General features: G+C 71.8%; 100 protein-coding genes, 4 tRNA genes and 2 pseudogenes (2 of these 106 cut by a window edge). 35 read left to right on the top strand and 71 right to left on the bottom strand.

What is annotated here, in order from left to right; genetic code table 11:
• The 3 genes from HN031_RS10680 to HN031_RS10670 form a co-directional block, all read left to right on the top strand.
• On the top strand, window positions 1-947 hold the 3' portion of the coding sequence (locus tag HN031_RS10680) for an ATP-binding protein (protein ID WP_172269702.1). Its footprint begins 274 nt before the window's first position; 947 of the gene's 1221 nt are visible here — the last part of the coding sequence; the start codon falls outside the window, past its left edge; its stop codon occupies window positions 945-947.
• Window positions 944-1621 (top strand): response regulator transcription factor, encoded by a 678-nt coding sequence (locus tag HN031_RS10675; RefSeq protein ID WP_172269700.1) that lies wholly within the window; start codon window positions 944-946, stop codon window positions 1619-1621. The genes HN031_RS10680 and HN031_RS10675 overlap by 4 nt, the downstream gene beginning before the upstream one ends.
• A 74-nt stretch (window positions 1622-1695) precedes the next feature.
• Entirely contained in the window at window positions 1696-2616 is a 921-nt protein-coding gene (locus HN031_RS10670; RefSeq protein ID WP_322424956.1) for a DMT family transporter, read from the top strand.
• A gap of 33 nt (window positions 2617-2649) precedes the next feature.
• Here the strand turns inward: HN031_RS10670 and HN031_RS10665 are convergent, their stop codons facing one another.
• The 4 genes from HN031_RS10665 to HN031_RS22310 form a co-directional block, all read right to left on the bottom strand.
• Window positions 2650-3150, bottom strand: a complete 501-nt coding sequence (locus HN031_RS10665; RefSeq protein WP_172269698.1) for a YbjN domain-containing protein — start codon at window positions 3148-3150, stop codon at window positions 2650-2652.
• Window positions 3147-4403: a D-inositol-3-phosphate glycosyltransferase gene (mshA, locus tag HN031_RS10660; RefSeq protein WP_367650730.1), complete on the bottom strand. Its 1257-nt coding sequence runs from the start codon at window positions 4401-4403 to the stop codon at window positions 3147-3149. The genes HN031_RS10665 and mshA overlap by 4 nt, the downstream gene beginning before the upstream one ends.
• 117 nt (window positions 4404-4520) lie before the next feature.
• The gene (locus HN031_RS10655) at window positions 4521-4892 is read right to left on the bottom strand and encodes a hypothetical protein (RefSeq protein ID WP_172269696.1); all 372 of its coding nucleotides are present in this window, start codon (window positions 4890-4892) and stop codon (window positions 4521-4523) included.
• A 38-nt stretch (window positions 4893-4930) separates the two neighbouring features.
• Window positions 4931-5665 carry a ribonuclease H gene (locus tag HN031_RS22310; protein ID WP_367650729.1) on the bottom strand — a complete coding sequence of 245 codons (735 nt, stop codon included), beginning with the start codon at window positions 5663-5665 and terminating at the stop codon, window positions 4931-4933.
• Between the two features lie 25 nt (window positions 5666-5690).
• Here HN031_RS22310 and HN031_RS10645 point away from each other — a divergent pair, with 25 nt between their 5' ends.
• Window positions 5691-6479, top strand: a complete 789-nt coding sequence (locus HN031_RS10645; RefSeq protein WP_172269692.1) for an SDR family NAD(P)-dependent oxidoreductase — start codon at window positions 5691-5693, stop codon at window positions 6477-6479.
• Between the two features lie 20 nt (window positions 6480-6499).
• A complete protein-coding gene (locus tag HN031_RS10640) occupies window positions 6500-7225 on the top strand; it encodes an amino acid racemase (protein WP_172269690.1) in 726 nt (241 codons plus the stop codon).
• Here the strand turns inward: HN031_RS10640 and HN031_RS10635 are convergent.
• From HN031_RS10635 to HN031_RS10615, 5 genes are all read right to left on the bottom strand, one after another.
• Window positions 7222-8112: a hypothetical protein gene (locus tag HN031_RS10635; protein ID WP_172269688.1), complete on the bottom strand. Its 891-nt coding sequence runs from the start codon at window positions 8110-8112 to the stop codon at window positions 7222-7224. The genes HN031_RS10640 and HN031_RS10635 overlap by 4 nt on opposite strands.
• Window positions 8113-8167: 55 nt before the next feature.
• On the bottom strand, window positions 8168-9415 hold the full coding sequence (locus HN031_RS10630; RefSeq protein ID WP_367650728.1) for an SAM-dependent methyltransferase: 1248 nt from the start codon (window positions 9413-9415) through the stop codon (window positions 8168-8170).
• A gap of 76 nt (window positions 9416-9491) precedes the next feature.
• Window positions 9492-10163 (bottom strand): hypothetical protein, encoded by a 672-nt coding sequence (locus tag HN031_RS10625; protein WP_172269684.1) that lies wholly within the window; start codon window positions 10161-10163, stop codon window positions 9492-9494.
• 199 nt (window positions 10164-10362) lie between these two features.
• Window positions 10363-11625 (bottom strand): hydroxyacid-oxoacid transhydrogenase, encoded by a 1263-nt coding sequence (locus HN031_RS10620; RefSeq protein WP_172269682.1) that lies wholly within the window; start codon window positions 11623-11625, stop codon window positions 10363-10365.
• Complete coding sequence (locus HN031_RS10615) at window positions 11618-12508, bottom strand: NUDIX domain-containing protein (protein WP_172269680.1); 891 nt, start codon at window positions 12506-12508, stop codon at window positions 11618-11620. Before HN031_RS10615 ends, HN031_RS10620 begins: the two co-directional genes overlap by 8 nt.
• A 40-nt stretch (window positions 12509-12548) precedes the next feature.
• Between HN031_RS10615 and HN031_RS10610 the strand changes: the two genes are divergently transcribed.
• On the top strand, window positions 12549-13574 hold the full coding sequence (locus HN031_RS10610) for an acyltransferase family protein (RefSeq protein ID WP_172269678.1): 1026 nt from the start codon (window positions 12549-12551) through the stop codon (window positions 13572-13574).
• A gap of 22 nt (window positions 13575-13596) precedes the next feature.
• Here HN031_RS10610 and HN031_RS10605 read toward each other — a convergent pair whose 3' ends face one another.
• The 14 genes from HN031_RS10605 to HN031_RS10540 form a co-directional block, all read right to left on the bottom strand.
• Window positions 13597-14844 carry a geranylgeranyl reductase family protein gene (locus tag HN031_RS10605; RefSeq protein WP_172269676.1) on the bottom strand — a complete coding sequence of 416 codons (1248 nt, stop codon included), beginning with the start codon at window positions 14842-14844 and terminating at the stop codon, window positions 13597-13599.
• 49 nt (window positions 14845-14893) lie between these two features.
• A complete protein-coding gene (locus HN031_RS10600; RefSeq protein ID WP_172269674.1) occupies window positions 14894-15916 on the bottom strand; it encodes a sugar phosphate isomerase/epimerase in 1023 nt (340 codons plus the stop codon).
• A 168-nt stretch (window positions 15917-16084) separates the two neighbouring features.
• Window positions 16085-19930, bottom strand: coding sequence for a DNA-directed RNA polymerase subunit beta' (locus HN031_RS10595; protein WP_172269672.1), 3846 nt, complete (start codon window positions 19928-19930; stop codon window positions 16085-16087).
• 87 nt (window positions 19931-20017) lie between these two features.
• Entirely contained in the window at window positions 20018-23599 is a 3582-nt protein-coding gene (locus HN031_RS10590; protein WP_172269670.1) for a DNA-directed RNA polymerase subunit beta, read from the bottom strand.
• A gap of 284 nt (window positions 23600-23883) precedes the next feature.
• Window positions 23884-24864 carry an electron transfer flavoprotein subunit alpha/FixB family protein gene (locus HN031_RS10585; RefSeq protein ID WP_172269668.1) on the bottom strand — a complete coding sequence of 327 codons (981 nt, stop codon included), beginning with the start codon at window positions 24862-24864 and terminating at the stop codon, window positions 23884-23886.
• The gene (locus HN031_RS10580) at window positions 24861-25634 is read right to left on the bottom strand and encodes an electron transfer flavoprotein subunit beta/FixA family protein (protein ID WP_172269666.1); all 774 of its coding nucleotides are present in this window, start codon (window positions 25632-25634) and stop codon (window positions 24861-24863) included. Before HN031_RS10580 ends, HN031_RS10585 begins: the two co-directional genes overlap by 4 nt.
• Window positions 25631-28171 (bottom strand): FAD-dependent oxidoreductase, encoded by a 2541-nt coding sequence (locus tag HN031_RS10575; protein WP_172269664.1) that lies wholly within the window; start codon window positions 28169-28171, stop codon window positions 25631-25633. Before HN031_RS10575 ends, HN031_RS10580 begins: the two co-directional genes overlap by 4 nt.
• Before the next feature lie 157 nt (window positions 28172-28328).
• Window positions 28329-30149, bottom strand: a complete 1821-nt coding sequence (locus HN031_RS10570; protein WP_216652105.1) for a BCCT family transporter — start codon at window positions 30147-30149, stop codon at window positions 28329-28331.
• Window positions 30150-30253: 104 nt separating this feature from the next.
• A complete protein-coding gene (locus HN031_RS10565) occupies window positions 30254-31252 on the bottom strand; it encodes an ABC transporter substrate-binding protein (protein WP_172269662.1) in 999 nt (332 codons plus the stop codon).
• Between the two features lie 45 nt (window positions 31253-31297).
• Complete coding sequence (locus tag HN031_RS10560) at window positions 31298-33358, bottom strand: ABC transporter permease (RefSeq protein WP_367650727.1); 2061 nt, start codon at window positions 33356-33358, stop codon at window positions 31298-31300.
• Window positions 33355-34380, bottom strand: a complete 1026-nt coding sequence (locus tag HN031_RS10555; RefSeq protein ID WP_172269660.1) for a glycine betaine/L-proline ABC transporter ATP-binding protein — start codon at window positions 34378-34380, stop codon at window positions 33355-33357. The genes HN031_RS10560 and HN031_RS10555 overlap by 4 nt, the downstream gene beginning before the upstream one ends.
• Window positions 34377-36131, bottom strand: coding sequence for a choline dehydrogenase (gene betA / locus HN031_RS10550; protein WP_172269658.1), 1755 nt, complete (start codon window positions 36129-36131; stop codon window positions 34377-34379). Before betA ends, HN031_RS10555 begins: the two co-directional genes overlap by 4 nt.
• A gap of 3 nt (window positions 36132-36134) precedes the next feature.
• Window positions 36135-37616, bottom strand: coding sequence for an aldehyde dehydrogenase family protein (locus HN031_RS10545; RefSeq protein ID WP_172269656.1), 1482 nt, complete (start codon window positions 37614-37616; stop codon window positions 36135-36137).
• 137 nt (window positions 37617-37753) lie between these two features.
• The gene (locus tag HN031_RS10540; protein WP_172269655.1) at window positions 37754-38572 is read right to left on the bottom strand and encodes an IclR family transcriptional regulator; all 819 of its coding nucleotides are present in this window, start codon (window positions 38570-38572) and stop codon (window positions 37754-37756) included.
• A 122-nt stretch (window positions 38573-38694) separates the two neighbouring features.
• On the opposite strand from HN031_RS10540, the gene purU reads away from it, so the two are divergent.
• Window positions 38695-39561, top strand: coding sequence for a formyltetrahydrofolate deformylase (purU, locus tag HN031_RS10535; protein ID WP_172271598.1), 867 nt, complete (start codon window positions 38695-38697; stop codon window positions 39559-39561).
• Between the two features lie 30 nt (window positions 39562-39591).
• Window positions 39592-41271, top strand: coding sequence for a formate--tetrahydrofolate ligase (locus tag HN031_RS10530; protein ID WP_172269653.1), 1680 nt, complete (start codon window positions 39592-39594; stop codon window positions 41269-41271).
• A gap of 172 nt (window positions 41272-41443) precedes the next feature.
• On the opposite strand, the gene HN031_RS10525 is transcribed toward HN031_RS10530, so the two are convergent.
• On the bottom strand, window positions 41444-41770 hold the full coding sequence (locus HN031_RS10525; protein WP_253943051.1) for a YciI family protein: 327 nt from the start codon (window positions 41768-41770) through the stop codon (window positions 41444-41446).
• A 109-nt stretch (window positions 41771-41879) separates the two neighbouring features.
• On the bottom strand, window positions 41880-42140 hold the full coding sequence (locus HN031_RS10520; protein ID WP_172269649.1) for a DUF4287 domain-containing protein: 261 nt from the start codon (window positions 42138-42140) through the stop codon (window positions 41880-41882).
• A gap of 202 nt (window positions 42141-42342) precedes the next feature.
• Here HN031_RS10520 and HN031_RS10515 point away from each other — a divergent pair, with 202 nt between their 5' ends.
• Complete coding sequence (locus HN031_RS10515; RefSeq protein ID WP_216652103.1) at window positions 42343-43251, top strand: helix-turn-helix domain-containing protein; 909 nt, start codon at window positions 42343-42345, stop codon at window positions 43249-43251.
• Between the two features lie 139 nt (window positions 43252-43390).
• Here HN031_RS10515 and HN031_RS22305 read toward each other — a convergent pair whose 3' ends face one another.
• The 3 genes from HN031_RS22305 to HN031_RS10500 all read right to left on the bottom strand — a co-directional run bounded on the left by HN031_RS22305 (window position 43391) and on the right by HN031_RS10500 (window position 46803).
• On the bottom strand, window positions 43391-43948 hold the full coding sequence (locus tag HN031_RS22305; protein WP_172269647.1) for an NAD(+)--rifampin ADP-ribosyltransferase: 558 nt from the start codon (window positions 43946-43948) through the stop codon (window positions 43391-43393).
• Window positions 43949-44542: 594 nt separating this feature from the next.
• Window positions 44543-45313, bottom strand: a complete 771-nt coding sequence (locus tag HN031_RS10505) for an amino acid ABC transporter ATP-binding protein (protein ID WP_367650726.1) — start codon at window positions 45311-45313, stop codon at window positions 44543-44545.
• Window positions 45310-46803, bottom strand: a complete 1494-nt coding sequence (locus HN031_RS10500; protein ID WP_172269645.1) for an ABC transporter substrate-binding protein/permease — start codon at window positions 46801-46803, stop codon at window positions 45310-45312. Before HN031_RS10500 ends, HN031_RS10505 begins: the two co-directional genes overlap by 4 nt.
• A gap of 156 nt (window positions 46804-46959) precedes the next feature.
• Between HN031_RS10500 and HN031_RS10495 the strand changes: the two genes are divergently transcribed.
• The 3 genes and pseudogenes from HN031_RS10495 (at window position 46960) to HN031_RS10485 (ending at window position 49343) form a co-directional block, all read left to right on the top strand.
• A complete protein-coding gene (locus HN031_RS10495) occupies window positions 46960-47583 on the top strand; it encodes an alpha-ketoglutarate-dependent dioxygenase AlkB (protein WP_172269643.1) in 624 nt (207 codons plus the stop codon).
• A 400-nt stretch (window positions 47584-47983) separates the two neighbouring features.
• Window positions 47984-48355 (top strand): annotated as a pseudogene (locus tag HN031_RS10490) (MarR family winged helix-turn-helix transcriptional regulator); the annotation flags it as partial.
• Between the two features lie 100 nt (window positions 48356-48455).
• Complete coding sequence (locus HN031_RS10485; RefSeq protein WP_172269639.1) at window positions 48456-49343, top strand: bacteriorhodopsin; 888 nt, start codon at window positions 48456-48458, stop codon at window positions 49341-49343.
• Here HN031_RS10485 and HN031_RS10480 read toward each other — a convergent pair.
• Complete coding sequence (locus HN031_RS10480) at window positions 49312-50751, bottom strand: trimethylamine methyltransferase family protein (RefSeq protein ID WP_172269637.1); 1440 nt, start codon at window positions 50749-50751, stop codon at window positions 49312-49314. The two genes, HN031_RS10485 and HN031_RS10480, sit on opposite strands and share 32 nt — an antisense overlap.
• Before the next feature lie 105 nt (window positions 50752-50856).
• Between HN031_RS10480 and HN031_RS10475 the strand changes: the two genes are divergently transcribed.
• From HN031_RS10475 to HN031_RS10455, 5 genes are read left to right on the top strand one after another with little or no spacing between them, the layout of a single operon-like run.
• Window positions 50857-51684, top strand: a complete 828-nt coding sequence (locus HN031_RS10475; protein ID WP_172269635.1) for an IclR family transcriptional regulator — start codon at window positions 50857-50859, stop codon at window positions 51682-51684.
• Complete coding sequence (locus HN031_RS10470; RefSeq protein WP_172269633.1) at window positions 51681-52346, top strand: corrinoid protein; 666 nt, start codon at window positions 51681-51683, stop codon at window positions 52344-52346. The genes HN031_RS10475 and HN031_RS10470 overlap by 4 nt, the downstream gene beginning before the upstream one ends.
• Window positions 52346-53227 carry a dihydropteroate synthase gene (locus HN031_RS10465; RefSeq protein WP_172269631.1) on the top strand — a complete coding sequence of 294 codons (882 nt, stop codon included), beginning with the start codon at window positions 52346-52348 and terminating at the stop codon, window positions 53225-53227. The genes HN031_RS10470 and HN031_RS10465 overlap by 1 nt, the downstream gene beginning before the upstream one ends.
• Window positions 53224-55206 carry an ASKHA domain-containing protein gene (locus HN031_RS10460; protein WP_216652102.1) on the top strand — a complete coding sequence of 661 codons (1983 nt, stop codon included), beginning with the start codon at window positions 53224-53226 and terminating at the stop codon, window positions 55204-55206. The genes HN031_RS10465 and HN031_RS10460 overlap by 4 nt, the downstream gene beginning before the upstream one ends.
• Window positions 55145-55828, top strand: a complete 684-nt coding sequence (locus HN031_RS10455; RefSeq protein WP_172269627.1) for a DUF1638 domain-containing protein — start codon at window positions 55145-55147, stop codon at window positions 55826-55828. Before HN031_RS10460 ends, HN031_RS10455 begins: the two co-directional genes overlap by 62 nt.
• Here the strand turns inward: HN031_RS10455 and HN031_RS10450 are convergent.
• From HN031_RS10450 to rplJ, 3 genes are all read right to left on the bottom strand, one after another.
• The gene (locus tag HN031_RS10450; protein WP_172269625.1) at window positions 55825-56670 is read right to left on the bottom strand and encodes a methylenetetrahydrofolate reductase; all 846 of its coding nucleotides are present in this window, start codon (window positions 56668-56670) and stop codon (window positions 55825-55827) included. The two genes, HN031_RS10455 and HN031_RS10450, sit on opposite strands and share 4 nt — an antisense overlap.
• Before the next feature lie 165 nt (window positions 56671-56835).
• Window positions 56836-57228 (bottom strand): 50S ribosomal protein L7/L12, encoded by a 393-nt coding sequence (gene rplL / locus HN031_RS10445; RefSeq protein WP_172269623.1) that lies wholly within the window; start codon window positions 57226-57228, stop codon window positions 56836-56838.
• A 78-nt stretch (window positions 57229-57306) separates the two neighbouring features.
• Window positions 57307-57957: a 50S ribosomal protein L10 gene (rplJ, locus tag HN031_RS10440; RefSeq protein ID WP_172269621.1), complete on the bottom strand. Its 651-nt coding sequence runs from the start codon at window positions 57955-57957 to the stop codon at window positions 57307-57309.
• A gap of 286 nt (window positions 57958-58243) precedes the next feature.
• Between rplJ and HN031_RS10435 the strand changes: the two genes are divergently transcribed.
• Window positions 58244-59233: a DnaB-like helicase C-terminal domain-containing protein gene (locus HN031_RS10435; protein ID WP_172269619.1), complete on the top strand. Its 990-nt coding sequence runs from the start codon at window positions 58244-58246 to the stop codon at window positions 59231-59233.
• A gap of 104 nt (window positions 59234-59337) precedes the next feature.
• On the opposite strand, the gene HN031_RS10430 is transcribed toward HN031_RS10435, so the two are convergent.
• The 6 genes from HN031_RS10430 to HN031_RS10405 all read right to left on the bottom strand — a co-directional run bounded on the left by HN031_RS10430 (window position 59338) and on the right by HN031_RS10405 (window position 63025).
• Complete coding sequence (locus HN031_RS10430) at window positions 59338-60195, bottom strand: hypothetical protein (protein ID WP_172269617.1); 858 nt, start codon at window positions 60193-60195, stop codon at window positions 59338-59340.
• A gap of 169 nt (window positions 60196-60364) precedes the next feature.
• Window positions 60365-61087: a 50S ribosomal protein L1 gene (gene rplA / locus HN031_RS10425; protein ID WP_172269615.1), complete on the bottom strand. Its 723-nt coding sequence runs from the start codon at window positions 61085-61087 to the stop codon at window positions 60365-60367.
• Window positions 61088-61149: 62 nt separating this feature from the next.
• On the bottom strand, window positions 61150-61578 hold the full coding sequence (gene rplK / locus HN031_RS10420; protein WP_172269613.1) for a 50S ribosomal protein L11: 429 nt from the start codon (window positions 61576-61578) through the stop codon (window positions 61150-61152).
• A 103-nt stretch (window positions 61579-61681) separates the two neighbouring features.
• Complete coding sequence (gene nusG, locus HN031_RS10415; protein WP_367650725.1) at window positions 61682-62560, bottom strand: transcription termination/antitermination protein NusG; 879 nt, start codon at window positions 62558-62560, stop codon at window positions 61682-61684.
• Window positions 62561-62656: 96 nt separating this feature from the next.
• On the bottom strand, window positions 62657-62911 hold the full coding sequence (gene secE, locus HN031_RS21530; protein ID WP_172269611.1) for a preprotein translocase subunit SecE: 255 nt from the start codon (window positions 62909-62911) through the stop codon (window positions 62657-62659).
• Between the two features lie 41 nt (window positions 62912-62952).
• Window positions 62953-63025, bottom strand: a tRNA-Trp gene (locus HN031_RS10405).
• 149 nt (window positions 63026-63174) lie between these two features.
• On the opposite strand from HN031_RS10405, the gene HN031_RS10400 reads away from it, so the two are divergent.
• Window positions 63175-64215: an adenosine deaminase gene (locus HN031_RS10400; RefSeq protein WP_172269609.1), complete on the top strand. Its 1041-nt coding sequence runs from the start codon at window positions 63175-63177 to the stop codon at window positions 64213-64215.
• 14 nt (window positions 64216-64229) lie between these two features.
• Here the strand turns inward: HN031_RS10400 and HN031_RS10395 are convergent, their stop codons facing one another.
• The 11 genes from HN031_RS10395 to HN031_RS10345 form a co-directional block, all read right to left on the bottom strand.
• A complete protein-coding gene (locus HN031_RS10395) occupies window positions 64230-65294 on the bottom strand; it encodes a UDP-N-acetylmuramate dehydrogenase (RefSeq protein ID WP_172269607.1) in 1065 nt (354 codons plus the stop codon).
• A complete protein-coding gene (locus tag HN031_RS10390) occupies window positions 65287-65685 on the bottom strand; it encodes a MaoC/PaaZ C-terminal domain-containing protein (protein WP_172269606.1) in 399 nt (132 codons plus the stop codon). The genes HN031_RS10395 and HN031_RS10390 overlap by 8 nt, the downstream gene beginning before the upstream one ends.
• Entirely contained in the window at window positions 65682-66092 is a 411-nt protein-coding gene (locus tag HN031_RS10385; RefSeq protein ID WP_172269604.1) for a MaoC family dehydratase N-terminal domain-containing protein, read from the bottom strand. Before HN031_RS10385 ends, HN031_RS10390 begins: the two co-directional genes overlap by 4 nt.
• Window positions 66093-66161: 69 nt before the next feature.
• Complete coding sequence (gene rpmG / locus HN031_RS10380; protein ID WP_056907127.1) at window positions 66162-66332, bottom strand: 50S ribosomal protein L33; 171 nt, start codon at window positions 66330-66332, stop codon at window positions 66162-66164.
• Between the two features lie 41 nt (window positions 66333-66373).
• Window positions 66374-66450, bottom strand: a tRNA-Met gene (locus HN031_RS10375).
• Window positions 66451-66486: 36 nt separating this feature from the next.
• Window positions 66487-66559 (bottom strand) — tRNA-Thr (locus tag HN031_RS10370).
• Between the two features lie 46 nt (window positions 66560-66605).
• Window positions 66606-68021: an amidase gene (locus tag HN031_RS10365; protein ID WP_172269602.1), complete on the bottom strand. Its 1416-nt coding sequence runs from the start codon at window positions 68019-68021 to the stop codon at window positions 66606-66608.
• 22 nt (window positions 68022-68043) lie between these two features.
• Window positions 68044-68646, bottom strand: a complete 603-nt coding sequence (locus tag HN031_RS10360) for a DNA-3-methyladenine glycosylase I (RefSeq protein ID WP_367650724.1) — start codon at window positions 68644-68646, stop codon at window positions 68044-68046.
• 41 nt (window positions 68647-68687) lie between these two features.
• Complete coding sequence (locus HN031_RS10355) at window positions 68688-69413, bottom strand: DUF2652 domain-containing protein (RefSeq protein ID WP_172269598.1); 726 nt, start codon at window positions 69411-69413, stop codon at window positions 68688-68690.
• A 38-nt stretch (window positions 69414-69451) separates the two neighbouring features.
• Window positions 69452-71140 carry an MFS transporter gene (locus HN031_RS10350; RefSeq protein WP_172269597.1) on the bottom strand — a complete coding sequence of 563 codons (1689 nt, stop codon included), beginning with the start codon at window positions 71138-71140 and terminating at the stop codon, window positions 69452-69454.
• A 52-nt stretch (window positions 71141-71192) separates the two neighbouring features.
• Window positions 71193-72110, bottom strand: a complete 918-nt coding sequence (locus tag HN031_RS10345) for a pirin family protein (RefSeq protein ID WP_172269596.1) — start codon at window positions 72108-72110, stop codon at window positions 71193-71195.
• Window positions 72111-72201: 91 nt separating this feature from the next.
• Here HN031_RS10345 and HN031_RS10340 point away from each other — a divergent pair, with 91 nt between their 5' ends.
• Both HN031_RS10340 and HN031_RS10335 read left to right on the top strand, forming a co-directional pair.
• Window positions 72202-74085, top strand: a complete 1884-nt coding sequence (locus tag HN031_RS10340; protein ID WP_172269594.1) for an ABC transporter ATP-binding protein — start codon at window positions 72202-72204, stop codon at window positions 74083-74085.
• Window positions 74082-76019: an ABC transporter ATP-binding protein gene (locus HN031_RS10335; RefSeq protein ID WP_172269592.1), complete on the top strand. Its 1938-nt coding sequence runs from the start codon at window positions 74082-74084 to the stop codon at window positions 76017-76019. Before HN031_RS10340 ends, HN031_RS10335 begins: the two co-directional genes overlap by 4 nt.
• 30 nt (window positions 76020-76049) lie before the next feature.
• On the opposite strand, the gene HN031_RS10330 is transcribed toward HN031_RS10335, so the two are convergent.
• From HN031_RS10330 to HN031_RS10315, 4 genes are all read right to left on the bottom strand, one after another.
• Window positions 76050-77303, bottom strand: a complete 1254-nt coding sequence (locus HN031_RS10330) for a multidrug effflux MFS transporter (RefSeq protein ID WP_216652101.1) — start codon at window positions 77301-77303, stop codon at window positions 76050-76052.
• Window positions 77300-79156 carry a glycoside hydrolase family 15 protein gene (locus HN031_RS10325; RefSeq protein ID WP_172269590.1) on the bottom strand — a complete coding sequence of 619 codons (1857 nt, stop codon included), beginning with the start codon at window positions 79154-79156 and terminating at the stop codon, window positions 77300-77302. Before HN031_RS10325 ends, HN031_RS10330 begins: the two co-directional genes overlap by 4 nt.
• Window positions 79146-80585: a glucose-6-phosphate dehydrogenase gene (zwf, locus tag HN031_RS10320; protein WP_172269588.1), complete on the bottom strand. Its 1440-nt coding sequence runs from the start codon at window positions 80583-80585 to the stop codon at window positions 79146-79148. The genes HN031_RS10325 and zwf overlap by 11 nt, the downstream gene beginning before the upstream one ends.
• Before the next feature lie 182 nt (window positions 80586-80767).
• Window positions 80768-81988 carry a homogentisate 1,2-dioxygenase gene (locus HN031_RS10315; protein ID WP_172269586.1) on the bottom strand — a complete coding sequence of 407 codons (1221 nt, stop codon included), beginning with the start codon at window positions 81986-81988 and terminating at the stop codon, window positions 80768-80770.
• Window positions 81989-82053: 65 nt separating this feature from the next.
• Between HN031_RS10315 and HN031_RS21525 the strand changes: the two genes are divergently transcribed.
• Genes HN031_RS21525 through HN031_RS10300 form a run of 3 tightly spaced genes read left to right on the top strand, consistent with a single transcriptional unit; the run spans window position 82054 to window position 85391 of the window.
• Window positions 82054-82923: a hypothetical protein gene (locus HN031_RS21525; RefSeq protein ID WP_172269584.1), complete on the top strand. Its 870-nt coding sequence runs from the start codon at window positions 82054-82056 to the stop codon at window positions 82921-82923.
• Window positions 82920-84134 (top strand): fumarylacetoacetase, encoded by a 1215-nt coding sequence (gene fahA / locus HN031_RS10305; RefSeq protein WP_172269582.1) that lies wholly within the window; start codon window positions 82920-82922, stop codon window positions 84132-84134. The genes HN031_RS21525 and fahA overlap by 4 nt, the downstream gene beginning before the upstream one ends.
• A 51-nt stretch (window positions 84135-84185) precedes the next feature.
• The gene (locus tag HN031_RS10300; RefSeq protein WP_172269580.1) at window positions 84186-85391 is read left to right on the top strand and encodes a glycosyltransferase; all 1206 of its coding nucleotides are present in this window, start codon (window positions 84186-84188) and stop codon (window positions 85389-85391) included.
• On the opposite strand, the pseudogene mptB reads toward HN031_RS10300, so the two are convergent.
• A pseudogene (gene mptB, locus HN031_RS21520) lies at window positions 85388-86710 on the bottom strand (polyprenol phosphomannose-dependent alpha 1,6 mannosyltransferase MptB); the annotation flags it as partial. The gene HN031_RS10300 and the pseudogene mptB sit on opposite strands and share 4 nt — an antisense overlap.
• A 150-nt stretch (window positions 86711-86860) precedes the next feature.
• On the opposite strand from mptB, the gene HN031_RS10295 reads away from it, so the two are divergent.
• From HN031_RS10295 to HN031_RS10285, 3 genes are all read left to right on the top strand, one after another.
• The gene (locus tag HN031_RS10295; RefSeq protein ID WP_172269578.1) at window positions 86861-87769 is read left to right on the top strand and encodes a phosphodiesterase; all 909 of its coding nucleotides are present in this window, start codon (window positions 86861-86863) and stop codon (window positions 87767-87769) included.
• Between the two features lie 51 nt (window positions 87770-87820).
• Window positions 87821-88501 (top strand): histidine phosphatase family protein, encoded by a 681-nt coding sequence (locus HN031_RS10290; RefSeq protein ID WP_172269576.1) that lies wholly within the window; start codon window positions 87821-87823, stop codon window positions 88499-88501.
• 258 nt (window positions 88502-88759) lie between these two features.
• Window positions 88760-89026 carry a hypothetical protein gene (locus HN031_RS10285; RefSeq protein ID WP_172269574.1) on the top strand — a complete coding sequence of 89 codons (267 nt, stop codon included), beginning with the start codon at window positions 88760-88762 and terminating at the stop codon, window positions 89024-89026.
• Here HN031_RS10285 and HN031_RS10280 read toward each other — a convergent pair.
• The 4 genes from HN031_RS10280 to HN031_RS10265 form a co-directional block, all read right to left on the bottom strand.
• Window positions 89023-90363: an MFS transporter gene (locus HN031_RS10280; RefSeq protein ID WP_172269572.1), complete on the bottom strand. Its 1341-nt coding sequence runs from the start codon at window positions 90361-90363 to the stop codon at window positions 89023-89025. The two genes, HN031_RS10285 and HN031_RS10280, sit on opposite strands and share 4 nt — an antisense overlap.
• Complete coding sequence (locus tag HN031_RS10275) at window positions 90360-91325, bottom strand: carbohydrate kinase (protein WP_172269570.1); 966 nt, start codon at window positions 91323-91325, stop codon at window positions 90360-90362. Before HN031_RS10275 ends, HN031_RS10280 begins: the two co-directional genes overlap by 4 nt.
• A gap of 19 nt (window positions 91326-91344) precedes the next feature.
• Window positions 91345-92595, bottom strand: coding sequence for an AGE family epimerase/isomerase (locus HN031_RS10270; RefSeq protein WP_172269568.1), 1251 nt, complete (start codon window positions 92593-92595; stop codon window positions 91345-91347).
• Between the two features lie 96 nt (window positions 92596-92691).
• Window positions 92692-92773, bottom strand: a tRNA-Tyr gene (locus tag HN031_RS10265).
• 84 nt (window positions 92774-92857) lie between these two features.
• On the opposite strand from HN031_RS10265, the gene HN031_RS10260 reads away from it, so the two are divergent.
• A complete protein-coding gene (locus HN031_RS10260) occupies window positions 92858-93349 on the top strand; it encodes a YajQ family cyclic di-GMP-binding protein (protein ID WP_172269566.1) in 492 nt (163 codons plus the stop codon).
• Here the strand turns inward: HN031_RS10260 and HN031_RS21515 are convergent.
• The 6 genes from HN031_RS21515 to HN031_RS10230 form a co-directional block, all read right to left on the bottom strand.
• Complete coding sequence (locus HN031_RS21515; protein WP_172269564.1) at window positions 93333-93983, bottom strand: B12-binding domain-containing protein; 651 nt, start codon at window positions 93981-93983, stop codon at window positions 93333-93335. The two genes, HN031_RS10260 and HN031_RS21515, sit on opposite strands and share 17 nt — an antisense overlap.
• Window positions 93984-94053: 70 nt before the next feature.
• Window positions 94054-95031 (bottom strand): sulfate/molybdate ABC transporter ATP-binding protein, encoded by a 978-nt coding sequence (locus HN031_RS10250; protein ID WP_172269562.1) that lies wholly within the window; start codon window positions 95029-95031, stop codon window positions 94054-94056.
• Window positions 95032-95076: 45 nt separating this feature from the next.
• Window positions 95077-95946: a sulfate ABC transporter permease subunit gene (locus tag HN031_RS10245; RefSeq protein WP_322921032.1), complete on the bottom strand. Its 870-nt coding sequence runs from the start codon at window positions 95944-95946 to the stop codon at window positions 95077-95079.
• Window positions 95939-96787, bottom strand: a complete 849-nt coding sequence (gene cysT, locus HN031_RS10240) for a sulfate ABC transporter permease subunit CysT (RefSeq protein WP_172269560.1) — start codon at window positions 96785-96787, stop codon at window positions 95939-95941. The genes HN031_RS10245 and cysT overlap by 8 nt, the downstream gene beginning before the upstream one ends.
• Window positions 96788-96803: 16 nt before the next feature.
• Complete coding sequence (locus HN031_RS10235; RefSeq protein ID WP_172269558.1) at window positions 96804-97841, bottom strand: sulfate ABC transporter substrate-binding protein; 1038 nt, start codon at window positions 97839-97841, stop codon at window positions 96804-96806.
• 267 nt (window positions 97842-98108) lie between these two features.
• On the bottom strand, window positions 98109-99599 hold the full coding sequence (locus tag HN031_RS10230) for a glycosyl hydrolase family 18 protein (protein ID WP_172269556.1): 1491 nt from the start codon (window positions 99597-99599) through the stop codon (window positions 98109-98111).
• 331 nt (window positions 99600-99930) lie between these two features.
• On the opposite strand from HN031_RS10230, the gene HN031_RS10225 reads away from it, so the two are divergent.
• Both HN031_RS10225 and HN031_RS10220 read left to right on the top strand, forming a co-directional pair.
• On the top strand, window positions 99931-101865 hold the full coding sequence (locus HN031_RS10225) for a 2-oxoacid:acceptor oxidoreductase subunit alpha (RefSeq protein WP_367650723.1): 1935 nt from the start codon (window positions 99931-99933) through the stop codon (window positions 101863-101865).
• Window positions 101858-102976 (top strand): 2-oxoacid:ferredoxin oxidoreductase subunit beta, encoded by a 1119-nt coding sequence (locus tag HN031_RS10220; protein ID WP_172269552.1) that lies wholly within the window; start codon window positions 101858-101860, stop codon window positions 102974-102976. The genes HN031_RS10225 and HN031_RS10220 overlap by 8 nt, the downstream gene beginning before the upstream one ends.
• Window positions 102977-103010: 34 nt before the next feature.
• Here HN031_RS10220 and HN031_RS10215 read toward each other — a convergent pair whose 3' ends face one another.
• Window positions 103011-103421: a hypothetical protein gene (locus HN031_RS10215; protein ID WP_172269550.1), complete on the bottom strand. Its 411-nt coding sequence runs from the start codon at window positions 103419-103421 to the stop codon at window positions 103011-103013.
• A 100-nt stretch (window positions 103422-103521) separates the two neighbouring features.
• Here HN031_RS10215 and rarD point away from each other — a divergent pair, with 100 nt between their 5' ends.
• Together rarD and HN031_RS10205 are read left to right on the top strand one after the other, a co-directional pair.
• Window positions 103522-104430 carry an EamA family transporter RarD gene (rarD, locus tag HN031_RS10210; protein WP_322921027.1) on the top strand — a complete coding sequence of 303 codons (909 nt, stop codon included), beginning with the start codon at window positions 103522-103524 and terminating at the stop codon, window positions 104428-104430.
• Window positions 104431-104870: 440 nt separating this feature from the next.
• Complete coding sequence (locus HN031_RS10205) at window positions 104871-106301, top strand: HNH endonuclease signature motif containing protein (RefSeq protein ID WP_172269548.1); 1431 nt, start codon at window positions 104871-104873, stop codon at window positions 106299-106301.
• A 216-nt stretch (window positions 106302-106517) separates the two neighbouring features.
• Here HN031_RS10205 and HN031_RS10200 read toward each other — a convergent pair whose 3' ends face one another.
• The gene (locus tag HN031_RS10200) at window positions 106518-106964 is read right to left on the bottom strand and encodes a hypothetical protein (protein WP_172269546.1); all 447 of its coding nucleotides are present in this window, start codon (window positions 106962-106964) and stop codon (window positions 106518-106520) included.
• Window positions 106965-106997: 33 nt separating this feature from the next.
• On the bottom strand, window positions 106998-107441 hold the full coding sequence (locus HN031_RS10195; protein ID WP_172269544.1) for a MarR family winged helix-turn-helix transcriptional regulator: 444 nt from the start codon (window positions 107439-107441) through the stop codon (window positions 106998-107000).
• A gap of 68 nt (window positions 107442-107509) precedes the next feature.
• On the opposite strand from HN031_RS10195, the gene HN031_RS10190 reads away from it, so the two are divergent.
• Together HN031_RS10190 and HN031_RS10185 are read left to right on the top strand one after the other, a co-directional pair.
• The gene (locus tag HN031_RS10190; RefSeq protein ID WP_172269542.1) at window positions 107510-108436 is read left to right on the top strand and encodes an NAD(P)-dependent oxidoreductase; all 927 of its coding nucleotides are present in this window, start codon (window positions 107510-107512) and stop codon (window positions 108434-108436) included.
• 48 nt (window positions 108437-108484) lie between these two features.
• Window positions 108485-109723, top strand: a complete 1239-nt coding sequence (locus HN031_RS10185; protein ID WP_172269540.1) for an MFS transporter — start codon at window positions 108485-108487, stop codon at window positions 109721-109723.
• Here the strand turns inward: HN031_RS10185 and HN031_RS10180 are convergent.
• Entirely contained in the window at window positions 109720-110181 is a 462-nt protein-coding gene (locus tag HN031_RS10180) for a DUF6194 family protein (protein WP_172269538.1), read from the bottom strand. The two genes, HN031_RS10185 and HN031_RS10180, sit on opposite strands and share 4 nt — an antisense overlap.
• A gap of 42 nt (window positions 110182-110223) precedes the next feature.
• Between HN031_RS10180 and HN031_RS10175 the strand changes: the two genes are divergently transcribed.
• Window positions 110224-110961, top strand: coding sequence for a MerR family transcriptional regulator (locus HN031_RS10175; protein ID WP_216652100.1), 738 nt, complete (start codon window positions 110224-110226; stop codon window positions 110959-110961).
• Window positions 110962-111028: 67 nt separating this feature from the next.
• On the opposite strand, the gene HN031_RS10170 is transcribed toward HN031_RS10175, so the two are convergent.
• From HN031_RS10170 to HN031_RS10160, 3 genes are all read right to left on the bottom strand, one after another.
• Entirely contained in the window at window positions 111029-111601 is a 573-nt protein-coding gene (locus tag HN031_RS10170; protein WP_172269536.1) for a YsnF/AvaK domain-containing protein, read from the bottom strand.
• A complete protein-coding gene (locus tag HN031_RS10165) occupies window positions 111598-112290 on the bottom strand; it encodes a hypothetical protein (RefSeq protein WP_172269534.1) in 693 nt (230 codons plus the stop codon). The genes HN031_RS10170 and HN031_RS10165 overlap by 4 nt, the downstream gene beginning before the upstream one ends.
• 94 nt (window positions 112291-112384) lie before the next feature.
• Window positions 112385-112886, bottom strand: the 3' portion of a protein-coding gene (locus HN031_RS10160; protein WP_322425034.1) for a polyprenyl synthetase family protein. It continues 497 nt past the right edge of the window; 502 of the gene's 999 nt are visible here — the last part of the coding sequence; its start codon lies beyond the right edge, outside the window — the gene reads right to left on this strand; its stop codon occupies window positions 112385-112387.

Here is a 112886-nt window from a genome sequence, read left to right as displayed (position 1 = left end):
ACGTCGTCGCGCAGGTGCGCCGCGACGGTCAGATCCGCGAGAGCGAGCTCGAGATGCCCGCGGCCGCCGGCGGCATCGACCGCACGCTGACCGCGCGCGTGGCGCCCCTGGGCGCCCGGCTCGTGCTGGCCCTGGTCGAGGACCGCACCCGCGAGAGGCGCGTCGAGGCGGTGCGCCGCGACTTCGTGGCCAACGTCAGCCACGAGCTCAAGACCCCCGTCGGCGCCATCCGGCTGCTGGCCGAGGCGGTCACCGACGCCGCCGACGACCCGGAGGCGGTGCAGCGCTTCGCCAACCGGATGCTCAAGGAGAGCGACCGGCTCTCCAAGCTCGTGCAGCAGATCATCGAGCTGTCCCGGCTGCAGGGCCACGACCCGTTCGAGACGCCGGTCATGGTCGACCTCGACGCCGCCGTCGCCACCGCCGTCGACACCAGCGCGATGGAGGCCGCCGCCAAGCAGATCACCGTCGAGTCGCGCGGCCAGCACGGCCTGGAGGTCTTCGGCTCGCAGGAGCAGATCGGCGCCGCCATCAGCAACCTGGTCGCCAACGCCGTCGCCTACTCCAACAGCGGCTCGCGCGTGGTGGTCACCACCCGCTCCGAGGGCGAGCAGATCCAGATCAGCGTGGTCGACCAGGGCATCGGCATCCCCGCCGAGGACATCGACCGGATCTTCGAGCGGTTCTACCGCGTCGACCCCGCCCGGCACCGCTCCACCGGCGGCACCGGCCTCGGGCTGGCCATCGTCAAGCACGTCGCGGCGACCCACGGCGGCGACATCTCGGTGTGGTCCGTGCAGGGCCAGGGCTCGACGTTCACGTTGACGCTCCCCCGCAACGCCGAGACCGACCAGGGCTCCGGGCGCACGCCCGTCGAGCTCGTCGTGCCGGCACGGCCCGCCACCACGTCCACCCCACGCAGGAACCAGCAGGAGGTACGCCCGTGACACGGGTACTCGTCGTCGAGGACGAAGAGAGCTACAGCGACGCGCTCGCCTACATGCTCCGCAAGGAGGGCTACGAGGTGGCCATCGCCGCCGACGGCAACACAGCCCTCACGGAGTTCGATCGCTTCGGGCCCGACATCGTGCTCCTCGACCTGATGCTCCCCGGCATCCCGGGCACGGAGGTGTGCCGCCAGATCCGCCAGACCTCCTCGGTCCCGGTCATCATGGTCAGCGCCAAGGACGACGAGGTGGACAAGGTGGTCGGGCTCGAGCTCGGCGCCGACGACTACGTCACCAAGCCCTACTCCCCCCGCGAGCTCGTGGCGCGCATCCGGGCCGTGCTGCGGCGCGGGCACGAGCCGGACCTCATGCCCGACACCCTCGAGGCCGGGCCGGTGCGGATGGACGTCGAGCGGCACGTGGTGACGGTGGACGGCTCCGAGCAGCGGCTGCCGCTCAAGGAGTTCGAGCTGCTGGAGATGTTCCTGCGCAACCCGGGGCGGGTGCTGACCCGCGGCCAGCTGATCGACCGGGTCTGGGGCTCCGACTACGTTGGCGACACCAAGACCCTCGACGTCCACGTCAAGCGGCTGCGCGCCAAGCTCGAGCCCGACCCGGGCGAGCCGAAGTACCTCGTCACCGTGCGCGGGCTGGGCTACAAGCTCGACCTCTGAGGCACGGCGGGATGTCGGCGTTCGGCGTCCGAAAACCGCTGGCGCCCGGTCATGACCGTACCTAGCCTTGACTCGTGACAACCACGACGCAGTCCCCCACCGGCGCACCCGGCGAGACCGGGGCACCGCCCGCCTGGCTCCCCGTCGCGGCCGGTGGCGTCACGCTCGTGATGTGGGCCTCGGCGTTCGTGGTGATCCGCCACGTCGCCCACGACGTCAGCCCGGGCGCGCTCGGCTCCGGCCGGCTGCTCGTGGCCGCGCTCGTCGTCCTGCCGCTGGTCCTGCGCCACGGCTGGGTCCGTCCGACGCGGCGCGAGTGGACGCTGCTCGCCGTCGGCGGGATCGGCTGGTTCGGCGTCTACAACCTGGCGCTCAACGCGGGTGAGCGGCACGTCGATGCCGGCACGGCGGCGATGATCATCCAGATCGGCCCCGTCATCGTCGCGCTGCTCGCGGTGCCGCTGTTCGGGGAGCGTCTCCACGGCTGGCTGCTCGCCGGCATGGTCGTCGGCTTCGCTGGCGTCGCGGTCATCGCCCGTGGGTCCTCCACCGAGGCCGGTGCGAGCGTGCTGGGCGTGCTGCTCGTGCTGCTCGCGGCGGCGATGTACGCCGTCGGCGTGCTGACGCAGAAGGTGCTGCTGCGCCGGCTCCCCTCGGTGCAGGTGGTGTTCGTGTCGTTCCTCATGGGCGCGGTGGTCTGCCTGCCCTTCTCGGGCGACCTGCCGGGCATCGTCGCCGACGGCGGTGCCGAGCTGTGGTGGATCGTCTACCTCGGCGTCCTGCCGACCGCGGTCGCGTTCACGACCTGGGCCTACGCCCTCACCCACACCGACGCGGGCGCGCTGTCGCTCACCACGTTCCTGGTGCCCGGCATCGCGACGCTGATCGCCTGGCTGACGATCGACGAGGTGCCGCCGTCCCTGACGTTCGTCGGCGGGGCGCTCGCGATCGTCGGCGTGCTGATGACCCGGCGCAAGCCCCGCGCCGGGGCCTAGGGGATCCGGGCGCCGGTCCTCACGGCTGGGAGGTCACGGCTGGGCCTCGAGCCAGCCGCGGAACGCCTCGAGGTTGCGGGTCGACTCCCCGCGGGAGGTCCGCCACTCCCACTCCTTGCGGATCGAGGAGGCGAAGCCGAGCTCGAGGATGGCGTTGAAGGACTCGTCGGCGTTCGCGAGCACCGAGCCGAGGATCCGGTCGAGCTCGTCGGCGCTGACCGCGGCCAGCGGCAGCCGGGCCTCGAGGTAGATGTCGCCGTGGCGGTCGACGGCGAAGGAGACGGCGTACATCCGCAGGTTGCGCTCGAGCAGCCAGCGGTGGACGCGCGCGTGGTTCTCGTCGGGGTTGCGGCACACGAAGGCGTGCACGCCGAGCGCGTGCGGGCCGACGTCGAGGCGCACGGGGGTCTGCAGCTTCTTCTCGCCCGGCAGGGTCAGCGAGAAGCGGGCGCCGGGGACGCCCTCGCGACTCGTCTCCTCGTGCTCGATCTCGTTGTCGGCGAGGTAGGCGCGGATCGTCTCGACGGCGCTCATGAGGCCATCTCAGCACGCATCCGGCCGGCGGCGCGCTCGTAGGCCTTCAGCGTCAGGGCGGCGGTGTGCTCCCACGAGAACTCCTGGGCGTGCGCCACGGCACCGCGTCCGAGCCGCTCCACGAGCGCCGGGTCGTCGACGAGGCGGCGGAGGCTGGCCGCCCAGTCGCGGGGCTCGTGGGTGGCGACCAGCAGGCCGCTGACGCCGTCCCGCACCACGGTGGTGAGGCCACCGACCGCGGCCGCGACCACCGGCGTACCGGTCGCCTGCGCCTCGACGGCCACCAGGCCGAAGGACTCGTTGTAGGACGGCACCGCCACCGCGGTGGCCGCCGAGGACCACACGGCCAGCTCGGCCTGCGTGACCGGCGGGACGAAGCGGACCACGTCGCTGATGCCGAGGTCGGCGGCCAGGTCGGCAAGGGAGGTGGGGTGCTCGAGCCCGGAGCCGGAGGGGCCGCCCACCACGGGTACGACGAGGCGCCCCCGCAGCGACGGGTCCTCGTCGAGCAGCACCGCCACGGCGCGGAGCAGCACGTCGGGCGCCTTGAGCGGCTGGATGCGGCCCGCGAACAGCAGCACGACGGCGTCCTCGGGAAGGCCCAGCTCACGGCGGGCCTCGGCGCGCCCGCGGGGGGCGAAGACCGACAGGTCCACCCCGGGGTGGATCACCTCGACCGCGTCCGGGCTCGCCTCGTAGAGGTCGACCAGCTGGCGCGCCTCGGTGTCGGTGTTGGCGACCAGCAGGTCGGCGGCCTCCACCACCTGCTCCTCGCCGATGACGCGCGACAGCGGCTCGGGGGTGTCGCCGGCGGCGAGCGCCTCGTTCTTGACCTTGGCCATGGTGTGCATGGAGTGCACGAGCGGCACGTTCCACCGGTCGCGGGCCAGCGCCCCGACCTGGCCGGAGAGCCAGTAGTGGGAGTGCACGGCGTCGTAGTGCCCGAGCGGCTGCATCGCCTCGGCTCGCAGCACCTCGCGGGCGAAGGTGCACAGCTGGCCCGGCAGCTCGCCCTTGGTGAGGCCCTCGAAGGGCCCGGCGGCGACGTGGCGCACCAGCACCCCGTCGGCGGCCTCGACGACCTGCGGCAGCGCCGAGGACGTGGCGCGGGTGAAGACGTCGACGTCGATGCCCTGGGCGGCCAGCCGCTTGGAGAGCTCGATCACGTAGACGTTCATCCCCCCGGCGTCACCGGTGCCCGGCTGGTCCAGGGGAGAGGTGTGCAGGCTGATCATCGCCACCCGCTCGCCCACGCTGCCTCCTGTGTCCGCCCGTCCTGGGAGTGCCCGGACGCGGGCACCTCCGGTGCAACCGCGCGAGGGGCCCCGGTGTTCCCGGTGGTGTCTCCCACCGCGCCCGGAGGGGTGGGTTCAGCGCGAGTGGGCGCCGGCCCCGGGCCGGCCGGAGGCGCCGCGCCTGCCGCGCACGAGGCCCAGTCCGCCCAGCAGGACGGCGAGGACGCCCCAGCCGCCGTCGTACCAGGGGGTGTCGGCGGGGCGGAAGGCCTCGGTGAGGGACAGCGCGAGGAGCCCGGCCGCCAGGCCCACGGTCACCCGCATCGCGACCGCGTCGCTCCGCACGAGCGTCGTGCCGAAGACGGCCGCCCCGACGAGCAGGAGCGCCAGGCCGATGAGGAACAGCGTGCCGGCGAGCGGGTCGGAGCCGCCGCCGAGGAGGGCACGGACGACCCAGAGCAGGCCGCCGAGGAGTGCCGCGGCTGCGGCGAGCTTCGCTGGAGGCATCCCGGAAGTGTGCCACGGCGGCCCGGCGCCGGCGCGGCTCACGACCCGTCGGCCCGCCGGCGCCACTGGTCCCCCGCGCGCTCCCAGACGCCGCTGCGCACCGCTGCGGACGGGTCGCCCGGGACCCGCCAGCCGAGCCGGACCGTGTCGCCGTCCAGCAGGTCGAGCGACACCACCTCGACGTCGGGCGCGGTGGGCGCCGGAGCCGCGTCGGCGAGGACGACGACGTCCGGCTCCTCCGGGCCCAGGCCGGAGAACAGGTCCGGCTCCGGCTCGACCTGCCCGACGCTGGCGGCGGGGTGGGCGGTCGAGCTGTCCGGGATCCCCGGTCCGGGGTCGGGCTCGCGCCCGTCGCGGTACGCCGCCGCGGCGGCGTTGGCGAGCCGGTCGGCCGCCTCGTTGAGCTCGTGCCCGGCGTGGCCCTTGACCCACACGAAGTCGACCCGGCGGCCCTGCATGGCAGCATCGAGGCCCTTGACCAGCTCGACGTTCATCACCGGCTTGCCGTCGCCCTTGCGCCAGCCGCGCCGCTTCCAGCCGGCCATCCACTTCGTCACGGTGTTGATGACGTAGGTGCTGTCGCAGTAGACGCGGAGCTCGTCGTCGAGGTGCGCGGTCTGCTGCAGCAGGTCGAGCACGGCCATCAGCTCGCCCATGTTGTTGGTGCCGTGGGGCCACCCGCCCGAGGCCCAGCAGTCGTCGTCGACGTACCACGCCCAGCCGGCCGGACCGGGGTTGCCGAGGGCCGAACCGTCTGCCGCCGCGATGATCACCGGGACATCTTGGCAGGATGGCTCCATGACCCAGGACCACCCCCACGACCACCCCCACGGCGGGCCCCACGATCCTGCCCACCCCCGCACCGCCGTCGTCACCGGCGCCTCCAGCGGCATCGGCGCCGCCACCGCGCGCGCCCTGGCCGCGCAGGGCTTCCGCGTCGTCTGCGCCGCCCGGCGCACCGACCGCATCGAGGACCTGGCCGCCGAGATCGGTGGCGAGGCGATCACCTGCGACATCACCGACGCGGCGTCGGTCGAGGCCCTGGCCGCGGCCGTCCCGGTGTGCCACGTGCTGGTCAACAACGCCGGCGGAGCGGTCGGCGTCGACCGGGTCGACGCGGCCGACCTCGACGCCTGGCGCTGGATGTACGACGTCAACGTGCTCGGCCTCGTCCGGGTCACCCAGGCCCTGCTCCCCTCGCTCCGCGCGAGCGGCGACGCGGTCATCGTCAACGTCGGCTCGACCGCCGGGCGCTGGGCCTACGAGGGCGGCGGCGGCTACACCGCGGCCAAGCACGGCGTGAAGGTGGTGACCGAGACGCTGCGGCTCGAGCTCAACGGCGAGCCGATCCGGATCACCGAGGTGGCGCCCGGGATGGTGCGCACGGAGGAGTTCTCCCTGGTCCGCTTCGGCGGTGACCAGGAGAAGGCCGACGCGGTGTACGCCGGCGTCGCCGAGCCGCTGCTCGCCGAGGACGTCGCCGACGCCATCGCGTGGGTGGCCACCCGGCCGTCGCACGTCGACATCGACGAGCTGGTCATCAAGCCGCGTGCCCAGGCCGCGGCGCACAAGGTGCACCGGGCCTGAGACGTGGGAGACTGCCGCGCGTGAAGACCATCGGACTCGTCGGCGGCATGAGCTGGGAGAGCAGCGCGGTCTACTACCGCGACCTCAACCTCGGGATGCGCGAGCGCCTCGGCGGGCTCTCCTCCCCCAGGCTTGCCCTGACGACGGTCGACTTCGCCGAGGTCACCCACCTCGAGGACGACGAGCGCTGGGACCAGGTCGGCTCGCTGCTCGCCGAGGCGGCGCGGGGCGTCGAGCGGGCCGGCGCGGACTTCCTGCTGCTCTGCACGACGACCTTCCACAAGGTCGCCGACCAGGTCGAGGAGGCCGTCGACATCCCGGTGCTGCACCTCGCCGACGTCGTCGCCGCCGCGGTGCGTGAGGCGGGCGTCGAGACGGTCGGGCTCATCGGGACCAAGGTCGCGATGCAGGAGCCGTTCTTCGTCGACCGGCTGCGGGGCCACGGCCTCTCGGTCGTCGTCCCCGACGCTCGCCACCACGACTTCCTCAACGACGCGATCTACGAGGAGCTCGTCCACGGCGTCGTGCTGCCCCGCACCCGCAACCGGGTCGTGGAGATCATCGAGGAGCTGTGGGACGCCGGGGCCGGCGGCGTGCTGCTCGGGTGCACCGAGCTCGAGCTGCTCGTCAAGCAGGCCGACGTCGAGCTGCCCGTCTTCCCGTGCACGACGCTGCACGTCCAGGCCGCGCTCGACGAGGCGCTCGCCGAGCCCTCTGCCTCGGCGCAGGTCCAGGCCCGGGCCTAGGCCGGGAGCGGCCTCCCCGTCGCGGTCGCGAGCCACCGCAGCGCCGTCCACGCCGGCGACTGCAGGGCGGTGGTGCGGGCCGCGGGCGGCAGGTCCACCTCCAGGACCTGCGACCGGGCACCCTCCGTGCTGACCAGCAGGTTCCGGCCGGCCAGCGCGATGCCCTCGCCCTGGTCCTGCTGCGGCAGCTCCCATGACGAGACGGGCGCCCACGACGGGAACGCGACGAGGTGGGCGTGGGAGTAGGTCCGCATCACGACGCCACCCCCGCCCGGCAGGAACGTGGCGTCGGTGACGAGCCCCGGGGCGTCGCCGACCTCCACGAGCCGGTTGGGCCGGTCGGCCCGCAGCGGGAGCGGGGCGGCGTACGCCGTGCCGGCGAAGACGCCCTTGGTGACCACGAGGAGGCGGCCCGTCAGCGGGTCCGCCAGCAGGGCCTCGGCGTCGCCGGCGCCCTCGGGATAGACCAGCTCGTACGACTCGGGCGTCACGCTGCGGTCGCCGCGGCCGACCGGCACGCGCAGGACCTCGACGGAGTCGCGCGCGCGGGCGTTGTCGCCGATGTCGCCGACCCAGACGTGGCCGGGACCGGCCGGGGCGAGTGCCTCGACGTCGACCGGGTCGCCGGCCCACGAGGTCACGCCCACGGTGTCACCGGTGTCCGGGTCGACGGCGAACACCCGTCCGGAGTCACCGGAGTCGTTGGTGGTGACGACGAGGCCGCCGGCCGCAGGACCCTCGAGCACCACGAGGCCGCTCGACTCGACCACGTCGGTGTCGGAGAACCGGAAGGCGACGTCCTCGGCTGCACCGGGCGCACCGGCGGCGGCGCCGAGCAGGAACGGCAGCGCGACCACCGCACCCACTGCCACCCGTCGGACCTCCATGGGCCCACGGTAGCCGCGGGGTCAGGCCGGCAGCACGATCAGCCCAGGAGCTCGATCAGCTGAGGAGCTCGCCGAGCCGGGGGCGGACGCCCCAGGCGGCGACGAGGTCGTCGTACTCGCCGCGGGACCGGTGAGCGCCGTCGGTCCGCACCGCGCGGATGAGGGTGTTGCGCGGGGTGTGCGCGCTCTCCACGAACTGGACCACGTCGACCCGGTAGCCCGTCCCCCGCAGCAGCTCGGCCCGCAGCGCGTCGGTCAACGTGTCGGCCAGCCGCTCGCGCAGGATGCCGTCGCGGGTCAGCGCGGCGTACGGCGCGGGCGGGGGCGCCTTGCGGAGCTGGGCCGCGATGTCGTGGTGGCAGCAGGGCGCCGCAAGCACCAGCGCGGCCTCCCACTCCACGGCCCGGGCGAGCGCGTCGTCGGTGGCGGTGTCGCAGGCGTGGAGGGCGAGCACCACGTCGGGCGCCTGCTCGAGCCGGGCGTCCTCGATGGAGCCGACGACGAAGTCCGCCTCGATCCCCAGCCCGGCCGCGACCGACGCGTTGTGGTCGGCCGACTGCTGCTTCACGTCGACGCCGGTCATCCGGACCGGCAGGCCGCGTCCGCCCCGGTCGGTCGGCATGGTGAGGAACTGGTGCGCGGCGAAGGTGAGGTAGGCGTTGCCGCAGCCCAGGTCCACGATCCGCAGCGGGTCGTCGGGCGTCGGGGTGCGGACGTGACCCTTGACCAGGCCGTCGGACAGGCTGGCGTCGAGCAGCCGGAGGAACTCCTCCACCTGGCGGTACTTCGCCTGCCGGCTCGGCTTCACCCGCCCCTGGGCGTCGCTGATGCCGAGGGCGACCAGCACCGGGTCGTCGCCGCGCAGCAGCCGGTCCTTGTCGCGGTCGTGGGCGCGGGTCACCTCGACCGCCTCCGCGCGGGCCGAGGTGTGGAGCATCGGCACGCCCTTCTTGGTCACCCGCAGCTGGTGGGTCTCGGTCGCCGTCTCGACGTGCCAGTTGGCGAACGGCTGCGCCAGCAGCTCGTCGACCGCCGCCTCGGCGGCCTCCCCCAGGAGGTGGTTGGCGGTGTGCGCCTGCGTCGCGTCGTACGACGTCACCTGCAGGTGGCGCCCGGCCCGCAGGTCGACGACCCGGACCTCGAGCCGCTGCACCTCGCGGCCACCCGTCACCGGCGCCGGCTGCCCCCTGCGCCGACCACTGGCCAGTCCGCGGACGAGCTGGTCGGCGTCGAGCAGCGCGGCCCGCAGCCGCGACCACTCGGCGCTGTCGCGGAGCTCGTGCGTGAGGTCCGGTGCACTCACAGGACCGCGGCGAGGACGACGATGAGGATGAGCGTCCCCAGTGCCACCGGGATCACGAGTCGGCGGTGGCGGGGGTTCATGCTTCCATCCTAGGTCGCCCGGTCGAGGCATCCCGCTTCCTGCCGTGGAGCAGCCGGAACGGGCCCCCTGCTCCGGTCGTGAACCGCCGGCCGCGCTGGCCGTCGAACCAGGCTCCCGCCTCGCCGAGCACGAAGGCATAGGCCCGCCGCGTGTAGTCCGACCCGGGCGGGGAGGAGGCGATGCGCGCCTCGCTGAGCGCCGCGCCCTCGTCCGCCAGCGCGGCGTCGATGCCGCGGATCTCGGCCCCGAGCACCACGATCCCACCGCAGGTCGCGACGAAGGGCACGCCCTTGTACTGCCCCACGCCGCGCAGGAGCGCCTCCAGCCGGAACCCCAGGTGCCACCACCCTCGCACCGCGTCGAGCTGCTGGGGGCGTGGCGCCAGGACGTCGGCCCCGCGCCACGTCCGCCACGAGCTCGCCGGATCTGGGGTGCGTGGCGCAACGCGCGCCACGAAGATCGGCCGTCCCGTCCGCTGTCGGATCTCGCACGGCGGGTCCATCCGATCGAGGACGGCACACACGGCGCGGGCGTCGTACAGGAGCGTGCCCCCTGCCGACAGCGGGCGTCCCGCCACGTTGGCCTTCAGGGCACTGCGCGCTGCGTCGCGACCGACGCCGGGCACCATCAGGTGCCTGGTCGCCTGCCGCTCGGTCCAGAGCTCCATGTCCTCGACGGTAGGGACCGGAGCGGGCGAACGGGCCGTCCTCCACAGCCGGGTTCGGATGGTCTCGACGGAGTGCCGTGCGCCAGCGGCCCTGTCAGGCGCAGTCGTTGTTCGGCTCCACCTGTACGGAAGCCCCCCCGGGCACTTGCGTACACCTGGCGGTGAACATCGACTGCTCGGACGGCCGCGCGGGCGCGGGTCACCAGTGCTCGAGCGACTCCCGGAACACCCTCGCCAGGTCCTCGGCCGTGACCGCGATGGGGGCGGTCGCGAGCAGTCGCTGCTGCTTGAGCGCGCCCTCCACCAGGTCGTCGACGTCGGCCCCGCCGTAGCCGAGCTCGGCCAGGCCGCTCGGCAGGCCCACGTCGCGCATCAGCCCGCGCAGCACGGCAGGGAGTGGCTCGCCGTCACCGCCGAGCAGCTCGGCCGCACGTCGGTGCCGCTCGGGCGACGCCTCGTGGGTGAGCGCAAAGGCTGCGGGCGCCGTCATCACGACGGCCATGCCGTGCGGGACGATGGGCTCGTCGGCCGGGTAGCCCTCGGGCCGGTAGTCCCGGACGCGGCCGGCGATCGGGTACGCGCAGGCGTGGGGGACGTGCACGCCGGCGTTGCCGAAGCCGAGCCCGGCGAAGGTGGCGGCCAGCGCCATCTGCTCGCGCGCCTCGCGGTCGCTGCCGTCGCGCACCGCGGTCCGGAACGCACCGGCGAGCAGTGACAGCGACTTCTCCGCCCACATGTCGGCGATCGGGTTGGCGCCGCAGTAGGGCACCCGCTGCTCGGGCTGCTTGGCGTCGAAGTCGCCGAACCAGCGCGCGGTCCAGCTCTCGAGGGCGTGGCACAGGATGTCCATCCCGCACGAGGCGGTCACCATCGCCGGCTGCGTCATGGTGAGGTCCGGGTCGACGACGGCCAGGGTGGGCCGCAGGCGGGCGTGGGAGATGCCGGTCTTGACCTTGAGCGCGAGCACGTCGAGGACGCAGATGGTCGTCGACTCCGCCCCGGTGCCGGTGGTGGTCGGGACGGCGACGAGCGGGAGCAGAGGGTGCTCGGGGGCCCGGCCGCCGCCGACGGGCGCGTTGACGTAGTCCATCAGCGACCCGGCGTTGGTCAGCAGCAGGTCGACGGCCTTGGCGGTGTCGATCGCGGACCCGCCGCCGACGGCGACGACGGCGTCGAAGGGCCCGGCGTCGCGCGCGAAGGCGATGGCCTCCTCGAGCGAGGCGTCCGTCGGCTCGACCCGAGCGCCGGCGAACACCGTGACGTCGAGGCCCCGCGCGGTCATCGACGCCGCCACCCGGTCGGGGCTGCCGGTCGCCGCCACGCCGGGGTCGGTGACCAGCAGCACCCGCCGGGCCGGGCCCGCGGTGGCGACGAGCTGCTCGACGTCCCAGCCGATCTCGTCGCTGGCGCCGCGGCCGAACTTCAGGCCGGGTGCGGCGTAGGTGAAGACGGTCTCAGTCATGCGTGCTCCTCGTGGCATAGCGGACCAGGTCGAGGACGTCGACGGCGCCGGCCTCGATGTCGGCCATCGGCACCCATGCGACCGCGTCGGTGGTGCCGTCGACCTCCTGCACGTGCGGCTCGCCCTCGCCGACCGTGGCGGCGTAGACGAGGTGGATGCCGTGGTAGTCCTCGATCCGACCCGACGGCGCGTGCCCGGCGAAGTGGGTGTCGTGGACGCCGAGCAGCCCGGTCACCTCGCAGGGCAGGCCGCACTCCTCCTCGACCTCGCGGGCCAGCGCCACGGACGGGTGCTCGCCGTGGTCGACCCCACCGCCGGGCAGCGTCCAGCTCCCCGGGTGCGCGGCGCGCGTGGAGAGCCGGGTGAGCAGCACGTCGTCGCCGCGGCGGACCAGGGCGTACGCCGCGACGCGCTGCAGCCGGTGGGGCTGGTGGTCGACGAGGGCGTCGGTCACCTGCGTCGCGACCGGGACGGCGCCGGAGGCCACGTCCTCGAGCCGGTGCCAGGCGGCCTCGATGGTGGACCCGTCGACCTCGACGACCCGGGGCGCCGGGGCGTCCGGCGGGACCCAGGCGTCGTAGACGATGCGGATCGCGTGGGCGTCCACGAGCAGCCCGTCGCGGGGCGCGCGAGGCATGTGGGCGCTGTAGACGTGGGCCGTCTCACCGACCGCGGCGGCGAGCCCGGTCTCCTCGTGGATCTCGCGCACCAGCGCTGCACGGGGGTCCTCACCGTGGTCGACGCCGCCGCCCGGGAGCGTCCACATCTCGGCGCGCGAGACCCGGGGCGCGAGGCGGCTGAGCAGGATCTCGACGCGCCCTCCACGCTCGCGGAGCATGACGGCGTACGCCGCCACTCGCTGTCTCCTCGGCAGGGAACCCATGCCTCCAACCTAGTGAAGAAGGTGAAGTAGGTTGTCCGCCGTGTCCCCCGCGTCCCGTGACCCGTGGCTCGACAACGTCAAGATGGTGCTCGTGACCCTGGTCGTGGTCGGTCACGCGATCGGGTTGGTCGAGGAGACCAAGGGCAGCCACTGGGTCTACGACTTCATCTACCTGTGGCACATCCCGGCGTTCGTCTTCATCAGCGGCTATCTCTCCAAGTCGTTCGAGTGGGACCGGCGGCGGCTGAAGAACCTCGTCTACACCCTGGCGGTGCCCTACCTGCTCTTCGAGCCGGCGCTGTTCTACTACCGGCGCGAGGTCGTCGGGGAGGGCGTGACCGGTCCGTTGTGGCTCGAGCCGCACTGGACGATGTGGTACCTCATCGTGCTGCTCATGTGGCGGTTGGTGACGCCGATCCTCAAGCTGCACTGGCTGTTCCTGCCGCTCTCGGTGATCGTCAGCCTGCTCGGCGGGCTGTGGACCGACGACGCCCTGATGATGCCGCGCTTCCTCGGCCTGCTCCCCTTCTTCGTGCTGGGCCTGCACCTCAAGCCGCGCCACCTCGCGCACCTCGACGACGTGTGGGTCCGCCTCGCCGCGGTCCCGACGCTGGTCGGCATCGGCATCATGGCGGTCTACACCGACACGTGGGCCGAGACGGCGCTGCTCTGGTACGACACCGGCTACTCCGACCTGCCCATCGACAACGAGATCGCGTTCCAGACGCGGCTGACGGTGATGATGGTCGGCCTGGCGGGGGCGTTCGCCGCGATGGCCCTCGTGCCCCGGCGCGACCTCGGCTGGTTCACCACCATGGGCACGGCGACGATGGTCATCTACCTGTTCCACGGCTTCGTCATCAAGACGTTCCTGGCGCTCGGCTGGCCGGACTTCACCGCGGCGCAGCCCATCCTCGGGCTGGTGCTGACGATCCTGGGTGCGGTCGCGCTCGCCCTCCTGCTCGCCAGCCCGCCGGTCCGTCGCGTGCTCGAGCCGTTCACCAACCCGCTCGGCTGGATCGAGCAGCGCCGCAGGAGCACCCGTTCGGAGCGCACCTCGGCCTGAGGACCCGCCCGCCCGAGCGTGCTCAGGAAAAGGGCGGCCGCGCGTCGCGGGCCATCGACCGGCGGCCGGCCCACCGCCACACCCGAGCGGCGCGGTCACGGTCCGCGTCGTCGACGAGGTTGCCCATCCACCGCAGCGCCAACGTCATCAGCCAGTCCGAGCGCATGCCGGCCGGGCCGAGCGCGGCCACGACCCGGGGCTGGGTCGCGATCCCCGCCAGGCGCCGGGCGATGGAGAACGCCTCGCCGTAGTGCTCCACCAGCGTCGAGCGCCACGCCTCGCCGAGCCCGGCTCCCCCGGCGATGTGCTCGGCGACGAAGCGGCCGGTCTCCAGGCCGTAGTCGATGCCCTCGCCGTTGAGCGGGTTCACGCACGCGGCGGCGTCGCCGATGAGCGCCCAGTTGGGGCCCGCGACGTTGCTGACGGCACCGCCCATCGGCAGCAGCGCCGAGGTCGGCATCCTCAGCTCGCCGGACAGCCCGAAGTCCGCGCCGATCGTGTCGGCGTAGGTCTGCATGAGCGGCTTGATGGCCACCTCGGCGGGCCGTCGGCTCGTCGCCAGCGTGCCGGCGCCGAGGTTCACGGTGCCGTTGCCCAGCGGGAAGATCCAGCCGTAGCCCGGGACCAGCTCGCCCGCCTCGTCGCGGAGCTCGAGGTGGGAGCTGATCCACGGGTCGTCGGACAGCTCGGAGTCGACGTAGGACCGGCCGGCGACGGCGTACACCGTGTCGCGGTGCCACTCGCGGCCCAGCACCTTGCCCAGTGGCGAGCGCACGCCGTCGGCCACCACGAGCCACCGGCAGGCGACCTCGTAGGTGCCCGCGCCGTCGCGCAGCTCGACCGCGGCCACCCGCTCGCCGTCGCGTCGTACGCCGACCGCGCGGGTGCCGTCGACCGCCTGGGCGCCGCTCTTGATCGCCACCGTGCGCAGGTGGTCGTCGAGCTCGGTGCGGGCCACGGCCGAGCCCCAGTCGGGGAGCGAGCCGCCCGGCCAGGGCAGCAGCAGCGTCTGGCCGAAGCCGTGCGCGCGCAGTCCCTCGTTGACCGTATGGGCGCGCAGCCAGTCCTCGAGGCCGAGCCTCTGCATCTCCCCGATCGCGCGCGGGGTGAGACCGTCGCCGCAGGTCTTGTCACGCGGGAACGTCGCCGCGTCGACCAGCACGACCTCGAGCCCGGCCCGCGCCGCCCACGCCGCGGCGGCCGAGCCCGCAGGCCCGGCGCCGACGACGAGGACGTCGGCCGAGGTCGGTCGCGAGGAGGGCGCGGTCACGCCGGAATCCTCTCAGACCTCCCCAGCCGGTCGCGGACCAGTCGCGACCTCAGTACTCCAGGTGGTCGAGGTAGAGGTGACCGACCGCCGCCGAGAGCAGCGGTGCCGCAGGGTTGTCGGGGGTGTCGTTCTCGACGATGTACTCCTCGACCTCGTGGTTGCGGAAGAGCTCGGGGAAGTCGATGACCCCGACGCCCAGGTCGCACATGTCGGCCTCGGCCTGGGTCGTGCCCATCGCGGTGCGGTCCTTGACGTGGTACTGCCGGACCGCGAGCGGGGCGTCGTTGACGACGTCCTTCGCGAACTCGAGCGCCGACTCGGCGGTCGTGTGCCCGGTGTTCACGCCGGCGGTGAAGGCCCAGTAGAGGTCGACCTCGAGGTGCACGAACCGGCGGTCGAGGCGGTCCATGAACACCTCCCACGGTGTCAGCCCGCCGCCGAGGTCGATCGTGAACTCGTGGGCGTGGTTGTGGTAGCCGTAGCGCAGCCCGTAGCTCCTCGCGACCCTGGCCTCCTCGTTCATCTGGTCCGCCCACCTCTGCCAGTCGGCGAGCTTGTCGGAGTTGAGGTAGGGCACGTTGACGTAGCGCTGGCCCAGCGTCCGGGCGTTCTGGAACTTCAGGTGCGCGGCACCGATGGTGGCGCTGATGCCGTCGTGGCTCGACGTGGCCCGCAGGCCGAGGTCGTCGAGGGTGGCGCGCATCGCGGCCGCCGTCTGCCCGTAGAGACCGGCGAGCTCCACCCGCTCGTAGCCGTAGCGAGCGAGCGCTTCCAGCACCCGCAGGTAGCCGATCTTCACCGGGTCGCCCACGACGAGCTCGTCGGCCGCCGAGCGGAGCGTGTAGAGCTGGATGCTGATGCGGTCGTGCGGCACCTCGCGGCGCCGCCCGTGCCCGTGGCCGTGGCCGTGGCCCGGTCCGCGGCCCTGGGCGAGCGCCGGCGTCGCCGTCGCGCCGACCGCGGCGGCTCCCGCCGCGACGCCTGCCGCTCCGCGGAGCAGTCCGCGCCGGCTGGCGCCCTTCTGGGCGAGGGAGCGCTCGAGCGCCGCGTCCCCGTCATGTCCGAAGCACATGGTGGCCACCTTTCGTCCGAGGGGTGCGACGTGGTGGTCGTCACATCGCGTCTCGACGCTAGGCCGACTTGTGTCGGAGGTCAATCAAAAGTCGCGCCCGTCTCGACATGAGGGCATGACGAAAGGCCCCGGCCTCCCGTGAGGGAGACCGGGGCCTGTCGATCCGACTCAGTTCTGGTACGACCCGAAGTCGAAGTCGTCGAGCGCGACGGCCTGCGACGACGGACCGAAGTCGTAGTCGTAGGAGTCGTAGCCCGTGACCGAGTAGGCCGCGGCACGCGCCTCCTCGGTGGGCTCCACCCGGATGTTGCGGTAGCGCTCGAGGCCGGTGCCGGCCGGGATGAGTTTTCCGATGATCACGTTCTCCTTCAGGCCACGGAGGCTGTCGGAGCGGCCGTTGATCGCGGCGTCGGTGAGGACCCGGGTGGTCTCCTGGAAGGAGGCCGCCGAGAGCCACGACTCCGTCGCGAGCGAGGCCTTGGTGATGCCCATGAGGACCGGGCGACCCGAGGCCGGCTTGCCGCCCTCGGAGACCACGCGACGGTTCTCCTCCTCGAACCGCACCCGGTCGACCAGGTCGGACGGGAGCAGGTTGGTGTCACCGGACTCGATCACCGTCACCCGGCGCAGCATCTGCCGGATGATGATCTCGATGTGCTTGTCGTGGATCGACACACCCTGCGAGCGGTAGACCTCCTGGACCTCGTCCACGAGGTGCTCCTGCGCCTTGCGGACACCGAGGATGCGCAGGACGTCCTGCGGGTCGGGCGTACCGGAGGTGATGTGGTGACCCACCTCGATGTGGTCGCCGTCCTCGACGTTGAGGCGCGAGCGCTTGGACACCGGGATCTCCTGGACCTCGGAGCCGTCGTCGGGGGTGACCACGACGACGCGGGCCTTGTCGCTCTCCTCGATCTTCACGCGACCGGCGGACTCCGAGATCGGGGTCCGGCCCTTGGGCGAGCGGGCCTCGAAGAGCTCGACCACACGGGGCAGACCCTGCGTGATGTCGTCCGCGGAGGCCACGCCACCGGTGTGGAAGGTGCGCATGGTCAGCTGCGTGCCGGGCTCACCGATGGACTGGGCGGCGATGATGCCGACCGCCTCACCGATGTCGACCAGCTGGCCGGTGGCCAGCGAGCGGCCGTAGCACTTGGCACACGTGCCGGTGCGGGCGTCGCAGGTGAGGACCGAGCGGACCTTCACCTCGGTGATGCCCGCGGACACGAGCTCGCCGATCTTGACGTCACCCAGGTCCTCGCCGGCGGCGGCGAGCACCTCACCCGTCTCCGGGTGGGTGATCTCGACGGCGGCGGAGCGGGCGTAGGCCGAGGTCTCCACGTGCTCGTCGTCGATCCGCTTGGGCAGGCCGCGCTCGGTGCCGCAGTCGTCCTCACGGATGATGACGTCCTGCGACACGTCCACCAGACGACGGGTCAGGTAGCCCGAGTCGGCGGTGCGCAGCGCGGTGTCGGCCAGGCCCTTGCGGGCACCGTGGGTCGAGATGAAGTACTCGAGCACCGACAGGCCCTCGCGGAAGTTGGCCTTGATCGGGCGCGGGATGATCTCGCCCTTCGGGTTGGCCACCAGACCACGCATGGCCGCGACCTGCCGGATCTGGTTCATGTTTCCGGAGGCACCCGAGTCGACCATCATGTAGATCGGGTTGGTGCGGTCGAAGTTGGTCTCCATCGCGCGACCGACCTCGGCAGCAGCCTGGGTCCACAGCTCGATGAGCTCCTGACGACGCTCGTCGTCGGTCATCACACCGCGCTCGTAGTTCTTCTGGACCTTCTCGGCCTGCGCCTCGTAGCGGCCCAGGATCTCGGCCTTGCTGTCCGGGGTGGTGACGTCGTCGATCGAGACCGTCACGCCCGAGCGCGTGGCCCAGTGGAAGCCGGCATCCTTGAGGGCGTCGAGCGACGCGGCGACCTGCACCTTGGTGTAGCGCTCGGCGAGGTCGTTGACGATCGCTCCGAGGCGCTTCTTGCCGACCTCCTCGTTGACGAACGGGTAGTCCGCCGGGAGCGTGTCGTTGAAGTAGACGCGACCCAGGGTCGTCTCGAGCAGGATCGCGGTCCGCTCCTCCCAGTCGGCACCCAGCTCGAGGTCGAGCGGGGGCACGATGTCGTTGAGGCGGATCTTGATCTTGCTCTGCAGCCCGATCTCGGCGCGGTCGTAGGCCATGATCGCCTCGGCCGGGGACGAGAAGATGCGGCCCTCGCCGACCTCGCCCTCGCGCTCCGCGGTCAGCCAGAAGAGGCCGATGATCATGTCCTGCGAGGGCATGGTCACCGGACGGCCGTCCGAGGGCTTGAGGATGTTGTTGGTCGACAGCATCAGGATGCGGGCCTCGGCCTGCGCCTCCGCGGACAGCGGGAGGTGCACGGCCATCTGGTCACCGTCGAAGTCGGCGTTGAACGCGCCGCACACGAGCGGGTGGATCTGGATGGCCTTGCCCTCGATCAGCTGCGGCTCGAAGGCCTGGATGCCGAGGCGGTGCAGGGTGGGCGCGCGGTTGAGCAGCACGGGGTGCTCGGTGATGACCTCTTCGAGGACGTCCCACACGACCGGGCGCGCGCGCTCGACCATCCGCTTGGCGGACTTGATGTTCTGCGCGTGCGAGAGGTCGACGAGGCGCTTCATCACGAACGGCTTGAAGAGCTCGAGCGCCATCTGCTTGGGCAGGCCGCACTGGTGGAGCTTGAGCTGCGGGCCCGAGACGATGACCGAACGACCGGAGTAGTCGACGCGCTTGCCGAGCAGGTTCTGCCGGAATCGACCCTGCTTGCCCTTGAGCATGTCGGAGAGCGACTTCAGCGGACGGTTGCCCGGACCGGTGACGGGGCGGCCACGACGGCCGTTGTCGAAGAGGCTGTCGACGGCCTCCTGCAGCATCCGCTTCTCGTTGTTGACGATGATCTCGGGGGCACCGAGGTCGAGCAGTCGCTTGAGGCGGTTGTTGCGGTTGATGACGCGGCGGTAGAGGTCGTTCAGGTCGGAGGTGGCGAAGCGGCCACCGTCGAGCTGGACCATCGGACGCAGGTCCGGCGGGATCACCGGGACGGCATCGAGCACCATGCCGATGGGCTGGTTGCCGGTCTTGCGGAAGGCGTCGACGACCTTGAGGCGCTTGAGGGCGCGGACCTTGCGCTGGCCCTTGCCGTTGGCGATGGTGTCGCGCAGCGACTCCACCTCGGCCTCGATGTCGAAGTCCTGGAGGCGCTTCTGGATCGCCGTGGCGCCCATGTGGCCCTCGAAGTACTTGCCGAACCAGGTCTTCATCTCGCGGTAGAGCAGCTCGTCGCCGAGCAGGTCCTGGACCTTGAGGTTCTTGAAGGTGTCCCAGACCTCCTCGAGGCGCGCGATCTCACGGTTGGCGCGGTCACGGAGCTGGTTCATCTCGCGGTCGGCACCGTCGCGCACCTTGCGCTTGGCGTCGGCCTTGGCACCCTCGGCCTCGAGGGTGGCGAGGTCCTCCTCGAGCTTCTTGGCGCGGTCCTCGATGGAGGCGTCGCGACGCTTCTCGAGGCGCTCGCGCTCGAGCCCGACCTTGTTCTCGAGGGACTCGGAGTCGCGGTGGCGCGCGTCCTCGTCGACCGAGGTGATCATGTAGGCGGCGAAGTAGATGACCTTCTCGAGGTCCTTCGGCGCCAGGTCGAGCAGGTAGCCCAGGCGCGACGGGACGCCCTTGAAGTACCAGATGTGGGTCACGGGGGCGGCGAGCTCGATGTGGCCCATGCGCTCACGACGCACCTTGGAACGGGTCACCTCGACGCCGCAGCGCTCGCAGATGATGCCCTTGAAGCGCACGCGCTTGTACTTGCCGCAGTAGCACTCCCAGTCCCGGGTGGGACCGAAGATCTTCTCGCAGAAGAGGCCGTCACGCTCCGGCTTGAGCGTGCGGTAGTTGATGGTCTCCGGCTTCTTGACCTCGCCGTGGCTCCACGTGCGGATGTCGTCCGCCGTGGCCAGGCCGATCTGAAGCTGGTCGAAGAAGTTCACGTCGAGCACGATGGCTGATGTCCTTCGTTAGTTCTGGGAAAGAGTGGTGCTGGGACTGAGGGCGGTACGCCGGCCGGAGCCGGCGTACCGACGCGCTCAGACTTCTTCGACGCTGCTGGGCTCGCGGCGGGAGAGGTCGATGCCGAGCTCCTCGGCGGCCCGGAAGACGTCTTCCTCGGCATCCTTGAGCTCGATCTGCGAGCCGTCCTGCGACAGCACCTCCACGTTGAGGCAGAGCGACTGCATCTCCTTGACGAGCACCTTGAACGACTCGGGGATGCCCGAGTCGGGGATGTTCTCGCCCTTCACGATGGCCTCGTAGACCTTCACGCGCCCCGGGACGTCGTCGGACTTGATCGTCAGCAGCTCCTGGAGGGCGTAGGCAGCGCCGTAGGCCTCCATCGCCCAGACCTCCATCTCGCCGAACCGCTGGCCGCCGAACTGGGCCTTACCACCCAGGGGCTGCTGCGTGATCATCGAGTAGGGGCCGGTCGAGCGAGCGTGGATCTTGTCGTCGACGAGGTGGTGGAGCTTGAGGATGTACATGTAGCCCACCGCCACCGGCGCCGGGAACGGCTCACCCGAGCGACCGTCGAAGAGGGCGGCCTTGCCGTCCTCCTTGACCATCCGCTCACCGTCACGGTTGGGCAGCGTCGCGCCCAGCAGACCGGTGATCTCGTCCTCGCGGGCACCGTCGAAGACCGGGGTCGCGACCTTGGTGCCGGGCTCGCTCTTCTCGGCGTGGATCGCCATCAGGCGGTCCTTCCACTCGGCCGAGCCCTTGTCGCCGTGGAGGTCGATGTCCCAGCCCTGCTTGGCCAGCCAGCCCAGGTGCAGCTCGAGGATCTGGCCGATGTTCATCCGTCGCGGCACACCCAGCGGGTTGAGCACGACGTCGACCGGGGTGCCGTCCTCCATGAACGGCATGTCCTCGACGGGCAGGATCTTGGCGATGACGCCCTTGTTGCCGTGGCGTCCGGCGAGCTTGTCGCCCACCGAGATCTTGCGCTTCTGGGCGACGTAGACGCGGACCAGCTGGTTGACGCCGGGGGGGAGGTCGTCGCCGTCCTCGCGGTCGAAGACCCGCACGCCGATGACCGTGCCGGACTCACCGTGGGGCACCTTCATCGAGGTGTCGCGCACCTCGCGCGCCTTCTCGCCGAAGATCGCGCGGAGCAGGCGCTCCTCGGGGGTGAGCTCGGTCTCGCCCTTGGGCGTGACCTTGCCGACCAGGATGTCACCGGTGGTGACCTCGGCGCCGATGCGGATGATGCCCCGCTCGTCGAGGTCGGCCAGGCCCTCCTCGGAGACGTTGGGGATGTCCCGCGTGATCTCCTCGGGGCCGAGCTTGGTGTCGCGTGCGTCGACCTCGTGCTCCTCGATGTGGATCGAGGTGAGGACGTCCTCCTGCACCAGGCGCTGGCTGAGGATGATCGCGTCCTCGTAGTTGTGGCCCTGCCACGGCATGAAGGCGACGAGCAGGTTGGTGCCCAGCGCCATCTCCGCGTTGTCGGTGCACGGACCGTCGGCGATCGGCGTGCCGACCTCGAGGCGGTCACCGGTCTTCACCAGCGGGCGCTGGTTGATGCAGGTGCCCTGGTTGGAGCGGCGGAACTTGGCCAGCTTGTAGGTCTGGTAGGTGCCGTCGTCGTTCATCGTCTCGATGGCGTCGGCGGACACCTCCTTGACCACACCGGCGTTCTCGGCGACGACCACGTCACCGGCGTCGACGGCGGCGCGGTACTCCATGCCGGTGCCCACGAGGGGGCTGTCGCTCGTGATGAGCGGCACGGCCTGGCGCTGCATGTTGGCGCCCATGAGCGCGCGGTTGGCGTCGTCGTGCTCGAGGAACGGGATCAGGGCCGTCGCGACCGACACCATCTGGCGCGGGGAGACGTCCATGTAGTCGACCTCGTCACGCAGGATCGCGTCGACCTCGCCGTTCTTCTGGCGGACCAGGACGCGCTCCTCGGTGAAGCGCATCTTGTCGTCGAGCGGCGCGTTGGCCTGCGCGATGACGTAGCGGTCCTCGTCGTCGGCGGTGAGGTAGTCGATCTGGTCGGTGACCACACCGGCCTGCACCTTGCGGTAGGGCGTCTCGACGAAGCCGAACGGGTTGATCCGGCCGTAGGAGGCCAGCGACCCGATCAGGCCGATGTTGGGGCCTTCCGGGGTCTCGATCGGGCACATGCGGCCGTAGTGCGACGGGTGGACGTCACGGACCTCCATGCCGGCGCGGTCGCGGGACAGACCACCGGGGCCGAGGGCCGAGAGGCGACGCTTGTGCGTCAGGCCGGCGATCGGGTTGGTCTGGTCCATGAACTGGCTCAGCTGCGAGGTGCCGAAGAACTCCTTCAGCGCCGCGACCACGGGGCGGATGTTGATCAGGGACTGGGGCGTGATGGCCTCGACGTCCTGGGTCGTCATCCGCTCGCGGACCACGCGCTCCATGCGGGCCAGGCCCGTGCGGAGCTGGTTCTGGATGAGCTCGCCGACCGTGCGCATGCGGCGGTTGCCGAAGTGGTCGATGTCGTCGGCCTGGACCTTGACGGGGGCACCGTCGGGACCCTCGACCACGGCGCCGGAGGCGTCGACCAGGTCGGGCGCCTCGCCCTGCACGCCGGCGGCGTGCAGCTGCACGACGTAGCGGATCGCGGCCACGACGTCGTCGATGGTCAGCGTCTGCTGGTCGAAGGCCTCGTGGAGGCCGAGCTTCTTGTTGATCTTGTAGCGGCCGACCTTCGCCAGGTCGTAGCGCTTGGGGTTGAAGTAGTAGTTGTTGAGCAGCGTCTGCGCGGCCTCGGCCGTCGGCGGCTCGCCCGGGCGGAGCTTGCGGTAGATGTCGAGCAGCGCGAGGCGGGTGACCTCGTCGTTGACCTGCTCGGCGGTGGGGGCCTCGCCCCGCGCCTTCTTCTGCAGCTCCTCGTGGACGACCTCGTAGCGGACGCTGTCCTTCTCGAGGGTCAGCATCATGGACTCGTACTGGCCGAACTCCTCGCGGATCTGGTCGGTGGTCCAGCCGAGGGCCTTGAGCAGGACGGTGACGTTCTGCTTGCGCTTGCGGTCGAGGCGTACGCCGACCAGGTCGCGCTTGTCGATCTCGAACTCGAGCCACGCGCCACGGCTCGGGATGAGCTTGGCGGTGAAGATGTCCTTGTCGGACGTCTTGTCCGGGCTCGACTCGAAGTAGACGCCGGGCGAGCGGACGAGCTGGGACACGACGACCCGCTCGGTGCCGTTGATGATGAAGGTGCCCTTGCGGGTCATCATGGGGAAGTCGCCCATGAAGACCGTCTGGCCCTTGATCTCGCCGGTCTCGTGGTTCATGAACTCGGCCGAGACGTAGAGCGGGCGGGAGTAGGTGAAGTCCTTCTCCTTGCACTCCTCCTCGGTGTACTTCTCGTCGAGGAAGACCGGGTTGTCGAAGGAGAGCATCATCGTCTCGGAGAAGTCCTCGATCGGGGAGATCTCCTCGAAGATCTCCTGCAGACCGGTCTTCTCGGAGACGTCCTCACCGGCAGCCCTGCGGGCCGCCACCGTCTCCTCCCAGCGCTCGTTGCCGACCAGCCAGTCGAAGCTGTCGGTCTGGAGCGAGATGAGGGGGGGAACCTCGAGAGGCTCGGTGATCTTTGCAAAAGAAGTGCGACGGTAGTTACCAGCGGAGCTGCGCGCGGCCAAGAGGTGTCCTCACGAATGATCAAGTGATCTGGCGCCGGCCGACCACCGCAACAACCGTCCGAAGGCGTCGGGCATCTGAGGGCAGGCGCAAGGAACTACGATAGCGCAACTGCGGACACGCTTCAAACGCGGGGTCGATTCCCGAAGGGAGAGTGCCACGCGTTGGCCACGACTATGAACGTCGCGGGGCCCCGGGTCAAGCAGAACGCGCCGTGACCACCCGCATGGGCGCCCCCGGCACGGCCCCGACCACCCGCCCGCGGGCGGCCCGGGGCCCGTTCGGGTCAGCCGCGCCGGCGGCGGATCTCGGCGTTGACCGCCGGGATGACCTCGTGGAGGTCGCCGATCACCGCGTGGGTGGCCTTGGTGACCATCGGTGCGTCGGGGTCGGTGTTGATGGCCAGGATGGCCTTGGCGCTGCTGCAGCCCGCCCAGTGCTGGATGGCACCGCTGATGCCGCACGGGATGTAGAGGTCGGGCGCGATCCGGCTCCCGGTCTGGCCCACCTGCTCGTGGTGGGGGCGCCAGCCGAGCGAGGTCACCACGCGCGAGACCCCGAGGGAGGCGTCGAGGAGGTCGACGAGCTCGAGGATCTCGCCGAAGCCGTCGGCCGAGCCGGCCCCGCGCCCCGCGCCGACGACGACGCGCGCCGACTTCAGCGCGCCGGACAGGTCGGGCGCGGGCTCGTCGGTGGACACCACGCGCGCGACGAGGTCGGCCTCGGCGACGTCCGGCGTCTCGATGACGAGCTCGCCCGCACCGGGGGCGTCGGCGGGGGTGGCCTGCACGGCGTGCCCGGCGACCGTGAACACGGCGGGCCGCTGCCCGAGCTGCATCTCCTCCAGCGCGGCGCCGCCCACGACCTGGCGGGTCACCGTGAAGGGCGACAGGCCGCCGAAGGAGACGGCGTTGGCGGCCATCGGCACGCCGGTGCGTGCCGCTGCGTGGGCCAGCACCTCGTTGCCGCGGGACGTGCCGGCGGCCATCAGCACCACCGAGCCCGCCCGCTCGCGGACCGCGAGCATCCCGGCGGCCCAGGCTGCACCGGCATAGGCGTCGTACGCCGACCCGGTGAGCGCGTGGACGCGCCGGACGCCGTAGGACGCGAGCTCGCCGACGAGCGCGTCGTCGGGCCGGCCGACGACGACGGCGTCGATGGCGACCCCGCCGCCGGCGGCGGAGAGGTCGCGGGCGAACGTGAGGGCCTCGCACGAGGTCTCGACGGCCTCGCCCGCGGGCGTGACCTCCACCAGGACCAGGATCATCGGGCCAGCACCCCCAGCTCCTCGAACAGGTCGACGACGGCGGCCGCGGCGCCGGCGCCTTCGCCGAGCACTTGGACGCTCGAGGCCGACGGCGGCGGCAGCACGAGCCGCACCCGCGACGGGCCGACCGGCTCGCCGGTGGGCTCGCGCTCCTCGATCGGGGCCTTCTTGGCCTTCATCCGGCCGGGCACGGTCGGGTAGCGGGGCTCCACGCCGCCCTCGAGGATCGTGACCACAGCGGGCAGCGGCAACCGGTAGGTCTCGAAGCCGTCGGGGCCGGCGCCGCTCGCGGTCACCTCGCCGTCGGACACCGAGACCGTGCTGACGCCGTTGACGACCGGCCAGCCGAGCTCGTAGGCCAGGCGGATGCCGACCTGGAAGTCGCCGGTGTCGGCGGCGTCGTTGCCGAGCAGCACGAGCTGGTGCGGCGAGCCGGCCGCCTCGTGGTCGCGGACGACGGCGGCGATCTCGCGGGCGACGTCGGCCGGGCCGTAGCCCTGCGGGTCGGCGACGACGTGCGTCGCGGCGCCGCACCCGACCGCGAGCGCGGAGCGCAGCTGCTCCACCGCGTCGGCGTCGCCGAGCGTCATCACCGTGGCCGTGCCGCCGTCGGCCGCGGCGACCCGGACGGCGAGCTCGACGGCGCACTCCTCGTGGGCGCTCGTGGTGAAGCCCGCGAAGCGGCCGTCGACGCCCTGGCCGTCCTCGGTGAGGACGACCTCGCTCGAGGAGTCGACGACGCGCTTGACGCAGACGAGGGGCGAGGTCACTTCAGACGCTCGTTGGTCGGGTCGAGCAGTGGGGTGGCGTCGACCGAGCCGACGGTGACCGGGTAGAGCTCCTCCATGTAGGACACGGCGAGCTCGTTGCCGAGGACGGCCTGGTCGGGCGGGAGGTAGGCCATCAGCACGTGGGCGCCGAGCGAGGGCGCGGAGCCCGCGCTGGTGACGTAGGGGTGGTGGCCGTGCCCGTCGGTGAGGACACCTCCGTCGCGGGTGAGGATCGGCTCGCCACCGAGCATGTATCGCTTGGTGCCGGACGCCGACGTGTGGTCGTCGACGGTGAGGGTGCAGAGCACCGACTGCGGGGCGGCGTCACGCTGCGCGAGGTAGGCCTCCTTGCCGACGAAGTCGGCCGCCTTCACCTTGGGCCGCTGCATCCCGGCCTCGACGATGCTGCGCTCGGCGTCGAGCTCGGCACCGAAGGCGCGGTAGCCCTTCTCGATCCGGCCCGTCGTGCCGTAGACGCCGATGCCGGCCGGGACCGCACCGTGCGGGGCGCCGGCCTCGAGGAGCGCCTCCCAGAGGTCGGCCGCCTGCGACATCGGGACGTAGAGCTCCCAGCCGAGCTCGCCGACGTAGGAGATGCGGGACGCCAGGACCGTGATCCCCTCCCCCGAGCCCGCGGAGACCGTGATCTCGCGGCACGTCAGGAAGCCGAAGCCGCCGTCGGAGACGTCGTCGGAGGTGAGCGAGGTCAGGATGTCGCGCGCTCGCGGACCCCAGACGCCGATCGTGGAGACGTCGTCGGTGAGGTCGGTGAGCCGGGTGGAGCCGTCCTCGGGCAGGTGCCCCGAGAACCAGGCCCGGTCGGCCATCCCGTGCGCACCGCCGGTGACGACCCGGAAGTGGTCGTCGCCGAGGCGCATCACGGTCAGGTCGGAGCGGAAGCCGCCCTTGGCGTCGAGCACCGGCGTGTAGACGACCTTTCCGGTGGCGACGTCGCACTGCGCCACACAGGTCCCCTGGACGACGTCGAGCGCCCCGGGGCCGGTGATGTCGAAGATGCAGAACGCCGACAGGTCGATCACCGCGGCGGCCTCGCGCATCCGCAGGTGCTCGGCGTTGATGATCGGGCTCCACCAGCGCGAGTCCCACTCGTGCTCACGCGGCATCACCGCGTCGCCGTACTGCTCGAGCAGCGAGGCGTTGGACTCGTACCAGAAGGGTCGCTCCCACCCGGCGGTCTCGAAGAAGACGGCGCCGAGCTTGGCCTGCGAGTCGTGCATCGGCGAGAGCCGCTGGTCGCGGTCGGACTCGTACTGCTCGCCGGGGTGGATGATGCCGTAGGTCTTGATGAACGACTCGGTCGTGCGCAGGCGGGTGTGCTCGCGGCGCTTCTGGTGCTCGTGGAACCGCGCGATGTCGCTGTGGTGCAGGTCGATCTCGGAGTGGCCGTGGGTCATCCACTCCGCGACCGCGCGGCCCACGCCGGGCCCCTCCTTGATCCAGACAGCCGAGGCCGTCCAGAGGCCGGCGACCTCGCTCTCGCCCAGGATGGGGTTGCCGTCGCAGGTGAGCGACAGCAGGCCGTTGATGGCGTAGCGCATCTCCGCACCCTCGGCGCCCAGCAGCTCCGGCATCAGCTCGTAGGCCTGCTCGAGCTGGGGGTCGAAGTCGTCGGAGGTGAACGGCATCTCGGTCGGCGACAGCTTGGCCTGCTCGATCGAGGGGATGTCCTCGGGCTCGTGGAGGATCGCGCGGTGGGCGTACGAGCCGACCTCCATGTCGGCGCCGTGCTGGCGCTCGTAGCAGAAGGTGTCCATGTCGCGGACGATCGGGAAGGAGATCTCGCCCTCCCGCTCGGCCAGCTGCGGGCAGGGGCCGACGCTGATCATCTGGTGGACGGCGGGGGTCAGCGGGATGCTGATGCCGGCCATGTCGCCGAGCTTGGGGCTCCAGACGCCGGCCGCGATGACGACGGTGCCGGCCTCGATGTCGCCGCCCGTGGTGCGCACGCGGGTGATGCGCCGGTTGCCGTTGGCGCCCTCCTCGGTGTCGAGGCCGACGACCTCGACCGTGGGGACGACGGTCAGCTCGCCGGTGGCGAGCGCGCGCTCGCGCATGATGGTGCCGGCGCGCAGGGAGTCGACGACGCCGACCCCGGGCGTCCAGAACGCCCCGATGAACTGGTCCTCCTCGATGAAGGGGACCTTCTCCTTCACGAACGCGGGGCTGACCAGCTCGGCCTCGATGCCCCACGCGCGGGCGCTCGACATCCGGCGCCGCAGCTCCTCCATCCGCTCCTCGGTGCGGGCGATCTCGAACCCGCCCGACTGCGTGAAGACGCCCATCTCCTCGTACTGCACGACCGAGTCGAGGGTGAGGTCGGTGATCTCGCGGGAGTGGTCGACGGTGAAGATGAAGTTGGACGCGTGGCCGGTCGAGCCGCCCGGGTTGGGCAGCGCTCCCTTGTCGATCTGCACCACGTTCTTCCACCCGAGCCGGGTCAGGTGGTGCACGAGGCTGTTGCCGACGATGCCGGCTCCGATCACGACGACGTCCGCGGTCGCGGGGACCTCTGCCATGGCTGACCTTCCTGGGGCGAGTGAGTAGCGCTGTGGTTGCGTATCACGCAACACGTTGCGTCATGTGCGACATGCAGAAATGTACGCCGCCGCTCCCCGGCACTGTCAAGGATGTCCGGGGAGCGGTCGGCGGGGTGACGCGGCCGCGGTGGACCGGTCAGTCGGTGCGGCGCTGCTCCCGGGCGGCCTCGGCGCTCGCCTCGGTGCCCGCCTCGGTGCTCGTCCGGGCCCTCGCGCCGGTCCTCGCGTCGGTGCTCCCGCTGGCGCCGCTCCCCGCGGGGCCCGGGCTCACGTCGTCGGGGTCGGCCCCGAGCGCGGCGAGCGCGACGGAGTGGTTCTCCATGGAGTCGTAGCGCTGGGCGTGGAGGACGGCCTTGCGCACCCGCGGCGGCAGCGTGGACTCGTACGGCTCCTCGCGCAGCGCCTTCATCAGCGACACGCACATCGCGCAGATGACCAGCATGAAGGGGCCGGCCACGATGATCACCAGTGTCTGCAGCGCCCCGAGTCCGCCGGAGAAGAGCAGGATCGCAGCCACCGCGCCCTGGGCGACGCCCCAGAAGACGACCAGCCAGCGCATCGGCTCCTCCTTGCCGTTCTGGCTCAGCATGCCCATCACGATGGAGGCGGAGTCGGCGCCGGTGATGAAGAAGATCGCCACGAGGAAGACGGCCAGCACCACGGTGATGCTCGCGAGGGGGTACTCCCGCAGCATGGCGAACAGCGCGCCCTCGCTGCCCGTCGCGAGCTCGTCGGTGAAGTCGCGCGCACCGGAGAGCTGCAGGTCGAAGGCCGAGCCGGCCATGATCGAGAACCACACGAACGACACCAGGCTCGGCACCAGGATCACGTAGATGACGAACTGGCGGATCGTGCGGCCCTTCGAGATGCGCGCGATGAACATCCCGACGAAGGGCGTCCACGAGATCCACCAGGCCCAGTAGAAGATCGTCCAGGCGCTCAGGAACTCGGTGCCGCCGAAGGCGCCGGTGCGGAACGCCATCGTCGGCAGGTGCGTGAGGTAGCCGCCCAGCGACTCGGTGAAGGTGCTGAGGATGAACACCGTCGGACCGACGACGAAGAGGAAGAGCACCAGCAGCAGCGCGGCGACCGCGTTGGCGTTGGAGAGGATCTGGACGCCCTTGTCGACGCCCGTGACCGCCGACAGCACGAAGCAGAGGGTCAGGACCGCGATGACGCCGACCGTGAGCCACCTCGACTGGCCGCTGCCGAAGACGTCGTCGAGCCCGCCGGTGATCTGCAGCGCGCCGAGGCCCAGCGAGGTGGCGGAGCCGAAGAGCGTGGCGAAGATCGCGATCACGTCGATGGCCTTGCCCGGGCCGCCCTTGGCGTGCCGGCCGAGCAGTGGCCCGAAGGCGCCGGACACGAGGTTGCCGGACCCCTTGCGGTAGGCGAAGTATCCGATGGCGAGGCCGATCACGGCGTACATCGACCAGGGGTGGAAGCCCCAGTGGAAGAAGGCGTACTCCATCGCGACGCGGGCGCTGTCGGGGGTGGACGGGTCGCCGCGGCCGGGCGGGATGCTCGCGGCGTCGGTGGCGGTGAGGTAGGTCAGCGGCTCCGCGACGCCCCAGAACATGAGGCCGATGCCCATGCCGGTGGCGAACATCATTGAGACCCAGGAGAAGGTGGAGAACTCGGGGGTGGAGTCGTCCGGGCCGAGCTTGATGTTGCCGTAGCGGGTGAGCGCCAGGTAGGCCGAGAACAGCAGGAACATCGCGCTGACCAGGATGAACAGCCAGCCGAAGGACCGCGTCAGCCAGCCGAGCACCTCCCCGGTGCCGGTGCCCATGCCCTCGGAGTCGAGGATCCCCCACAGCAGGAAGGCACAGGCGAGCGCTGCGGCGACCCCGAAGGTGACCTTGTCGAGCGGGAAGTGACCGTCCCCGGTCCGGCCGCCGTCGCCGGGCGTGGGCACCCGGGTGTCCGGTCCCCCGATGGGTTCCTTGAGTGCCATGGTCCGCCCCATTCCGTTGCGCGTTGCGCAACCTAGTGCGTGGTTAGCAACACACAGTGGCCCCGCCCCGGTCGACTGTCAAGGGTCGACCGGGACGGCGGCCGTCAGCCGAGCCAGGCGTCGACCTTGTCCTGGTTGTCCTCGATCCACGTCGTCGCGGCCTCCTCCGGGGACATGCCGTCGCCCGCGATGTAGCCGGCCACGACGTTCTGGTCCTCGTTGGTCCACTCGAAGTTCTCGACCAGCCCGACGGCGGTGGAGTCGGAGGCGGCCCAGTCGGTGCCGACGATCTTCTTGAGCTCGGTCTCGGGGTAGTCGCAGGCGACGTCCTGCGGGTCCGCCTGGCAACCCTCCTCGTAGGGCGGCAGGGCGACCTTGGCGAGCGGCACCTCGGCCATGAAGTACTGCGGCTCGTAGAAGTAGCCGATGAGGAACTCCTTGTTCTCCTCGGCCTTGCGGAACGCCTCGATGCTGGCGGCCTCGGACCCGGAGAACACGACCTTGAAGTCGAGGTCGAGGTTGCTCACGATCGCCTCGTCGAACTGGACGTACGACGGGTCGGCGCCGAGGAACTGGCCCTGGCCGCCGGACTCGGAGGTGGCGAAGTCGGCGGCGTACTTGTTGAGGTTCTCCCACTCGAGGATGTCGGGGTGCTCCTCGGCGAGCCACGGCGGGACGTACCAGCCGATGATGCCGACGTTGCCCTGCGGCCCCATGTCCATCGCGGTGCCGTCGCCCTCGCCCTCGAAGAACTTCTTCTCGAGGTCGGGGTGGCCCCAGTCCTCGATGACGACGTCGACCTCGCCGGTGCCGAAGCCCTGCCAGGACACGTCCTCCTTGAGGTCCTTGTAGTTCACCGTGCAGCCCAGCTGGTCCTGGGCGACGGTGCCGACGACGTAGGCGCTGGCCTCGTAGCCCACCCAGGGGTTGACGGCCATGTTGAGCTCACCGCACTCGCCGCCGGCCTCGGCGGCCTCGGCGGCCTGCGACTCGTTGGCCTCGGTCTCGGCCTCGATGGACCCGCCCCCGCACGCAGAGAGGGCCAGGGTGGCGACGGTGGCGAGTGCCCCCAGCCGAGCCCCCCGGCTCGTGACGATCCTCATGGTGGTTCTCCTTCTCTCCTCAGCGGTCGACAGGACCGGTGGTTGTCAGTGGGGCGGCCCGATCGGCAGCCGGATGTGGAAGGCCCGCCGCGTGCCGGGGCCGTCGTCGCGGCGCACGTCGGCCGCCGCGCGGGTGATCCGGTCGAGCATGATGCCGAGGAGCACGATGGCGAGGCCGGCGGCCAGGCCCTTGCCCCAGGCCTCGCTGCGGGAGAAGCCGTAGACGACGCCGAAGCCGAGCGCACCGGCTCCCACGAGGCCGCCGATGACCGTCATCGACAAGACGTAGAGCAGGCCCTGGTTGGTGGCCAGCACCAGCGAGCCCCGCGCCATCGGGAGCTGCACCTTGACGATCTCCTGCCACGTGGTCTGCCCGGTCGAGCGACCCGCCTCGATCGTCGTGGGCGAGACGCCCTTGACCCCGTCGGCGACCAGCTTGATGGCCGCCGGGGCGGCGTAGACGATGGCGGCGACGATGGCGGTGAAACGCGAGGGGCCGAAGAGGGCCAGCACGGGGATGAGGTAGACGAACGGCGGGATGGTCTGCCCGGCGTCGAGGACCGGCCGGATGCCGAGGTCCACCCTCCGGTCCCGGGCCATCCAGACCCCGAAGACGAGGGCCAGCGCCATCACCAGCACGGTGGCGACCATGGTCATGGTCAGGGTGATCATCGCGTCGTGCCACAGGTCGAGGTAGTAGATGCCGGCCAGGCAGACGAGCGTCGAGACCAGCGCCCGCGCGCCGCCAAAGACGAACGCGAGCGCGGAGATCGCGGCGAACGACACGTACCACGGCGACTCCGCGAGGAGCGACTGCATGGGGTTGAGCAGCGCGTTGGTGATCGCGTCCTTGAACGCCCCGGTGAGCTCGCCGAAGGTGTCGGTGAACCAGTCGACGCCGTCGCCGACCGCGGACCCGATCCGGTCTCCGATGCTGTAGGTCGGGAACTCGGCGAGGGTGACGTAGGTGCGCGACAGGTAGACGGCCACCAGCGTGGCCGCGGCCCCGACCAGGAGCAGCACGCGGCGCACCCGCGGGTCACCACCCCCGCCCCGCGCGACCTTCTCCGCGCGCTCGCTCGCCGCCGTCGTGGTGCGGTCGAGCATCACCGCCATCACCACGATCAGTGCGCCGGGGACGACGGCGGCGCCGACGTCGTTGATCCGCAGTGCATCCAGCACCGGCTGGCCGAGCCCCGGGCCGTCGACGAACGCGGCCAGCGTCGCCATCGACAGTGCGGCCAGCGTGGTCTGGTTGAGGCCCACGATGATGGTCTTGCGCGCCATCGGGACCTGCACCTTGAGCAGCCGCTGCCAGGAGGTCTGCCCGGCCGAGTCGGTCGCCTCGATGGTCGTCTCGGGCACCTCCCGGATGCCGAAGCCGGCGATGCGGATCAGGGGCGGCAGCGCGTAGATGAGCGTCGCGACGACCGCGGCGCTCGTGCCGATGCCGAAGAAGAGCACGATCGGCAGCAGGTAGACGAAGGTCGGCATCGTCTGCATCAGGTCGAGGAAGACCGTGACCACCCGATTGGCGCCGGCGTGCGTGCCAATGAGCACCGCCAGCGGCATCCCGATGACCACGACCATCGTCACCGCGATGCCGGTGACGATGAGCAGGTCGAGCGAGTCCTGCCAGAAGCCGAGGACGCCGAAGGACAGGAAGGAGGCGCACACCAGGATCGCGATCCGCCAGCTCGCGATCGCCAGCCCGACGTACGTCGCCAGCGCGACCACGCCGAGCCAGCCGATCTCCGGCACGGGCCGGGGCAGGTTGGGCTTGACGACCATCCGCTGCAGCCAGTCGACCCAGGAGCGGAAGAACTCGGCGATCGCGTTGGTCACCTGCATGACCGGGTTGGTGTCGCGCCCGGCCAGGAGCCAGTTCTGGAGCTCGGTGAAGCTGTCGTGCAGCTCGGTGCGGGCCACGCCCGGAAGCGGCAGCGTGTCCGTGCCCTCGGTGAAGGACCACACGACGATCCACGCCACCACGACCGCGGAGGCGGGGATCCAGCGGCTGAGGTGGGCCTCGGCCTCGACCGGCGGCGGCGCGCCCGGCTCGACGCGCCGCGGTGCGGCCTCCGGATCGGTCGCGGTGGCGGTCACGGCTCCTCCTCGGCCACGACGACGCGCATGATGTCCTCCTCGTCGACCACCCCGACGAGCCGGTCGCCGTCGACGACCCGGATCGGGTGCTCGGAGGCGATGGCGGCCCGGGCGGCCTGGCGCACGATCGTCGAGACCGGCAGCGCCGGCCCGTCCATCGACTCACCGGGTCGCGGCTCGCGCATCACCCACTTCAGCGTCAGCACGTGCGACTTCGGGACCTCCGAGACGAAGTCCTTGACGTAGTCGTCGGCCGGGCGGGCCACGACCTCGTCGGGGGTGCCGATCTGCACGATCGCCCCGTCGCGCAGGATCATGATCCGGTCACCGAGCTTGAGGGCCTCGGCGAGGTCGTGGGTGATGAAGACCATCGTCTTGCCGAGCTCGCGGTGCAGCCGGATGACCTCGTTCTGCATGTCGCGGCGGATCAGGGGGTCGAGCGCGGAGAACGGCTCGTCGAAGAGCAGCATCTCCGGGTCGCCGGCCAGGGCGCGGGCCAGACCGACCCGCTGCTGCATGCCGCCGGAGAGCTGGTCGGGGTAGGACTTCTCGTAGCCGGTGAGACCGACGAGGTCGACGACCTGCCCGGCCTTCTCCCGCCGCTCCTTCTTGGGGACGCCGCGCACCTCGAGCCCGTAGGCGACGTTGTCGATGACCTGCCGGTGCGGCAGCAACCCGAAGTGCTGGAACACCATGGAGACCTGGGTGCGGCGTACGTCGCGCAGCTGGCTCTCCGAGGCCGAGGTGATGTCCATCCCGTTGAGCGACACCGTCCCGCTGGTGGGCTCGATGAGGCGGGTGAGGAGCCGCACGAGCGTCGACTTGCCCGACCCGGAGAGGCCCATCACGACGAACACCTCGCCGGGTGCGACCTCGAACGACACGTCCTTGACCCCGACCACGTTGCCGGTCTTGGTCTTGAGCTCGGCGCGCGACAGCTCGGCGTCGGCCGTGCCGATGATGCGGTCCGAGCGGGGACCGAAGATCTTCCAGAGACTGTCGACCGACAGGGCTGCCGTCATGGCTGCTCCTCCGCTGGGTGGTGGACGGAACCGGCGGGGACCGCGTTGCGCGGGTCCCCGGGCGGGTGGAGCGGGGACTGGTCACGGTGCCGGTAGTAGGGCACCTCGGCGGGAGCGAGCGGCGTATTACCCAGAATGAGGTCGGCAGCCTTCTCGGCGACCATCATCACGGGCGCGTAGATGTTGCCGTTGGTGACGAACGGGAAGACGCTGGCGTCCACCACGCGCAGGCCCTCGGTGCCGTGCACCCGGAGGCTCGCGGGGTCGGTGACGGACAGGTCGTCGGTGCCCATCTTGGCGGTGCACGAGGGGTGCAGCGCGGTCTCGGCGTCGCGGCGCACCCAGTCGAGGACCTCCTCGTCGGTGCTCACCGACGGACCGGGCGACAGCTCGCCGCCGTTGAACGGAGCGAACGCCGGCTGGTTGAGGATGTCGCGGGCGACGCGCACGGCCTCGACCCACTCCCTCCTGTCGTTGTCGGTCGAGAGGTAGTTGAAGAGCATCCGCGGCTTCTGCCGCGGGTCGGTCGAGGCGATCCGCACCCACCCGCGGGTGTCGGCGTACATCGGGCCGATGTGGACCTGGTAGCCGTGGGCGTACTTGTCCTGCCCCGCGGGCGCGGAGCCGTCGTAGCGGATCGCGATCGGCAGGAAGTGGAACATGAGGTTGGGCCAGTCGACGTCCTCGTTGGAGCGGCAGAAGCCGCCGCCCTCGAAGTGGTTGGAGGCCGCCGTGCCGGTGCGCCTGAACAGCCACTCCAGCCCGACCAGCGGCCGGTTGCGCCACTTGAGGCCCTCGACGATCGAGACCGGCTGGAGCGAGGCGTACTGGATGTAGACCTCGAGGTGGTCCTGGAGGTTCTCCCCCACGCCGGGCAGGTCCTGCACCATCTCCACGCCCAGCGGCCGCAGGTGCTCCGCGTTGCCGACACCGGACAGCTGCAGCAGCTGCGGGGAGTTGATCGCGCCGCCGCAGAGGATGACCTCGCCCGCGCTCACCTGCTCGTGGCGGCGGCCGGCGCGGAGGTAGTCGACGCCGACCGCGCGGGTGCCCTCGAAGCGGATGCGGGTGGCCTGGGCGAAGGTCTCGACCGTGAGGTTCTTGCGCTTCATGACCGGGTGGAGGTAGGCCCGGGCGGCCGACATCCGCACGCCCTTGACGATGTTGCGGTCGAAGCGCCCGAAGCCCTCCTGGCGGTAGCCGTTGACGTCGTCGGTCAGGGGGTAGCCGGCCTGCTGCGCCGCCTCGAAGAACGCGCTGAAGAGCGGGTTGGTGGCCGGGCTCCGCTCGAGCACCAGCGGACCCGACCCGCCCCGCCAGGCGTCGGCGCCGACCTGCCCGTCGGGCATGACCAGCGACTCCATCCGCTTGAAGTAGGGCAGGCAGTGGCGGTAGTCCCACGCCTCCATTCCCGGCTCGCGGGCCCACCGCTCGTAGTCCATCGGGTTGCCGCGCTGGAAGATCATCCCGTTGATCGAGGACGAGCCGCCGAGGACCCTGCCGCGGGCGTGGTAGATCCGGCGCCCTCCCATCGCCGGCTCCGGCTCCGACTCGTACTTCCAGTCGTAGAGGGAGTTGCCGATCGGGAACGGCAGCGCCGCCGGGGCGTGGATGAGCGGGTCGAAGCGGTCGGTGCGGCCCGCCTCGAGCACGAGCACCGACGTGGAGGGGTCCGCGGAGAGGCGGTTCGCGAGCGCGCAGCCGGCCGACCCACCACCCACGATGACGACGTCGTACCGGTTCGCAGCCACGGCCTACCCCGGCATCCTCGGCGAGAACCAGCTCTGCACCGCCGGCCGGACGTTGTGCCAGACATGCTTGGTCTCGCGGTACTCCTCGAGCCCGGCGAGCCCGAGCTCGCGCCCGGTGCCCGACTGCTTGTAGCCGCCCCACTCGGCCTGGGGGACGTAGGGGTGGTAGTCGTTGATCCACACGGTGCCCATGCGCAGCCGCGCGGCGACGCGCTCGGCGCGGCCGGCGTCCTGGGTCCACACCGCACCGGCGAGGCCGTAGATGCTGTCGTTGGCGATGGCCACCGCCTCGTCCTCGTCGCGGAACGTCTCGACGGTGAGCACCGGCCCGAACGACTCGTCCTGCACCACCGCCATCGACGTCGTGCAGCGGTCGAGGACCGTCGGGAGGTAGTAGAAGCCGTCGGCCAGCGCCGGGTCGTCGGGGCGGGCACCGCCGCAGCGCAGCACCGCTCCCTCGGCCAGCCCGCGGGCGACGTACGCCTCCACCTTGTCGCGGTGGGCGGAGCTGGTGAGCGGACCGGTCTCGGCGTCGTCGTCGAAGGGACCGCCGAGGCGGATCACGCGAGCGCGGGCGACGAGGGCGTCGACGAACTCGTCGTGGATCGACTCCTCGACGAGGAGGCGCGCACCCGCGGAGCAGACCTGGCCGGAGTGCAGGAAGACCGCGGTCAGGGCGTAGTCGAGCGCCACGTCGCGGTCGGCGTCGGCGAAGACGATGTTGGGGTTCTTGCCGCCGAGCTCGAGCGCCACCTTCTTGACCGTCGCCGCGGCGGCTGCGCCGATCCGGCGCCCGGTCTCGATGCCGCCGGTGAAGGACACCATGTCGACCCGCGGGTCCGTCGAGAGCGGCGCCCCGGCGGTGGCACCGGCGCCCAGGACGAGGTTGCCCACCCCGGGCGGCAGTCCCGCCTCCTCGAGCAGCCGCATGAGGTGGATGGCGGAGTGCGGGGTCAGCTCGCTGGGCTTGAGCACGAACGTGTTGCCCGTGGCCAGGCAGGGCGCGACCTTCCAGGAGACCTGGAGGAGCGGGTAGTTCCAGGGGGTGATGAGGGCGCACACCCCGATCGGCTCGTGCACGATCCGGCTGACCACGTCGGGCCGACCGGTGTCGACCACCCGGCCCGCCTCCTCGGTCGCCGTGCGGCCGTAGTGCCGGAACACCGAGACCACGTCGGCGACGTCGTACTGCCCCTCCACGAAGCGCTTGCCGGTGTCGAGGGCCTCCATCCGCGCGATCAGGTCGGTGTCGCGCTCGAGGAGGTCGGCGAGCCGCAGCAGCAGGTCGCCGCGCTCCCGGCCGGAGGTGGTGGGCCAGGGTCCGTCGTGGAAGGCCGCGTGGGCGGCGGCGATGGCGGCCTCGGTGTCGACGGCCTCGGCCTCGTCGACCTCGGCGACGAGGGTGCCGTCGGCCGGGCACCGGATCTCGCGGCGCGCCCCGGAGAGCGCGGTCGCCCACGCTCCGTCGATGTAGAGATCCGGCACGCGTGTCCTGCCCTCGGTGAGTTGTTGCGCATGTCGCAACCAGGTGCTCCGAGCGCAACCGGCGAGACACCCCGAAGGATGGTGCGAAGCCCTTGTCCCGTCAAGGGCCGAGCCCCGGGTGGTGGGGACAGTGTGACCTACCTGTGACCCCACCCGAGACGGTGGGACACCTCGCGGGCGGCTTCGACGACCGCCCGGACCACCTCGGCCAACCGGTCCTCGGGCAGCCGGAACGACGGTCCGGAGACGCTGATCGAGGCGACCACGTCGCCGTGCGCGTTGCGGATCGGCGCGGCGACCGCGGTGAGGCCGACCTCCAGCTCGTCGACGGCGACGGCGTGGCCCTGCTCGCGGACCTGGGCCAGCTCCTCGCGCAGCTGCGCGCGCCGGGTGATCGTGTGGGGGGTGTACGTCGCCAGCTGGCCGAGGACGGCCTCCAGGCCGGGCTCGTCCAGCCCGGCCAGCAGCACCTTGCCGTTGCTCGTCGCGTGGAGCGGGATGTGCTGCCCGACCCAGTTGTGCGGCTGGAGGGCCGAGGAGCCGGCGACCTGGTCGAGGTAGAGCGCCGAGCTCTCGGCGAGGACGGCGATGTTGACCGTCTCGCCCGTGTCGGCCGCGAGCTGGCGCGCGATCGGCCGGGCCTCCTGCACGAGGTCGAGGCGTGCCGTCGTGGCGCCCGCCAGTCGGAGGATGCCCATCCCGAGGCGGTAGCGCCCCCGGTCGGCGGTCTGCTCGACGAGGCGGTGCGCCTCGAGCGTCGCGACCAGCCGGAAGGCGGTGCTCTTGTGGACGCCGAGCTCGCCGGCGATCTCGGTGACGCCGGACTCGCCGGTGCGCGCCAGCACCTCGAGGATCCCCAGCGCGCGGTCGACCGACTGCACACCCGCACCCGTCACGGCGGAGCTCGCGGGCGCCTGCTCCTCGCCCCGGTCCTGCACGTCGGCACCCTTCGCCATGGGGGGACACTAGCGCAGCGGCTGTTGCGTATCGCAGACTGCGTTCCGTGGAGCGCAACAGCAGCGGTCCCATCGCCACCACCACGCCGGCCACCACGGCCGACCACTCGTCAGGAGACACCATGCCGCACGGCCCCGGCGGAGCCGCGTACGTCCTCACCCTCTCGTGCCCCGACCGCCCCGGCATCGTCCACGCCGTCTCGGGCTTCCTGGTGGAGCAGGGGGCCAACATCGTGGAGAGCCAGCAGTTCGGCGACCGCCTCACCGACACCTTCTTCATGCGGATCGGCTTCGACGCCGACGCTCCCCGCGGCGCCGACGCGCTCCGCGGTGACTTCGCGGGGGTCGCCGAGCGGTTCGGCATGGAGTTCGAGCTGTGGGCGGCGGCCGCGCCTTACCGCACGCTGATCATGGTCTCCAAGCACCTGCACTGCCTCAACGACCTGCTGTTCCGCGCCAGCACCGGCGCCCTGCAGATCGAGATCCCGGCCGTCGTGTCCAACCACCCCGACGCCGGCGCGCTGGCGAGGTCGTACGGCGTGGAGTTCCACCACGTCCCGGTGACCCCCGAGACCAAGGCGGACGCCGAGAAGCGGCTGATGGAGCTGGTCGACGAGACCGGCGCCCACCTGGTCGTGCTCGCCCGTTACATGCAGGTGCTCTCCGACGACCTGTGCCGCCAGCTGTCCGGGCGGGCGATCAACATCCACCACTCGTTCCTGCCGAGCTTCAAGGGAGCCCGGCCCTACCACCAGGCCTTCGACCGTGGCGTGAAGCTGGTGGGCGCGACCGCGCACTACGTGACCGGCGACCTCGACGAGGGGCCGATCATCGAGCAGGACGTCCTGCGCGTGGACCACGGCTACGACCAGGACATGCTCGTCTCGGCAGGACGCGACGTGGAGGCGCAGGTGCTCTCGCGGGCGGTGCGCTGGCACGCCCAGTCGCGGGTCCTGCTCAACGGCGAGCGCACCGTCGTGTTCCGCTGAACCGACGGCACCACCACTGAGGGAGCCGCCATGCAGTCCGACATCGAGATCGCCAACGCCGCCGTCCTGCGCCCCATCCGGGAGATCGCCGAGGAGACGCTGGGCATCGCGGAGGAGCACCTGGTGCCCTACGGGCACGACAAGGCGAAGGTCGACATCGGCTACCTCACCTCGCTGGCGGACCGCCCCCTCGGCAAGCTCGTCCTGGTGACGGCGCTGTCGCCGACCCCGCCGGGCGAGGGCAAGACCACCACCACCGTCGGCCTCACCGACGCGCTGCACGGACTGGGCCACCGCACGGTCGCCTGCCTGCGGGAGCCGTCGATGGGACCGGTCTTCGGCATGAAGGGCGGCGCCGCCGGCGGCGGGTGGAGCCAGGTCGTGCCGATGACCGACATCAACCTGCACTTCACCGGCGACTTCGCGGCCATCGCGGCGGCCAACAACCTGCTCGCCGCCCTCATCGACAACCACGTCCACCACGGCAACGAGCTCGACATCGACGTGCGCAGCGTGACGTGGAAGCGCGTGCTGGACACCAACGACCGGGCGCTGCGCGAGGTCGTCGTGGCGATGGGCGGGCACGCCAACGGCTTCCCGCGCGAGGACGGGTTCGACATCGTCGTCGCCTCCGAGCTGATGGCGATCTTCTGCCTCACCGAGTCGCGCGCCGACCTCAAGCGCCGCATCGGCGACATCGTGATCGGCTACGACCGCTCGACCAAGCCGGTCACCGCGCGCGACCTCGGTGCCGACGGCGCGATGGCCGTCCTGCTGAGCACCGCGCTGGCACCCAACCTCGTCCAGACCCTCGAAGGGGCGCCGGCCTTCGTGCACGGCGGCCCGTTCGCCAACATCGCCCACGGCTGCAGCTCGGTGATGGCCACCCGGGCGGGGCTGCGGCTGGCGGACTTCGTCGTCACCGAAGCGGGCTTCGGCGCCGACCTCGGCGCGGAGAAGTTCGTCGACATCAAGTGCCGCAAGTCCGGCCTGCGCCCCGACGTGGCGGTCGTCGTCGCCACCGTCCGTGCCCTCAAGTACCACGGCGGCGTGGCGCTCACCGACCTCGGCACCGAGGACGTCGCCGCGGTCAAGGCCGGCATGGCCAACCTGCGCCGGCACCTCGCCAACGTCCGTGACGTCTACGGCATCCCGTGCGTCGTCGCGGTCAACCGCTTCCCCACCGACACCGACGCCGAGGTGGCCCGGGTGGTCGAGCTCGTCGCCGACGAGGGCGTGCGCGCATTCCCCGCCACGCACTTCGCCGACGGCGGCAACGGCGCCAAGGACCTCGCCGAGGGCGTTCTCGCCACGCTGGCCGAGCCGTCCGCCCAGGAGTTCTCCTTCACCTACGACGACGACCTGTCGCTGACGGAGAAGGTCGAGGCGATCGCCACCCGGCTCTACGGCTCCGGGCTGGTGACGTGGGACGCCAAGGCGCGCCGCCGGCTGGAGCGCATCGAGCGCGACGGCTACTCCGGCCTGCCCGTCTGCATCGCCAAGACCCAGTACTCGTTCTCCACCGACCCCAAGTCGCTCGGCGCGCCCTCGGGCCACGAGCTGCACGTGCGGGAGGTACGCCTCTCCGCCGGCGCCGGGTTCGTGGTGGTGGTCTGCGGCGACATGATGACCATGCCCGGGCTGCCCCGCGAGCCCTCCGCGGCGCGGATCGACCTGGCGGACGACGGGACGATCATCGGGCTGTCGTAGGCGGGCAGTCCGCCGCCTGTCGGGGACGTCTGGATCTGCCTACTTGCGGGCACGGCCGAGCGCGCGGAGCTGCCGATGTCCGTGCTCACCGGGCGTTGGGTTGCACCGGGGTTGTTGTCCGGATATGACTGAGGGCCCGCGACCTAGCGGGCCCTCAGCAGTCTCGTCGGTGTCAGGACGCGTGTTGGTCGGCCTCTTCGGGCGCCTCCTGCAGTGCTCGCACTTCGACACGCGACTCCAGGGCCTTCGACGCCTTGGACGCCCAGTCGACGGCGGTCTCGTGGTCGGCGACATCGATGACCCAGAAGCCGCCGAGGTACTCCGGCGCTTCGACGAACGGGCCGTCAGTTCGGATGAGGGACTCGCCAGTGTTGTCGACGGTGACCGCCGTCGACGGCGGGTGCAGGCCACCGGCGAAGACGAACGCGCCCGAGCCCATCAGCTCTTCGATGAAGGCGCCGGCCGCGGCCATCGCAGCCTCTGCCACTGCGGGGTCCATGGACTCCAGCGTGGGCGACTCGTCGGTGTCGTGGGGCAGGGACAGCAGGTGCTGAGTCATGAGTAGTTTCTCCTTCGTAGGTCGCGCAAGACAATGAGCGTTGTAGGGGTCAGCGTGCGCTGATGCCGTCGAGGTGCAGGACACCGTTGTCGCCGTACTTCTCGGCGACGAAGTCGGGGCTCTTGGTGATGAGCTGAGCGAGGTTGGCCGCGTGGCCGTGGCCCAGGTCGTGGTCCGTCTTGAGCCAGGTGATGACGTCGGCAGCCTTTGCGCCGTCGAGGCCTTTCTCGGTGGCGAGCTCGAGGAAGCGTCGCGGCGTGATGCCGGTCTGTCGTTCGGCGTTGTCGAGGTAGGTCTGGAACCCGCTCATCGTGGATGCTCCTGCGCTGTGGGGATCGGTGAGGACGGTGCGTGCAGAACCTTCGCGGTACCCGAGCCCGCCTGACTAGGCTTTCGACGTGCATCGAAACGCGTCAGCGCCGAGCGGTCCTCGTGCCTTGTTCCACCTCGGCGCAGCTGACGTCTCAGCCATCCGTTTCGGCGTTTCTCCCTCCCACGAGCTCGCTCTCGCCGTGCGGGTGCTGCTGTCGCCCGGCAGTCAGCCGCTGCACTGGGGCTGGCTGCGCTCGCTGCGCGACCGAGTGCCGACGAAGGCGTTCGAGCTTGTTGCTTCAGTGGTGGGCGACCAGGGCTACTTCCCCGACTTCCTCACCGTCGCCCCCGAGTGGGACACGACGCTTGCTACGGAGCTCGCTCGGATACGCGCCACGGCGCACCACGCGTTCGCTGTCGACATCGGGCGCGCCCTCCGGCGACCGCCTCTCCCGGGCCATGCCGGGCCTGTTGGCCGCGCCCATCTCGACCGACTCGCCGCGGACCCGGGCGCCGGCCTCGCCGAACTCGCGGAAGCATGGGACGAGCTCTTTGACGCCCTGCTCTCACCCAGCTGGGCCCAGCTCGAGCGCATCCTGCGCGCCGACATCGGACTACGCGTGCGCCGCATGGCGGAGGAGGGACTGGCCGCGATGGTCGACACCCTGCACAGCACGATCAGCTGGCAGTCGGACGCGGTCCGTGTGTCCACCACGTCCTACGGCGACGACGTCGACTGCGCCGGCAGTGGCCTCGTCCTCGTACCCTCGGTGATGAACCCCTTGCGGTGCACCGTGCTCACCCACACAGCCGGTCGTGCGGCCATCTTCTACCCGGCCATGGGCGTCTCGGAGCGGTGGCAGCTCGAACGCGACACCCACGCACTTGAAGGCATCCTGGGAGCCGGACGGGCCAAGGTGCTCGTCTCCCTGAACGGGCCGATGAGCACGACCGAGATCGGCACGTCGTGCGACCTCGCCGTGTCCACCGCCTCGTTCCACCTGTCCCGCCTCCGCGACGCCGGCGTCGTTGACAGCCGTCGCGACGGCACACGAGTGCTGCACGTCCGCACACCCTTGGGTGAAGCACTGGTCACCAGCTCGACCTGAGACGGGGCCGGGCGACCAGCAGGACCCCCGAATCTGCGCATCCGCACATGCCGATGAGCGTGCAACGCGCTGTACGGTCAACTGCTCTCGGATCTGGCCGCGCGCATATGCGACAGCGCCGACGTGGGTTCCAGAAGGGTCATCGAGCGAAACGGCGGGACGTTGAAGGACGAGCGCCCGAGTCCACGTGGGTCGGAGCGGCGCTACTGGATTTCGCTGTAGCGGCCGAAGGGCATCCGTTCGCACCATCGCAAACGCCCGGATCTGCCGCGATGAGTGCGTCACTTCGCCGCCTGCCTGTAGTGAATTCCGGCCGCGCGCTGGCGCCGCGGACGGCTCTAGAGAGGTCATCAATCCTCGGGTTCTGAACGCAGTTCTGGTGAGAGTCCGAGCTCGCGCCTGGCCTCGCCAGTCTCAACCTTTTCGGGTCGTCCTCGAAGGGCCCCATCGGCTCGACGGCGTAGATGTGGCCTCGCCCGTCCAGACCCGCGAGCGCTGTCGCCAGCTGTGCGCCCCACGCCGCGGTGCTCTCAAGGGTGGTGAAGTAGATGTGGTTCGACACCCGCCCCGTCTGGAAGTTCGAGGAGTGGCCCGCGCGCAGCTCGTCCCCGGGGCGTAGCTCGGCCTTGGTGCCGTGAAGGAACGGTCCGGGCACGTGGTCGCTGTTCTCATGCGTCACCGGTGTCCGCGCATCCATGGTCAGGAGGCTACTGACTCGGCCGGCTCGTCGCAGCACGGTCCGCGCCGCCGGGAGGCCGAGCACGCCGGCCAACGCATGCTCGAAGTTCGTACCCCCGAGGCCGTGCTCCAGGGCGCCGCATGGAGGACGCCCACGCCTTGATGTGTCAGCCTATGCTGACAGCCATGGAGACCTCGATAGATGCCCACGGCGACGATGGTGGAGTAGTGGCTGAGCTGGCGGCGGTCGCGGAGGCGAAGCGAGTCCTGGCCCGGCGCGAGGACGTCGCGGTGCGACGAGCGCGCCACCATGGGCTGAGCTGGGCGGAGATCGGAACCCTGCTGGGTGTGACTCGGCAGACCATGCACCGCAAGTATCGGAAGGTGGGCTGACTGGGAAGCGCGCCGCGGCCGACAGCGTCACTCCGCCGCGATGCGGCGGCGGGATAGTCCGGTCCCCCTGCGGGTTCGATCCGCCTCTCTACGCGAGAACGGAGTGCCAACAGAGGCCCGGAGGATCAGCACGACCAACACGAGTGGCGTCAGCACCAGGACGAGCTCCCCGGACATGTCGGGAGGTCAACCGCATCGCGGCACCTGCCGGCCGGGTTGTTCAGCCCGGCTCGAGCACCCGCCGCAGGAATTGCTTCGTGCGCTCCTGCTGCGGGTCGTGGAGCACTTCGGCGCTGCCCTGCTCGGCGATGACGCCGCCGTCGAGGAACAGCACCTGGTCGGCGACGTCGCGGGCGAAGCGGATCTCGTGGGTGACGATCATGAGGGTCCAGCCCGAGGTCGCCAGGTCGCGGATGACAGCCAGCACCTCGCCGACCAGCTCGGGGTCGAGCGCGGAGGTGGGCTCGTCGAGCAGCACGACCTTCGGGTTGAGGGCGAGCGCGCGGGCGATGCCGACGCGCTGTTGCTGGCCTCCGGAGAGCTGCGAGGGGTACTGGTCCTCGCGGCCGTCGAGGCCGACCTGCTCGAGCAGCCGGCGGGCGTCGGCGGTGGCTTCCTCGACCTCGCGGCCCTGTACCTGGACCGGCCCCTCGAGCAGGTTCTGCAGGACGGTCTTGTGTGGGAAGAGGTGGTGCGACTGGAAGACCATGCCGCTGTGCGAGCGCAGCGCGTTCACCTCGGCGCGCCGGGTGGACCGGTCGACCGAGGTGTCGCCGAAGTCGACGGTGGCGTCAGCGATGCGTACGGTCCCGCTGTCCGGCACCTCGAGGACGTTGAGGGAGCGGAGGATGGTCGTCTTGCCTGAGCCCGACGGACCGATGAGGGCGGTGGCGGTCCCGTCGTCGGCGCTGAGGTCGACGCCCCTGAGCACGACGTTGTCGCCGAAGGCCTTGCGCAGCCCGCGGGCTTCGATCAGTGGCGTGGTGCTCACGCTGCGTACCTCCCGAGTCGCCGCTCCAGCGGCTCCTGCGCCTGCGCCACGATGAAGCAGACGATCCAGTAGTAGAGCGCCGCGAAGAGGTAGAGCGGCATGAAGTCCGCACTTGGCGACGCGGCGTTGATCGCCCGTCTCAGCAGCTCGGGCACGAGGATGACCGAGGCCAGCGAGGTGTCCTTGATCAGCGAGAGCAGCGTGTTGGACAGCGGCGGCACCGCGATCCGCGCGGCCTGCGGCAGCACGATCCGGCGCATCAGCTGCGGGTAGCGCATGCCGATCGTGGTGGCTGCCTCGTACTGCCCGCGTGGGACGGACAGGATCGAGCCGCGGATGATCTCAGCGGCGTAGCCGCCGACGTTGAGGCTGAGCGCGATGATGGCGGCGGGCACGGGCGGGATCGTCAGCCCGATCTGGCCGAGGCCGTAGAACACGATGAAGAGCTGGACCAGGAGCGGGGTGCCGCGGATCGCGGAGATGTAGACGCGGGCGGGCAGCTGGACGAGCCGGTTGGACGACATCCTGGCCAGTGCCGTGACCAGCGCCAGCACCAGGCCGATCGCGAAGCTGGCGACAGTGAGCGGGAGCGTGTAGACCAGCAGTCCCTTGAGCATGGGCCACGCTGCGCCCCGCACGACCTCGGCGGTCGAGCGGGTGTCGGAGCCCCTGACGTCGGTGACCTCGGCGGCGTCCTCGACGGTCACGTCGGCGCCGAAGTAGTCCTCCGAGATGTCTGCGAGCGTGCCGTCGTCGGCGAGCCTGGCGAGCGCGTCGTCGGCCTCCTGCTGCAGCTCGGGACTGTCCTGGCGAAAGGTGAGCGCCTGCTGACCGACGTCCTCGCCGGCGTCGCCGACGATCTCGATCTCGTCCGACCCCGTGGAGGCGAGGTAGTCGAGGACAGCGATGTTGTCGTTGACGACGACATCGACGCGCCCCTGCACGAGCAGCTCAGCCGCCTGGGCGAACTGGTCGACCGCGCGGATCTCGGCGCCGGCGTCGCGGGCGACCTGCGCCCAGTTGCTCGTCTCGGACTCCGCGGCCACCAGGCCGTCGATGTCGTCGAGCGTCCTCACGTCGTCATTGCCGGCGGCGGTGACGATCACGCCGCGGGAGTAGGTGTAGGGCGTCGAGAAGAGGTACCGCGCCTCGCGCTCGGGGTTGATCGTGATCTGGTTGGCGATCACGTCGACCCGGCCGGCGTCCAGCGCCGGGAAGATCGAGTCGAAGGGCGCCTCGACGAACTCCAGGTCCCACCCGGCCTCGTCGGCCACGGCGCGGATGACTTCGATGTCGAAGCCGGTGAGCTCGTCGGTTCCGGGATCGTGGAACGTGAAGGGCGGGTACGTCCCCTCGGTCCCGACGCGGACCGTGCGCGCCTCCGCCGGGGTGCCCGTCGACTCCGCCGACGCCGCACCTCCGGTGAGGGCCAGGGATGCGACGAACCAGCTCAGGACCACGAGGGCGAGTGCGCGCCGCGACTGCTGCATGAAAGTCACGTTAGTCGCTGCTGTTTGGATCAGTCGCCTGTGGCCGCTGGTTGACGTCACCGTGATACGCGGGTCCTAGCCCCTAGCCCGGGTCCACGCAGGGACACCGTGGAGCACGGTGCCCGGTTGTCGGTGGCGGCTGGTAGGACTGCGACCATGGACGAAGGCGCGCTTCCACTCTTCGGCGGCAGCGACCGTCATGTCTCCGGGGTGGACGAGACCTTCGGCACGGCGCACCGGGTGCAGCTCGACGCGCACTCCTGGGTGGAGCACGTTCCAGGTTGGCTGCTCGGTGCCGACGAGCTGTTCAGGGACCTGCTCGCGGGTGCCGATTGGCAGCAGCGGTGGCGCCGGATGTACGGCACGAGGGTCGAGGAGCCCCGCCTGACCGCCGAGCACCGCGACCTCGGCGACGCCCACGAGATGCTGCGCGACATGGCGCGCACGCTGACCGCGCACTATGGCGTCACCTACGACCGCCTGTGGATCAACCTCTACCGCACCCATCGCGACAGCACCGGATGGCACGGCGACGGTGCCTCGGCGCGCCGGCGCGAGTGCGTCGTCCCGGTGCTGAGTCTCGGCACCCCGCGGCGTTTCCTGGTGCGGCCGACGACGGGCGGCCCGAGCAGGACGTTCCGGCCACTGGCCGGTGACCTCATCGTGATGGGTGGCCGTTGCCAGGTCGACTGGCGTCACTCGGTGCCCAAGGAGGTCGGGCCATCAGGCCCCCGTATCAGCGTGAACTTCGCGGCGTCGAGCCAGTTCCGTCCGGACTGAGGACGAAGCGCGACTCGCCTGACACCACCCCGTTGGCCTGCATTGTCACGACGTGCTCCCCCGGATAGTGGTTCCGGGTGCTGATCGGGCGGAAGGAGTGCGTCTTGTCCACGACGACTGACTCCCCGGGCGCGATCCGACGCGAGGCCAGCTTGAACGTCCTGGGATGGATGGCGCCGTTGGCCCGCCGGAACCCGATCGAGTAGTCGATCGCCACCCGCGCCTCCGACGGACCGTCGTTGGTGATCGTCGCGCTGAACGAGAGCGAGCCGATCCATGCCACTGATCGTGCGGACAGCACGGGCCGGCCCACCTCCAGGCCCGTCCCCGTGAAACCCACGAGCCGGAGCGCTGGCGCGCTGCACGGAGTCGCGCAGGGGAGTCGCTCGACCAGCCCTCCCACCAGGCGCTCCGGCACCTCCTCGCGCGGGGCCCGATGCGCCCGACCGCCCTGGCCGAGGTGCTCGACATCGGGGCGTCCTACATCAGCAAGATCGTGCGACGGCTCGAGGCTGACGGACTCGTGCGACGATCGGCCGACCCGTCCGATCGCCGGGCCACCCTGGTCACGCTCACCCAGGACGGGGAGACCGCAGCCCGTGGCGTGTACGCCCTGGGCGACCGGATGATTGCCGAGGTCCTCCAGGGCTGGTCGCCGGGCGAGGTCGAGGAGTACACCCGCCTGACGGCCAGGTTCGTCCAGGACGCCATCACGTCCGCCGACCGGATGCTCGAACGCGGGCTCCTCCCCCCCAGCGAGACATCAGAGTGACCCGCCGGGCCTCGCCACATGCTCGACCCCCGCCGGGGTACCGGCCGGGCCAGCACGTGCGCACACGTGCGAGCGGCCGAACCGTCGAGAGGATCGCTGAATGCTCCTCGCCGCGTCCGCCGATGTCACGGCTCCCGAGAGGGTCGTGCTGAGCTCGGCCCAGCACGACCTGATCGTCTTCTGCATCGTGGTGGCGGGCTTCGCCCTCGTCGCCCAGCTCCTCTACAGCTGGACCAGCCTGGGGGAGGTGAGCTCGCGCTACCGGCCGGCTGTGCTGGCGAGCCTGTGCATCGCGGGCGTCGCGAGCCTGTCGTACCTCATGGTGTTCCTGCAGGTCCAAAGTGGCTACGACTACTCGGGCGGCAGCTACGTACCGAACTCCGAGGCGCTGTCGACCATCACCTCGCGCTACATGGACTGGGCCGTCACCGTGCCGCTGCTGATGGCCGAGCTCCTCGCCGTGTGCACACTCGTCGGCCGCAAGCTCGCCGGCACACGAGCGGTGGTGATGGCTGCGGCGTTCGCGATGATCGTCACCGGCTACCTCGGGGACCAGGTGTTCAAGGAGGGTGAGAGCACCTTCTGGCTCTGGCTGTGGTGGGGCGTCAGTATGGCCTGCTTCGTGGTGATCTACGCGGTGCTCGTCCCCGTGGTGGTGACCTCGGTCAGGAGCCTGCCGGCCGATGTGGGACGCGGCCTCGGCCAGGCCGCCACGGTGCTGCTGTCCGTCTTCTTCGTCTACCCGGTCGTCTACCTGATCCCGATCTTCTTCGACGGCGGATGGTGGACCACGACCATCCACGTGGCGTTCTCAGCCGCCGACGTCATCGCGAAGGTCGGTTTCGGCATGCTGATCCACAAGGTCGCCAAGCTCCGGACCGCCGCCGACGTGGCCGCCGGCGACGAGACCCATCCCGAGCCGGTCTGGGTGAACAGCGTCCACCACAGCGACGGCGTCAGTCCCCCAGCTCGGCCCGCCGCCGGATGACGTAGTCCTCGAGCTCCTCGCGCACGGCGTCGTCGAGGGCCGGCTGCTCGTAGTCCGCCAGCGTCTTCTGGTAGGCCGCGGTCGCGCGGTCGTTGGCATCGTGGCCGCCGTTGCGCATCCACCGCTCGTAGTTCTCCGACGACGACAGCAGCGGGCGGTAGAAGCAGGTGCGGAAGCGCTCCATCGTGTGCATGGCGCCGAGGAAGTGCCCGCCGTGGCCGACCTCCTGGTGGGCGTCGAAGGCCATCGACGCCTCGTCGATCTCCAGCGGCGTGAACTCGTGGCGCAGCATCTGCAGCAGCTCGATGTCGACGATGAACTTCTCGTAGCCGGCGACCAGGCCGCCCTCGAGCCAGCCGGCCGAGTGCATCACCCAGTTGGCGCCGGCCAGGAAGGTCGGCATCAGGGTCATCAGCGCCTCGTAGCCCGCCTGGGCGTCCGCCACCTGCGAGGACGTCAGCCCGCCGCCGGTGCGGAACGGCAGCCCGAAGTGCCGGGCGATCTGGCCCGTGCACAGCAGCCCGAGGCCGGACTCCGGCGTGCCGAACGTCGGCGACCCCGACTGCATGTCGATGTTGGACAGGAAGGACCCGAAGATGACGGGCGTGCCCGGCCGGATCAGCTGCGACAGCGCGATGCCGGAGAGCGCCTCGACGATCTGCTGCACCAGGGCCGCGGGGATCGTCACCGGCGACATCGCGCCCATGAGGATGAACGGCGTGAGCACCACCGGCTGGCCGGCGTGGGAGTACTCGAACTGCGCCTCCAGCATCCGGTCGTCCCAGCGCAGCGGCGAGTTGCAGTTGATCAGCGAGATCGTGGCGGGGGTGTCCTCGATCGCCTCGCGCGAGCCGAAGAGGATCGAGGTCATCGCGAGGGTGTCCGCGGCGTTGACCCCGGACACGACGTTGCCCATGTAGACCTTGTCGGTCAGCGTCTGGAGCGCGTAGGTCATGTCGAGGTGGCGGCTGTCGAGCGGGGTGTCGTTGGGCTCGCAGATCACCCCGCCGGCCGAGTCGAGCACCGCGAACGACTGCGCCAGCTTGGTGAAGCTGCGGAAGTCCTCCATCGTCGCGTCGCGGCGTACGTCGCCCTGCCGCACGAACGGCGGGCCGTAGACCGCGCCGAACGCCATCGAGTCGCCACCGATGTGGATGGAGTTCTCGGGGTTGCGCGCCTGCACGTCGAACTCGCGCGGCGCCTTGGCGACCTGCTCCAGGACGAAGTCGGGGTCGAGGAAGACGGTGTTGTCCTCGACGCGCTGGCCCGCCTGGCGGAACAGCTCGAGGGCGCGCTCGTCCATGAACTCGACGCCGATCTCGGTCATCAGTCGGCGCCACCCCTTGTCGAGGGTCGCCATCGCGTCCTCGGACAGCACCTCGTAGCGCGGCATCGTGTTGCGGAACACGGGCTCCTCCTTGACCTCGGCTCATGCGGGCTTCTAGCCTCATGATGTGGAACCACGGTTCCACATCATGGAACCCGAGGGAACCCCTCCAGCGAAGGAGCCGTCGTGAGCGACCCCGCCACCGGCACGCGAGCGCTGGACCGCGCCGCCGACCTGGTGGCCACCGTCGTGCACGCCGACGAGCCGATGAGCTTCGCCGACCTCCAGGACGCGAGCGGGCTGGCCAAGTCGACCACCTCGCGGCTGCTGACCGCCCTCGAGCGCTCCGGCCTGCTCGAGCGCGACGCCGCCGGGTCCTACGTCGCCGGCCGGCTGTTCTGGCTCTACGCCGCGCGCCACGACCCCTGGGACGAGCTGGTGCGGCTGGCTCGTCCGGTCATGGACGACATCGGCGCCGACACCGGCGAGACCGTCCACCTCAGCGTCACCCGCGGCGAGCGCGTCGTGCAGGTGGCGCAGGTCGACTCCACCTTCCTGCTCGGCACCCGCGACTGGACCGAGGTCGACGTGCCGGCCCACTGCTCCGCGCTCGGCAAGGTCTTCCTCGCCTGGGACGCCCTCGAGCTGCCCGACGGCGAGCTGGAGCGGCCCACGCCCGCCACCCTCGCCGGCCGCGACGACGTACGCCGCGACTGCCTGCGCACCCGCGAGCGCGGCTGGGCGCTGACCCGCGACGAGCTCGAGATCGGCCTCACCGGCATCGCCGTCCCGGTCTTCGGCGTGCACGGCGACCTCGTCGCCTCCCTCGGGATCTCCGGGCCCACCCCCCGTCTGGAGGCGCGGCTCGACGAGCTCGGCCGCCGCCTGCTCGACCGGTCCACCGCGCTGTCGAGCCTGCTGCGCGGACCCGCCCGGCGCACCACCCACCCGCCCCACCGCTCGGACCACCGACCCGCCCACCGATCAGCACGCACCCAGGAGGTGGTCGCATGACCCCCGAGGACATCCTGCAAGCCCTCTACGACGAGACGCTGGTCGGCAACGCCCCCCGCGTCCTCGAGCTCACCAACGAGGGGCTCGACCTCGACATGGAGCCGCAGACGCTGCTCTTCGACGCGCTGATCCCCTCCCTCGAGGAGGTCGGCGCGCGCTTCGAGCGCGGAGACTTCTTCGTGCCGGAGATGCTCATCGCCGGGCGTGCGATGGCCGGCGCGATGGAGCGGCTGCGGCCGCTGCTCGCCGAGACGGGCGTCGAGACCGTCGGCAAGTTCCTCATGGGCACCGTCAAGGGCGACGTCCACGACATCGGCAAGAACCTCGTCAACATCATGCTCGAGGGCGCCGGCTTCGAGGTGATCGACCTGGGCGTGCAGGTGGCGCCGGAGAAGTTCGTCGCCGCGATCGAGGAGCACCAGCCCGACATCGTCGGCTTCTCGGCGTTCCTCACCACCACGATGCCGATGTTCAAGGCCAACATGAACGCCCTGGAGAAGGCCGGCATCCGCGACAGCGTCATCGTGATGGTGGGCGGCGCTCCCGTCACCCAGGAGTACGCCGACGCGGTGGGGGCGGACGGCTACGCAGCCGACGCCTCGCAGACGGTCAAGCGGGCCAAGAACCTCCTGCAGGAGAAGCGCGCCAAGGTGTCCGCCTGATGTCCGCCACCGGGCTGCACACCGTCCTGCGCTCGGCCTCCCGCGAGGTCGTCATCGGCCACGACCGGCCGTTCTGCCTCATCGGCGAGCGCATCAACCCCACGGGTCGCAGGATCTTCCAGGAGCAGCTGCGCGCGGGCGACTTCTCCGCGATCGAGCGCGACGTCAAGGCCCAGGTGGAGGGCGGCGCCGACGTCCTCGACATCAACATGGGGGTTCCGCTCACCGACGAGCCCGAGCTGCTCGCCAAGGCGATCCAGATGGTGCAGGAGCTCACCGACCTGCCGATCTGCATCGACTCCTCCGTCGTCGAGGCGCTCGAGGCGGGGCTCGCGGTATACCAGGGCCGTGCGCTGGTCAACTCGATCACCGCCGAGGACGACCGCATGGCGGCGATCCTCCCGCTCGTCAAGAAGTACGACGCGGCCGTGATCGCGCTCCCCAACGACCACGACGAGATCCCGATGGAGGCCGACAAGCGCCTCGACCTCACCGCCAAGATCATCCGGGTGGCCACCGAGGAGTACGGTCTCGCGCAGGCCGACATCGTCATCGACCCGCTGGCCATGCCGATCGGCGCCGACACCAGCACCACGCTGGTCACCTTCGAGGTGATGCGGCGCATCCGCGACGAGTTCGGCGTCAACATGACCTGCGGCGCGTCCAACGTCTCCTTCGGCATGCCCGACCGGCACACCCTCAACGCCTCGTGGCTGCCGATGGCGATGACCTCCGGGCTCACCAGCGCGATCATGGACACCCGCACGCCGCGCGTCGTCGAGGCGGTCAAGGCGGCCGACGTGTTCCTCGGCCACGACGACTGGGGCATGGCGTGGATCTCGGCGCACCGCGCCAAGCAGGCGGCGGCGGCCGCGACGTGACCCGACCCCCCGAGGGGCCCGACTTCTCCCTCGCGGACGTCGCCCGCGAGGGCCTCATCGAACGGCCCGGAGCCGACCCCGCCGCGCACGACGGAACGGGTCGGGTCGACCTGTCCTTCACCGTCCACACCCGCGCCGAGGACGGCACCGCCGTGCCGCCCAGCCAGCGCGGCGTACGCGTGCCGCCGGGCGTGACCGTCTTCGACGCCGCGTCGTGGAACGGCATCGCCATCGACTCCACCTGCGGCGGCCACGGCACGTGCCACAAGTGCAAGGTGCAGGTCACCTCGGGCGGCGAGGTGCCGGTCACCCGGCACGACGTCCGTACGTTCACGCCGGCGCAGCTGGAGGACGGCTGGCGCCTCGGCTGCCTGGTCCACGCCACCCGCGACCTCGCCGTCGAGGTGCCGCCGCTGACCACCCGGCCCAAGGCAGCGACCGTCGGCATCGGCCGCCAGGTGATCCTGCGCCCGGCCCTGCAGAAGCGCTACGTCGAGCTCGACGAGGCCACCCTCGCCGACCAGCGCACCGACCTCGTCCGGCTCACCGACGCCATCGAGGACCTCGAGCTGACCGCCGACCTGCACGTCCTGCGGCGGCTGTCGACCGTGCTGCGCGAGGCCGACTTCAAGGTCACCGCGGTGATCCTCGACGAGTCGCTCATCGACGTCGAGCCCGGCGACACGACGGCGGCGCGCTACGCGATCGCCTTCGACCTCGGCACCACCACGGTCGTCGGCACCCTCCTCGACGTCGGCACCGGGACACCCATGGCCGTCACCTCGATGCTCAACGCGCAGCAGCCGTTCGGCGGCGACGTGATCACCCGGATCAGCGCCACCATGATGGACGAGGAGGCGCTCGGCCGGCTCCAGCAGGCGGCGGCCAGCACCCTGTCGTCCCTGGCCGGGCAGGTCTGCCGCGAGGCGGGCGTCGACCCGGCCCAGGTCTACGAGGTCGCCGTCGCCGGCAACGCCACGATGACCGCGCTCGCGCTCGGCATCGACCCGGAGCCGCTCGGCGTCGCGCCGTTCGTCATGTCCTCCTCGCAGCCGCCCTCGGTGCTCGCCTCGGAGATCGGCCTCACCCTGCACCCGCGCGCGCGGGCGTACTTCTTCCCGGCCCTCGGCGCCTACGTCGGCGGCGACATCGTGGCCGGCATGCTCGCCACCGGGATGGACCGCGACAAGCGCACCCGGCTCTTCATCGACGTCGGCACCAACTGCGAGATCGTGCTCAGCGACGGCGAGACCATCCTGTCGACCGCGGCGCCCGCCGGACCGGCGTTCGAGGGTGGCGCCATCCGCTGCGGCATGCGCGCGGCCGACGGCGCCATCGAGGTGATCAAGGTCGACCCGACGGCCCTGGGCGACGACCCGGCCGTCACCCTCGGCGTGATCGGCGACGTCGAGGCCAAGGGCCTGTGCGGCTCGGGGCTCGTCGACGCGGTCGCCGAGCTGGTGCGCGTCGGCCTGCTCGACGCCACCGGCCGGCTGGTCCCCGACGAGGCCGCGAAGGAGATCGCCCCCGCCCTGGCCGACCGGCTCGCCCGCATCGGCGAGGAGCGGGTCTTCATCCTGCACCGGCCGACCCCGGAGTCGGACCCGGCCGAGTGCGTCTACCTCTCCCAGCGCGACGTCCGCGAGCTCCAGTTCGCCAAGGCGGCGATCTCGACCGGCTGGTCGCTGCTGCTCGAGCAGCTCGGCCTCGAGCACCGCGACGTGCAGCAGGTGCTGCTCGCCGGTTCGTTCGGGAGCTACCTCTCCCCCGCGTCCGCCGTACGCATCGGGCTCGTGCCGCAGCTGCCGGTGCTGCGCATCGTCGCCGCTGGCAACGTCGCGGGCGAGGGCGCCAAGATGGCGCTGCTGTCGGTGCGCGAGCGGGCCGGCGCCCTGGCCCTGCTGGAGGAGGTGACCTATGTCGAGCTCTCGGACCGGCCCGACTTCAACAACGCCTTCGTCGAGCAGCTTTCCTTCTGACCGGCGCGGTCGCGTCGCGCTCGTCGCGTGCGGGGCGATCGCCCAGCCCGCGGCCGCGGTCGCCGAGCGGCGCGGCTGGCCGCTCGACGTGCACCCGCTGCCGCCCCTCCTGCACAACCACCCGGACCGGATCGCTGACGAGGTCCACGTGCTGGCCACCCACCTGCGGACGTCCTACGACCACGTCGTCATCGGCTACGCCGACTGCGGCACCTACGGAGCCCTCGACGAGGTGTGCCTCCAGCTCGGGGTGCCCCGGCTCGCGGGACTGCACTGCTACGACGTCTTCGCCGGCCCCTCGCGGCTCGAGCGGTTCTTCGACGAGCAGCCCGGCACCTACCTGCTGACCGACTTCCTGGTCAGGTCGTTCTCCCGGACGGTCGTCCAGGAGATGGGGCTCGACCGCTACCCCGAGCTGCGCGACACCTACTTCGGCAACTACACCCGCGTCGTGTGGCTGGCGCAGTCGCCCGACGCCGAGCTGCGCGCGCTGGCCGAGGACGCGGCGGCGCGCATCGGGCTGCCGCTCACCGTCGTCGAGACGGGCCACGGCGGGCTCGAGCAGGCGCTGGCCGACCTCGTGGAGCAGCGGCTCGCGCCACGGGCGGGGCTGGCGACCTAGCCCCGCAACCGCTCCAGCATGCCGGTGCGCCAGGCCTCGGTCTCGCCGACCTGGTTGAACGTGAAGACGTGCAGGCCCTCGACCAGGGCCCCGTCCTCGCCGAGGGCGGGCGCGCACTTCTCCAGGAAGCTCTCGCCGGTGAAGCCGCCGGGCGCCGCGAGCCGCGCGAAGAGCCCCTTGTTCTTGGCGAGGAACTTCGTCGACTCCCCCACCCCGATCCGCGTGGCCATGCCCAGCAGCTTGGTGCGCTCGACCGGGCCGGGCATGCCGAGCAGCAGGGGCATCGCGACCCCGCGGGCGCGCAGCCTCTGCACCCAGCTGCGGACCAGGGTGGGGTCGAAGGTCAGGTTGCTGACGATGTGGGTGGCGAACTGCCGCTTGTCCCACATCGACTGCACGGTGAGGTCGTCGTGGATCGTCGGGTGCGACTCGGGATAGCCGGTGATGCCGACGTGCGAGAACGGCGAGCCCATGGCCGCGAGGTCCTGCAGCAGGGCGAGCGCGTCGGGGTAGTCCCCGGCCGGCTCGGCGTCGCCGCCCGGGACGAAGACGCGGGTGATGCCCTTGCCGAGCAGCCGGTCGGCGATCTCCTCGAGCTCGGTGCGGCCGCTCACCATCCGAGCGGCGACGTGGGGCACCACGGCGTACCCGTGGCCGGCGAGCCGCTCGGCGAGGTCGAAGGTCGCCTCGAGCCCCTTGGAGGGCGAGGCCGTCACCGTGACCGTGCGGTCCCGGGGCAGGTGCTCGAGCACCTTGTCCTCCGTGGACGCGGTGGGCAGCACCTCGTAGCGCGCGTTCTCCAGCAGGCGGGTCAGCGTCGCGGCGGTCCGTTTGTTGCGCATGAGGCAACTCATTTCGTGATACGCATCGAGCGCTTTCACTCTAGTGCGTCGTCGCGCCGCGCGACAGACCCTGCTCGGCCGGGATCGGCCCGCCGGTCGCTCGGAAATGGCACGAGGGGCGGCCACCTCTCGGTGACCGCCCCTCGTGGCGCGACTAGCGGATCGTCACTTGACGGTGACGGTGGCGCCGGCGGCCTCGAGGGCCTCCTTCGCCTTGTCGGCCGCAGCCTTGTCGACCTTCTCGAGGATCGGCTTCGGGGCGGCCTCGACGAGGTCCTTGGCCTCCTTCAGGCCGAGGCTCGTGAGGGCGCGCACCTCCTTGATGACGTTGATCTTCTTGTCACCAGCGGCCTCGAGGACGACGTCGAACTCGTCCTGGGCGGCGGCCTCGTCGGCACCGCCGGCGGCGCCACCGGCGGCCGGGGCGGCGGCCACGGCGACGGGGGCGGCGGCGGTGACGCCGAAGGTGTCCTCGAACTGCTTCACGAACTCAGAGAGCTCGATCAGGGTCATCTCCTTGAAGGCGTCAAGGAGCTCGTCGGTGCTGAGCTTCGCCATGGTGGCGGTTCCTTCCGTGTGTGGCGCGTCCGCGGTGGTGCGGCCGCGCCGGGTTTCAGGTGGTGTACGTCGGCCTGGTCAGGCGTCGGTGGACTCGGCGGCCGAGTCGGCCGCCTCGTCGGTCGCCTCGGGCTCGGCGGCCGCGGGGGCCTCCTCCGCCGGGGCGTCCTCGGCAGCGGCCGGCACGCCGGCACCACCTGCGAGGATCGAGGGGTCCTGCTCGGCCTTGGCCTGGAGCGCACCCGCGAGACGGGCGGCCTGGGCGATCGGCGCGTTGAGCAGGTAGACGGCCTGGGAGAGGCTCGCGAGCATCGCGCCCGCCAGCTTGCCCAGCAGCACCTCGCGCGACTCGAGGTCGGCCAGCTTGGCCACCTCGGCTGCGTCGAGCGGCTTGCCGTCGAGGACTCCACCCTTGATCACAAGGGCGGGGTTCGCCTTGGCAAAGTCACGCAGACCCTTGGCGGCCTCGACCACGTCTCCATTGATGAAGGCGATGGCGGTGGGGCCGGTCAGCAGGTCGTCGAAGCCGTCGATGCCCACCTCGGTGGCGGCGATCTTGGCCAGCGTGTTCTTGACCACGGCGTAGTTGGCGTTCTCGCCGAGGGCTCGCCGCAGGTCCTGCAGCTGCTTCACGGTGAGCCCGCGGTACTCGGTCAGCACAGCGCCGGCGGAGTCGTTGAACGAGTCAACGATCTCTGCGACGGCGGCAGTCTTTTCTGGCCGCGCCATGGGTCTCCTTCCGGGGTCGACCACCGGCGTCCGGGCCACAGACGACGAACGCCCCGAGCACAGGCTCAGGGCGTTGGTGCGGCGAGTGCCGCTGCTCTGTCACCTGCGCCGGCCGTCCGCTGCTGCGAACCTTCGGTCACGGGCGAGGAGCTCGTGACAACCTGCGGTCTCTGGTTTCGAGTTGGAACAGTACGCGCCGCGTCCGCACCACACAAATCGGCGGCGGACCCGGGGCCGTGTGCCCATTCGCCTGCCGACGCGGGCCCTTGACTGGTTCCATGGGCGCGTGGACCACCAGCTCATGACCGTCGGGACCTCCCTCGCCCGCAGCGACGAACGCATGCTCACCGGGCGCAACGCCGCCGGTCGGGTGTGGAAGACCGGCTTCGGCGCCCTCGACCCGATGATCGGTGGCGGGATGCGCGCCGGCTCGCTGGTCCTGCTCGCCGGGCCGCAGGGACTCGGCAAGTCGACCTTCGCCCTCCAGGTGGCCCGCAACAACGCCGCGACCGGACGCCCGGTCCTCTACTTCTCCTACGAGCACGACGCCGAGGACATCACCCAGAAGCTCATCGCCATGGAGGCCGGCGAGCTCGACGACTCCGACCAGGTGCGGGTCACCAGCATCCGGTCCATCTTCGACGACCTCTGGGTCAGCTCGCTCGAGCACCGGCTCGAGTCGGTGCCCTGCGGCGTCGAGGCGCTGGCCAAGGTGGCGCACTACTCCGAGATGCTCTTCGTCCACCGCTCGACCGGCACCCGCACTGACCTGGCCGCCATCGGCGCCGCCATCCAGCAGGTGCGCGAGGCGTCGGGCGGCACCCCGCTCGTGGTCGTGGACTACCTGCAGAAGGTGAAGTCGACGCAGGTCGACGACGTGGCCCGCTCGACCGAGGTGGTCGAGGGGCTCAAGGACCTCGCGATCGACATCGGCGCCCCGGTGCTGGCCATCGCCGCCGCCGAGAAGGAGGCGCTGCGCTCCGGCAAGCGGATGCGCGCCAGCGACCTGCGCGGCTCGAGCGCGCTGGCCTACGAGGCCGACGTGGTGCTGGTGCTCAACAACAAGTACGACATCGTCGCGCGCCACCACCTGACGTACGACCTCACCAACGCCGAGCGGTTCCGCGACTTCGCCGTCGTGACGATCGAGAAGAACCGCTTCGGCCGCGACGGTGCGGTCCTGCAGTACCGCACCCGCTTCGACCAGGGCCGCTTCGAGCACGAGGGCACCGAGGTCAAGGAGCAGCTGATCGACGAGCGGATCTTCCGGGACTGACCCCGGACGACGCACGAGGGCGCACGCGCCGGTGCGGCAGCGCGTACGCCCTCGCCGAGGTCCTCGTCCGACGTGCGGTCGGGGTCCTCAGTCCTCTCCCGGGATCAGGCGCCCGGGAAGTCCTCGGTGACCTCGCTGGCCGGCGGCGCCTCGATCTCGACGTCGGTGCCGAAGTCGGAGTAGGTGCCCTCGGTCGTGGAGGTCGTGGCCGGGCCGCCACCGGCGGCCGGCAGCTCCAGCGTCTGGGTGAACTTGCGCGGCAGGTCGTCGGCGTCGACCCACATCTCGGTGACGAGCTCCTGGGGCAGCATGTCGGCCATGGCCGGCGGGAACTCCATCGCCTCGAGGTACTTCGTCGGGTCGAGCGTGATGCGGTAGTGGTTGGTCTCGACGCCGTCGACGTCCTCGGTGCCCACGAGCTCCAGCTTCTTGGGCGTCTCCATGGCCTTGAACATGACCTCGGGGTCGGTGGCCTTGCCGATCATGCCGAACAGCGAGTTGGGGTCGCTCAGGTCGATCTTGATCCACTTGTCGCCGGTGCCGAGCGCGGGCGACTTCATGTACATCGCCTTGCCGAGCAGGATCATCTCCATCGCCTGGGCGCCGGTGCTCGACGCCTTCATCTCGACGCCGTCGTCGCCGAAGCGAGCCTGGCCGGTCATGTTCTGCGCCTGGCCGTTGGTCTCGGCGACCGTCTCGAAGTTGAACGTCTCGGCCTCGCGCATCGCGGCCATCACCGAGGGGTAGAAGTCCTCGGCCGACAGCTCGGCGAGCGAGGCCGCCTCGGCGTCACCCTCCTCCTCGGGGGCGTCGCTCTCCTCGGTGGAGGCGGCGCCCTCGTCGGTGGCGGAGCTCGGGGAGTCCGACGACTCCGAGTCGTCGCTGCAGGCGGTGGCGCCGACGCCGATCGTCAGCACCAGGGCGGCGGTGCCGAGGCGGCGGGCAAGGGTGGTGACACGCATGTGCAGCTCCTGGGAACGAGGCGAGGTCGAGGTCGATCGGGGACGGGCGACGGTGCGCCCGACCCCTTCCTACCCGATGCTTCCACACCGAAACGGCGTCCCCGAAAAGCACGACGGTCCGGCCGCCCCGAGGGGCGACCGGACCGACGTGACCGGGGACGGGCCAGGCTCAGGCCTGGACGGCCTCGTCCTCCGAGGCGACGTTCTTGACGCGGTTGGGGTCGACCTGGATGCCGGGGCCCATCGTCGTCGAGACGGTGATCTTCTTGATGTAGCGGCCCTTGGAGCTGGCCGGCTTGAGCCGCAGCACCTCCTCGAGGGCAGCCGCGTAGTTCTCCGCGAGCTGGGCCTCGGAGAAGGACGCCTTGCCGATGATGAAGTGCAGGTTGGCGTGGCGGTCGACGCGGAACTCGATCTTGCCGCCCTTGATGTCCGAGACGGCCTTGGCGACGTCGGGGGTCACCGTGCCCGTCTTGGGGTTGGGCATGAGCGAGCGGGGGCCGAGGACGCGACCGAGGCGGCCGACCTTGCCCATCATGTCGGGCGTCGCCACGACGGCGTCGAAGTCGAGCCAGCCGCCGGCGACCTTCTCGATGAGCTCGTCGCTGCCGACGTGCTCGGCGCCGGCCTCACGGGCGGCGTCGGCCTTGTCGCCGTTGGCGAACACGAGGACACGGGCGGTCTTGCCGGTGCCGTGCGGGAGGTTGACGGTGCCGCGGACCATCTGGTCGGCCTTGCGCGGGTCGACACCCAGGCGCATGACGACGTCGAGGGTCTCGTCGAACTTCTTCTTGGAGCCGCCCTTGGCGATCTTGATGGCGGTCAGCGGGGCGTAGATCTCGTCCTTGTCGAACGACTCTGCCGCCGCGCGGTAGGTCTTGCTGCGCTGCATGGTCTTCTCGTTTCTGTGGTGCGAAGGATGTGGTCAGCGAGCCAGCGCGGCTCTCCCACGTGTCAGTCGGTGGTGACGCCCATCGAGCGCGCGGTGCCCTCGACGATCTTCATGGCCGCCTCGAGGTCGTTGGCGTTGAGGTCGGGCAGCTTGGTGGTGGCGATGTCGCGGATCTGGTCCTTGGTCAGCTTGCCGACCTTGTCCTTGTGCGGCACGCCCGAGCCCTTGGAGAGCCCGGCGGCCTTCTTGATCAGCTCAGCGGCCGGCGGCGTCTTGGTGATGAAGTCGAACGTGCGGTCCTCGTAGATGGTGATCTCGACGGGGATGACGTTGCCGCGCATGGACTCGGTCTGGGCGTTGTAGGCCTTGCAGAAGTCCATGATGTTGACGCCGTGCGGGCCGAGCGCCGTACCGACCGGCGGGGCCGGGGTGGCCGAGCCGGCCTGCAGCTGCACCTTGACCAGTGCGGCGATCTTTTTCTTGGGAGGCATTGCCTTCTCTTTCTCTCATGTGGTCATGACGAGGGCCGATGCCCCCTGCCACGGGTTGTCGCTTGTTCCATTGTCGCTCCGCGGGACGGAGGCGACGAAATCGTCAGACGCGCTGGATCTGGCTGAACGACAGCTCGACCGGCGTCTCGCGGCCGAAGATCTCGACGAGCGCCTTGACGCGCTGCGACTCGGCGTTGATCTCGGTGATCGTGGCGTGCAGCGTGGCGAACGGGCCGTCGACGACCATCACCGAGTCGGAGACGTCGAAGTCGGCGACCTCGACCGGCTTGCGCGGCGTGGTGGAGGCACCCTTGTCGCCGGACGCGGCGGCCTCGGCCTCGGCGACGGCCACGACGGCCGGCGCGAGCATGTCCTCGACCTCGCTCATGCTGAGCGGGACCGGCTGGTGGCTGTGGCCCACGAACCCGGTGACCGAGGGCGTGTGGCGCACGGCGGACCAGGACTCGTCGGTGAGGTCCATGCGGACCAGGACGTAGCCGGGCAGGACGGTGCGGGTGACCATCTTGCGCTGGCCGTTCTTGATCTCCGCGACCTCCTCGGTGGGGACCACGATCTCGTGGATGTAGTCCTCCATGTTGAGGGAGATGATGCGGTTCTCGAGGTTGTGCTTGACCCGCTTCTCCATGCCGGAGTAGGTGTGCACCACGAACCAGTCGCCCGGCTTGGCCCACAGCTCGCGGCGGAAGGCCTCGAGCGGGTCGTCGGCCTCGGCCTCGGCGGATTCGTCGTCAGCCACGGCCTCGTCCTCGTCGACGACGTCGGCGGACGCCTCGTCGGCGGAGACGTCGGCGGCGTCCTCGTCGGCCTGCTCGGCCTCGTCGATGTCGGCGTCCACGTCGATGTCCACGTCGGTGTCGACCTCGGTGTCCTCGACGGAGTCCACGCCGGCGTCCTCCGGGGTCGCCTCGTCGTAGGACTCGACCTGGTCGTCGACCGGGTCCACGTCACTGTTCTCAGACACGTCTCACTCCGTACGTCGTTGCTGGGGTCCGGTCACCGGGACCGGGGGGCCGGGATGACCCGGCGGATCACGAGCGGTGGAACCACTGCTCCGTCGTCACTGGGTGTTGCTGCCGGTGAAGACCTCGAAGACCAGCTTCCCGAAGGCCAGGTCCAGGAGCGTCACCAGCGCCATGATCACGATGACGAAGACCAGCACCACGAAGAAGTAGGTGATCAGCTGTTGCTGGGTGGGCCACACCACCTTGCGGAGCTCGGCCACCACCTGGCGCAGGAACGTGGCGGGGCTGGTGCGCCCACGGTCGTCGCCGCGCGAGTCGCGCCGGTCCTGAACCGCGTTGCCGTCGGCCACGTTTCCCACCTTCTCGTTGTTGCTGCTGCTGTGCTTCCTCGCAGGGCACGAGGGACTTGAACCCCCAACCTTCGGTTTTGGAGACCGATGCTCTGCCAGTTGAGCTAGTGCCCTCCGGTGGTCCCGTCCCCATCACTGGGGGCATGCCGAAGCATCTGGCGAAACCACCAATCGGGAAGCATACGGGGCCGATCCAGTCCCAGTCGAACCGAGGGGAGGATCCGCACGCCGGGCGGGTCGGTCGCCCCGCCTACGATGCGCGCATGACGGGTGAGGGGGTGGGCCGGGGCGAGCGGCCGCGCGAGGTGTCCGAGCTGCCGAAGGCGCACCTCCACCTGCACTTCACCGGCTCGATGCGCCACGCCACGCTCCTCGAGCTCGCCGAGCGCGACGACATCGCCCTTCCGGACTCCCTGGTCGAGGACTGGCCACCCGTGCTCAGCGCCGCCGACGAGAAGGGCTGGTTCCGCTTCCAGCGGCTCTACGACGTGGCGCGCTCGGTGCTGCGCACGCCCGAGGACGTACGCCGCCTGGTGCTGGAGGCGGCCGAGGACGACGTGCGCGACGGCGGGCGGTGGCTCGAGATCCAGGTCGACCCGAGCGGCTACGCCGCGCGGTTCGGCGGCATCACCGCGTTCACCGACCTGGTCCTCGACTGCGTCCGCGACGCCTCGGAGCGGACCGGCCTCGGGATGGCGGTGGTGGTCGCGGCCAACCGCACGCGCCACCCCCTCGACGCCCGCACGCTGGCCCGGCTGGCTGCGCAGTACGCCGGACGCGGGGTGGTCGGGTTCGGGCTGTCCAACGACGAGCGGCGTGGCCGGACCGAGGACTTCGCGGGCGCGTTCCAGATCGCCGAGCGGGCCGGCCTGGTGCTCGTGCCCCACGGCGGCGAGCTGCGGGGACCGGACCACGTCCGCACCTGCCTCGACAGCCTCGGAGCGCAGCGGCTCGGCCACGGCGTGCGCAGCGCCGAGGACCCCGAGCTGCTGGACCGGATCGTGTCCCGCGGCATCGCGCTGGAGGTGTGCCCGGTCTCCAACGTCTCGCTGGGCGTCTACTCCGACCTCACGTCGGTGCCGCTGCCCCAGCTGCTCGCCGCCGGCGCGACCGTCGCGCTGGGCGCCGACGACCCGCTGCTCTTCGGCTCGCGTCTGGCGGGGCAGTACGCCACGATGCGGGCCGCGCACGACCTCGACGACGCGACGCTGGCCCGGCTGGCGGAGATGTCGTTCGAGGCGTCGCAGGCGCCGTCCGACGTGGTCGAGGCGGCCCGGCGCGACATCGCCGCCTGGCTGTCCTGACGGGCTGCTCGAGGTCAGCCGTCGAGCGAGCAGCCCACGGTCACCGGCTCGTTGACGAGGGTGACGCCGAAGCGCTCGCGGACCCCGTCGCGCACCTCCCGGGCCAGGGTCAGCAGCTCGTCGGTCGTGGCGCCGCCGCGGTTGGTGAGCGCGAGCGTGTGCTTGGTCGAGAGGCTGACCCGCTCCCCCGCCTCGCCGCTCGTGAAGCCCTTCCCGAAGCCCGCCCGCTCGATCAGCCAGGCGGCGCTCGACTTCACGGTCCCGTCCGGCTGCTCCCAGCGCGGCGCGTCCGCCGGCAGCACGGCGGCCTGCTCGGGGGTGAGGACGGGGTTGGTGAAGAACGACCCGGCGCTCCACGTGTCGGGGTCGCCGTCGTCGAGGACCATGCCCTTGCCCGAGCGCAGCGCCAGCACCGCCTCGCGCACGGCTGCCAGCGGCGCCCGCTGCCCGACCTCGACGCCGAGGCGGCGGGCCAGCTCGGCGTACGTCACCGGCTCGGACAGGTCGCCCTGCCGCAGCTGGAAGGTCACCTCGAGCACGAGGTAGCGCCCGGGCTCGGCCTTGAAGCGGCTGTGGCGGTAGCCGAAGCCGCAGTCCGCGGCGGCGAAGGTGCGCTGGGTGCGCTCGACCCGGTCCCACGTGCGGACCCGGGCGATGGTCTGCGAGACGTCCTGGCCGTAGGCGCCGACGTTCTGGATCGGGGTCGACCCGACGGCGCCGGGGATCCCGGAGAGGGCCTCGATGCCGGCCCACCCCTGCGCGACGGCGAGGGCGACGAGGGCGTCCCAGTCCTCGCCCGCGGCGACGGTGAGCACCACGCCGCCGCACTGGGCCAGGGCGTCGACGTCGCACGTGTCGGTGTCGGCGTGCACGCCGGTCGTGGCGACCTGCACGACCCGGCCGTCGAACCCCGCGTCGGCGACGACGAGGTTGGAGCCGCCGGCGAGCACCAGCACGGGCGTGCCCGCGGCGTCGGCGTCGGCCACGGCGGCGACCAGCTCGGCCTCGGTGGTGGCACGTACCCACTCCCGACCGGGGCCACCCAGGCGCAGGGTGGTGTGGTCGCGCAGGTCAGGCACGCACGACCGCCTTGGGCATGCCGAGCACCTTCTGGCCGCCGCAGGTGACCTCGAGCGCGAGGGTCACCAGGTCGTCGGCGACCGACTTGACCGTGCCGCCGACCACGACCTCGGCGCCGCCCTCGGCGGGCACCACGACGGGGCTGGTGAACTTCGCCCCCAGGTCGACGACCTCGGCGCCACCGGTCCACCCCGCGACGGCGGTGCCGACCAGGGCGAGGGTGTACATCCCGTGGGCGATCACGCCGGGGAGGCCGACGCTGCGGGCCACGTCCTCGTCCTGGTGGATCGGGTTGTGGTCGCCGCTCGCCTCGGCGTAGGCCACGAGGTCGGCGCGGGTGACCGTGAAGGTCGCCGGGGGCAGGACGTCGCCGGCGCTGAGGGTGCTCATGCGTCACCGTCCGATCCGGAGGAGTGCACGAGCGTGGCCTTGCCGGTGCAGACGACCGCGCCCGCGGCGTCGACGATCTCGCTGCTCGTCGCGATGATGTCGGCCCCGCCGATCTGGCGCAGGCCGGTGACCGTCAGGGTGGCGCGCAGCTCGTCGCCGGCCACGAGCGGGCGGGCGTAGGCGAAGCGCTGCTCGCCGTGGACGATGCGGTGCAGGTCGATCCGCTCGGCGTCGAGGAAGGCCTGCATGGCGTCGAAGGCGAGCACGATCGGGAAGGTCGGCGGGACCACCTCGGGGGCGCCGGGGTGGCCGACGGCCGCGGCGAAGGCGCTGACCCGCTCGGGGGTCACGGACAGGGGCGCCGGTGCGGGGAACGCGCGTCCCACCAGCGAGGGGTCGACGGGCATGGCACCGAGCCTACAAACACGACAACCCGTCCGAGTGCTCGGACGGGTCGGGTGCGACGACGGACGACGTCAGCGGGTCTCGCGGTGGATCGTGTGCCGACGGTCGCGCGGGCAGAACTTCTTCAGCTCGATCCGGTCGGGATCGTTGCGTCGGTTCTTCTTGGTGATGTAGTTGCGCTCCTTGCACTCCGTGCACGCGAGCGTGATCTTGGGGCGGACGTCAGAGCTCTTGCTGGCCATGGGAGATCCTTGGGTTGCGGGGTGGTGCGGCGTGGGACTGGTGGTAGCGGGGGCGGGACTCGAACCCGCGACACCACGATTATGAGCCGTGTGCTCTAACCACCTGAGCTACCCCGCCGCGGAGGACGGACACCCCGGAGGAGGTCCGACCCAGAGCCCCTTTACGGAATCGAACCGTAGACCTTCTCCTTACCATGGAGACGCTCTGCCGACTGAGCTAAAGGGGCAACGACGGAGAACGATACACAGGCCCCGCCACGATGAGAAATCGGCTCAGCCGGCCTCTGCGGAGGCGTGGATCCGGGGCCACCCGACGGCCTCCTCGAGCTCGTAGGACAGGCCCAGCAGGCGGGCCTCGCGACCCGCGCCGGCCCCCAGCATCATGCCCTGCGGCAGTCCCGCGGCCGTCGTGGCGAGGGGCAGCGAGACGGCCGGCTCACCGGTCGCGTTCTGGAGCGGCGTGAACGCCACCCACTCCATCAGCCGCGTCATGATCTCGTCGTAGTCCTGGTCGGGACGGAGGTGTCCGACGCGGGGCGTCTCGGTGGCCAGGGTCGGGGTGAGGGTGACGTCGTACGACGCGCGGTGGCGGGCGGCGAGGTGCTGGGAGCGGCGCAGCACGGCGATCGAGTACGGCTGCCTGTGCAGGTTGCGGGCGGCGTGCCTGGCCAGCCCCAGCGTCAGGTTGTCGAGCTTGGTGGGATCCCACGTGGCGCCGAAGTCCTTGCGGCCGCGGCGCGCGATCACCAGCGCGAGCATCGACCAGAACCGCACGAAGTGCTCCGGGAAGCTGTCGGGGATCGGGTTGTCGATCTCCTCCACGTGGTGGCCGAGCGACTCCAGCAGCGCGGCGGTGCGCAGGGTCAGCTCGCGCACCTCGGGGCTGGAGTCGCGTCCGATGCCCTGGGTGACGACGGCGATGCGGAGCCGGGCACGGCCCGGCCGGGTGATGTCGCCGACCGGCGCGAGGAGCGGGTTGCGCCAGATCTTCTCGGCCTCGCGGTAGAACGCCGCGGTGTCGCGCACGCTGCGTGTCAGCACGCCGTCGGAGACGATGCGGACGGGCATCTCGCGCATCATCCGGTCCTGGGCGAGCCGGCCGCGGGTCGGCTTGAGGCCGACCAGCCCGTTGACCGCCGCCGGGATGCGGATGGAGCCGCCGCCGTCGTTGGCGTGGGCGATCGGGACGGCGCCCGCGGCCACCAGCGCGGCCGACCCGGCGGACGAGGCGCCGGCGTAGTGGTCGAGGTTCCACGGCGAGCGCACCGCGCCCAGCCGCACGTGGTCCGCGGCGCCGGAGAAGCCGAACTCGGAGAGCTGGGTCTTGCCCAGCGGGATCAGCCCGGTCGCGAGGTACATCCGGGCGAAGTCGCCGTCGGCCTTCGCCGGCTCGGCGGTGAAGGCGTCCGCACCGTGCTGGGTGGGCATCCCGGCGACGTCGACGTTGTCCTTGACGAACGTGGGCACCCCGGCGAAGAAGCCACCGCGCGGCGAGCGAGCCTCCTCGCGCGCCCGGTCGTAGGCGGCGTGGGCGACCGCGCCGAGGGCGGCGTCGACCTTCTCGGTGCGGGCGACGGCCGCGTCGACGACCTCCGGGATCGAGACGTCACCGGCGCGCAGGGCGGCCACCAGCCCGCAGGCGTCGAGGTCGGCCAGGGCGTCGTCGGAGAAGGCGTGCACGCGCGTCATGTCGGGAGGCTAGGCCATCCACTCAACCCGCGACACCCCGTCGGTGGCAGCCCTCGAGGTGGTCGTCGACGAGGCCGATGGCCTCCATCAGCGCGTGCATCGTGGTGGGTCCGACGTGGGCGAACCCGGCCTTCTTGAGGGCCTTGGACAGCGCCAGCGACTCCGGGGACGTGGTCGGTACGTCGGCGCTCGTGCGCGGCGGCGGGCCCGGCTCGGGACGGAAGCCCCAGATGAACGCCTCCAGGCCACCGCTGTCGCGCAGCGCGACGGTCGCCCGGGCGTTGGCGATCGCGGCGTCGACCTTGCGGCGGTTGCGGACGATGCCGGCGTCGGCCATCAGCCGCTCGACGTCGGCGGGACCGTAGGCGGCCACCGCGTCGGCGTCGAAGCCGGCGAAGGCGGCACGGAAGTGCTCGCGCTTGTTGAGGATGGTCAGCCACGACAGGCCCGACTGGAACGCCTCCAGCGTCAGCCGCTCGAGGTGGGCGGCCTCACCGTGGACGCGCAGCCCCCACTCGGTGTCGTGGTAGGCCAGGTTGACCGGGTCGCCGGCGCCCCAGGGGCAGCGCGCCACGCCGTCGGCGCCCACGACGGGGCCTGCGCCCCTGACCGGTTCCGTCTCCACGTCCGCATCCTCGCGCACGGCACCGACAGGAGGCTGGGCCGTCAGCCGACGGGCTGCACGGCACCCCGGCCGCGGCCGCGCCGGCCGAGCATGTAGGGCAGGCCCGCGCCGGCGGCGTACGCCGTCCGCGCGAGGCGACCGCGCCAGGTGGGCGGCGGCAGGGGCGTCGGGTCGCCGACCGGGAGATCGCGCACGTCGACGTAGAAGGCCCGCAGCGGACCGAACCCCTCGAGCACGGGCTCGACCTGCTGCACGTCGGCCGGCAGCGCCGGCGAGCCGCCGTCGTAGAGCTCCTCGCTGAGCAGGACGTACTCGCGCAGCGGGACGGGGTTCTTGAGCAGGCGGTGGACCAGGATGACGTCGATGCCGACCAGCTTGAGCCGGTCGCGGATCGTCTGCGTGGCCACCTCGCCGACGTGGGCGACGAACTTGAGGGTGAGGTTGGCGGCCTCCTTGCACCCCGAGCAGGGGCACAGGTTGGTGGCGACGTACTCGCGCTCGACGTGGAAGGCGCGGTGCATGGCCGCCGCGGAGTGGGCGACCTCGGCCACCAGCTCGTCGTGGTCGCTGGTGCCGACCTCGCGGTGGAGGAACGCGGCGTCGCCCTCGATCTCGATGAGCTCGAGGCCGGGCACGGCGTCGACGACCGTGGCGAGGAGCCGGCCGGTGTTGACCTCGGCGTGCGCGAGGCTCATCCGGTGGGTGCTCATGTAGTCGGTGTAGCCACCGATGTCGGCGATGAGCAGGAGCCCGCGCGCAGAAGCCATGGCTCACAGTGGCAGACCGGCGGACCACCCACCAGCCCTCACGACCCCGGAGGACTCCCGGTCGCCGGCCGGTCCGGGTCGTAGCGCTCGAGCAGCCGGTCGACGCCGACGGCGGCCTCGCTGGCGCTGGGCGTCCAGCCCGTCACGACGGTCAGGAAGTGCTCCGAGCGCAGCGCCCGCAGGCGTACGCCGGTCCGCGCGACGACGGTGGCGGTGCGGGTGCTGCGCCGCAGCAGGGCGATCTCGCCGAAGCCCTCGCCCGGCCCGAGCGTGGCGACGACCCGGCCGTCGCCCACCACGTCGACCTCGCCGGACTCGACGACGTAGTAGCGGTCCCCCGTGTCGCCCCGGCTGAAGACGGTCGCCCCCGCCGGGAGGTCGACGGACTCGAGGCCGCGCGCGAGGTGCTCGACGGAGGGCAGCGGGAGGGTGCGCAGCATCGGCACGCGCTGGAGGAGGCCGACGGCCTCGTCGTGCACCCCGACGGTCCGGTCGAGGGCGCGCAGCCGCCACCACGACGCGGCGGCCAGCCCGGGGCAGACCAGGCCGACCACGACGAGGGCCGGGCGCAGGCCCCAGGCGGCCACGGCCCACGAGGCGGCGACGGCGCCCAGGCCGATCGAGACGGCGACCGTGCTCTCCAGGACGCCGAAGACGCGGGCCAGCACCGCGTCGGGCGCCAGCCGGCCCAGGAGGGTGAACCCCGCCACGTCGATGAGCGCGTTGCCGACGCCGATCATCGCCATGGCCACCAGCGCGGGGACGTCGTGGGGCACGAGCCCGACGAGCACGAGCGGCAGGCCCCAGAGGGTGACGCCGAGGGCGAACCACGCGCCGAGCCGGCGGGTGCCGACGAGCAAGGAGGCGGCGAGCGAGCCGAGGACGGCGCCGACGCCCACGGCGGTCATCAGCGTCCCGGCGCCGGGCTCGCCGCGGTCGAGCAGCTCGATGGAGACCAGCACCGAGAAGACGGTGAGCGCCCCGCGCGTGAGGGACTGGGCCGCGGCGAGGCCGAGCACCAGCGCCAGCCCGCCGTCGCCCGCGACGGCGCGCAGGCCGTCGACCACCTCGCGCCCGAGGTGCCGGCCGGCGACCGTGGGCCGCGGCGGGGCGTCGTAGCGCAGCCGGAGCAGCAGCGCGGCCGACCAGAGCGAGGCCGCCGCGGCGACCCCGAACACCACGTCGACGTCGGCGACCTCGAGCAGCACCGCGGCCAGCAGCGGACCCACGAGCGTGGCCACCGAGTCGAGCATCCCGCGCACCACGTTGGCGCTGGCCAGCTCGTGCCCGGTGTGGCACAGGGACGGCAGGAGCGCGGAGTGCGCCGGCCGGAACAGCGTGGCGGCGACCGTCGAGAGGACGGCGAGGGCGTAGATCGCGATCGGGGCTCCGCCGAGCGCGGCGACGACCGCGGCGGCCGCCGTGACGATCCCACGCACGGTCGAGACCACGACCAGCACGCGCTCGCGGCGCCCGCGGTCGGCGTACGGCGACAGCAGGGGCGCGCAGATCGCGGACGGCACCATCCGCAGCAGCCCGACGAGGCCGAGCGCGGCGGCGCCGCCGTCGCGGTAGGCCACGATGCCCAGGGCCACGGTGAAGGCCCACTCGGCGGTCCAGGCGCCGAGGAAGCTCAGCTGGGCCCGGCGCAGGAGGGGGTTGCGTGCGTTGCTGGTGAAGGCGGACGCGGCGTCGGCCAGCCGCTGGGTGCCCGTGACCGCCGCCATGGACCGACAGTAGGGCGTGCCGCCGCGGGCGACATGCCCTCGATGAGGGAGGTCAGTGCCGGAGCTTGAGCCGGACGTGGGGCAGGGACGGTGCCGGGATCGGGTCCATCTCGATGTCGACGAGGCCGTAGCGGCCGTCGACGACGCGGCCGTCGCGGATCTGCGCCTGCCACTCGTCGCGGTAGCCGACGATCTCGTCATGGGTGCGGCCGATGAAGTTCCACCACATGACGATCGGCTCGCCGAACGGCGGCCCACCGAGCACGAGCAGGCGCGACTCCTCGAGGGCGGTGACCGTCAGCGTCGAGCGGCCCGCGGCCACGCAGGCGAGGTCGGTCGGCTTGAGCTCGGTGCCGTCGACCTCGAGCAGGCCGACGTCGAGCAGGACGCCGTGCTCGAACGTCTCGTCGACCTCGAGCTCGAGGGTCCTCCCGGTCGCCACCATCAGCTCGGCCCCCAGCAGCGGCGTGTGGGTGGTCACCGGGGACTCCGCGCCGAGCAGGGAGCCGAGGAAGACGCGGGCCTCCCACCCGGGACCGCGCACCGGCTGCGGGGCGAAGTGCTCGAAGCCGGGGTCGGTGTCGCGGCTCCCCTCCGGCAGCGCGATCCACAGCTGGGCGCCGTGGAGCACCGACGTCCCGGTCGTCGAGACCTCGGTGTGGCTGATGCCGCGGCCCGCCGTCATCAGGTTGAGCTCCCCGGGACGCACGACCGCCCGGTGCCCCGCGGAGTCGCGGTGCTCGATCTCGCCCTCGAAGAGCCAGCTGGCGGTCTGCAGTCCGGTGTGGGGGTGCGGGGCGACGACCATGCCGCCGGTCTGCTGGACCTCGTCGGGCCCGTAGTGGTCGACGAAGCACCAGGCGCCGATCAGGGACCGGTGGCGCTGCGGGAGCGTGCGTCGTACGCGCATGGCCCGGGGACCGCCCAGCGGGACCTCGCGCGAGGTGAGCACGTCGATGTGCGAAGTCATCGTGGCCACCGTACCCGCAGGGGTGAACGGGCGCGCCCCCTCGTTAATGCTTAGGGCCGATGAGGTCCGGGCGCCTAGGGTTCGACCTGACATGCAGGACTTCCCTCCCCGGATCGCGACGTTCTTCTCCGGTTCAGACGACGCCCCCACGCCCGACCCCGACACCCGGTCGCCCGTGGCGTTCCTGCGGTGGGTCGTGGGCCAGCAGAAGGCACTCATCGCGCTGTCCTCGCTGTGCTACTCGCTGTGGTTCCTGCCGATGACCCTCGGGCCGTGGATCTTCGGCCGGGCCGTCGACCAGGGCGTCGTGGGCGGCGACGAGGCCGCCCTCCTGGGGTGGGCCGCGCTGCTCCTTGGCGTGGTCGTGATCGGGGGCGTCTTCGGCGTCGTCTCACACACGCTCGTGGTCCGCAGCTGGCTCGTCGCCCTCTACGGCACGCTCGAGATGGTCACCCGCAAGGTCGCGCAGATGGGGCACGTGCTGCCCCGCCGCTCACCCACCGGCGAGGTGCTGAGCGTCGCCTCCAGCGACTCCGACGAGTTCGGGGCGTTCACCGAGATCGTGGCCCGCGCGACCGGGCAGCTGGTGTCCTACCTGACGGTGGCGTTCATCGTGCTGTCGATGTCGTGGGAGCTGGGCCTGCTGACGCTCGTCGCCGCCCCCGTGCTGCTGGGCGCGGCGCTGCCGCTCCTGCGGCCGCTGCACCGCCGCCAGCAGCTCGAGCGCTCGCGCACCTCCGACCTCACGTCGATGGCCACCGACATCGTGGCCGGGCTGCGCATCCTGCGCGGCATCGGCGGTGAGCAGACCTTCGGCGCCAACTACGACCGCCAGTCGCAGTCGGCCAAGGAGGCCGGCGTCGCCGCCGGCATCTGGCAGGCCGTCGTCGAGGCCGTGGGCGTGCTGCTGTCGGGGATCTTCCTCGTGGCGCTGGTCTGGCTCGGCACCCGCGAGGTCGAGTCGGGCGACCTCAGCGTCGGCGAGCTCATCACCTTCCTGGGCTACGGCCTCTTCATGGTCGGGCCCATCCGCACCTTCTTCGAGTTCGCGCAGAAGGGCGTCCGCTCGCTCGTCAGCGCGCGCAAGGCCATCGCGATCTTCGAGCAGCGCCCGCCGTGGCGCGCACCGGCCGAGCCGGTCGCCCTCGACGGCTCCGCCGCCCTCCACGACTCCTCCAGCGGCCTGACCGTGCGGCCGGGCATCCTCACCGTGGTGGTGAGCGCGGTCCCGGAGCAGAGCTCGGCGCTCGCCGACCGCCTCGGTCGCCACCTGCCCGCCGACACCGAGCCCGTCCCGGCCGAGGACGACGACGACACCAAGGGCCGTGCCGCCCGGCGCGCCCGGGCCGAGCGTGCGCGCGAGCGGGCCCGCATCGCCGCGCTCGACGAGGAGAAGGCCCGCCGCGACTGGGGCGTCACGCTCGGTGGCGTCGACCTGGCCCGGGCCGACCTCGACGACGTACGCCGCCGGGTGCTGGTCAGCGACACGAGCAGCCAGCTCTTCGCCGGCACGCTGCAGGACGCCGTCGACCCGCACGCGCGGCTGACGCGCGAGCAGGCCGAGCAGGCGCTGCGCGTCGCCAACGCCGAGGACGTCTACGACGCGCTGCCCGAGGGCTGGCAGGGCCAGCTCGAGGAGCGCGGCCGCGGGCTGTCCGGCGGGCAGCGCCAGCGCGTCGTCCTCGCCCGCGCCGTCGCGGCCGACCCGCCGGTCCTGGTGCTGGTGGAGCCCACCTCCGCGGTCGACGCCCACACCGAGGCGCGGATCGCGGAGCGGGTCGCCGAGACCCGCCGCGGGCGCACCACCGTGGTCACGACCGTCTCACCGCTCTGGCTGCACCACGCCGACCACGTCGTGCTGCTGCACGACGGCACGGTCGTCGCGGAGGGCCGCCACGCCGACCTGCTGGCCGAGGACGACGACTACCGGCGCGTGGTCGCCCGGGCGCTCGACGCCGAGGAGGTCGTGCGATGAGCAGCTCGACGGGCACCGACCTGCTCGCGACCTCGGCCGACACCTGGCGCGACCGGACCGACGACCCGCCCGTCGTGCCACCGGAGCTGCACCCGCCGGAGCACGCCGCCCTCCGCGAGCGCCACCGCGCCCTGTGGCAGCGGCACGCCCTGCGTCGGCAGCGCGCCGAGGACGTCTACGACGCCTCGCGCAACCCGGTGCGCGGGTGGCCGGTCTCCGGCAACCGGGCGGTGCTCGCGTTCTTCGGTGAGCTCGTGCGCCGCCGCAAGCGCTCGTTCGCCGTGCTGGTGCTCCTCAACGCGCTCGCCGCGGGCTCGGCGCTCGTCGTCCCGAGGCTGCTCGGCTCGCTGGTCAACCGCGTCCAGTCGCAGGGCGCCTCCGTCGACGGCCTCGACGGCCTGGCTCTCACCGTCATCGGCGTCGTGGTCCTGCAGTCGCTGTTCACCTTCGGCGCCCAGCGCACGTCCACCCACTTCGGCCAGGACCTGCTCGCCTCGGCCCGCGAGTACATCGTCGCCACGATCCTCCGGCTGCCGGTGGGCCGGGTCGAGGGCGCCAGCACCGGCGACCTCGTCACGCGCGTCACCCGCGACGTGGGCACCATGGCGCGGTCCGTGCAGTGGGGCGTGCCGAGGCTGCTGATCTCGCTGCTCACGGTCGTGCTCTCGGTCGTGGCGATGCTGCTGAACTCGCTCGTGCTGGCCGTCCCGGCACTGCTGGTCTTCGCGCTCTGCACCCCCGCCGTGCGCACCTACCTGCGCCGGGCACCGAAGGCCTACATCACCGAGGGCGCCACCTACTCGCGGATCAACACCACCCTCACCGAGACGGTCGAGGGGGCGCGCACCGTCGAGGCGCTGGGCCTGTCCGGGGCCCGGGTGCGGGCCGGCGGCGACGACATCGAGGTCTCGGCGCAGGCCGAGCGCTACGGCATGACGCTGCGCAACGTGCTCTTCGCCGCCCTCAACGGCGCCTTCCAGGTGCCGCAGGTCGTCACGCTCGTGGTCGGCGCCTACGGCTACAGCCGCGGGTGGGTGGACCTCGGGCAGATCACCGCCGCGATGCTCTACGTCGTCGCGCTGGCCGAGCCGCTCGACGCCGTGATCGGCGAGGTGGACCGCCTGCAGGTCGGCGCCGCGTCGACGAGCCGGCTGCTCGGCATCGCCGAGGTGCCGCCCGACCGCGAGCCCGGCGACCGCCTCCCCGACGGCGTCGAGCTGGTCGGCGACGACCTCCGCTTCGCCTACCGCGAGGGCCACGACGTGCTGCACGGCGTCGACCTGCGGCTGCGCACCGGCGAGCGCCTGGCCGTGGTGGGGCCGAGCGGCTCGGGCAAGTCGACGCTGGGCCGGCTCCTGGCCGGCATCAACCGTCCGCGCACCGGGTCGGCCCGCGTGGGCGGCGTCGACCTCGTTGACCTGCCGCTCGAGGTGCTGCGCACCGAGGTCGCGCTCGTCACCCAGGAGCACCACGTCTTCATCGGCACCGTGCGCGACAACATCGTCCTGGCGCGCGAGGCGTCGTCCGACGACGCCGTCCGCGAGGCGCTACGGGCCGTCGGCTCGCTGGCGTGGGTCGAGCGGCTGCCCGAGGGGCTCGACACGATGATCGGCTCCGGCCGCTACGCGCTGACCCCGGCCCAGGCGCAGCAGGTCGCGCTCGCCCGCCTGATCATCGCGGACCCGCACACGCTGGTCCTCGACGAGGCCACCTCCCTCATCGACCCCCGGACCGCCCGGACGCTCGAGGGGTCGATGAACAACCTGCTGGAGGGCCGCACCGTGGTGGCCATCGCCCACCGGCTGCACACCGCCCACGACGCCGACCGGATCGCGGTGGTCCTCGACGGGCGCATCGTCGAGCTGGGCAGCCACGACGAGCTCGTCGAGCTGGACGGGGAGTACGCCGCCCTCTGGCGCGCCTGGACCTCCTGACGACTCCCGCCTGACGGGTGTCCAGGTCCGTCAGATGCGGTCGGCGACAGCCGGGGCCGCCGGGGCGGGGGCGACCCGGCTCACCGCGCGGTGCCAGCGCCAGCAGAGCCAGCCGAGGACCACGCAGACCGCGGCGGTGATCGAGAAGCCGAGCACCGAGCGGCCGGCGTACGGCGCGAGGACCGCCGCGCTCACGGCGTTGAAGACGAGGGTGACGAACGACGAGGCCGACATGAGCGCGCCGCGGCGCGTGGGGACCAGGTCGAGCATCAGCAGCTGGATGTTGGGGTAGGCCAGCCCGTTGCCGAAGGCGACCATCGAGATGCCGACCACGGCCCAGGGCAGGACCTCGCCCGCCGGCGTCAGCGCGATGCCGACCCCGACGACCGCTCCCACCGTGCTGACGGCGTAGCCGATGGAGACGAGCTGTGAGCTGGTGAGCACCCGGCCGAAGCGGCCGCTGCTCAGCGAGCCGACCACCATGGCGCCGATCATCGGGACGAAGAGCTTCCAGAAGTCGAGCTCGCCCTCGCCGAGCAGGTCGACCACGAAGATCGAGGCGCCGCCGATGTAGAGGAACTGCGCGCCGAAGACCAGGGTGCCGGCCCACGTCATCCGGTGGAAGGCCGGCTCGCGCAGCACCTCGCCGAGGCCGCGCAGGATCTCGCCGACCCGGAGCGGGACCCGGCGCTCGGGCGGGTGGCTCTCGGGCAGCAGGGTCACGGTGAGCACGACCAGGGCCACCGCGAGGCCGGCCATGAACCAGAACACCGACTCCCACGGCCCCACCTGGATGAGCAGGCCGCCGATGATCGGCGCGATCGCGGGGGCCACGCCGAACAGCACCGCGACCTGGCTCATCATCCGCTGCGCCTGCGGGCCGTCGAAGAGGTCGCGGATGATGGTGCGGCTCACGATCGTCGACCCGCCGGCGGCCAGGCCCTGGGCGACGCGGCCGACCAGCAGCCACTCCAGCGAGGGCGCGAACGCGCACGCCACGGACGCGAGGGCGTACACCACCAGCGACCACACGATCACCGGCTTGCGTCCCACGGCGTCGGAGAGCGGGCCGTGGAACAGGCTCATGGCGGCGAAGGCCAGCATGTAGACCGTCACCACCAGCTGCAGCTGCGCCGAGGTGACCGAGAGCTCGTCGCCCATCGAGGCGAAGGCCGGGAACGGGGTGTCGATGCTGAAGGGGCCGATCATCGACAGCATCGCCAGCACGAACGGGATCAGTGCCACGACCATCCCGGTCGGACGGGCCCGAGAAGGGGTCGTCATGCGTCGAGGCTACGGTCCAGGTTGATCACGGCCGAGACCAGGCTCAGGTGGGTGAAGCCCTGGGGGAAGTTGCCGAGCTGCTCGCCGTTGAGGCCGACCTGCTCGGCGTACTGCCCGAGGTGGTTGGCGTAGGTGAACATCTTCTCCAGCGCCAGGCGTGCGTCGTCGAGCCGGCCGGCGCGGGTCAGCGCCTCGACGTACCAGAACGAGCACAGCGAGAACGTGCCCTCCCCGTCGGGCGGGCCGTCGAAGCCGTCGGCGCCCTCGACCCCATCGTCCAGGGTCGCCGGGTCGTAGCGCAGGACGAGCTGGTCGGAGACCAGCCGGTCCTCGATGTGCGCCAGGGTGGAGAGGAACCGCGGGTCGTCCGGCGCCACCATCTTCACCATCGGCATGAGCAGCGTGCCGGCGTCGAGGACCTCCCCGCCGGCGTGGGCGGTGAAGGTGCCGAGGTCGTCGTTCCAGCACTCGGTCATCACCCGCTCGTAGATGGCGTCGCGGGTGGCGGCGAGCTCGGTGAGGTCGCCCGGCAGGCCTCGGCGCCGGGCTACGCGCATCATCCGCTCGACCGCCACCCAGCACATGACCAGCGACGTGGTGTGGGTCCGCGGCTCACCGCGCACCTCCCACATGCCGGCGTCGGGCCGCTCCCAGTTGTCCATCAACCACGACACGATGCGGCGCAGGTCGGTCCACGCGTCGTGGCTGATGCCGCTGCCGTGCTTGTCGAAGAGGTAGACCGAGTCGATCAGCTCGCCGTAGACGTCGAGCTGCAGCTGGTCGACCGCGGCGTTGCCGACGCGGACCGGGCGGGACCCGCGGTAGCCGGCGAGGTGGTCGAGCTCGCGCTCGTGCGGGACCGCGCCGTCGAGGTCGTAGAGCACCCGCAGCGGTCCGAGCCGCTCGACGTCGACGCCGTCGTCACCGGCCTCACCGAGCCGCTCGGAGAGGAACCGGACGAACGCCGAGGCCTCGTCGGTGAAGCCGAGGCGCAGGAGGGCGTAGACGCTGAAGGCCGCGTCGCGCACCCAGACGTAGCGGTAGTCCCAGTTGCGCGAGCCGCCGATCGTCTCGGGCAGGCTGGTGGTCGGGGACGCGACGATGCCGCCGCTCGGCTCGTGGCACAGCAGCTTGAGGGTGAGCGCCGAGCGGTCGACCCACTCCCGCCACCGGCCGGTGTAGGTGCTCTGCGAGAGCCAGCCGCGCCAGAACGCCGCCGTGCGGTCGAAGAGCTCCTCGACGTCCGACTCGCTGCACCCCTGCGCCGGCTCGTCCGGGGCGAGGACCTCGAGCACGAAGAGGGCGGACTCCCCCGTCGTCAACGACACCTGCGCCGACGCGGTGGTGCGGTCGACGTCGAGGGCCACCGTGCTCGACAGCGCCAGGTGCAGGTCGCCGTCGGCGAACCGCACCACCTCGTCGTCGGCGACGGAGAGGTCCGGCTCGGTGGTGCTGTAGTCCGGTCGCGGCGTCATCGTCATCGCCAGGTCGACCCGGCCCCGCAGGCCGACCACCCGCCGGACGAGGCGCTGGCGGTGGTCGGGGTCGTGGGCGCGCAGGACGGGCATGAAGTCCTGGACCTCGACGACCCCCTTCTCGGTCATGAACCGCGTGACGAGGATGTTGGTCTCGGGGTGGTAGTACTGCTGGCTCCGCGCGTCCGGGTCCTCCGGTCGCAGCCGCCACGAGCCGGCGTCCGGGTCGAGGATCGAGGCGAAGACGCTCGGCTTGTCGAAGCGGCCGGGGCAGAACCAGTCGATCGTGCCGTCGGTGGCGACGAGCGCCGCGGTCCGCAGGTCGCCGACGAGCCCGTGGTCGGCGATCGGCGGCGCCTCCCGGGGCTCAGTCGGCATCGGCGTCCTGCCGTCCCAGTCGCCAGCCGCCCTCCGGCAGGTCGAGAGCCGCCTGCGGTCCCCACGAACCGGACGCGTACGGCAGCGGGTCGGGGCGGTCGTCGAGCACCGGCTGGCAGACCTCCCACAGCCGCCGCGTCTCGTCGGCGTGCGCGAAGAGCGTGTGGTCGCCCTGCAGCACGTCGAGCAGCAGCCGCTCGTAGGCCTCCAGCGGCTCGTCGTCCGGCAGCTCCTCGCCGAGGTCGAGGCGCATCGTGGCGGGGGCGAGCTCCATCTCGGGGCCGGGCCGCTTGCCGAGCAGGTCGACGTGGACCTGCGCCTCGTCGGTCAGCTCGAGGACCAGCTCGTCGGGGGCCAGGCCGCTGCCGAACACGGACGACTCGGGCTGCCGGAACCGCAGGGTCACCGTGCGCCGGGTCTCGGCCATCGCCTTGCCGGTGCGCAGGTGGAAGGGGACGTCGCGCCAGCGGTCGTTGTCGACCCACGCCTCGAGCGCCACGAACGTCTCGACGGTCGAGTCCTCCTCGACGTCCTCCTCGTCGCGGTAGCCGTCGTACTGGCCGAGCACCACCCGGGACGGGTCGAGGGGACGTACGTCCTCGAAGACCGCCGCGCGCGCCCGGCGGACGGCGTCGGCGGTCCACTCGCCCGGGTCCTCCAGCGCGACGGCGCCGAGGATCTGGAACAGGTGCGTGGAGACCATGTCGCGCAGCGCGCCGGTCGACTCGTAGAACGAGCCGCGGCCCTCCATGGCCAGCGTCTCGGGTACGTCGACCTGCACCGAGGCGATGCTGCTGCGGTCCCACGCCGGCTCGAAGAGCGCGTTGGCGAAACGGAGCGCCAGCACGTTCTGCACCGCCTCCTTGCCGAGGAAGTGGTCGATGCGGAAGACCTGCTCCTCCTCGAAGACCGCGCGCACGTCGCGGTCCAGCTCGCCGAACGACTGGAGGTCGAGCCCGAACGGCTTCTCGATGACCAGGCGCGCCCGCTCCGCGAGGCCCTCGCGACCGACCATGCCGACCATCCCGGACATGGCCCCCGGCGGGACGGAGAGGTAGACCAGGCGCAGCGCGTCGTCGCCGAGGTCCTCCTCCGCCTCGCGCACCCGCGCGGCCAGGTCGGAGCCGTCGTCGGCGTCCGAGGCGACGAACGACGTGCGGGACAGCAGCTCGCGCGCGACGGCCTCGTCGAGGTCGTCCACCGAGTCGTCCAGGGCCTCGCGCACCTCGTCGCGGAAGACCTCGTCGGAGTCGGGCGCGTGCCGGCCGCTGCCGATCACGGCGTACCGCTCCGGCAGCCGACCCGCGGCGGCCAGGCGGTAGAGCCCGGGGAACAGCTTGCGCGCCGCGAGGTCGCCCCGCGCGCCGAAGAGGAGGAAGACACAGGCGGGCAGGTCCGGGACGCCCTGCGTCCCTGGCTCGGCACTCATGCCCGCCACGCTAACGACCACCCGAAGGGGTCCGGTCGGCTGTCGGCTTGCTCTGCTTGCTCTGGAGTCCCCGGATATCCGGGGACTCCAGCGACAACGCGGAAGATCCGAGCCACCGGGTGACTCGGATCTTCCGCGATCTCGTTCTCGAACGCGACGGCCAGCGGCCGAGCCTGCCTCGCTCAGCTGTTGCTGTAGACCGCCGGCCCGCCGTCGTCGCCGGCCGAGTCGGGACCACGACCCGCCCAGGTCCAGGCGTACGCCGGGTCCTCCACCGCGCGACCGCCCTCCCCGAGCTCGAGGGGGGCGAAGGTGTCGACCATGACGGCCGACTCCTCGAAGTACTGCACGCCGAGGGACGCCTCGATCGCACTGGGCTGCGGTCCGTGGGCGTGGCCGCCGGGGTGCAGGCTGATCGAGCCGATGCCGATCCCGGAGCCCTTGCGGGCCTCGTAGTCGCCGCCGACGTAGAACATCACCTCGTCGGAGTCGACGTTGGAGTGGTAGTAGGGCACCGGGATGGCGAGCTCGTGGTAGTCGACCTTGCGGGGCAGGAAGTTGCACACCACGAAGTTCCAGCCCTCGAAGACCTGGTGGACCGGCGGCGGCTGGTGGACCTTGCCGGTGATCGGCATGTAGTCCTCGACGTTGAACGTGTAGGGGTAGAGGCAGCCGTCCCAGCCGACCACGTCGAACGGGTGGGTGGCGTAGGTGAGCCTCGTGCCGACGATGCCCGCGCTCGTGCGGTGCTTCACCAGCACCTCGACGTCGGTGCCCTCGACCTCGAGGGTCTCCGCGGGTCCGTGGAGGTCGCGCTCGCAGTAGGGCGCGTGCTCGAGGAGCTGGCCGAAGCGGGAGAGGTAGCGCTTGGGCGGGTGGATGTGGCTGTTGGCCTCGATGGCGTAGAGCCGCGACGGCTCGGCGGGCACCCAGCGGTGGTCGGTGGCGCGCGGGACGACGACGTAGTCGCCGGTGCGGTAGGGCACGACGCCGAAGACGGTCTCGACGGTGCCCGTGCCGGACTCGACGTAGACGCACTCGTCGCCGATGGCGTTGCGGTAGAGCGGCGAGGGCTCCGTCCCGGTCACGACGTACGCGATGCGCACGTCGTTGTTGCCGAGCACCAGCCGGCGGCCCTCGACGGGGCACCGGCCCGTCTCGAGGTCGTGCAGCCTGAGGTGGCGCGGCTTGAGCGGGTGGTTGGGGGTGCGCGACTGGTCGGCCAGCTCCCAGACCGTGCTGTCGGTGATCGCGCTCGGCACGCCGCGGTGGTAGAGCAGGGAGGAGTCGGAGGAGAAGCCCTCCTCGCCCATGAGCTCCTCGCGGAACAGGTGCCCGTCGTCGTCGCGCAGCTGCGTGTGCCGCTGGCGCGGCAGTCGTCCGACCGCCCGGTAGTAGGCCATCCGCGTGCTCCAATCATCCGACTATCGGACGCTGACGTCCGCTATCTGGTGGCTAGAGTAGTCCCGTGCCTCCCTCCTCCGCACCTGTCGTGTCCGACCTACAGCCCGGTCCGTGGCCCGAGCAGTGGCGCGGCCTCGTCGACGACGCGGCCGTCTTCCCGCCCGGTGACGCCGACCTCGCCGACGCCCTCGCGGCGTACGCCGAGCGCGGCACGGCCTGGTGGGCCGGCCTGGTCGGGTCCTTCGTCGTCCCCGACACCGCCCTCGGCTCCGTCCCGGCCGACGTGCCGGTCTCGGTCGTGCTGACCGGCGGCGCCGGTGCCGTGGAGGGCGTCGCCGCCCTGGCGGCACGCAAGCGCCTGCGCCTCGCCGGCCTCGAGGCGGCGGTCCGCGACGCCGACGACCCGGTCGGCAACGTGCGCCGCATCGACGCCGCGGCGCGGGCGGCCGGGCTCGACGTGCCCGTCTTCATCGAGGTGCCCGGCCCGACGACCGCCGCCTGGCTCGCCGCCGCCGACGAGGTCGCCGCCTGCGACCACCGGCTCAAGCTCCGCCTGGGCCACGTCGACCACGACCTCGTCCCCGACTCGCGCACCGTCGCGGGCTGGATCGACGCCGCCCTCGACCGCGAGACGCCGTTCAAGGCCACCGCCGGCCTGCACCGCGCCGTCCGGCACGACCCCGAGGGCGGTGGCGCGCACGGCTTCCTCAACGTGGTGGCCGCGACCCGGGCGCTGTGGGACGGCGGCTCCGCCGACGAGGCGGTCGCCGTGCTCGAGCAGCGCGACGGCGCGGCCCTCGCCGACGGGCTGGCCGAGGCCGACGTGGCCTCGGCACGCCGGTGGTTCACCTCGTTCGGGTCGTGCTCGGTCACCGAGCCGCTCGAGGACCTCGTGGCCTTCGGGCTGGTGCCGTCCGTGGGAGCGGCGTCGTGAGCGCCGCGACGTGGGTCGAGGGCGCGGCCGGCTCGGGCTTCGACGTCGACCACCTGCCCTACGGCGTCTTCGCCCGCTCGGGCGAGCGCCCCCGCGTGGCGGTCCGCATCGGCGACCAGGTGCTCGACCTCAGCGTGGTCGCGGCGGCCGACATGGTCGACACGCACGAGCTGTTCGACCAGTCGACCCTCAACCCCTTCATGGCCGCAGGCCCGGAGGTGTGGGCCTCGACCCGCGCGTGGGTGACCGGCCTGCTGACCGGGGAGGCCGAGCGCGACCTCGTCGAGCCGGCGCTGGCCCCGGTCGACTCCGTGACGATGCTGATGCCCTTCACCGTCGGCGACTACGTCGACTTCTACGCCTCCGAGCACCACGCCTCCAACGTCGGCCGGATGTTCCGCCCCGACCAGGAGCCGCTCCTGCCGAACTGGAAGCACCTCCCGGTCGGCTACCACGGCCGGTCCGGCACGGTCGTGGTCTCCGGCACCGACGTCGTACGCCCGTGCGGCCAGCGCAAGGCACCCACGGACGAGCACCCGACGTACGGCCCCTCCCGGCGCCTCGACATCGAGGCCGAGCTCGGCTTCGTGGTGGGCGTGCCGTCCCGGATGGGCGAGCGCGTCACCACCGCCGACTTCGCACGGCACACCTTCGGCGTCGTCGGGCTCAACGACTGGTCGGCACGAGACCTCCAGGCGTGGGAGTACGTCCCCCTCGGCCCGTTCCTGGGCAAGTCGTTCGCCACGTCGATCAGCGCGTGGGTCACGCCCCTGGCCGCCCTCGGCGCGGCGTGGACCGACCTGCCGGGACAGGCCGACCCGGACGTGCTCGACTACCTGCGCGTCGACGGGCCCGCCGGGCTCGACATCGACGTGGAGGTCGTCCTCGACGGCGAGGTCGTCGCGCGCCCGCCCTACCGCACGATGTACTGGTCGCCCGCGCAGATGCTCGCGCACACCACGGTCAACGGGGCCAGCGTGCGCACCGGCGACCTGTGGGGGTCGGGCACCGTCTCGGGTCCGGGCCGCGACGAGCGCGGCTCGCTGCTCGAGCTCAGCTGGGGTGGCGCGGAGCCCTTCACCGCCGCGGGCCGCGAGCGCACCTTCCTCGAGGACGGCGACGAGGTGACCCTGCGCTACACCGCTCCCGCGACCGGCGGAGGTCGCCTCACCCTCGGCGAGGTGACCGGGCGCATCCTCCCGGCCCACTGACGGCCGGGCGGGCATTCCCGTCCGTTCACCTCGTTGCGCCACCGTGCCCGCATGCGCATCGCCCAGCTGGCCAACTTCGTCGGACCCGCCTCGGGCGGCATGCGCACCGCGCTGCGCGCACTGGGCGCGGGCTACGTCGACGCCGGGTGCCGGCGCCTGCTCGTGGTGCCGGGGCCCGAGGACGCCCGCACCTCCACGCCGCTCGGCGACGTCGTGCAGCTGCGGGCACCGCGGGTCGGCGGGGGCTACCGCCTCATCGTCGAGCCGTGGCGGGTGACCGAGGTGCTCGAGGAGTGGGGGCCGACCTCCGTCGAGCTCAGCGACAAGCTGACCCTGCTCCCGGTCGCCCGGTGGGCGCACCGCAGCGGGGTCGGGTCGGTGCTGCTCTCGCACGAGCGGCTCGGCGACATGCTCGCCCTCCGCACCGGCCTCGACACCACCTCCAAGGTCTCGATCGGGCTGCTCAACCGGCTGCTCGTCCGCAGCGTCGACACGGTCGTGGTCACCTCCGACTACGCCCGCCAGGAGTTCCAGCAGGCGGCCGACAACGCCGGCTGCCCCGTCGTACGCGTCCCGCTGGGCGTAGACCTCGAGACGTTCCGCCCCCGTCCCCGCCGGTCCGACCGCCCGTCCGACCGCCCGTCCGTCCCGGTGCTCCGGCTGGTCCACGCCGGGCGGCTCTCGCGGGAGAAGAGCCCGCACCTGGCCGTGGCGACCGCCGTGGAGCTGCACCGCCGCGGCACGCCGGTGCGGATGGACGTCTACGGCGTCGGCCCGCACCTCGACGAGCTGGTCGAGCTCGCGGGCGACGCGCCGGTCCGCTTCCACGGCTACGTCGACTCCCCCGCCCGGCTCAGCCGGGCCCTCGCCGACGCCGACGTCGCGCTGAGCGTCTGTCCCGGCGAGACGTTCGGCCTCGCCGTGCTCGAGGCGCTGGCGTCCGGCACGCCGGTGGTCACCGCCGACCGCGGCGGCGCGCGCGAGCTGGTCGACGGCGCCTCGGGCGCCTGGGCGCGTCCGGACGCCGCCGCGCTGGCCGATGCCGTCCTCGAGGTGGCGGGGCGCCCGGTCGCGAGCCGGCGGGCCGCCGCCCGCGAGCGCGCCGAGCGCTACCCCTGGTCGACGACGGTCGAGTCGTTGCTCGCGGTCCACTCGTCGGTCGCGATGCCGGCCAGCCGCTCGCGGGCGCGCCGGGTGACCAGCAGCAGCGCGGCCGCGGCGGCCACGACGAGGGAGCCGATCACGATCGCGAGGTAGGCGCCGTGCAGGGACGAGTCCATCGGCGCCACGAGGCCGGCGACCAGTGACACGGCGACCAGTGCGGCCGTCGCGGAGCGGCCGAGGCGGAGCACGGCGACGAACGGGACCACCCACAGGAAGTACCACAGGTGGACCACCGGGCTCAGCGCGACAGCCGCCCCGGTCAGCAGCGCGGCGGCGCGGACCGCCTGGGCGCCGTCACCCGTGCGCCACCCGAGGAGGACCGCGACCACCACCGCGACGAGGCCCGCCTGCGCCAGGAGGCGGACCGCGTCGAGGAACGTCCCGTCGCTCGTCCCGAGACCGACCAGCGGCGCGACCACGTCGAGCCAACCCCCCACGAGCGTCGGCAGCGAGAGCGGGGTGTCGACGGTCCCGGGCACGGTGAGGGCGCCGAGCCAGCCGATGCCCAGTCCCCACACCACCCCGGGCACGACGAGGGCGGCCACCGACACCGCGGCGACCCGGGCGGTGTGGCGCACCCGGACGGCCACGCCGGCAGCAACCGGCGCGGTGAGCAGCACCACGGCGACGCACACGAGGCCGCCGGGGAGCTTCACGCCGGCCGCCAGGCCGCCGAGGACGGCGCCCGCGACCCAGCCGTGCTCGCGCGCGACGACCAGCGCGGCGGTCATCAGGCCGACCATGAGCAGGTCGTTGTGCAGCCCCGCGACGCCGTTCGCGACCATCAGCGGGGACGCGAGCACGAGGCACGAGACGAGGGCCGGGTTGCTGCCGCACCAGCGCGCCAGTCGGGGCAGCGCCCACGCGAGCAGCGCGAGGCCGGCGAGCGCCATGACCCGGTGCGCGACCACGAGGAGCCACGGGTCGGCGGTCAGCCCGGCGGCGAGGTCACCACCGATCAGCGGGACCGGCCCGTACGGCGCCGGCGTGGCCATCCAGCGCGGATCGACCCCCTCGACGATCGGCCCGGGGACCGACCGGGGTCCGACCAGGCTCCACGGGCCGTGCTCGTAGGGCGAGATGCCGCGGTGGGCCAGCGTGCCCTGGGCGGCGTACGACCAGCCGTCGCGGGAGAACAGCGGCGGGGCGAGCAGGAGCGGCGCCGACCAGGCCACTGCGGCGGCGCGCACCAGGGCGATCGTGCCGGCCTGCTCCGACGCGTCGGCACGGGCGGCCACGCGGCAGAGGTGCAGCCAGGCCGAGGCCAGCATGCCGAGGCCCACCAGCACGACGACGAGCCCGGCCATCCGTCCCGAGGCAGAGCCGCGCAGCAGCTGCAGCAGGTCGACGTCCGCGACCGTCGCGCTCGACGGGATGGTCGCGACGACCAGGCCGCCGAGCAGGACGAGCACGCTGCCGACGAGTCCCCGTGACACCACGCAGCGGACGGTACGAGCCGTGCTCGACCGCGACCCGACGTCCGGGTGAACGCCGGGCCAAGGCTCACCCCGGGACCGGAATCCGGTGGGGACGCGACGACGTCCGCCCCTAGGCTGCCTGCTGTGAGACAGCTCGGTCAGTACGCCGCCCCCCGGCACGCCGTCGCGCACCTGTCCGACCCGCACCTCATCGGGGGTGGTGCGCTGCACTACGGGATCGTCGACAACGGGGCCCACCTCAGGCGCGCGCTGGAGCGGCTGGCGGCGGTCCGCCCCGCGCCGCAGGCCCTCGTCTTCACCGGCGACCTCGCCGACCGCGGGGAGCCGGACGCCTACGAGACTCTGCGCTCCATCGTCGAGCCGGCCGCCGCCGAGATGGGCGCGGTCGTGGTGTGGACCATGGGCAACCACGACGAGCGCGGCCCGTTCGCCCGCGGGCTCCATGACTCCGACGACGACGGCTTCCAGGACCGGGTGCACGAGGTCGACGGCCTGCGGATCGTCGCCCTCGACACCAGCGTCCCCGGCTACCACCACGGCGAGCTCCGGCGCGAGCAGCTCGACTGGCTCGCCGGTGTCCTCGCCACCCCGGCCGAGCACGGCACCCTGCTCGCGATGCACCACCCGCCGCTCCCGCTGCCGATGCTGCGCGCGGCCGAGCTCATCGAGCTGCACGACCAGCAGGCGCTGGCCGAGGTCGTCGCCGGCACCGACGTGCGCGGGATCCTGGCCGGGCACCTGCACCTCGCGACGTGGTCGACCTTCGCCGGCGTCCCGGTCTCGGTCGTCCCGGCGACCTGCTACACCACCGACCCGGCACCGCTCGACCGCCTCGTCTCCGGCGTCGACGGAGCACAGGCGTTCACGATGGTGCACACCTACGACGACCGACTGGTCCACACCCTCGTCCCGCTCGAGCCCGGACCCGAGGTCACCCATCTCGGCACCGACATCGCCGAGGCGCTGGAGACCGTGCCGCTCGAGCAGGCCCGCGAGCTGGCGTCCTCCAAGACGTCGCCGTTCAACACCTGACCCGCTGCCCCGACCTTCGAACCACCGCCCCACCACCGACGAGGACCACTTGTGCGACTGCTGCTGATGCGCCACGGCCAGACCCACGCCAACGTGTCGGGCGAGCTCGACACGGCCCACCCCGGCGTCGACCTCACCGGCCTCGGCCGGGCCCAGGCGGTGGCGGCGAGCAAGGCCCTCGCCGACGAGCACCTCGACGCGATCTACGTCTCCAGCCGCGTGCGTACGCACCAGACCGCCGCGCCCACCGCCGAGGACCGCGGCCTCGAGCCGACGGTCGTGGAGGGCCTGGAGGAGATCGCGGCCGGCGACTTCGAGATGCGCAACGACCACGACGCCGTGTCCGGCTACATCGGCACCGTCGCGACCTGGCTCGAGGGCGACCTCGCCCACCGGATGCCCGGCGGCGAGACCGGCGAGGAGTTCCTCGCCCGCTTCGACGCAGCGGTAGGGCGCATCGTCGAGGCCGGGCACGACGCGGCCCTGGTCGTCAGCCACGGCGCGGCGCTCCGGACCTGGGTGTCCACCCGGATGGCCCCGCACCCCGACGCGCCCCCGGCGACCCAGCCGCTGCACAACACCGCGCTCATCGTCCTCGAGGGCGACGTCGAGTCCGGCTGGGAGATGGTGTTGTGGCAGGGCCACCCTGTCGGGGGCGACTACCTCGAGGACCCCACGGCCGAGGACCCCACCGGGGACCTCGACGCCGACGGGGACGGGGAGATCGGCTAGGGGCTCCCTCTGTGGGACACGTGTCCGCGTTGTTGCCCTTGGGCGGCGGCGTCCCGGGCCACACCCCGGACACGTGTCCGCGTTGTTGCCCTTGGGCGGCGTCCCGGGCCACGTCCCGGACACGTGTCCGAGTTCCTGCCCCCGCCCGACCACACCCAGGGCGACATCTCGGACACGTGTCGAAGGTCGGGCGCGGCCGGGACGTCGTACGCCTCGCAGCCCCTAGGCTCGTCGCTCCCGAGACCCGGAGGTGACCAGGTGCACGTCTTCATCCGCCCCACGCAGAGCTTCCTCGCGTGCCACGTCTGCGGAGGCCTGGTCTTCGCCCGCCGCGAGGTGAAGATGACGACGACCGGGATGACGTTCTTCGACCTGGACTGGATGAACCGGTCGGCCGACGGGGTCATCTGCATCCGGTGCGGCTTCGTCCACACGTTCATGGGCGACGCGCACCAGTTCATCGACCCGGCCGCGGTCAGGCCCGAGGACCTGCCGGAGGACCCCCTCGCCCAGCCGCGCGCCTAGACCCCCTCGGTCCCGATCCCCGGGTGCACGAAGGGCTGCCCGGCCTTCATCTGCTCGATCGAGCCGGGGTGCACGCGGGCGAGGTGGGCGATGCCGCGGCGGCGGTAGCGGAGGACCTGGACGACGCCGAGCGCCCAGAAGAGGTACTGCACGGCCATGGCGAGCTTGAAGTCGTCGAGGGTGTACGAGCCCATCCCGCCGGACGACGACAGGTCGAGCACGATCCCGATGAGGCCCATGGTCAGCAGCGAGGCGGTGAAGCCACCGACGTTGACGAGGCCGTTGGCGCGGCCGGTCTCGTGGGCGGGCGTGAAGGACCGGGCGAGGTCGAAGGCGACCATCGCCGCGGGACCGCCGCTCGCGGTGGCGAAGGCCATCACGACCACCAGCCAGTCCGGTGCGGCGCCGGACCAGAGCAGCACGGCCGTCCACGGCACCACCATCGCGACCACGACGCCGACCACGATCCACGAGCGGTAGTAGGGCAGCCGGGACACCAGCCGGGCGAGCGCCAGGCCGCTCACGACCGCCCACGCGGTCATCGCCATCAGCAGCGTGCTGGCGGCGCCGGTCGACCACCCCAGGCCCTGCACGAGGAAGGGATAGCCCCACAGGAGCGCGAAGACGGTGCTGGAGAACTGCGAGACGAAGTGCGACCACATGCCCAGCCGCGTCCCCGGGTTGCCCCACACCGTGCGGACCGACTGCGCGAGCGCCCGCAGCTTGATCGCCACGACGTCGTCGCGCCGGTAGGGCGAGTCCTTGACGAGGAGGGCGACCACGACGAGCAGCACCAGACCGATGCTCGAGGTGAGCGCGAAGGCGCGGGTCCAGCCGAGCTCGTGGAGGAGGTACGCCAGCGGGCCGGCGGCGGCGATCGCGCCGAGCTGTCCGGAGAGGCCGGTGACCTGGGTGACCATCGGTCCCTGGCGCACCAGGAACCAGACGGTGACGAGCCGGATCACGCTGATGAAGATCATCGCGTCGCCGGCGCCCACCGCGGCCCGCGCCGCCACCGCCGTCGGGAAGGACTCGGCGAAGGCGAACGAGAGCTGGCCGAGGGTCATCAGCACCAGCCCGCTCAGCAGCATCGCGCGCGAGCCAAAGCGGTCGAGCAGGACGCCGACCGGGACCTGCATGCCGGCGTAGACGACGAGCTGCAGCACCGTGAACGTCGCAAGGCTGGTGGCGCTGATGTCGAAGCGCTCGGAGGCGATGATGCCCGCGACGCCCAGCGAGCTGCGGTGGAACACCGCCAGGATGTAGACCGAGAGCGCGACGAGCCAGATGACCCAGGCCCGGCGCCTCCCGATGTCGTGGACCTGCTCCGCGCTCACCCCTCGCCCGCTCCGGCACCGCCGAGCGCGGCCGTCAGCTCCGCCCGCCACGGCGGGTCGGCGCCGGGTCGCGAGACGTTGATCGCGGCGCCGATCGCGGCGGTCGTGACCGCACCGAGGACGTCGCGGTCCGGCAGTGCCTGCAGCGCCGCCGCGCCGCCCGGGCCGCGCACGCCGAGGTCGAGGAGGGCGTCGAGCAGCACGCCGCTGAAGGTGTCGCCGGCACCCACGGTGTCGGCCACGGCGACCGGGACCCCCGGCACCTCGAGCACGGCTCCGCCACGGCGTACGACGACCGCGCCGGCGCTGCCGCGGGTGACGACCACCAGCCCGGGGCCGGCCCCGACCCAGCGGGTGGCGGTCGCGACGGGGTCGTGGTCGGGGTGCAGCCAGTGGAGGTCCTCGTCGCTGACCTTGACCACGTCGGCCAGTGCGACCAGCTCCTCCACCCGGGCGACCGGCCCGGCCCGGTCGGGCGTGATGGCCGGGCGGGCGTTGGGGTCGAGGGAGACGACGGCCCTGCCGTGCTGCGAGCGGACCGCCTCGAGCACCGCGTCGGCGCCGGGCTCGAGCACGGTCGCGATGGAGCCGACGTGCAGCACGTCGCAGTCCTCGTCGGGGACGGGGCCGAGGTCCCACGAGAGGTCGAAGTCGTAGGTCGCGGCTCCGCTCGCGTCGAGGGTGACGGCGGCGGTCGACGTGCGTCCGGTGCCGGTCGGTCCGGCGAGCACCGTGACGCCGCTCGCCTCGAGCCACGCACGCACCGCACCCCCGCGGGCGTCGTCGCCCAGCAGGGTGACCAGGCGGACGTCGCGGTCGAGCCGGCCGAGGGCGATGGCGACGTTGGCGGGGCTGCCGCCCGGATGGTCGCGCGGCTGCCCGGACGCGTCCGGGACCACGTCGACGAGCGCCTCGCCGACGACGAGGACCCTCGCCGGCGCATCCGTCAGGGGTCCCGTCATGGGTCCATCATGCCGCTGGTCAGAGCCGCTCGAACGACGCCCCGGCGAGGGCGAGACCGGACGCCAGGCTCGGCGCCAGCGGCAGCCGGGGCAGCAGCGTGGCCTGGACGGCGTGGTAGAGGTCCGGCTTGCCCGGCCACACCGACGCCTGCGGGCGGTTGGCGGGATCCAGCTCGTGGTGCCACGAGCCGCGGTCGGTGTCGACGAGGTGCTCGGCCGCGTAGGCCCACCACTCGGCGTACCGCTCCGCGTAGCGGCTCTCGCCCGTGCGCCGGTGCAGCGCCGCGGCGGCGGAGATGCCCTCGGCCGCGACCCAGTGCATCCGTTGCCGTACGACGGGCGTGCCGTCCCAGTCGGTCGTGTAGACGAACCCGGGTGCGCCGTCGACGTGCCAGCCGTCGGCCACCGCCCGGTCGAAGAGCAGGCGGGAGGTGTCGAGGAGCCCGGGCGGGGCCGCCTCGCCCAGCGATGCCTCGAGGTGGAGCAGCAGCCGCGACCACTCCAGGCCGTGCCCGACGGTGGCGCCGAAGGGCTTGAAGGGGTCGTCGGGACGGTCCCGGTTGAGCTCGAGGTCCACCGACCAGTCGGGGCCGAAGTGCTCGGGCAGCCGGCCGTCGTGTGCCCCCGCGAGGTCGACCACCAGGCCGGCGAGCCGGGCCGCCCGGTCGTGCCAGACCACCTCGCCCGTGACGTCGCCGACGGCGAGCATCGCCTCGACCGAGTGCATCGTCGCGTTGAGCCCGCGGTAGGGGTCGGCGTGCTCCCAGTCCCGGTCCCAGCCGTCGACGACGCGACCGAGGGCCTCGTCCCAGAAGTGCTCCTCGAACACGCGGGTCGCCTCGGCGAGCAGGTCCTCCGCACCGGGCAGCGCGGCGACGACCGCGGTCGAGCCGGCGAGCATCACGAACGCGTGGTCGTAGCAGGACTTGCCGGTGCCGCCGCTCGGCGCCCGGTCGGCGTCCACCGCACCGAACCAGCCGCCGTGGTCGGCGTCGCGCAGCGTCGTGGCGAGGCCGTGCAGCGCCGCGGTGGCGATCGACGAGCTGCCCTCGACCCCGAGCAGCGAGCCCAGTCCGTACACGTGCACGGTGCGGCTGGTGATCCAGGTGCGCACCGGACGCGACAGGTCGGGCGCCCCGTCGTCGTCGAGCCAGGCGGCGCCCCCGGCGGGGTGGGTCACCCGACGGCCGAAACCGAGGAGGCGGCGGCACTCGGCGGCGAGCCACTCGTCGGTGGGACCGGACTGCCGCGACGTCGTCTGCTCACTCACGCCGAAAGTCAGGCAGAACGTCGGCCGGCGGTCAAGCCGCGGGCTGCCGGGAAATGGCCACTCCCGGACCCGCTGCGCGAGTCCGGGAGTGAGGTGTGGCAGGTAGAGGATTCGAACCTCTGTAGGCAATGCCGGCTGATTTACAGTCAGCTCCCTTTGGCCGCTCGGGCAACCTGCCGGGCCGTGCGGAACAATAGCAAGGCACGAACCCCGCTACGAATCGCCGGGGCACCCCGGCAGCCCCACTGAAGGAGGCACACACATGGCTGACTCGAGCTTCGACATCGTGAGCAAGCTGGACCGCCAGGAGGTCGACAACGCCCTGAGCCAGGCCGCCCGCGAGATCGCCACCCGGTTCGACTTCAAGGGCACCGGCGCGAGCATCGAGTGGAAGGGCGAGAGGGCCATCGAGATCACCGCCTCCGCCGACGACCGCGCCAGCGCGGTGCTCAGCGTCTTCCAGGACAAGCTGGTCAAGCGCAACCAGAGCCTCAAGATCCTCGAGACCTCCGAGCCGCGCCAGTCCGGCCAGGTCTCCAAGATCGACATCGCGCTCAAGGAGGGCATCACCTCCGAGGACGCCAAGAAGATCTCCAAGCTCATCCGCGACGAGGGCCCCAAGGGCGTCAAGGCGCAGGTGCAGGGCGAGGAGCTCCGCGTGTCGTCGAAGAAGCGCGACGACCTGCAGGCCGTGCAGCAGCTGGTGAAGTCGCAGGACTACGACTTCGCGGTGCAGTTCACCAACTACCGCTGAGCCGCAGCAGCTCGCCGACCAGCACCACGACCGCGCGCACGGCGTCGTCCGGCAGGGCGGTGGCGCCGATCTCGGAGACCGTACGCCCGTCCGCGCCGCGCCCGGCGACGTACAGGGGGTGCGCCGCGCTGAGCCGGCGCAGGGCCGTCGCGTGGGCGGTGAAGGCCGTCGACCGGGTCGCGGCGAGCACCACCGCGTCGGCCGCCGTGGCGCGCGCGACCGTGAGGATCGCCGGGACCGGGGTGTCCGCACCGAGGAAGCGGGTGCGGACCCCGCGCTCGCGGAGCATCAGGGCCACGCAGAGCAGCACCATGTCGTGCCGCTCCCCCGACGGGCAGGCGAGCAGCACGACGGGCGCCGACGCCGACGGGTCCTCGAGGACCGGGTGCGGCGGGACGGCGGAGAGCACGGCGAGCCTGCGCCGCAGCATGTCGGTCACGAAGTGCTCGTGCGCCACCGACAGCGTGCCTGACTCCCAGCGGTCACCGACCTCCGCGAGGAAGGGCAGCACGACGCCCGCGACCGCGCCCGACAGGGGCAGGTCCCACAGGAGCCTGGCGATGGCGATCTCCGCGGCCTCGGTGTCGAAGGCCTCGACCGCCGCCCAGAGCTCCTCCCGGGTCGTCGTGTCCACCCGCGCACGCTAGTCGCGGGGGAGGAATGGGTGCGCATCCTCGGCACCGCTCCCACCCCAAGGGCGGTCCTCAGCCGGCCACGGCCATCCGCGGCACCATCGTCGCGCCCGCGGCGGGGGTCAGCCACACCGTGCTGCCCTCGGTCAGGCCCGCGGAGCGGGCGTGGGCCCGGGTGACGACCACGGACACCTCGTCACCGTCGACCGTGAGCACGGTCATCCGGACCTCGAAGCCGATCCGCACGAGGCGCGCGACCGTGCCCTCGACGGCACCGGCCATCTTGGGCGCCGTGTCGACGTCGATGTCGTGCGGCCGCAGCGAGCTCCCGCCGAGGTGGGTCACCTCACCGAGGAAGGACATCACGAAGTCGTTGGCGGGCTCGTCGTAGAGCTGGTCGGGCGTGCCGACCTGCTCGACGCGGCCCTCGTTGATCACCACGATCTCGTCGGCGACCTCGAGGGCCTCCTCCTGGTCGTGGGTGACGAAGACGGTGGTCACGTGCACGTCGTCGTGCAGGCGGCGCAGCCAGTCGCGCAGCTCCTTGCGGACCTTGGCGTCCAGGGCGCCGAACGGCTCGTCGAGCAGCAGGACCGAGGGCTCCACGGCGAGCGCCCGAGCCAGGGCCATCCGCTGGCGCTGGCCGCCGGAGAGCTGCGAGGGCAGCCGGTGCGCGAACTGCGAGAGGTGCACCAGCCGCAGCAGCTCGTCGACCCGGTGCGCGATCTCGTCCTTGGGACGCTTGCGGATCTCGAGGCCGAAGGCCACGTTCTTGGCGACCGTCATGTGCTTGAAGACGGCGTAGTGCTGGAAGACGAAGCCGACGTTGCGCTTCTGCGCGGGCAGGTTCGTGGCGTTGACGCCCTCGATGCTGACCGTGCCCGTGTCGGACTTCTCCAGCCCGGCGATGATGCGCAGCAGCGTCGACTTGCCGCCGCCGCTGGGCCCGAGCAGGGCGGTCAGCTGGCCGGTCGGGATGGTGACGTTGACGTCCTCCAGGGCGACGAAGTCGCCGAACTTCTTGTTCAGCCCTTGCACGTCGATGCTCATGGGTGGCCTTTCGGGGAAAGAGTCGAGAACCGGGTCGAGGACCGGTCAGGGGTGGTTCTTGGGACGGATGATGGCGACGATCACGATGCAGGCGACGGACACCATCGCCAGCAGGAACGCGGTCGCGTAGGCGCCCTGCTGGTCGAAGTTGAGGTACTTCTCCTCGACGACGAGGGTGGCGGTGCGGGTCTGCCCGAGCACGTTGCCGGAGACGACCTTGACCGCCCCGAACTCGCCGAGCGACCGGGCGAGGGTCAGCACGACGCCGTAGACGATGCCCCACTTGATCGACGGCAGCGTGATCCGCAGGAAGCGCTGGAGCGCGCTGGCGCCGAGGCTCTGCGCCGCCTGCTCCTGCTCGATGCCGATCTCCTCGAGCACCGGCACGAGCTCGCGGATCATCAGCGGCAGGGCGACGAACGTGGTGGCCATGATGATGCCCGGCGTGGAGAAGATGACGTCGAAGCCCCAGCCGGCGAGCGTCGGGCCGAACCAGCCGTTGCGCCCGCTGTAGACCAGGACGAGCGCCAGGCCCACCACGATCGGCGAGACCGAGAGCGGGATGTCGAGCAGGGCGTTGAGCACGCGCTTGCCCGGGAACTCGTAGCGGACGAGCAGCAGCGAGATCCCGATGCCGAAGACGGTGTTGATGATCACGGAGAACACGGCGACGTACGCGCTGAGCTGGAGCGCGACGACGGTGTCGGGGTCCTCGAGCAGCGCGGTGATGGAGCCGAAGCCGCCCTCGAACGTGTTCGTCACGACCAGGGACACCGGCCAGGCGACCAGGAAGAACAGGTACGTCGCCGCGATGATCCGCAGGACGTAGGTCATCGGGGTCTTGCGCACCCGCGGCGGCCGGCGGCGTTCCTCCACCGGCGGCGCGACGGGCTCGTGGACCAGGGTGTCAGCCACGTGCGGCCACCCTCCTCTGGATGACGTCGAGCAGCACGATCACCGTGAGCGAGATGACCAGCAGCACCGTCGCGACGGCCGCGGCGGCCGCGACGTTGTCGTTCTCGATGCTGCTGAGGATCCGCACGGAGGTGACCTCTGTCTTGAACGGGAGGTTGCCCGACAGCAGCACGAGCGAGCCGTACTCGCTGACGCCGCGGGCGAAGGACAGGGCCGCGCCGGCCGCGATGGCGGGGGCGAGGCTGGGCAGGATGATGCGGCGGAAGGTGGTGACCCGGCTCGCGCCCAGGGACGCGGCCGCCTCCTCGACGTCGCGGTCGAGCTCCTCGAGCACCGGCTGGACCATGCGGACCACGAACGGCAGCGTCACGAAGAGGAAGGCGAGGAAGACCGCCGGCCGCTGGTTGGCGATGTCGACGCCGATCGGGCTGTCGGTGCCGTAGAGCGAGAGCAGCACCAGGCCCGCGACGATGGTCGGCAGCGCGAAGGGGATGTCGATCATCACCTCGAGCACCGACTTGCCCCAGAACCGGTCGCGCACCAGGACCCACGCGATGAGCGGGCCCATGACGACGTTGACGGCGGTGACGCCGAGGGCGGTGAACACGGTGAGCCGGATGGCGGCCGCGGTCTGGCCGTTGGTGATGGTCGACCAGAAGACGTCCCAGCCACCGTCGATGGCGGTGACCACGACGGCCATCAGGGGGATCAGGACCAGCGCGCTGAACCAGATCATGGCGATGCCGAGCCCGAGTCCCGACGACCGCGTGAGCGTGGAACGCGGACCCGACCGGCGAGGAGTCCTCGCCGGTCGGACCGCTGCGATCTCGGTGGAGGTCATGTGGAGGTGGGGCGGATCACTCGAGCGAGAGGCCGGCGTTGAGGATGGCCTCGAAGATGAGCCCGTTCTCCTCGTCGAAGAACTTCGTCGACACCTCGTCCCAGCCACCGAAGTCCTCGTCCACCGTCAGCAGGGTGGGGACCTCGGGGAACGGGTTGGACGGGTCGGTCGCACCCTCGACGGTGCCGCCGTAGTCGACGTCGTCGCGGATCGGGCGGAAGCCGGTCAGCGCGAACTGCTTCTGGCCCTCGTCGGAGAGGACGAAGTCCAGCCACGCCTGCGACGGCTCGGAGGCGTCCTCCAGGATGGCGCCGGCGTTCTCGATGAGGAGGGAGGTCTCGGGCAGGACGTACTCGAAGGCCTCGTCGTTCTGGGCGGCGAGGATGGCCTCGTTCTCGTAGGCCATCAGCACGTCACCGGTGCCGCCGAGGAAGGCGGTGGTGGCGTCACGACCGCTGCCGGGCAGCGAGACGACGTTCTTGAAGAACTTGTCGACGTACTCGGTCGCCTCCTCCTCGGTGCCACCGTCGCTGATCACCTGCCCGTAGGCGGCGAGGGCGTTCCAGCGCGCGGCGCCGGAGGACGCGGGGTTGGGCGTGACGATCTCGACGCCGGGCTTGACCAGGTCGGCCCAGGTCTTGATGTTCTTGGGGTTGCCGTCGCGGACACCGAACACCACGACCGAGCGGGAGACGACGCCCTTGTTCTCACCGGCGTCCCAGTCGTCGGCCACGAGGCCCTCGTCGACGAGGCGGGTGACGTCGGTCGGGACCGAGAAGTGCACGTAGTCGGCCTCGAGGCCGGCGGCGACCGCGCGGCTCTGGTCGCCGGAGGGACCGTAGGAGGTCTGGAACTGCACGCCCTCGCCCTCGTCGGTCTTGGTGAACTCGGCGGCGATGTTCTTGTTGGCCGCCTCGGGGACCGCGAAGCCGACGATGCTGATGGTGTTGGCCGCGTCGTCATCGCTGCCGCTGGCACCACCCGGCGCGCAGGCGGACAGGGCCAGGGCCCCGACCAGAGCTGCCGCGAGTGCGGCACGTGAACGGATCTGCATGGGGGGTACTCGACTTTCTCGATCGGTGAGCAATGTCGAGAAAGATACATGACTTTATGGATGTCGATGACATTGGTCCGAACCCCGAGCGTGTCGCCGTCCGAGCGCACCTCCGGGAACGCCCTCGGGCGCCCCTGCGGAGGCCACTGGAACGCCACCCGGGAACGCCACCCGGAACGCCACGGACCGGGAGCGGTCGACCGCTCCCGGTCCGGGCGTGCCGCCCCGCAGGGGCGACATCCTGTTCAGCGCTGGATCAGTGCCCGATCAGCGCAGGCCGCTGCTCACGGCGGTGATGAGCTCACCGTTGGCGGTGTCGCCGGACAGCTCCCAGAAGAAGGCGCCGGCCAGGCCCTGCTGCTTGGCGTAGGCCATCTTCGTGCCGATCGTGGCCGGGGTGTCGTAGCTCCACCACTGGTCGCCGCACTTGGCGTACGCGGTGCCGCCGACCGTGCCCGTCGCCGGGCACCGCTGCTTGAGGACCTTGTAGTCCTCGATGCCCTGCTCGTAGGTGCCGGGGGCCGGGCCCGTCGCCGAGCCGCCGGGCGCGGCCTGCGAGACGCCGGACCAGCCACGACCGTAGAAGCCGAGGCCGAGGAGCAGCTTGGAGGAGGGGACGCCGAGGGACTTGAGCTTGGCGATCGCGGTGCTCGAGTCGAAGCCCTGCGTCGGGATGCCCGCGTACGACGTCAGCGGCGAGTGCGGCGCCGTCGGGCCCTGGGCCGCGAAGGCGCCGAAGTAGTCGTAGGTCATCGGCATGTACCAGTCGACGTGCTGCGCCGCCTGCCCGTAGCCACCCGCCTCGATCTTGCCGCCGCTCGTGCCGTCCGCGGTGATCGCCGCGGTGACCAGGTCCGTGCCGAAGGCGCCTCGCAGTGCCTGCATCAGCCGCGGGAAGGCCTGCGTCCCGCTGGTGTCGCACGTCAGGCCGCACGCGTTGGGGTACTCCCAGTCGATGTCGATGCCGTCGAAGACGTCGGCCCACCGGGGGTCCTCGACGAGGGCACGGCACGAGGACGCGAAGGCCTGCGGGTTCTGGGCCGCCTGGCCGAACCCGCCGGACCAGGTCCACCCGCCGAAGGACCACAGGATCTTGAGGTGCGGGTGCTTGGCCTTGAGCTTGCGCAGCTGGTTGAAGTTGCCGCGCAGGCTCTGGTCCCAGGTGTCGGCGACGCCGTCGACGCTCTGCGCGGCCGTGTAGGCCTTGTCGTGGTCGGCGTACGGGTCACCCACGGTGCAGCGACCGTTCTGGACGTTGCCGAACGCGTAGAGGATGTGGGTGAGCTTGGCGGCGGAGCCGGAGGTGTCGAGGTCCTTGGCGTGGAAGTTGCGGCCGTAGGTGCCCCAGTTGGTGAAGTAGCCGATGACCTTCTTGCCGCTCGGGCTCGGCGGGTTCGTCGTCGGCGGCGGCGTCGTCGGCGGCGTGGTGGTCGGCGGGTCGGTGGGCTGGGTGCCACCACAGGCGCCCAGGTCGGCCCAGACCCCCCACTCCCCGGTCGTCCCGGGCGTCTCGTTCTGGGTCCACCACTTGGCGCGCCAGGTGCGCCCTGCGTGGGTGACCTGGTTGTTCGCGGTGTAGACCGCGGTGGCGGTCCAGGCCGGGGCGGTGCAGGCAGCCAGGGCGGCAGGGCCGGCCGGCGCGAGCGTGGAGGCGGGTGCGGCGAGCGCGAACGGCAGCAGCGCCACCGTCAGCACGGTGGCGGCGACGAGGCCGACGGCCCGCCGGACGGGCGGTCGAGGGACGAGCGTGGACAGCATGGATCCTCCCGAGTGGATGGGGCGCGGTGCGCCCGGTCGCCTCGACCGTAGGGACTGCGTGACATCGGTCACAAGGGGTTCGTTAGTCGGCCTTACCAATCCGTCGGGCGGATTCGTTCGGCGGACTAACAAAAGGGCAGGTCGTGGCGCGTGTCACGCTCACCGGGCCTCGCGGAGAATCGCTTCGGCGGCCGTCTCACATGCTGGAAGACGCGACGCGACAGCGTCCCGCGGCGGCCGCATGACCCCTGTCACACCCCCCGCTCGGAGGCCGTCCCACCACGCAGCCGAGCGTCGGTCGGTGACCGGGCGGCGGCTATCGTTGACGCTTGTGGTAGCACCCGAGAAGCAGGTCAAGCAGCTCGACCGCGTCATCATCCGGTTCGCCGGTGACTCCGGCGACGGCATGCAGCTCACCGGCGACCGTTTCACGCAGGAGACGGCCGCCTTCGGCAACGACCTGGTCACCCTCCCGAACTTCCCGGCGGAGATCCGCGCACCCCAGGGCACGCTCCCGGGCGTCTCGTCGTTCCAGGTCCACCTCGCCGACCACGACATCCTCACCGCGGGCGACGCCCCCGACGTGCTCGTCGCGATGAACCCGGCCGCGCTGCGGGCCAACCTGGGCGACCTGCCCAAGGGCGCGACGATCATCGTCGACACCCACGACTTCACCGCCCGCAACCTGACGAAGGCGGGCTACACCGAGAACCCGCTCGACGGCGACGGCCTCTCCGAGTACGCCGTGCACACCGTCGACCTCACCGGCATGACGGTCGAGGCGGTCAAGGAGTTCGGGCTGTCGCGCAAGGACGCCTCGCGCGCCAAGAACATGTTCGCGCTGGGCCTGCTGTCGTGGATGTACGGCCGCCCGACCGAGACGACCGACGCGTTCCTCACCAAGCGCTTCGCCAAGGTGCCCGACATCCGCGACGCCAACCTCGCGGCGTTCAAGGCCGGCTGGAACTTCGGCGAGACCACCGAGGCGTTCGTGGTCCGCTACGAGATCAAGCCCGCCAAGATGGCGCCCGGCAACTATCGCAACATCACGGGCAACCTCGCCCTGTCCTACGGCCTCGTCGCCGCGGGTGTGCAGTCGGGCCTGTCGGTCTTCCTGGGGTCGTACCCCATCACCCCGGCCTCCGACATCCTCCACGAGCTCAGCAAGCACAAGGGCTTCGGCGTGACGACGTTCCAGGCCGAGGACGAGATCGCCGGCGTCGGCGCAGCCATCGGCGCCTCCTTCGTCGGCCAGCTCGGCGTGACCACCACCTCCGGGCCCGGCGTGGCCCTCAAGTCCGAGGCCATCGGCCTGGCCGTGATGACCGAGCTGCCCCTCGTCGTCATCGACGTGCAGCGCGGCGGACCCTCCACCGGGCTGCCGACCAAGACCGAGCAGGCCGACCTCCTGCAGGCGATGTTCGGCCGCAACGGCGAGGCCCCGGTGCCGATCGTCGCGCCGCAGTCCCCCGGCGACTGCTTCGACGCCGCGATCGAGGCCGTGCGCATCGCCGTCACCTACCGCACACCGGTGATGCTGCTCTCCGACGGCTACCTCGCCAACGGCTCCGAGCCGTGGCGCATCCCCTCCCTCGACGAGCTGCCGACCATCGACCCCGACTTCGCGACCGCCACCAACTACGGCGACGGCGACGACGCGGAGTTCTGGCCCTACCTCCGCGACGAGGCCACCCTGGCCCGCCCGTGGGCGATCCCCGGCACGCCCGGGCTCGAGCACCGCATCGGCGGGCTGGAGAAGGGTGACGGCCACGGCAACATCTCCTACGACCCGGCCAACCACGACTTCATGGTCCGCACCCGCCAGGCCAAGGTCGACCGCATCGCCGACTCGCTCCAGCCGCTCGTGGTCGACGACCCGGGCGCCGAGGACGGCCGCGGCGCCAAGGTGCTCGTCCTCGGCTGGGGCTCGACCTACGGCCCCATCGGCGCCGGCGTACGCCGTGTCCGCCGCGCCGGCTACCGCGTCGCGCAGGCCCACCTGCGCCACCTCAACCCCTTCCCCCACGACCTGGGCGAGGTGCTGCGTCGCTACGACAAGGTGCTGGTGCCCGAGATGAACCTCGGCCAGCTCTCGATGCTGCTGCGCGCGAAGTACCTCGTCGACGTGGTCGGCTACAACGAGGTCCGCGGTCTCCCGCTCAAGGCAGCCGTCCTCGCCGACGTGATCGGCGGACTGGTGGCCGAGGCCGAGGGGATCGACGTGGACCTCACCCCCACCACCGACCAGGAGAGCAACGATGACTGAGCCCCTGACCGACCTGGGCATCCCCGCCTTCCGCTCCGGCATCGAGGCGGTCCCGACCACCGACCAGCCCCAGACGGGCAAGGACTTCACCTCCGACCAGGAGGTCCGCTGGTGCCCGGGCTGCGGCGACTACGCCGTGCTCAAGGCCGTGCAGTCCTTCCTGCCCGACCTCGGCCTGCGCCGCGAGAACATCGTCTTCGTCTCCGGCATCGGCTGCTCGTCGCGCTTCCCCTACTACCTCGACACCTACGGCATGCACTCGATCCACGGCCGCGCGCCGACGATCGCCACGGGCATCGCCACGGCTCGCGAGGACCTGTCGGTGTGGGTCGTCACCGGCGACGGGGACGCGCTGTCGATCGGCGGCAACCACCTGATCCACACGCTGCGCCGCAACGTCAACATGACGATCCTGCTCTTCAACAACCGGATCTACGGCCTCACCAAGGGTCAGTACTCCCCCACCTCGGAGACCGGCAAGGTCACCAAGTCGACGCCGATGGGCTCGCTGGACCACCCCTTCAACCCGGTGTCGCTCGCCCTGGGCGCCGAGGCGACGTTCGTGGCCCGCACCATCGACTCCGACCGCAAGCACCTCACCTCGGTGCTCGCCGCGGCCGCCGCCCACCGCGGCACCTCGCTGGTCGAGATCTACCAGAACTGCCCGATCTTCAACGACGGCGCGTTCGACGCCATCAAGTCCCCCGAGACCAAGGCCGACGCGATCATCCCGCTGGTGCACGGCGAGCCCGTGACCTTCGGCGCCGCGCTCGACGACGGACGCGGCAGCAAGGCGCTGGTCCGCGACGAGGCGACGGGCGGCGTGAAGGTCGTCGCGACCGCCGACGTGGCCGCGGCCGACGTCGTGGTGCACGACGCCCACAGCTCCGACCCCACGCTGGCCTTCGCCATCTCCCGCCTGACCGACTCGGGCTACCTCAACACCTCGCCGATCGGCATCTTCCGCCAGGTCGAGCGACCGACGTACGACGACGCCGCCCGCGAGCAGGTCGCCAGCGCGACCCACGAGTCCGGAGACGGCGCCGCCGCCGACCGCTCCGCCAAGCTGGCGGCGCTGATCGGCGGCGGGGACACCTGGACGATCCTCTGACCCCGGTCGGGGTCGGGGACCGTCCGGGCGGGGCTCAGCGGAAGTAGAGCGTCCAGACCTTGCCCTTGGTGTTGCCGTAGCCGTTGGAGTTGTCGACCTTCGAGCGCCACTTCCAGCGGCCCTTCGAGGGGGCGTAGATGCGGGTCTTGAAGACGCCGCGCTCGTCGGTCTTCACCTTCTTGACGGTCTTCCACTTGCAGGAGCCGCAGGCCTTCTTGAGGATCTTCACCTTCTGCTCGGCGTAGGGCAGCAGGGTGCCGTCGGCCTGGGGCTCGCTCACGGTGCCCTTGAGCTTGAAGGCGTTGTAGGAGACCTGCTTGTCGCCCGGCGGCACCTCGTCGATGATCCGCTTGGGCAGAGAGCCGGCGCTCGCTCCCGTGGCGAGCGCGCTGGAGACGAGCAGGGCGGCCACGAAGGCCGCCAGGACTGCGCGGAAGGTCCGCATGTGTAACTCCCCCTCGAGAGACGACTGGAACTGGTGCGACCGGGGTCCCGCCCCCGGGGCCCCACCATCGTAGGCGACCGGCCGCCCCTACACTTCCCGAGTGCCAGATAGCCGTCGCGGCGTGATCCTCGGTGCGCTGGCCTACATCCTCTGGGGCACCTTCCCGCTCTACTGGACCCTGCTGGAGCCCGGCGGCGCTGTCGAGATCCTCGCCCACCGCATCGTGTGGTCGCTGCTGACCATGCTCGTCATCGTCGTGCTGTGGCGCCGGGCCGGCCAGCTCCGCGCCCTGGTGCGCGACCGCCGCAAGGTGCTCATCCTCACCGGCGCCGCCGTGGTCATCTCGTTCAACTGGGGCGCCTACATCTGGGGCGTCAACAACGGTCGGGTCGTGGAGACGTCGCTGGGCTACTTCATCAACCCCCTCGTCACGGTCCTCATGGGCGTGCTCGTCCTCGGCGAGCGGCTGCGACGCCTGCAGTGGGTGGCCATGGGCATCGCCTTCGTCGCGGTGGTCGTGCTGGCGGTCGACTACGGCCGACCGCCGTGGGTCGCGCTCGTCCTCGCCTTCAGCTTCGGCACCTACGGCCTCGCCAAGAAGCAGGCGGCCGTCGACGCGGTGGAGAGCATCACCCTGGAGACCCTCGTGCTGGCGCCGGTCGCGGCGGCGTACATCGCGTGGCTGATGTCGACGGGCGAGTCCAACTTCGCCTCGCACGGCACCGGGCACGCGCTGCTGTTCACCACGACCGGGATCATCACCGCCATCCCCCTCATGCTCTTCGGCGCCGCCGCCATCCGGGTGTCGATGGTGTCGCTGGGGCTGCTGCAGTACCTCGCGCCGACCATCCAGTTCGCCCTCGGCATCCTGGTCTTCGACGAGGCGATGCCCGCCAGCCGGTGGATCGGCTTCGGCCTGGTCTGGGTGGCCCTCGCGGTGTTCACCATCGAGATGGTGAACCACCGGCGCCGACAGCTGCGCCTGGTGGCGCACGCGAGCGCTGCCTGAGGGCTGTGGGGCCTCGGTGGTCGTTGGTCGCTCGTCTTCTTCGGTGGTCGCTCGTCTCCTTCGCTGGTCGCTCGTCTCCTTCGCTGGTCGAGTAGCCGAGGAACGAGGCGTATCGAGACCCCTCCCGTCGGGGTCAAGCAGCCGAGCTGAGGCACGATCGACGCGTATCCAGACCCGGGCTGCCTCGCTGATCGAGTAGCCGGGAACGAGGCGTATCGAGACCCGGCTGCCTCGGTGGTCGAGTAGCGGAGCGAGGGACGAGCGAGGCGTATCGAGACCCCCCTCGCTGGTCGGGTAGTCGAGGGACGAGGCGTATCGAGACCTTTTCTCCCTCGGTGGTCGAGTAGCCGAGCGAGGGACGAGCGAGGCGTATCGAGACCTCTGCAACAGAACTTCTCAAGCACAGTCCGTTGTCGGTGGTCTGCCGTAGAATCGAACGCATGATCGAGACGCTGGCAGGGCCGAAGGCGGAGGTCGAGGACCTCTCCGCCTCGGCGCTGCTTGCCTCGATCCGCTCCGCTCGCAGTGACGAAGACGCCGCGGCCGCGCGGCAGCTCGACCTCGCCGCGCGGTGGGCCGACCTCCACCCGCCGGAGTCGATCCACACCGCCGCGACCTTCAGCGACGGTGGCTGCTACGGCCTCGAGCACGAGGAGCCGATCGCCGGCGAGGGCTGTCCGGCGGTGGCGGAGTTCTGCATCGCCGAGCTCGGCACCGTCCTCGGGATGTCTTCGACGTCGGCGAAGCGGCTCGTCGGGCACGCCCTCGAGCTGCGGCACCGCCTGCCGCGGCTGTGGGCTCAGGTCCAGGCCGGGCAGGTGCCGGCGTGGCGGGCCCGCACGGTCGCCGAAGCCACCATCCACGCCACCCCGTCCCTCACAGTCGAGGCTGCGCGGTGGGTCGACACCCAGGTCGCCGCCGTCGCCGGCCGGGTCAGTCCCGCGCAGCTCGACCGCCTTGTCGCGGAGACCATCAAGCGCCACCACCTCGACGCCCACGACCCCACGAAGGATCCGGAGGACGGCTACCTGTCGGTCGACCCGCGGCACGCCACGTTGCACGACCAGGACGTGCACTACGCCGGGACCATGCGGTTCGAGGCCGAGCTCGACATCGCCGACGCCCTCGACCTGGACCGGGCTCTTGCCCACGGCGCCGAGACGCTGAAGGCCCTCGGCTCACACGCTCCGCTCGACGCCCGCCGCTCGCAAGCGCTCGGCGACCTCGCCCGCACCCAGACCGCCCTCGACCTCCACACCCAAGGCTCGACCGCCGCCCGGAGCGAGGACGGCCTGCCCATCGCCCGGGAGGTAGTGGTGCACGCCCACTTCGACGCCAGCCTCGACGGGCACGACCGGCTCGACACCGTCTTCGGACCCACCGGCCGCCTCGAGGAGGGCCAGCGGCTCGTCCTCCTCGAGCAGGTGCAGGACTGGTGCGGCGACTCCCGGACCAAGGTGACCGTCAAGCCGGTCATCGACCTGAACGCGGAGCTCACCGCACCCGGCTACGACATTCCCGACCGGATCCGCGAGCAGGTGATCCTGCGCGCCCGCACGTGTGTGTTCCCGTGGTGCACCCGACCCGCCCGAGCCTGCGACATCGACCACGTCGTTCCCTACGACCACGACGCCGACGCTGGAGGCCGTCCCCAGCCGGGGCCGACAGTGTCCTCGAACCTCGCACCGGAGTGCCGCTGGCACCACCGACTCAAGACCCACACCGGCTGGCGCTACGAGGTGACCGGACCCGGTGTCTACGAGTGGACCAGCCCGCACGGCCACTGCTACCGACGCGACCACACCGGCACCACCCGCATCCCCGGTCCCGACTCGTCCGACCACGAGCCGGCTCCACCCGAGCGGCCATGACCCCGCCCCACACCCCGCCGACCTGAGGTCGGCGGGGGCACAGGCACGCAACGGTGCGTCCCGCTACCGAAGTCCGCGCCCCGCTCCGCTCGGTGCGAATGGGCAGCACCCTCACGTGCGGCACGGGCCCACGACTCCTTCCACCGACGGAGCACCGGCCACGCCGGGCGTCGCCCTGACGAGACCGCAGGCACGTCGCGCGCGGTAACCGTCGGCTCAGGTCTCGCCGACCCGCTCCGCATCACCGGCGAGCCGGAGCCACTCCGCGTACTCGCGGGCGGAGCCGCTGTCGCTCACGCACAGCATCACCTCGCCGTCCGCGGTGCCGGCGACCCAGCGCGCCGGGGCGGCGAGGAGCGCTCGCGCATCAGCTGCGCCCAGGACGAGGTATGCGCCGTCCTGCGCGGCCCGGTCGCGCCACGGCGCCTCGGCGAGACCGGAGGGAGGGTCTGCATCCGCGACCAGGTCGAGCCACCCGGCCTGGTGCCACGGCTCGAGCACCGCCCGGCACTCGTCCGGCTGCCAGGGGCCGTGCACGACCTCCCGTCCGTCACCGAGGAGGTCGGTCACCGCACGGGTCACCTCGCCGAGAGCCGCCTGCTCCATCACCAGGGTGAACATCTCCGAGACGAGGTCCAGCCAGCGCTCGCGGTCCATCGTCACCGGCACAGTCTCTCGCTCAAAAGTGCAGGCTGGTCACACCAGCCGCCGCAGGAGGTCCCGCAGCACCACGACCTCGTGCTCGTCGAGCCGACCGTCCGTGATGGCGTCGTCACACGCGGACAGGACCAGGTCGGCGCGAGCACAGAGCGCGCGCCCCGCGTCCGTGGCGACGAGGCGGTAGGAGCGTCGATCGGCCGGGTCCGGTCCACGCTCCACCAGGCCCCGCGACTCCAGGCCGGCCATCAGCTTCATCGTCGTGGTGCGGTCGATCCCCAGCGCCGCGCCGAGGTGGCGCTGGTTGCGGGCAGCGTCGTCGTGGACCAGCAGCGCCAGCACGCCGTACTCGCGCCCGCTCAGGTCGAGGGAGGCGAGCGCCTCCTCGCCCGCGGCCTCCACACGCGCCAGCACCTGTCGCAGCAGGACCGCCGTGCGCGCGGTGAGCTCGGCGGGGAGCCCGGCCCGGACCTCGGCCCTCATGCGGCGTAGGCGTTGTGGGCTATCGTCAGCAGGACTGACGATCGACCACCGACGGACGGAGTGACGCCATGCGCGTGCTGGTGACCGGGGCGACCGGTTTCGTGGGCTCCGCCGTGGTGCGGCGGCTGCTGGCCGACGGGCACGGGGTCGAGGCCCTCGTCCGCGACGCCGGCCGGGCGCGCAGGCAGCTGGGCGAGGCGCCGGTCCTGCGGGGAGGCGACATGCTCGTCCCGGGGACGTACGCGCACCTGGTCGAGGGGGTGGATGCCGTCGTGCACACCGCCATGCTGTCACTTCCGGGCCGGCTCACTGCACGGCGAGCCGAGCGGCTCTTCGATGCCGACCGGGTCATGACGCAGGCGCTCGCCGACGCGTGCGTCGGGCACGGTCGCCGGCTCGTCTACACCGGCGGCTGCTTCGACTGGGGCGACCACGGCGACGCGTGGATCGACGAGGCCACTCCCCTCACGCCCTCCCCGCTCGGCGTGGGCCATGCACGGATGGCTCGGGAGCTGGACGCCCTCCACCGCGACCGCGGCCTCGACGTCGTCCGCCTGTCGCCCGGCTTCGTCTACGGTCCGGGCGGCCTGTTCGCCTCGGCGTTCGTCGAGCAGGCCGAGCAGGGCCGGTTGCGGTGCCTCGGCGCCGGGCGCAACTGGTGGAGCTGCGTGCACGTCGACGACCTGGCGTCCGCGTACGTCGCCGCGCTGGCCCGCGCGCAGCCGGGGTCGGCGTACGCCGTGGTCGACGACGAGCCGCTCCGGTTGCGCGAGCTCACCGACCTCGTCACCGACGCCATGGGACGCCCGCGGGTGGGCTCCGTGCCCCCGGCCCTCCTGAGGCTCCTGCGGGGAGGTCCCCTGGTCGACAGCCTGACGACGTCGTTCCGCATCCGTGGCGACCGGGTCCGCGCCGACCTCGGCTGGACGCCGAGCCGGCCGCGCTTCCGCGACCACGTGGGCGAGAGCGTCGCCGCGCTCGCGCGGGAGGCATGACCGGCCGCGTCACTTGTGCGGCGAGGCCGATGCCGCTTCACTTCCTCGGTGAGCAGCCGACTGTCGCCGCTCGCCACACCCGCCTTCCGCTACTTCTTCATCGGGCAGGTGGTCAACCGCGCCGGCTCGTCGATGGCCGGGGTGGCCCTCGCGTTCGCGGTCCTCGACATCGACGACTCCGCGTCGGCCCTCGGCTGGGTGGTCGCGGCGTCGAGCGTGCCGACGGTCGTCTTCATGCTCCTCGGCGGAGCGATCGCCGACCGCCTGCCGCGGGCGATCGTGCTGCGCGGGTGCAACCTCGTGCAGGGCATCACGCAGGCGCTGACGGCCGGACTCGTCATCAGCGGGCAGGCGGAGATCTGGCACCTCGTCGTCCTGCAGGCCGTGGCCGGCACCGTCTTCGCGGTGAGCTATCCCGCGTTCCTCGGCATGGTCCCGATCCTGCTGCCCGCCGAGGGGCGGCAGGCCGCGTTCCTGCTCATCGGGCAGGCCACCAGCGCGCTCGGGATCATCGGTCCCGCGCTCTCGGGGGTGCTGGTCGCGACCGTCGGGCCGGGGTGGGCGCTGGCGGTCGATGCCGTGACCTACCTCGTCGCGGCCGTCCTCCTGCTCCTCGTGCGGCTCCCTCCCGGGGACCGCAGCAGCGCGAGGCCCAGCGTCATCGGCGACTTCACCGCGGGCTGGGCGTACGCGCGTCAGCTGGGCTGGGTCATCCCGGCCGCGTCCGCAGCCCTCGTGTTCAACGCCCTCGTCAGCGGCGCGATCAACGTGCTGGGCCCCGTCATCGCCGACGACACGATCGGCAGCGAGGGCTGGGGCCTCGCCCGGTCCGCCCAGGCGGTCGGGGTGTTCGTCGCGGCGTTCTTCCTCGCCAAGGTCGTCGTCACCGCACCGATGAAGGTCATCATGGTCGCGTTCGTCGTGTGGTGCGTGCCGATGCTGGTGCTGGGCACGCACGTCGAGGTGTGGCTCCTCTCGGCGGCCTTCGTCGTCGCCGGGGCGGCATTGAGCCTGCTCGACCTCTCCTGGAACCTCCTGGTGCAGGAGAAGGTGCCCGAGGCGATGCTGTCGCGCATCATGGCGATCGACGGGTTCTGCTCGTTCGTGGCCACCCCGATCGGCCAGGTCGCCGTCGGCCCGCTCGCCGTCGCCTTCGGCGCGGGCAGCGTGCAGCTCGGCTGCTTCGCCCTCGCCGTGCTCGTCGGGGCGTTCGCCCTCACCCGGCGCACGATCACCGGCGTCAGGCTCACCGGCGCGCCGCCGCCGCAGCTGAGCGAGCAGGTCTAGCGGGGTCGCCGCGAAGCCCGGCGCCGAGCCGCCTCGTGCGCGTCCCGCAGGAGGCGGACCGCGAGCTCGTGGGTGGCCGCCCCGGGGACGACGATCGACACCCAGCCCTGCGCGCGGTGGACCGGGTGGGGAAGGACCACGTCGGTGGCGGCGAGGTCCCACGTCCTCACCGGTGAGCGGGGGTCCTCCCCCAGCAGCTCGACGAGCTTCTTGGTGCCGGCATGGATGTTCAGTCGCCACCGGTCGGGCTCGTCGAGGCGGGACAGGGCGTCGTCGGGATAGTTCTTCGTCACGATGGTGGCGTACGGCTGCTCGCGCGTCGGCACCTCGCCGTCGCGCGCGTAGTAGAAGAAGTGGTCGCCCCACGCCAGCTCGGGGAAGGCGCTGCCCTCGTCCGGGGCGAGCTCGAGCACCCCGTCGGAGGATCGGATCGTCCGGAGGACCTGGTCCATACTCATGGTTCGAGTGTGTGGTTGAAGTGCTTGTGGAGGGTTCGGACGATGCGCGCGGACCAGACGGCGCCACTGATGACGACGGCTGCTGTCGCGGCTGCTGCGGGATGCTCCGCCCAGCAGGTGCGCGACCTGGAGGCTCTCGGCGTGATCGCCCTGGCGGCCCGGTCGCCCAACAGGTACCGGCGGTTCTCGGCGGACCACGTCCGCGACCTGCGCGCCTACCGCGACCTCGCCCGGGCCGTGGGGCCGGTCGAGGCGCGGCGCGTCATGCGGGAGATCCGCCTCCAGCCGCGCCACCGGGCCTCGGCCCTCGTCTGCGGGTTGCACACCAGGCTCGAGGCCGAGCGGGAGCAGGCGCTCTCGGCACGGCGTGCGCTCGCGCTCATCGACGACGAGGCGACGACCGACGCCGAGCCCGTCGAGGACGACTCCATGACGATCACTGAGCTGTCGCAGGCGCTCGGGGTCAGGGCGTCGACGCTCCGCTTCTGGGAGCAGGCCGGTCTGGTGGCACCCGAGCGCGTCACCACACGCACCGGGACCGCACGGCGCTACACCGTGACCGCGATCCGGGAGGCGCGCGTCACCGCTGCCCTGCGTGCCGGCGGCTACCGCATCCCCGACGTGCAGAGGGCCATCACGGCGATCCGCGACCTCGCTGACACGAGCGACTCGGTCGCCGCCCTCGACGCCCGGCTGGACGGCATCGCCCGACGCATGCTGGTCCTGCTGCGCGCAGGGTCCGTGCTGGCCGAGATCATCGACTCCGCGCCGGCCACCTGAGCAGCTCCGCGGACGTCGTACGGGCGGGGCCACCGTCGGCCCCGCCCGTACGACGTCTCGCGCGGGCTCAGGTGCGGTCGGTCGTGTCGTCCGTGGTCGTGTCGTCGCGGTCCACGCCGACGCCGGACCGGTTGTCGACGAGGTCGACGGAGTCGTCGGCGTCGACGGAGATGTGCTCGCGCCGCAGCTCGGTCTGCAGCTGGTACTCGTCGACGACGGTGTGCTTGCGCACGATCACCCGCTCGCGGACGACCAGCCGCTTGGTGACGACGAGGACCTCCTCGAAGACCGGGATCGACACCGAGCCGTCCTCCAGCACCTCGACCTCGCCGGAGTCGCCCTCCTCGACGGAGATCCGCTCGCTCGTGTCGACGTGCTCGACGTCGCGCGGCACGGAGTACTCCACCGGGTGGGTCTCGACGTGCTTGCGCACCCGGACGCTGCCGGCGTCGACGGTCTCGGTCCCGGTGACGGCCCGCTCCTCGTGCAGCACCGTCTCGGCGCTGCCCGGGTCGGACCGCGTCGCGTCGAAGTCGGAGTCGGCGCCGTACGTCGTGCTGCCGTGCAGCGTCCGCTCGGAGTCGTGGACCTCGTCGGTGCCGTCGTGGTCGCGCGGCAGTCCTTCGCCCGTCCCGCTCATCGGTCGCTCCTCCCCCGGACGATCCCGCCCGGTCGCTCGCGCACCGCGCGCTTGGTCTCGACGACGGCCACGGAGGCGTGGTCGCGGTGCCGCGAGGCGAGCTTCCCGCCCAGCCAGCCGCCGAGCAGCATGAGCGCCAGTGCGAGCAGGCCGGCGATGATCGCGCCGGTCGTCCACGCGTCGCGGGAGAACCAGTTGGGCAGCCCGATCTTCTCGGTCACGTTGAACTGGTCGCCCAGCAGCGCACCGAGACCGGCGAGCACCGCGGCGATGAGGATCAGCCACAGCGGTGAGACGAGCCCGTGCTTGGCCTCGTGGTGGCGGGCGATGCGCCCGGCCACCCAGCCACCGACCAGGCACGCGATGAACAGTGCCGCGAGGGCACCGATCACGCTGCCGATGGCGATGTCGCTGTCGTCGAGCCCGGTCTCGAAGCCGATGGTGCCGCCGAGCGCGCTCAGCAGGCTGGTGAGCAGCAGGAAGGTCCCCAGCGCGGCGAGCGCGCCGGCGATGGTGGCCAGGACGTCGAACTTCCGGCGTCCGGCACCGACGACCTCGTCCTTGTCGTCGACGCGGTAGACGAGCTCCTCGTCCGCCGGTCTGGGGATCGTGTGCCGGGTGTCGTCCGCGCCGTCGAGCGACCGGCGCCCGGCCGTGTCGCGACCCGCTTCTTCGTTCGCGTGAGACATGTGGTGCCGCCTTGACTGGTCGGAGGTTCTGTCCCTCCCAGTGACCGCATCGGGCTCACTCCATGCGCACGCCCCACCCCAACGGGGCGTCTCGTCAGGACGTGCGGGTCGCCACGATGTCGGCGAACGACTCCAGCGCGGTGCGCACCGGACCGGGGTCGAGCACCTCGAGCAGCTTCTTGGCCTGGGTGGCCTGGCCGAGGACGTGGTCACGGGCCTGGTCCATGGCGGGGTGCCGGCGGAGCAGGTCGAGCGCCTCGGCGCGCAGGCCGTCGTCGACCAGCGGCTCGGCCAGCAGCTCGAGGAGCCGGGCGTCCGCGGGGTCGGTGGACGCCTGCGCCATCAGGACCGGCAGGGTCGGCACGCCCTCGCGCAGGTCGGTGCCCGGCGTCTTGCCGGAGGCGTCGGAGTCGGCGGCGATGTCGAGGATGTCGTCGGAGAGCTGGAAGGCCGAGCCGACGATCTCGCCGTAGGCGCGCAGCGCCTCGACCACCTCGGGGCGGGCGCCGCCGAACATCGCGCCGTAGCGGGCCGACGTCGCGATCAGCGACCCCGTCTTGCCGGCGACGACCTCGAGGTAGTGCTGGAGCGGGTCC

This window comes from Nocardioides sp. zg-1308 (assembly GCF_013155375.1).
Classification (GTDB): Bacteria; Actinomycetota; Actinomycetes; order Propionibacteriales; family Nocardioidaceae; genus Nocardioides; species Nocardioides renjunii.
The sequence above is the reverse complement of the archived record's forward strand: the minus strand, read 5'-3'. Positions and strand labels throughout refer to the sequence as shown.

Excerpts from the sequence above, each read along its gene's own strand:
- HN031_RS10665 (WP_172269698.1), bottom strand. The coding sequence starts at position 3,150 with ATGAGCGCCGTCGAGACGATCCGCGCCTACCTCGCCGACAACGAGATC.
- HN031_RS10655 (WP_172269696.1), bottom strand. The coding sequence starts at position 4,892 with ATGCCTCCAGCGAAGCTCGCCGCAGCCGCGGCACTCCTCGGCGGCCTG.
- HN031_RS10645 (WP_172269692.1), top strand. The coding sequence starts at position 5,691 with ATGACCCAGGACCACCCCCACGACCACCCCCACGGCGGGCCCCACGAT.
- HN031_RS10635 (WP_172269688.1), bottom strand. The coding sequence starts at position 8,112 with ATGGAGGTCCGACGGGTGGCAGTGGGTGCGGTGGTCGCGCTGCCGTTC.
- HN031_RS10625 (WP_172269684.1), bottom strand. The coding sequence starts at position 10,163 with ATGGAGCTCTGGACCGAGCGGCAGGCGACCAGGCACCTGATGGTGCCC.
- HN031_RS10620 (WP_172269682.1), bottom strand. The coding sequence starts at position 11,625 with ATGACTGAGACCGTCTTCACCTACGCCGCACCCGGCCTGAAGTTCGGC.
- HN031_RS10615 (WP_172269680.1), bottom strand. The coding sequence starts at position 12,508 with ATGGGTTCCCTGCCGAGGAGACAGCGAGTGGCGGCGTACGCCGTCATG.
- HN031_RS10600 (WP_172269674.1), bottom strand. The coding sequence starts at position 15,916 with ATGTGCTTCGGACATGACGGGGACGCGGCGCTCGAGCGCTCCCTCGCC.
- HN031_RS10585 (WP_172269668.1), bottom strand. The coding sequence starts at position 24,864 with ATGATCCTGGTCCTGGTGGAGGTCACGCCCGCGGGCGAGGCCGTCGAG.
- HN031_RS10575 (WP_172269664.1), bottom strand. The coding sequence starts at position 28,171 with ATGGCAGAGGTCCCCGCGACCGCGGACGTCGTCGTGATCGGAGCCGGC.
- HN031_RS10570 (WP_216652105.1), bottom strand. The coding sequence starts at position 30,149 with ATGGCACTCAAGGAACCCATCGGGGGACCGGACACCCGGGTGCCCACG.
- HN031_RS10565 (WP_172269662.1), bottom strand. The coding sequence starts at position 31,252 with ATGAGGATCGTCACGAGCCGGGGGGCTCGGCTGGGGGCACTCGCCACC.
- HN031_RS10555 (WP_172269660.1), bottom strand. The coding sequence starts at position 34,380 with ATGACGGCAGCCCTGTCGGTCGACAGTCTCTGGAAGATCTTCGGTCCC.
- HN031_RS10540 (WP_172269655.1), bottom strand. The coding sequence starts at position 38,572 with ATGGCGAAGGGTGCCGACGTGCAGGACCGGGGCGAGGAGCAGGCGCCC.
- purU (WP_172271598.1), top strand. The coding sequence starts at position 38,695 with ATGCCGCACGGCCCCGGCGGAGCCGCGTACGTCCTCACCCTCTCGTGC.
- HN031_RS10530 (WP_172269653.1), top strand. The coding sequence starts at position 39,592 with ATGCAGTCCGACATCGAGATCGCCAACGCCGCCGTCCTGCGCCCCATC.
- HN031_RS10525 (WP_253943051.1), bottom strand. The coding sequence starts at position 41,770 with ATGGACCCCGCAGTGGCAGAGGCTGCGATGGCCGCGGCCGGCGCCTTC.
- HN031_RS10520 (WP_172269649.1), bottom strand. The coding sequence starts at position 42,140 with ATGAGCGGGTTCCAGACCTACCTCGACAACGCCGAACGACAGACCGGC.
- HN031_RS22305 (WP_172269647.1), bottom strand. The coding sequence starts at position 43,948 with ATGGATGCGCGGACACCGGTGACGCATGAGAACAGCGACCACGTGCCC.
- HN031_RS10500 (WP_172269645.1), bottom strand. The coding sequence starts at position 46,803 with ATGCAGCAGTCGCGGCGCGCACTCGCCCTCGTGGTCCTGAGCTGGTTC.
- HN031_RS10495 (WP_172269643.1), top strand. The coding sequence starts at position 46,960 with ATGGACGAAGGCGCGCTTCCACTCTTCGGCGGCAGCGACCGTCATGTC.
- HN031_RS10485 (WP_172269639.1), top strand. The coding sequence starts at position 48,456 with ATGCTCCTCGCCGCGTCCGCCGATGTCACGGCTCCCGAGAGGGTCGTG.
- HN031_RS10470 (WP_172269633.1), top strand. The coding sequence starts at position 51,681 with ATGACCCCCGAGGACATCCTGCAAGCCCTCTACGACGAGACGCTGGTC.
- HN031_RS10465 (WP_172269631.1), top strand. The coding sequence starts at position 52,346 with ATGTCCGCCACCGGGCTGCACACCGTCCTGCGCTCGGCCTCCCGCGAG.
- HN031_RS10455 (WP_172269627.1), top strand. The coding sequence starts at position 55,145 with ATGTCGAGCTCTCGGACCGGCCCGACTTCAACAACGCCTTCGTCGAGC.
- HN031_RS10450 (WP_172269625.1), bottom strand. The coding sequence starts at position 56,670 with ATGCGCAACAAACGGACCGCCGCGACGCTGACCCGCCTGCTGGAGAAC.
- rplL (WP_172269623.1), bottom strand. The coding sequence starts at position 57,228 with ATGGCGAAGCTCAGCACCGACGAGCTCCTTGACGCCTTCAAGGAGATG.
- rplJ (WP_172269621.1), bottom strand. The coding sequence starts at position 57,957 with ATGGCGCGGCCAGAAAAGACTGCCGCCGTCGCAGAGATCGTTGACTCG.
- HN031_RS10430 (WP_172269617.1), bottom strand. The coding sequence starts at position 60,195 with ATGCGTGTCACCACCCTTGCCCGCCGCCTCGGCACCGCCGCCCTGGTG.
- rplA (WP_172269615.1), bottom strand. The coding sequence starts at position 61,087 with ATGCAGCGCAGCAAGACCTACCGCGCGGCGGCAGAGTCGTTCGACAAG.
- rplK (WP_172269613.1), bottom strand. The coding sequence starts at position 61,578 with ATGCCTCCCAAGAAAAAGATCGCCGCACTGGTCAAGGTGCAGCTGCAG.
- HN031_RS10400 (WP_172269609.1), top strand. The coding sequence starts at position 63,175 with ATGACGGGTGAGGGGGTGGGCCGGGGCGAGCGGCCGCGCGAGGTGTCC.
- HN031_RS10390 (WP_172269606.1), bottom strand. The coding sequence starts at position 65,685 with ATGAGCACCCTCAGCGCCGGCGACGTCCTGCCCCCGGCGACCTTCACG.
- HN031_RS10385 (WP_172269604.1), bottom strand. The coding sequence starts at position 66,092 with ATGCCCGTCGACCCCTCGCTGGTGGGACGCGCGTTCCCCGCACCGGCG.
- rpmG (WP_056907127.1), bottom strand. The coding sequence starts at position 66,332 with ATGGCCAGCAAGAGCTCTGACGTCCGCCCCAAGATCACGCTCGCGTGC.
- HN031_RS10365 (WP_172269602.1), bottom strand. The coding sequence starts at position 68,021 with ATGACGCGCGTGCACGCCTTCTCCGACGACGCCCTGGCCGACCTCGAC.
- HN031_RS10355 (WP_172269598.1), bottom strand. The coding sequence starts at position 69,413 with ATGGCTTCTGCGCGCGGGCTCCTGCTCATCGCCGACATCGGTGGCTAC.
- HN031_RS10350 (WP_172269597.1), bottom strand. The coding sequence starts at position 71,140 with ATGGCGGCGGTCACGGGCACCCAGCGGCTGGCCGACGCCGCGTCCGCC.
- HN031_RS10345 (WP_172269596.1), bottom strand. The coding sequence starts at position 72,110 with ATGACTTCGCACATCGACGTGCTCACCTCGCGCGAGGTCCCGCTGGGC.
- HN031_RS10340 (WP_172269594.1), top strand. The coding sequence starts at position 72,202 with ATGCAGGACTTCCCTCCCCGGATCGCGACGTTCTTCTCCGGTTCAGAC.
- HN031_RS10335 (WP_172269592.1), top strand. The coding sequence starts at position 74,082 with ATGAGCAGCTCGACGGGCACCGACCTGCTCGCGACCTCGGCCGACACC.
- HN031_RS10330 (WP_216652101.1), bottom strand. The coding sequence starts at position 77,303 with ATGACGACCCCTTCTCGGGCCCGTCCGACCGGGATGGTCGTGGCACTG.
- HN031_RS10325 (WP_172269590.1), bottom strand. The coding sequence starts at position 79,156 with ATGCCGACTGAGCCCCGGGAGGCGCCGCCGATCGCCGACCACGGGCTC.
- zwf (WP_172269588.1), bottom strand. The coding sequence starts at position 80,585 with ATGAGTGCCGAGCCAGGGACGCAGGGCGTCCCGGACCTGCCCGCCTGT.
- HN031_RS10315 (WP_172269586.1), bottom strand. The coding sequence starts at position 81,988 with ATGGCCTACTACCGGGCGGTCGGACGACTGCCGCGCCAGCGGCACACG.
- HN031_RS10300 (WP_172269580.1), top strand. The coding sequence starts at position 84,186 with ATGCGCATCGCCCAGCTGGCCAACTTCGTCGGACCCGCCTCGGGCGGC.
- HN031_RS10275 (WP_172269570.1), bottom strand. The coding sequence starts at position 91,325 with ATGACGGGACCCCTGACGGATGCGCCGGCGAGGGTCCTCGTCGTCGGC.
- HN031_RS10260 (WP_172269566.1), top strand. The coding sequence starts at position 92,858 with ATGGCTGACTCGAGCTTCGACATCGTGAGCAAGCTGGACCGCCAGGAG.
- HN031_RS10250 (WP_172269562.1), bottom strand. The coding sequence starts at position 95,031 with ATGAGCATCGACGTGCAAGGGCTGAACAAGAAGTTCGGCGACTTCGTC.
- cysT (WP_172269560.1), bottom strand. The coding sequence starts at position 96,787 with ATGACCTCCACCGAGATCGCAGCGGTCCGACCGGCGAGGACTCCTCGC.
- HN031_RS10235 (WP_172269558.1), bottom strand. The coding sequence starts at position 97,841 with ATGCAGATCCGTTCACGTGCCGCACTCGCGGCAGCTCTGGTCGGGGCC.
- HN031_RS10230 (WP_172269556.1), bottom strand. The coding sequence starts at position 99,599 with ATGCTGTCCACGCTCGTCCCTCGACCGCCCGTCCGGCGGGCCGTCGGC.
- HN031_RS10220 (WP_172269552.1), top strand. The coding sequence starts at position 101,858 with ATGACTGAGCCCCTGACCGACCTGGGCATCCCCGCCTTCCGCTCCGGC.
- HN031_RS10215 (WP_172269550.1), bottom strand. The coding sequence starts at position 103,421 with ATGCGGACCTTCCGCGCAGTCCTGGCGGCCTTCGTGGCCGCCCTGCTC.
- HN031_RS10205 (WP_172269548.1), top strand. The coding sequence starts at position 104,871 with ATGATCGAGACGCTGGCAGGGCCGAAGGCGGAGGTCGAGGACCTCTCC.
- HN031_RS10195 (WP_172269544.1), bottom strand. The coding sequence starts at position 107,441 with ATGAGGGCCGAGGTCCGGGCCGGGCTCCCCGCCGAGCTCACCGCGCGC.
- HN031_RS10190 (WP_172269542.1), top strand. The coding sequence starts at position 107,510 with ATGCGCGTGCTGGTGACCGGGGCGACCGGTTTCGTGGGCTCCGCCGTG.
- HN031_RS10180 (WP_172269538.1), bottom strand. The coding sequence starts at position 110,181 with ATGAGTATGGACCAGGTCCTCCGGACGATCCGATCCTCCGACGGGGTG.
- HN031_RS10175 (WP_216652100.1), top strand. The coding sequence starts at position 110,224 with ATGCGCGCGGACCAGACGGCGCCACTGATGACGACGGCTGCTGTCGCG.
- HN031_RS10170 (WP_172269536.1), bottom strand. The coding sequence starts at position 111,601 with ATGAGCGGGACGGGCGAAGGACTGCCGCGCGACCACGACGGCACCGAC.
- HN031_RS10165 (WP_172269534.1), bottom strand. The coding sequence starts at position 112,290 with ATGTCTCACGCGAACGAAGAAGCGGGTCGCGACACGGCCGGGCGCCGG.